Here is a 115343-nt window from a genome sequence, read left to right as displayed (position 1 = left end):
GCCCACCCAGTACCTGGCCCTGTGGCGCAGCTTCCCCGGTGAGCGCAGCGGCCCCCACGACTTCGGCCCGATGCCCGCCGATTGATTTCTTACATGCCCGGGCCCGCCGCGCCGCGCCACGATGGCGGTGAACCAGCACGGAGGCGGACGAGGAGGACCCGTGGGCACGGTGATCTTGCACAGCGTGGTGTCGGTGGACGGCTTCATCGCCGACGACGAGGGCGACGTCGGCCCCCTGCACGAGTGGTATTTCAGCGGGGACGTCCCGATCCTCCCCGGCTCCGGCTCCGGCTCCGGCGGCGCGGAGGGCGACGAGCCGTTCGACCACTCCGGGAGCGGGGGCGGCATCCGGGTCTCGCGGGCGTCGGCCGACTACGTGCGGTCGACCTGGGACTCGATCGGCGCGATCGTCATGGGCCGGAACCTGTTCGACCAGGTGAACGGCTGGGAGGGCAAGCCGCCCGCGGGCGACCACGTGGTCGTGGTGTCCCACCGGCCCAAGCCGGACGGCTGGCACCCCGAGGCGTCCTACCACTTCGTGGACGACGTCACCGAGGCGATCGCCACGGCCCGCGCACTCGCCGGGGACGGGACCGTCGCCGTCAACGCCGGTGACGTGGGCGGCCAGATCCTCGCGGCCGGTCTCGTGGACGAGGTGGCCATGGACGTCGTCCCGGTGGTGTTCGGCTCCGGCCGGCGCTACTTCGGCGGCATCGACGGGCAGCACCTGCTGGAGGACCCGCACGTGGTGATCCAGGGCGAGCGGGTCCTGCACCTGCGGTTCAGGGTGCGCCGCTGACCGTCGCCGGCCCGGCACGGCCAGGTGGTCGCCGTGCTCCAGGTCCTCGAGCAGCGTGGGGTGGGTGACCAGCCGAGCTGCTGTTGGGTGCGCGCCCTGGAGGCGGGCCCCGTCGTGGCCGTAGGCCAGGGCCATGAACGGGCTCCCGACGCGGGTGGCGGCCTCGTCGGGGGTGAGCGAGGCCGTGGGCAGGCCGAGACCCCGGGCGATGGTCTCCGCGATGCTCCTGAGGGTGATGCCCTTTCTCGGCCACTCCGGGCAGGACGCTGCCCGCGGGTGCCTTCTCCACAGCGAGGCGGAACAGGACCGCCGCGTCAAGCCGATGGACGGCGGGCCACCGGTGGGTGCCGTCGCCGATGTACGCCGATACGCCCGTCCTGCGTGCGGTGGCGATGAGCAGGGGAACGAAGCCGTGGTCCTCGGGGCCGTGGACCGTGGGGGCGAGGCGGACCACACTCGCGCGTACTCCTCGGTCGGTGCAGTCCAGGCACGCGCGCTCACCGGTGATGCGGAACGCCGCGAGCCCGGCTGTGTCGGGTTCGTCCTCCTCGGTGCCCTCCCGGCCGGCGCACAGCCCCAGGGTGGCCGAGGTGACGACGAGCGGCTTGCCCGAGTGCTCCAACGGCCGCCCGAGCGTCTCGAACGCGGGCCGGTTGCGCCCCATCATGTCGTCGAGGTCGGAGAAATCGCCGCCGTAGGCCATGTGCAGGACGCCGTCGGCGGCCCGGGCGCCGCTCTCCAAGCAACGCGGTGACACCGACCCTCCGCGAACCGGAGTTGGCCAAGGCCGCGTCGCTCACGGAGGCCGTTGCGCAGGCGCTACGGCAGCGTGTTGTCGGGGATCGGCTGGCGGACCTGGTGGCCGCGCAGACCGGCTGGGCGGTCTCCCACCACGCGGCCGGTGTCTGGATCGACGATCCCTCGCGGAGCCTGGACACGCACCTCCTGCGGGCCTTCGACGATCGGCGGGCCCTGTCCGCGCCCGCCGATTACGGCGTGGAGAGACGGTGAGGGGTAGTGGTCGGCGCAGTACGCGAAACGCACGCTTGATGAACGGGCACGCAGGCGCCTTTCAGCCGCTGCGGTCGCCAGCCCTGACCACTGCACCGGGTGGGGTGCCTGGTGGCACCGTCGTTGCGCCCTTGGGCTTCGACCGCCCGTGTGGGCAACTGGCGAGCCAGCCAGCCTTTGGTGAGGGCTGTCCAAGGCATTGCCGCGACACGTCGTGTGATGTGGATCACCATTGACCAGCTTGTTCGATCCACACATGATCATCACAGCTTCTATAAAGAAATGTTAAGGGAATGGGTGGGGGCGTGTTTATCCAGGCACGGCGGCATAGACGCCGTTACGCGGTGTGGAGCGGGGCGGTGGCGGCCGCTATTCTGGGGGGCGTTGTTCCTGGTCTGGGAGTCGGCGTGGCTTCGGCCGCCGGGGACGGCGGCGCGTCGGTCGCGGCGGATGTGACACCGGAGTCGAAGGCAAGCGCGCTGGCGGCGAAGACCGGTGAACGGGTGGGTGTGGAGACAGCGACCACCGAGTCGTCTCAGGTCTTCGCCAATCCGGACGGCAGCTTTACCCAGGAGATGAACGCGGCCCCGGTCCGCGCCCGGAAGGACGATGGCACCTGGGCCGCCATCGACACCACGTTGCTGCGCGGCGCCGACGGCTCGGTGCACTCACGCAATACGACCGCGGACCTCACCTTCTCCGGCGGCGGGACCGGCAAGGGCCTGGTCACACTGGAGGACGACGGGCACGAGCTGACGCTCAGCTGGCCCACAGCGCTGCCCGCGCCGAGCCTGGACGGCGCGACGGCCACCTATGCCGACGTCCTGCCCGACGTCGACCTGCGCCTGACCGCGCTGAGTACCGGCTACACGTCCGTCCTGGTGGTGCGAACCGCCGAGGCAGCGGAGAACCCGGCACTGGCGACCATAAAGATGACCGTTGCCGGCAGCGACCTGGACATCGCCCCGACGGCCAACGGTGGCTTCGTCGCGCGCGATGGGGACGGCACCCCTGTCTTCGACAGTCCGGCCGGCCGGATGTGGGACTCGGCAGGTGACGCCGCGGACGTCGACAGTGCCGGGGCCACCACGCAACTCGCCCGAACTGCCCCCGTATCACCGCAGTCCGCTGGCACGTCCGAGCCCACCGCCAGTGCGGATCCTGAGCCGACCGCCAGTGCGCCCGAGCCCGCGACGGCAGCCGCTCCGCTGCCCGCCGCGCACGGCGAGCCGGCCCCCACCGAGGGCCCTGGCACTGGTGACGCGGCGGCCGATCTGCCGCTGAAGGTCACCAGTAACACACTCGAGATCACGCCTGATCCGGCGCTGCTGCACGGTGAGGACACCGTCTTCCCGCTGTACATCGACCCGCCGACCAAGGGCATTGCGCTGGGCGACTGGACGGCGCTGGCCTCCAACGGCACCAAGTACTGGGAGTTCTCCGGTGACAAGGGCGTCGGGCGCTGCTCCAACTACGCCGGCTACCTGTGCGCCAGCACCCCGTACACCCAACGCATGTACTTCGAGTACCCGCTGTCGTCGATCCACGGCAAGAAGATCCTCGACGCGACGCTCGAGGTGTATCAGGTGTGGACGTTTTCCTGTACGCCGCACTGGTACGACCTGAGCCGCGTGGACAAGGGCATCTCCTCCAGCACCACTTGGTCGACGCGGCCTGCCGCCGTGGACCTGATGGGTGACCGCAACGTCGCCTACGGCCGGGGCACGTTGTGCGATCCCTCGCAGCCGGCGAACTGGGTGCGCTTCAGCGACAACGTGGACGAGACGAACGAGAACCTGACGACGACCCTCTCCTCCTACGCCGCGAACAAGACGGCCGAGGTCACCTTCTCGCTGACCGCGCACGACGAGTCCGACGCGGGCGCGTGGGCGCGTTTCCGCAATGACGCCAAGCTGTCGGTGACGTATGTGTCCTACCCGTCGGTGCCCACGGAAGCGTCAGTGCAGGTCGGCACCAGCGGGAAGGCGTGCGGGACGGCCGCGGTGCCGCAGGTCACCAGCGACACCACCCCGACGGTGTACGGCACGGTGCAGTCGGTCGACGGCTCGCAGGCACAGTTGCGGGCGGTCTTCGAGGTGTGGAAGGCCGACGGATCCAGCCGCGCCTGGGCCGCAACGTCGCCGCCTAGCGCCTGGGTGGCTGACAACGCGATACGTGACGCCACCTCATCCGCGCTCGCCGCGCAGACCGACTACAAGATGCGCGCCAAGACGCAGGCCTATTACATGACCGACCGCGGAGTCAGCGGTGTCCTGGACTCGTCCTGGTCCGGCTGGTGCTACTTCCGCGTCGACACCGACTCCCCGCCGCCTCCGGTCATCTCCAGCTCGGACGGCCGCTACCAGCCCGCCGCCACCACCCAACCCGCGGACGGCGTGGGCGTCACCGGCCAGTTCCTGTTCACCCCCGCCGACACCGACGCCGCCACGGCCGGCATCCAGTCGGACGTCGTCAGCTACCGCTGGCGCCTGAACAGTGGAGCCGTCTCCGCACCGATCACCGTCGCCAAGGGCACCTCCACCAAGGTTGGCATCACACCCAACCAGGTCGGCGAGAACACCATCCAGGTCTGGGGTTACGACGCGGCCGGCCACAGCTCGCAAACCGGCTACTACAGCTTCCTGGTCAACCCCGGAGCCCCGCCCACAGGCGTCTGGCACGCCGACGGCAACGGCACCGACGCCACCACCAGCACCACACCGCACAACCTGACCACCGCCGCGACCGCCTCCTACAACGCTCTCGCACGCGGCGGCACAGCTGCGCTGAAGCTGGACGGCACCACCGGCTACGCCCAGACAGCCCAGCCGGTGCTGGACACGACCAAGTCGTTCAGCCTCTCCGCGTGGATCCGTCTCAACGACGTCACCCGCAGCCAGACGATCGTCTCCCAGCAGGCCACCACCCTGTCCGGCTTCGCACTGCACTACTCGGCCACCAGCAAACGCTTCGCCTTCTCCCGCTACAACAGCGACGTGGCCGCCCCCACAGCGAGCCGCTCCACCTCCCTTGCTGCTCCGGTCGCGGGGGTGTGGACCCATCTGACGGGCGTCTACGATGCCGTCGCCCAGACCGTCCAGCTCTACGTGAACGGGCGCGCCCAGGGCGCTCCGGTCTCCTTCACCAGCCCGTGGGCGGCCACCGGGCCGCTCCAGATCGGCAGGTTCCACAACAGCACCGGCTACGTCGAGTACTTCGGTGGACTCATCGACGAGGTGCACGCCTGGTCCCGGGTGCTCGCAGACGAGGAAGTCGTCAAGGACGCCCGTCTCACCGACACCGACGCTGGTGACGGCACGACCGGTGACCCGGTCTCCGCACTCGTCGCCGAGTGGAACGCCACCGACACCGCCAACGCCACCGGCACCACGATCAAGGACAACAGCGGCTACGCCCGCCCGCTGACCCTCAGTGGAGCAACGCTGGCCCAGATCACCACCGGCGCAGACCCCGACACCGGTGAGGTCGGCACCACCAAGCAGACCATGCAGCTCAACGGCACCAGCGACTACGCCACCGCCGCCGGCTCGCTCGTCGACGACACCGGCTCCTTCACCGCGACCGCCTGGATCACCCTGGACCCGGCCAAGTTCGCCGACACCACCAAGTCGTACGCGGTGCAGGTGTTCGGCCAGTCCGGCACCAGCCAGTCCTCCTGGGGCGTCTGGTACGAGCAGCCGGCTGGCAGCACGCAGGGCCGCTGGAAGTTCGGCCGCCCCGCTACGGACTCGGCTGGCGCGACGTGGACCAGGAACGAATCAGACAGTGTCAGCGCCGTCGCCCTCAACGGTGAACCCGTCATGGTGACGGTCGTGTACGACGCACAGACGACAGTCGACACGCCTAGCGGCCCACAACTCGGCTCACTCATTCTCTACGTTGACAGCGCACGGATGGGCAACGAGGACGACGTGTCGTTCCCAACTCCCTGGCAGGGGAACGGATCCTTCGAAGTCGGTAGGGCGAAGATCGATGGTGCTGCCGCACGGTACTTCCCCGGCACGATCGACAGCGTGCGTGTCTGGACCGGCGCCACACCCACCAGCGTGATCGCCGACCGCTGGAACCGGGAACAGTAAGCGGCCGATACGGTCCGGGGCGGCCTCACTGCTCGCCCCGGACCTTGAGGCCCCCCACATTCTTTCGTTCCGGCGCCGGTGAGGCATCCGGGGCGACATCTGCCCATTTCAACTCAGGGGATCACTGTGTCTTCCTCACCCCCCAAACGACATGCTTCAGGGGCGGTCGTCCGTCGCTGGTTCGGCCGCGGCGCGCTGATCGCCGCGCTCTCCCTGCTGCCGCAGGTCGTGGCCCCGTCGGGCTACGACTTCACCGCCCAAGCGCAGTCGACGGCCGGCCGCAAGAAGCTGGAGGACCGGCCCGAGGCCAGAATCGACAAAGTGGGCGTGCTCAAGCCGGGCACGTCCAAGGCGCCCAAGGACAAGGCCGCACCGGCTGTCACACAGACGCGTGAGCGGCTCGGCAAGGCCGTCTGGCCGACGGCGGGCAGCGCCACCGCCCAGGTGTCGACGGCTGGCAAGGCGTCCGTCACCGTGGGCGGGCTGGCCGTGAAGCTGGCCCGGGTACCCGGCAAGCAGCCGCTCAAGGCGGCGAAGGCCACCGGCTCGGCCGAGAAGATCGCGCTCGCCGTCCAGCCCCGCGCCGCCGCCCAGAAGGCCGGCGTCAACGGGGTCCTGCTGCACCTCGCCCCGGCCGGTGCCGCCGCCGACAAGCTGCGCATCTCCCTGGGCTACGCCTCGTTCAAGGACGTCTACGGCGGCAACTTCGGCCCCCGGCTGCGTCTGGTCACCCTCCCGGCGTGTGCGCTGACCACCCCGCAGAAGGCGGCGTGCCGCACGCAGACGCCGGTGGCGGGCGCCGACAACGACGCCGCGTCCCAGACGGTGAGCGGTACCGTCTCCTCCCGTACGCCGATGCTGCTGGCCGCCTCGACGGACGGCTCGGGCAGCGGGGGCGGCAGCGACTACAGTGCGACCTCGCTGTCCCCCACCTCGACGTGGGAGGCGGGCGGCAGCACGGGTGACTTCACCTGGAACTACCCGCTGCGCGTGCCGCCGGCGACCGCCGGCCCGTCGCCGAACCTGTCGATCTCCTACAACTCCGCCTCGGTGGACGGCCGTACGGCCGGGGAGAACAACCAGACGTCGGTGATCGGTGAGGGCTTCTCGATCACCGAGTCCTACATCGAGCGCAAGTACGGCTCGTGCAAGGACGACGGGCAGACCGGCAAGGGCGACCAGTGCTGGAAGTACGCCAACGCCACGATGGTCCTCAACGGCAAGGCCGTCGAACTGGTCAACGCCTGCACGGACAAGGCGGCCTGCGACAGCGCTGCTCTGTCCCAGGCGTCGGGCGGCACCTGGAAGCTCAAGAACGAGGACGGCACCCGCGTCGAGCACCTGACGGGCGCCACCGGAAACGGTGACGACAACACCGAGTACTGGAAGGTCACCGACGCCTCCGGCACCCAGTACTTCTTCGGCAAGCACCGCCTGCCCGGCTGGAGCGACAAGGGCACCACGGACACCGCCGACGACGACCCCGTCACCAACTCGGTGTGGACTGCACCCGTATTCGGCGACGACTCCGGCGAACCCTGCTACAAGTCGACCGGCTTCGCCGACTCCTCCTGCAACCAGGCCTGGCGCTGGAACCTGGACTACGTCGTGGACACCCACGGCAACGCCTCCACGTACTGGTACGCCAAGGAGACCAACTACTACTCCAAGAACGCCGACACCACGGTCAACGGCACCGCCTACACCCGCGGCGGCTACCTCAACCGCATTGACTACGGCCTGCGCAGCGACCTGATCTACAGCAAGCCCGCCGCCCAGCAGGTGCGCTTCACCTACGCCGAGCGCTGCGTCGTCTCCGGCGGCTGCTCCAGCCTCACCTCGACGACCAAGGCCAACTGGCCCGACGTGCCGTTCGACATGATCTGCGCCTCGGGCACCAAGTGCACCACGCAGATCGGCCCGTCCTTCTTCACCCGCAAGCGCCTGACCGACGTCACCACGTCGGTCTGGACGGGCAGCGGCACCACCCAGCGCGACGTGGACACCTGGCACCTGGACCAGAGCTTCCCCGACACCGGTGACGCCTCCTCTCCCAGCCTGTGGCTGAAGTCCATCCAGAACACCGGCAAGGCCAACACCACCGCGGCCCAGATGCCCCCCATCGTCTTCGGCGGCATCCAGCTGCCCAACCACGTCGAGGGCAGCGGACCGGACACCCTGCGCTACATCAAGTGGCGCGTGCGCACCATCAAGGCCGAGACCGGCTCGACCACCACGGTCAACTACTCGGACCCGGACTGCATCTGGGGCTCCGGCATGCCGGCGGACATCGACAAGAACACCCGCCGCTGCTTCCCCGTCAAGTGGTCCCAGTCCGGGGCCACCCCGGTCACCGACTGGTTCCACAAGTACGTCGTCACCTCCGTCTTCCAGGACGACCCCTACGGCCACGGCGACACGGGCGAGAAGTACTACGACTACCAGGGCGGCGCCGGCTGGGGTTACGCCGACGACGAAGGCCTCACCAAGCTGGCCAACCGCACCTGGTCGCAGTGGCGCGGCTACGGCAAGGTCGTGGAGACCTCCGGCGACGCCGAGGGTCCGCGCTCGAAGAAGTCCACGCTCTACCTGCGCGGCCTGAACGGCGAGAAGGAACTCGACGGCACCCCCCGCGTGGAGAAGGTCACCGACTCCACCGGCACCGCCCTCGACGACTCCCGCCAGTACGCCGGCTTCGTCCGCGAGACCATCGTCTACAACGGCTCCGACGAGGACAGCGGCACCATCAACACCCCCTGGTCCTACCGGACCGGCAGCCACACCTACGGCTGGGGCACCACCGACTCCTGGATCGTCCAGGCCGGCCAGACCAGCACCCGCACCAAGACCTCCACCGGCACCCGCACGGTCACCCAGAAGACCACGTACGACACCACGTACGGCATGCCGCTCACGGTCGAGGACAGCGGCGACGCCGGCAAGCCCGGCGACGAGTCCTGCGTGCGCACCGGCTACGCGCGCAACACCACGGCCTGGCTGGTGAACCAGGTCTCGCGCACCGAGACGTACTTGGTGCCGTGCGCGACCGTCCCCACCGTCCCCGACGACGTCGTCTCCGACGTCACCACGGCCTACGACGGCCAGACGGTCGGCGTGGCGCCCACCAAGGGCGAGATCACCGCCTCCTACCGGGTCGCGAGCTACGACCCGGTGACCAAGGCGCCCGTCTATCAGCAGGTCTCCGGCTCCACCTACGACAAGCTGGGCCGCCCGGTCACCGCGACCAACGCCCTGAACCGCACGGTGAAGACCACCTACGTCCCCGACGACACCGGCTACGGCCCGATGACGTCGAAGACCAGCACCGACCCCAAGCTGTTCACCTCCACCACCGAGGTCGATCCCGCCTGGGGCAGCGCCACCAAGAGCACCGACGCCAACGGCAACGTCACCGAGTGGGCCTTCGACGCCCTCGGCCGCCTGCGGCAGGTGTGGAAGCCCAACCGGTCCCGCGCGCTCGGCGACGCCGCCAGCCTCGCCTACACCTACGACATCAACAACGACAAGGAGACCTGGGTCCGCACCGACGCCCTCAAGGCGGACGGACAGACATACAACAGCGCTTACGAGATCTTCGACGGCCTCCTGCGCTCCCGGCAGAAGCAGGTCCCCGCGCCAGGCGGCGGCCGGGTCATCTCCGAGACTCTGTACGACGACCGCGGCCTGGCCTACGTCACCAACGACCAGGTCCACGACAACCTCGCCCCCTCGGGCACCCTGGCCAACACCTTCCCCGGCTCTGTGCCCGCCTCCACCGAGACGGTCTTCGACGCCGCAGGCAAGCCCACCGAGTCGGTCTTCCGGGTCTACGACCAGGAGAAGTGGCGCACCAAGACCGACAAGCTGGCCGACCGCACGGCGGTCACCGCCGCCGCGGGCGGCACCGGCACGGTCACCTTCACCGACGCCCGCGGCCGGGTCACCGAGCGCCGCGAGTACGCCGGTCCCGTCCCGACGGGCACCGACTACACCCGCACCCTGTTCGAGTACACGCCCGGGGGACAGGTCAGCAGGATGACCGGTCCGGACGGCTCAGTTTGGTCCTACGGCTATGACCTGCGCGGCCGCACGATCACCTCCACCGACCCGGACAAGGGCACCGTCACCACGACGTACAACGACGCCGACCAACCGGTCACCACCACGATGACCCTGGAGAAGACGACCCGCACCCTGGTCACCGACTACGACGAACTCGGCCGCAAGACCGGCACCTGGGACGGGGTCAAGGACAACGCCCACCAGCTGACCAAGTTCACCTACGACAGCCTCGCCAAGGGGCAGCCCACTGCGGCCATCCGCTACGTCGGCGGCACCACCGGCAAGATCTACTCCCAGGTCGTCACCGGCTACGACAGCCTCGGCCGCCCCAAGGGGACCAAGACGGTCATCGCCGCGAGCGACCCGCTGGTCGTGGCCGGGGCGCCGCAGACCTTCACCACATCGACCGTCTACAACAGAGACGGCACGGTCCAGTCCACCTCGATGCCGGCGCTGGGCGGCCTGCCCGCCGAGACCGTGGCCAACAGCTACAACGACCTGGGCATGCTCACCGGGTCCGAGGGCCTGACGGACTACGTCCAGAACATCGGCTACTCCCCGTACGGCGAGATCGAGGAGACCCGCCTGGCGACCTACGACGGCGCCAAGCAGCTCCAGATCCTCAACCGCTACGAGGACGGCACCCGCAGGCTGGTCAACTCGCACACCGTCGACCAGACCAACGCCGGCTACACCAGCGACGTCGACTACACCTACGACGTCACCGGCAACGTCACGTCGGTCACCGACAACGCGGGCGGCAAGGACACCCAGTGCTTCGCCTACGACGGCCACCGCCGGCTGGCCGAAGCCTGGACGCCGGCGTCCGGGGACTGCGCCACCGCCCGTTCGGCGAGCGCGCTCGGCGGACCGGCCCCCTACTGGACGAGCTGGGCCTACAAGACCGGCGGCCTGCGCGACACCCAGGTCGAGCACAAGACCACCGGTGACACCACGACCGCCTACGGCTACCCGGCCCTCACCCCCAACGGCGGCGGCCAGCCGCACACCCTGACCTCCGTCACGGTCGACGGGGGCGCGGCCAGGAACCTGCAGTACGACGAGCAGGGCAACACCACCCAGCGGTACGGGCCCACCGGCGTCGCACAGAGCCTCACCTGGGACATCGAGGGTGAACTCGTCCGCCTCACGGAGGGCACCAAGAGCACCGACTACCTCTACGACGCCAACGGCGACCTGCTGATCCGCCGCGGCACCGACCAGACCGTCCTCTACCTCGCCGGCCAGGAACTCCACTACGACACCGCCGGCAACAAGTTCACCGCCCAGCGCTCCTACCCGGCCGGCGACGCCACCGCCGTCCGCACCGAGACGGGCCTGTCCTGGATGGTCGACGATCACCACGGCACCGCCTCGATGACGGTGGACGCCACCACCCAGGCGGTGACCCGCCGCTACACCAAGCCGTTCGGCGAGACCCGCGGCCCGACACCGGCCGCCTGGCCCGACGACAAGGGCTTCCTCGGCAAACCCGCTGACACCGACACCGGTCTCACCCACGTAGAGGCTCGAGAGTACGACCCCACCACCGCGCGCTTCCTATCCGTCGATCCAGTCCTCGCACCTGAGGACCACGAATCTCTGAATGGCTACGCCTACGCCAACAACACGCCCGTCACGCTAAGTGATCCGACGGGCCTGCGCCCGTACACAGAATGCGAGAACGGGTGCAGCGACGGCAAGGGCGGCACCTATCGCGACGGTCTATCGCCGAACGGGAAGGGCGGGTGGACCTACCACTCCACGCGGACCTACTCCCAGACATTCCAGTATCAGACGGCAAGTGGCGGTGTCGGAAGCGGCATCATGACCTTCACGGTCCGCTCGAATGGCGGCGTCACCACGGCTCAGGTGACGTTCAAAAAGGGCCCGGAACCTCGCCCCAAAAAGGACGACGGTGTTTGCAATGCATGCTGGGCTATGGGGACCAATCCGCACTACGACCCAAACGCAAATGACATCCCGGATGCCGGGAAACTAGCCACCTGGCAGAAAATTGTTCTGGGAGTAGTCACGGGTTTGGCGGTCGTTACAGTAGCTGCGCCAGTGGCCGTCGCGGTAGGTGATGGCTGCCTGGCAACGCTTCCGGTCTGCGCTGCGGAAATTTCGGAGATGGTGACCGGTGGTGCATCTGGCGGAAGTGCAATTGTGGGAAGCACGGCCATCGGAGCCGGGATCGCAAAGACCGAAATGGGTGCTGCAGGCACTGAGAGTCAAGCTTTGGTTCGTTACAGCAAGAACTGGGCTTTCAGGCAAGAGAACAACTTGCAGATTCCGACTCTGGTCACCCCGGCTGGTAGGACTCTGAGCAAGCACGCTGCTGAAAGAGTGGCAGGCAGTGGTCCCGGGCGCCCCCCGACGACTTTGAACGCCGTCGACTACATTCTAGAAAATGGCGATAAGGTAAAATATGATTCATGGAGGGATACGATCCAAGTGAGAGCGACTCAACTCCCAGGCAAGCCCTATGTCGCTCTATCTGCGAGCAACCCGAACTATGTGGTGACCGTCATGATCCCGAAGGCCTTTAAAATACCGTGAAGCCTCAAGAAGAACTACTCTCCATGGCCCGCAAATTCATATCGGGCGACGATCGTTCGATGGAGTTCGTGGCATCCATCGAGAGTTTCGCTCTGGAGCATCTTCTTGATTCCGAGATGTTCGAGTTCCTGACGGAAGGGCTTTCTCTCTATCGCCCTTGGGCTGGATCTCCATACTGGACGGAAGAGGACATGCTCCAACTGATGAAGGACTTCGTGGCTGAGTTTGGGCACGGAGGAGTCGTAAGGTAGTGCTTGTCGAGGCTCGGTAAAAATGGAATTTGCATTTTTACCGAGCCTCGACAATGCCAATGTGGCGCATTGTTCTGCACTTCGCCGCAGATCTGCATGTCACGCCTGACTGTAGAGGTAAGTTGCCAGGACCGGCCCTGGAAGGGTGCCTGATAGCCGCCGTGGCACCAGCTCCTCGTGCACGACGTCCACAGCCCGTCACCCACCAGCGTCTTCGCCCCCTCGGGCGTCGCCCCCGACACCGTGCACCACACGCCTGTCAACGTGTTCCGCTCGGTGGGCTGGCCCCGCTACGACACCCTCATGGCCGACTAATGGCCCGGTGCTAGCGGCGCGGAGGGCGAAGACGGGCAGCGAGGCCAGCCCGTGCGAGAGCACTTGGACCACCTCCTCGCAAACATGTCCTGGCAGAAAGGACCGTCTCACCAGCTCGACTCGCCGGTGGTGCAGGTGAGGCGAACGAGGTACTGTGCAGGCCGCTGGACTCCGGGGACGGCAATGGCAGGCAGGGTGAGCACCGGAGCCGCGCGGTCGCCGTCGACGACCGCGGGTCCTCTAGATGGCGTCGGCGTACCGGGCGGCCAGGGCGGTGAACGCCTCGGCGAGTTCCGGGGGGCCGATCACCTCCATGGCCGCTTCGAAGCGGCCGAACGACGCCGCGAGCGCTCCCCACGACCAGGAGCCGGCGGTGAGGGTGCACGTGTGGTCGTCGACGGCCTCGGCGGTGCCGTCCCCGACGAACGGCAGGACCTCCCGTACCGGCAGGTGGAGGAGCACCGTTCCCCGGCAGGGCCAGGCGCCGGTGTCCGAGCCCTTGAACCGTGCGGAGACGAACCCGGCGACGTCGCCCCCGGGGATCGGGCGAGGGGTGAACCGGGGGCCGTTGGGAATGCGCGGACGGATGCGCCGCGCGCTGAAGAGCCGCCAGTCGTCGCCGTCGAGGTCCCACCCGACGAGGTACCACCTGCCGTACGAGGTGACGAGGTGGTGCGGCTCCACGCGGCGGGCCGGCCCGGCGGGGGCGGCGGCTCCTTGGTCCCGTGGCACGTAGTCGAAGCGGAGGACCTCCCTGTCCCGGATCGCGTCGGCGAGGGTGACCAGCACGTCCGGGGACACGTCCACGGGAACGGTGTCTCCGCCGCGACCGACGGCCGTGACGTCGAGCGCGTCGAGGCGGTGGCGCAGTCGTGCGGGCACCACCTGGCGGATGGTGGCGAGGGCGCGGACGGCGGCTTCCGCGATGTCGGCGCCGAGGGCCGGTGCCGCCTGGAGCGCAAAGGCCACGGCGACGGTCTGGTCGTCGTCGAACAGGAGGGGCGGCAGCTCGCTGCCTGCCTCGAGCCGGTACCCGCCGTCGGGCCCCATCGTGGCCCGGATGCGGTACCCCATCTCCCGCAACCGCTCGATGTCCCGGCGCACGGTGCGGTCGCTGACGTCCAGCCGGGAGGCCAGCGCCGATCCCGGCCACTCCTGCCGCATCTGCAACAGCGAGAGCAGGTTCAGCAGCCGGGCGGTCGTCGTCATGTTTCGCACGCTAGCGAAGGTCCAGGACAGGAACTGACCTACACGGGCGGGAGGGTGGAGGCACCGGCCAGCAGGGCCGCCCGCCTTGAAGGAGCGACGATGACCATCCAGACCACCACCCACCTCAACTTCCGCGGTGATGCCCGCCAGGCACTGGAGTTCTACCGGTCCGTGTTCGGCGGACACCTCGTGATCACCACCTACGCCGACTTCGGCATGCCCGCCGACGTGCCCGGTGCGGACAAGGTCGTCTTCGGACTCGTCGCCTCGGACGGCGGCTTCCGCGTCATGGGGTACGACGTCCCCGGACAGACCGGGGGAGGCCTCGCCGGCGGCGGTTCGACCCGCCGCGAGAACAACACCACCCTCACCGACCAGGCGCTGTTCGTGTCGGTCGGGTCGAACAGCCTGGAGGAGCTCCGGAGCCACTGGGAGGCACTGTCGCCCGGCGCGACCGTGGTCGAGCCGCTGGCCGCCTCGGCGTGGAGCGCGGGCTTCGGGATGCTCACCGACCGCTTCGGTGTCACCTGGAGCTTCAGCGTCGCGCCGTGAGGCCCAGGTGGGTCCTGAGGAAGCGGGCGGCGCGGTCGAGTGCGGCGTCCGCCTCGTCGAGGCGGCCGTAGTGGTGCTGGAAGACGTGGGGGAGGCCGGGCCCGACCTCCAACGTGACCTCGACGTCGTCCGCGCCCGCCCGGCCGGCCAGCCGGACCGCGTCGTCCAGCAGCACCTCGTTCGCCCCGACCTGCACGAGGAGCGGGGGCAGGCCGGCGAGGTCGGCGAACAGCGGGCTGGCCAGGGGGTGTGCCGGATCGGTCGTGCCGAGGTAGAGGTCGGCGTAGTCGCGCAGGTCGGCTTCGACGAACAGCGGGTCGGCGTCCTTCTTGGCGCGGATGCTCCCGCCGGTGAGGGTGAGGTCCACCCAGGGGGAGAAGAGGACCACGGCGGCCGGCTGCGGCAGTCCCGTGTCCCGGGCCGCGAGCAGGGTGGCGATGCTCAGGCCGCCCCCGGCGGAGTCACCGGCCAGCACGAGGTCGCGCGGGTCGGTGTCCGCCAGCAGCTCGCGATAGGCCGCGAGCCCGTCGTCGACGGCCGCGGGGAAGGGGTGCTCGGGCGCCGTCCGGTAGTCCACCGACACCGCCCGCAGTCCGGCGCGGCGGGCCAGTTCACCCACCAGCCCCGCATGGGTGTCCGGCGAGCCGACGACGTATCCGCCGCCGTGCAGGTAGAGCATCCGGCCGCGACCGGAGGCGTCGGCCGGGTCCAGCTCCAGGGCCGGCCGGCCGCCCAGGACGGTCCGGCGGGTGACCACGCCCTCCGTCGCGGGCCGGCCGACGGCCGCGGCGAAGCCGCTGCGCTGCTCTTCGGGAGTGGGCCGCGTCTCGCTGCGCGGGGCGGAACGGAGCAGGGCGTCGAGTGCGTCACGCTGCTGTCGGGACATGTCGGCCTCCGTGGGTCGGGGTGCGAGGATGGATTCCGAGGAATCCATCTGTCCGAGCCCAACCGGATTCCGAGGAAAATGATTCCTGGGAATCCATTGGAGTTTGCCGTGACCCACGTCACCCCCGTCACCCCCGTCTTCACCGACCTCGTCCGTGTCGAGACCAGGCTGTACAACGCGGTGAGCGCCCGCCTGCGCGCGGAACAGGGGCTCGGGCTCGGTCAGTTCGAGTTCCTGGAGATCGTCGACCGCGTGCCGGGGTGCCGCGTGCTCGACATCGCCGGGGAGCTGGCGATCACCGTGGGGGCGGTCAGCAAGGCGGTCGACCGGCTGGTGGCGGCCGGGTGGTGCGAACGGGTCGCGCACCCGCAGGACCGCCGCTCGTCCGTCCTGCGCCTCACGCCCGAGGGCGAGGAGCGGCTGGCCGCCTCCCGTCCCGTCGTCGAGAGTGCACTCCTCTCGCTGACCTCGGCGGTCTCCCCCGACGACCTGGCGCGCGTCGCCTCAGTCCTGGTCACCCTGCGCGCGGCCCTCGAAGCCGGCTCCCACGGCCGACCGGGCTGAGGGGGCGGGACCCGCGGACGGCGTCGTCCCGGACGACGGACGCGGTCGTGGCCGGGTCCCCGCACGACGTGTCGTGCCCCGCAGGCGGCGTTCGGCGGGGCGTTCCACGCCGACGTACGCGAGGGCCGCCGCGGTGAGGCTGACCGCCAGCAGGGCCGACCAGGCGAGCAGCGTGTCCCGGCCCGGGGCCGGCTTGCCCCACTGGTGGAGGGCGGCCCGGATCACGATCTCGTGGACCAGGTACCAGGCGAACGACCAGTGACCGAGACGGATCATCCAGGTGCCGGTCAGTCCGGTGCGCCGGCCGTCCAGGTCGGCACGGGCCGCCGCGCAGATCAGCGCCGCGTACAGGGGCGCCGACAGCCACTGCGAGGCGGTGTAGGGGCCGTACCAGACGGCGTCCGGTACCGCGTGGTGCCAGGGGACCAGGACCAGGTGCCAGGCGACGACCAGGGCGACGGCCGGCCACAGGCCGATGCGGGGCCGCCACCCCCGCTTCAGGGCGAGGCCCGCCAGGACGCCCAGCACGAACTGCAGCGAACGGCTCAGCGGCAGGTAGTCCAGTGCCCAGGCCCGGGTCGTCGGGTCCAGCCCGGACAGCGCGGGCCACAGCACCAGGGCGGCCACCGTGAGGGCCGCCGCGGTCCACGCCCACACCCGTGCGCGCCGCCCGGCGAACAGCGCGAGCAGCGCCGGGAACGTCAGGTAGAACCACGCCTCGTCGCTCAGCGACCAGGCCGCCGGGTTGCCGCCCGTGAACACGACCGGGTCGGGCGACCAGGCGTGCACCAGCAGCAGCGTCGCGGCCACCGCAGCCGCCGACACCGGGCGGCCCACCCACGCCCAGACGGCCACCGACGCCGCCACGCTCACCGCGAGCAGCGGCCAGATCCGGGCGAACCGGCGCCGCAGGAACACCCGCGCCGGGACGCCCGCTCCGTCGTAGGTCCAGGCGAGGACGACGCCCGACAGCACGAAGAAGAACGTCACACCGCTCCGCCCGTACCAGACCGCCTCGCTCACCCACGGGACCGTGCCGACCTGACGGGACAGGTGGTAGAGCACGACCAGCAGGGCGGCCCAGAAGCGCAGTCCGGTCAGCGAGGGCAGCCGGTCGCGTCCGGGGGCCGGGGGCGGGGTCAAGGCGGGTCCTTCGGGTGCCGGGAGGGGGAGACGTGCGCCGGGCGAGCCCGGAGGACGGCGAGAGGCTAGCACCGGCCCCCGGACGGCCCTTCCGCCGGTTCCCCCGGGGTCAGTTCGGGTGGCCCCACTCGCACCACACCGTCTTGCCGCCGCCGGGCTGCGGCGCCACCCCCCACTTGTCCACCAGCGACTCCAGCAGGAGCAGCCCCCGGCCCGACTCCACCTCCGGGTCCGCGGTCAGCACCACCGGCGGCAACGGCGGTGCGTCGTCCGTCGCCTCCACCCGCAGCCCCGCCGGCTGCCGGAGTAACAGCACCGTGCAGCGGCGGTCCGGCACGTGGCGGTGCACGTTCGTCACCAGCTCCGTCAGCGCCAGCTCCACCGTGTCGGTCAGGTGCGCCAACTCCCATTCCGCCAGCAGGGACCGCGCGATCCTGCGCAGGTGCCGCGGCGAGTGGTCGCCGACCGTCAGCGTCAGGCGGTAGTGCGGCAGGCGCGGCGCCGCCGGCGTCGGGGGAATGTATCCGTTCACGGTACGAGAGTGCCCCGCGGTGACTACGCTCGGCTACCACTTGAATACAACGCGTTCCTCCGTGGTCGGAAGGGGCCCCGCGTGACCCACGTCAACGTCCTTGATCCCGGCGCCTCCCCGCTCGACTACTACGGGTTCGAGCTGCGGCGCCTGCGCGAAGCCGCCGGGCTGACCCAACGTCAGCTGGGCGACATCCTCAACTACACCGGGTCGCTGGTCGGCCAGATCGAGACGGCCCGCAAGGTGCCCACCCCGGAATTCAGCGAACGGCTGGACGCGGCGCTGGGGACCGGGGGGTTGTTCTCGCGGCTGGTCGACCTGGTGCTGCGCAGCCAACTCCCGGCCTGGTTCCGGCAGACCGCCGAACTGGAGGCGCGGGCCACGGAGATCTGCACCTTCCAGACGCACATGGTCCACGGACTCCTCCAGACCAGGGCCTACGTGCGCGCCGTGCTCAGCGTCCTCGACCACACCGACCTCGACGACCGCACCGCCGTCCGGCTCGGCCGACAGCGGATCTTCGAAAAGGAGGAACCGCCGGTCTTCTGGATGGTGATCAGCGAGGCCGCCCTTCATCAGGAGATCGGTGGGCGCGAGGTCATGCGCGAGCAACTGACCCACCTGTTGGCCTTCGAGTACAACTCCCGGATCAATGTCCAGGTGTTGCCTTACGAGGCAGGTGTACACGCGGGCTTACAAGGCTCGTTCAACCTCTACCGCTTCACTGGGGATCCCACCATCGTCTACACCGAGGGGTACGGCAGCGGGCACCCGACAGCCAATCCGGACACGGTCGGCGACTGTTCGCTCCGTTACGATCATCTCCGGGCCGCCGCTCTTTCCCTCAAGGGCTCGGCGGAGTTGATCCGGCGTGTGATGGAGGAACGCTATGGAGAGCAACGCGTTGACGACGGTGATCCAGTGGCGTAAGTCCACCTACAGCGGTGACCAGGGCGGTGATTGCGTCGAGATCGCCTCCACCCCCTGCCCCGCCGTCGCCGTCCGGGATTCCAAGAACCCCGCAGGGCCCGTGCTGTCCTTCCGGCCCGGTGCCTTCCGGGAGTTCGTCGCCTGGAGCGGGGACACGGCCGCCGTCTGAGTCACTCCCTGCCGGACGACGTCAGGGCCAGGACCCCCGTCAGCAGTGCGGCGATCAACAGCGGGACGCCCAGGTCGTGGTGGACCACCAGCCAGGCGCCGATCAGCGCCCCCGCGAACATGGCGACCACGGACGCCGTACGGCGCGGGGAGCGGTGGCCGGAGCCGCCGCCCAGCCGGGAGTCGGAGGCGAGGCCGGTCAGCGTCATCGTCAGGACGGTGGTGGTGAGGTCGGCCACGCCCAGCTTCCGGACGGTCGCGTTGCGCGCGCCCATCGCGAGTGCGGTGAGTGCGATGACCGTGTACGTCATCCACGTGGCGTGCGGCGCCGCGAACGCGACCGCCGCCGAGGCGCCCACCAGCAGGGCCTCGGCGGCGAGGACCAGCCGGGTCCAGGTGCGGCGGGCCCGGCCGCCGATCCGGCGGGCGACCCGGCCGCCGACCGCGGCGCCCAGCAGGAAGCAGGCCAGCGAGGCGGCGGTGTGCGACACCGAGAAGCCGGGCGCGCCCGCGGCGGCGAAGCCGAGGACGACCACGTTGCCGGTCATGTTGGCGGTGAAGACGTGGTGCAGGCCGAGGTAGCTGACGGCGTCGATGAATCCGCTCACGGTGGTCAGCGCCAGCAGCACCACCACCAGCGGCAGTCCGCGTGCCTCGGGGTCACGGGAGCCGGTGTCGGGGCCGGGGGTGTCAGGGGTGTCGCCGCTCACTGCCCCAGTGGACCACGTGGGCGGGCCGGGAACGCCGAAGGCGGCGACCCCGGGTGGGGTCACCGCCGTTCGGCTGTGAGGTGAGGGAGGTGCGGCTCAGTACCAGCCGTTGGCCTGCCAGAAGTTCCAGGCGCCCACGGGGCTGCCGTAGCGGGAGTTCATGTAGTCGAGGCCCCACTTGATCTGGGTGGCGGCGTTGGTCTTCCAGTCGGAGCCGGCGGACGCCATCTTGGAGCCGGGGAGGGCCTGGACGAGGCCATAGGCGCCGGAGGAGGCGTTGGTGGCGTCGACGTCCCAGCCGCTCTCGTGCTGGACGATGTGCGAGAAGGCGTTGAACTGCGCGGCGTCCGGGATCATCTTGTGCGCGATCGCCTGGGCCTGCGTGGCGGAGGCCGGGGTGGCCGTCGCCGCGTGGGCGGGGGCCGCGGTCAGCGCCATGCCGACGGTGGCGGCGGCGACGGCGGCGGTGCCGAGGACCTTCTTGGGGGACGACACGACGCGGCGGATGACGGAGACGGACACGGAGAACCTGTTTCTTCGGGGACGGGGAGGCCGCCGGACCCGGTGCGGGGTCCGTGGCGACGTGGTCCAGAGAAACAGGCCCGAATTGCCCTGGCAAGAACCCCTTGTACTAGTTGTGGCCGCATCATGGGTCGGCGCGATTGCTGTGAGCTGGATCTCAAAGCGCAGGTCAGAGGCGGTTTTGGTGTGCCCATGGCATCCCATTTGTCCCACTACCGTGCTTAGTGGGTGAGCTGCGTCATGTGGGGTGCTTCACCGCTCAACGGGCCTGCGGCGGGTCCTCCACGGCCTCGAACGTGACCGGCGTCTCGAACGCGGCCCGCCGCGTGGCCCGGCGCAGCGCCTTGAGCACCGCCGGGCCGAGGGTGAGCGTCAGGACCACCGTGACCACCGCCCGCCCCAGGTCCCAGCCCAGCGAGGTGGCCACGCAGTAGGCGACGAAGCGGGCCAGGTTCGCGGGCACCGGCGCCTGCGGGTCGAAGGCGATGCCCGAGGCCAGCGCACCCATGAAGGGCCAGCCCGCCAGGTTCATGATCGTGCCGTAGGCGAAGGCCGCCAGGAAGCCGTACCCGGCCAGCAGCGCCAGCTCCGCCCGGCCGCGCAGCCGGTCCGGGCCCGGCAGCAGGCCCGCGCCCATCGTGAACCAGCCCATCGCCAGCATCTGGAACGGCATCCAGGGGCCCACCCCGCCCGTGAGCAGCGCCGACGCGAACATCGTCACCGAGCCCAGCACGAACCCGAAGCCCGGCCCCAGACAGCGGCCGCTCAGCACCATCAGGAAGAACATCGGCTCGATGCCCGCCGTGCCCGCCCCGATCGGCCGCAGCGCCGCACCCGTCGCCGCCAGCACGCCGAGCATGGCCACCGCCTTCGGGCCGAGCCCCGACTCCGAGATGGTCGCCGCGACCACCGCGACCAGCAGCACCAGCAGCCCCGCGAACAGCCACGGCGCGTCCTGGGCGTGCGCGGCCACGGCGGAGGCCGGCGGCGCGACGAACGGCCAGCCGAACGCGGCCACCCCGACCCCGCTGACCAGCGCCAGCGCCGCCACGGACCGCGGGCCGAGACGGACGGCCCGGGTCATCGCAGCGCCTTTCGCACCTGGGCGACCGTGAGCCAGGGCTGCGGCGCCAGTACCTTCGTCACCTGCGGCGCGTACGACGGGGACGACACCACCACCTCCGGCGTCGGCCCGTCCGCGATCACCTCGCCCTCCGCGAGCAGCACCACCCGGTGGGCCAGCTCGGCGGCCAGCTCCACGTCGTGGGTGGCCAGCACGATCGCGTGCCCCGCCGACGCCAGCTCCCGCAGCACGGTGACCAGGCGGGCCTTCGCCGCGTAGTCCAGGCCCCGGGTCGGCTCGTCCAGGAGCAGCAGCGGCGGGCGCGCGGTCAGCACCACCGCGAGCGCCAGCGTCAGCCGCTGGCCCTCCGACAGGTCGCGCGGGTGGACGTCGTCCGCGATGCCGGGCAGCAGTTCGGACACCAGGGCCCGGCAGGTGCCCGGCTCCGCGCCCGCGTCCCGGTCGGCGGCGGCGCACTCGGCGGCCACCGTGTCGGCGTACAGCAGGTCCCGGGGCTCCTGCGGGACCAGGCCGACGCGGCGGACCAGCTCCTGGGGCGCGGTGCGGTGCGGGACCGCGCCGCCGGCCCGGACCGTCCCGGCGGACGGCTCCACCAGCCCGACGAGCGTGCCGAGCAGCGTCGACTTCCCGGCGCCGTTGCGCCCCATCAGCGCGACCGTCTCGCCGGGGACGACGGTGAGGTCGACGTGCCGCAGCGCCTGCACGCGGCCGCGCCGCACGGCGAGCGACCGGACCTCTGCGACGGCTGCGGGGGCGCCGGTGGCCGTGTCGGCTGTGCGGCGGCGCCACCGGCGGGCGGCGGGCGGACGCGGCAGCGGGACCGGCACCACGGCGGCGTCCCGCCCGGCGGGAGGCGTGCGGTCCGCCAGGCGCTCCCGCAGGGCGCCCGCGCGGCGGCGGGCGTCGCGGACCGTCAGCGGCAGCGGGGACCAGCCGGCCAGCCGGCCCAGGTCGACCACCGGCGGGTACACCGGCGACACGGCCATGAGGTCGGCCGGGGCGCCGAGGACCGGGGCCGCGCCCGGCGCGGGCAGCAGGGCGACCTGGTCGGCGTACTGCAGGACGCGTTCCAGGCGGTGCTCGGCCAGCAGGACCGTCGTACCGAGGTCGTGGACCAGGCGCAGCAGGACGGCCAGGACCTCCTCGGCCGCGGCCGGGTCCAGGGCGGACGTCGGCTCGTCGAGGACCAGGACCCGCGGGTGCGGGGTGAGCACCGAGCCGATCGCCACGCGCTGCTGCTGCCCGCCGGACAGCGTGGCGATCGGACGGTCACGCAGGTCGGCGAGGCCGAGCAGGTCCAGGGTCTCCTCGACCCGGCGCCGCATCACCGCCGGGGCCAGGCCCAACGACTCCATGCCGTAGGCCAGTTCCTCCTCGACCGTGTCCGTCACGAAGTGCGACAGCGGGTCCTGGCCCACCGTGCCCACCACGTCGGCGAGTTCGCGCGGCTTGTGGGTGCGGGTGTCGCGGCCGTCCACCGTGACCCGGCCGCGCAGGGTGCCGCCGGTGAAGTGCGGGACCAGCCCGCTCACCGTGCCGAGCAGGGTGGACTTGCCGACGCCGGACGGCCCGGCGAGCAGGACGAGTTCGCCCTCGGGGATCGTGAAGTCAACTCCGCGGACGGTGGGATCGGCGGCGCCGTCGTAGGTCACCGAGACGTTCTCGAAGCGGATCACGACGGCTGCTCCTCGTCAGGTGCGCGTGGTGCGGGGGCCAGGAAGGCCGGCAGGAGGCCCAGCAGGACGGCCGCCGCCGGCCACAGGGGCAGGACGGGCGCCACCAGCGGGACCACGCCCGGGTGCAGGGCCGCCGGATCGGTGGCCGCGGCGGCGGTCAGCAGCGCGGCGACCGCGATGCCCGAGGCGGCGACCAGGCAGGACCGGGCGTTCCAGGTGTCGGGACGGTAGCGGGTGCGCGGGGACCTGCGGCCGCCCAGCCACAGGCCCGCGAGGGCCGCCGCGACCCCCGCGAGCAGCACCGGCACGCCGTACGTGCCGCCCTCGGCGGTGAGCAGCCCGTACGTTCCCGCGCACACCCCGAGCAGACCGCCGAGGGTGAGCGCGGTCGTCGTACGGCGCAGCGCGGCGGGCAGGTCGGCGGTGCGGCCGTAGCCGCGCGCGTCCATGGCCGCCGCGAGGGCGACCGAGCGTTCCAGCGCGCCCTCCAGGACCGGCAGTCCGACCTGGAGCAGCCCGCGCAGGCCCCGGTCCGGGCGGCCCCGCAACCGGCGGGCGGCGCGCAGGCGGTGGACGTCGGCGATCAGGTGCGGGGCGAAGGTCAGCGCCACGACCACGGCCACGCCCGTCTCGTACAGCGCGCCGGGCAGGGTCTTCAGCAGGCGGGTGGGGCTCGCGAGGGCGTTCGCGGCGCCCACGCAGACGAGCAGCGTGGCGAGCTTCAGGCCGTCGTAGAGGGCGAAGACCAGGGCCTCCGCGGTGAGGTCGCCGCCGATGCGGATGCCCTGCGCCCAGTGGGGGAGCGGGACTTCGGGCAGGGTGACCAGGGTGTGCGTGCCGGGGATCGGGGAGCCGAGGGCGACGGCGAACACCAGCCGCACGAGGAGCACGGTGACGGCGAGCTTGACGAACGCGGAGTACGAGCGGGACCAGGGGGTGTGGGGGCGGGACGCCTGCACCACGTAGGCGGACGTGGCGATGAGCAGGGCGAGGAGGAGCGGGTTGGTGGTGCGGGTGGCCGCGGTCCCGAGGGACAGCGACCACAGCCACCAGGCCGCGGGGTGGACCGGCCCGCCGGGGTGCGCGGAACGGCGGTGCCGGTCGGACGGACGGTCAGCCATGCCGGTTTCTGCGGGACTGCCACACGGCCGCCGCCGCCAGGGCCGCCACCGCGGCCGCGCCCGCGTACCAGCCCAGCCGGGGCCCGTCGTCCTCGTCCTTCCCGGGGGCTGCCGCCGGCTTCTTCGACGTGCCCGACACCTGCTCGCCGCACCCGCGCTCCGGGTAGTCGGCGATCGCGCACAGCAGGGCGTTGGTGTCGTAGCGCAGGGGCTTGGCCACCGCGGCCAGGGCCTCGGCGGTGCTGGCGTCGGCGGCGACCCGCGCGCAGGCCGTCCGGGCGGCGGGCGGGGTCTCGCCCCCGGGGGCGTCGGCGGCGGTGCCGAAGTCGATGACCAGCGCGACGCGCTTGCTGCCCGCCCGGGCCGGCGTCCCGGCGCAGACCTCCGCGAAGGAGGCCGTGCCGCGCGGCCGGCTCGCGTCGGCCGAGTCCTCGCTCACCGCGAAGCGGAAGCCCTGCACCGAGCCGTCGGCGGGGCGGGACGTGGCCGGGCCCTGGGTGGCGTAGGCCCAGCCGCCGCCGGTGCGCTCCCAGAACGACCAGTAGCGGTAGCCGGTGGCCCCGGCCGGGGCCACCGCGAGGGCGCTCAGCAGGGCGGTGAGCACCCCGGTGAGCAGGAGCGTCGTCGCGCGGCGGGTCACGGCTGCTGCCGCCGGCGGGCGCGGGCCAGGAAGAGGGCCGCGGCGACGAGGACCACGAGGACGACCGCGCCGACGGTGACCCACAGGGCGGTGGAACTGCCGTCGTCGTCGGAGGTGTCGGACGCCTCCGGCTTCGGCGTCGCCGCCTTCTGCGGTGCCGGGCCGGTCGCGTTCAGGAGCCGGACCAGGTCGGTGGAGCCGAAGGCGCGCGGGTCGGTGCCCGTGGCGTGGGCGGCGAGGACCAGCTGGGCGTAGGCCGCGGGTCCGCTCTGCGCGGCCCACCGCGGCGCGTTGGCCTCCAGCCAGCGCACGGCGGCCGTGGCCTCGTCGGCGTGACCGGCCGCGGCGAGGGCGACGACCGCGTCGGCGGTGTTGCCGTAGTCGGGCTGGTTCTCGGCGCCGGGGAGGGCGGAGACGAGGTGGTGGTCCTTGGCCAGGGCGGCGCCGAGGTACCGGGCGCCGTTGCGCGCGGCCTGCTCGGGAGTGGCGGGCGCCGCACAGCCGGAGGCCTTCGCGGTCGCCTTCCCGGCGGAGGCGTTCAGCGGCTGCCCCAGCGCGCCGAGGACGGCGGCGGCCGTGGCGTCGGCGTTGGCCGTCAGCTTGCCCTGCTTGTCCGGCTGGTAGGCGAAGGCGCCCGCGCCGTCGCCGGTGCAGGGGAGGGCGAAGGTCAGCAGGGCGTCGTACGGGGACTTGCCGCCCTTGACGACCTGCTCGGGGCGCTCGCCCGCCGCGACGAGGGCGCCGGTCACGACGGCGGTGGAGTTGGCGTCGCTGGCGCCACCGGGGTTGTAGCCCCAGCCGCCGTCCGCGTTCTGCACGGACTTCAGCCAGGTGACGGCCTTGCCCGTCGCGGCGGCGTGGCCGCCCAGCGCGGTGAGGGCCTGGACGGCGGCGGCCGTGCTGTTGGTGTCCACCATCAACTTGGCGTCGCACGGCTTGGCGGGGTCGGCGCGGAAGGCCGCGAAGGCGCCGTCGGCGCACTGCTGGCCGGTCAGCCAGGCGACCGCCCGGTCGGCCGGGACGACCCCGGCCGTGTCCTGCGCGAGCAGGGCGAGCGACTGGCGCCACACCCCGTCGTACGTCGGGTCGGCCGTGCCGTACAGGCCGGCGGGTATCGCCACCGACGGCGTGGGCGAGGGGGTCGCGGCCAGGGCGGGCGTGGCGGCGCCGATCACGGCGGCGGCGGCCAGGGCCGCGGCGCAGCGGCGGACGTTCATGATCGGCGGGTGCCTCTCCCTAGGGGGAGCCGGGCAGCACGGGACACCCCGGGCGGCTCGGCTCCGTAGACCTCGACGGTGCGTGGCGTGCCCCGGCGGGGCCGACGCGCGTGAGCCGGTCACGTCCCGGACGAGGCAGTCCGGCTCACCGCCCGGCGGACGGCTCACGGTTGCGGGTCAGCGCCGGTTTTGCACCGGCTTCCCCTCGTACGGGTGTGATGACGACCCGGTCACTGTACCGGCCCGTAACCGGGGGGCCGAGGGCGGGCCGCGGGGGACGGGGGCGGGCCGAGGGCGGGCCGCGGGGGACGGGGCGCCGGTATGTTCTGCGCATGGCGACGATGGGGGAGGCTGCCCGGGGCGGGACGCCGGGCCCGCTGCTCGGCTCCGGACGCACGGCCGACGTGTACGCCCTCGACGACGGCTGGGTGCTGCGCCGGGACCGGCAGGGGTACGGCGACGCGGCGGCCGAGGGCGCGGTGATGGCGCACCTGCGGCGGCACGGCTACCCGGTGCCGGCCGTGCGGCCGTCCGGCTCGCGCACCGACCTGGTGATGGAGCGGCTGGACGGGCCGACCATGCTGCACGCGTGCGTGGCCGGGACCCTGGGCCCCGAGGAGGCCGGGCGCACGCTGGCCGACCTGCTGCGCGCCCTGCACGCCGTACCCGGCCGGGAGGGCCCCGGCACCCGCGTCCTCCACCTCGACCTGCACCCCGACAACGTCGTCCTCACCGCCGACGGCCCCCGGGTCATCGACTGGACCAACGCCGAGGAGGGCGACCCGGCCCTGGACTGGTCCACGTCCGCGGTGATCCTCGCCCAGGTCGCGGTCTCCCCCCACCCCCTGGCGGCCCCGGCCCGCCCGATGCTCGCCGCGCTCCTGACCGACCCGTCGCTCCTGACGGAGCCGGCACTGACGGAGGCACTCCGACGCAGGGCGGCGAACCCGACGATGAGCGCGGAGGAAGTGGAACTGCTGGGGGCGGCGGGGGAGTTGGTGCGGAGCTTCCTGCGGACGGGCTAGCGGGGCGTCCCCCACCCGCCGCCCGCGTCAGTCACCGATGAACCACAGGTAACTGCCGGGCGTGGCCGCGCACGCGCGGAGCATCACGGCGAGCTCGTCCAGCGCGTCCCGCCCGCGGTCGTCGTCACAGCGCCGCTTCAGGTCGTCGATCTCCCGCAGGGCGGCCCCGGCCTCCTGCTCGTTCATCAAGGTGTCCCCGTACGGGTCGACGGCGGTGAGCCGCCCCGGGACGCCGCTGTTCCGGAGCGAGGTGAGCGCCTCGGCCAGCACCTCGCCGTACTCGTGGGAAGCGGCCATGAGGGTCGCCCGGGACCGGCGCCAGTCCTTGCGGACCGGCCGCGCCGAGTGCAGCTCCAGGTCGATGCCCATGCCTCAGTGAGCACCACCGGGTTCGGGGTCCGTGCGGTCGATCAGGCGGCAGGCCGTTTCTATGTCGGTGCGGACCTGGGCGATGGAGGCGCGGCCGGAGAGCCAGGTGATGAGGGCCGAGTGCCAGGTGTGCTCGATGACGCGGACCGCGGCGAGCTGGCCGGGGGTCGGGTCGGGGGTGCCCATGGCGTCCAGGATGATCGCCGTGGTCTGGCGGGAGACCTGGTCCACCTCGGGGCTGACGCTGCGGTCCGCGAAGGTCAGGGCGCGCACCATGGCGTCGGCCAGGTGCGGTTCGCGCTGGAGGGCGCGGAAGGCGCGCATCAGGGTCTCGGCGACGCGGGCGGACGCGGTGTCGCCCGCCGGGGGCCTGCGGCGCAGCGTGGCGTGCAGGTGCTCCAGCTGGTCCTGCATCGTCGCCACCAGCAGGTGGACCTTGGAGGGGAAGTACCGGTAGAGCGTGCCCAGGGCGACCTGGGAGCACTCCGCGACCTCCCGCATCTGCACGGCGTCGAACCCGCCCCGGCCGGCCAGCCGCGCGCTCGCCTGCAGGATGCGTCGGCGGCGGGCCTCCTGACGCTCGGTGAGCGAGGGGGAGGCGGGGCGTGCGGCGCTGGGGTCCGCTGTGGCTTCCGCGGGCATCGGTCCCGTCCGTGACAGTCGGTGAGGAGTGGCGGTCACACAGCATGGCAGGGCCCGCGGCGCTCCGCGGCCGTGGCGTGAATCACCTGATCCACTGCTCACAACGCCCTTACCGGCCGGTAGATTCAGAGCCTCCCGAACGATCAAGTCTGAAACTTGTTCTAGATTAACGTCCCGTCGTAGTCTCGCGGGACAGTGCAGGCAGAAGGGGGCCCAGAGTGACCGCAGAGGCCAGTCGGGCCCGGTCCCGGCGGGACCTTGTCGTGAACGGCGAACTGCCGCTCACCATCGCGCTCCTCACCTACAAAGGGAACCCGTTCTGCGGGGGACAGGGCGTCTACGTACGGCACCTCTCCCGCGAGCTGGCCCGCCTCGGCCACCGCGTCGAGGTCATCGGCTCCCAGCCGTACCCGGTCCTGGACGAGGGTTACGACGGACTGTCCCTGACCGAGCTGCCCAGCCTCGACCTGTACCGCCAGCCGGACCCCTTCCGCACCCCCGGCCGCGACGAGTACCGCGACTGGGTCGACGCGCTGGAAGTCGCCACCATGTGGACCGGAGGCTTCCCCGAGCCGCTCACCTTCTCCCTGCGTGCCCGGCGCCACCTGCGGGCCCGGCGCGGCGAGTTCGACGTCGTGCACGACAACCAGACGCTCGGCTACGGCCTGCTCGGCGACGTCGGCGCCCCGCTCGTCACCACGATCCACCACCCCATCACCGTCGACCGTCAGCTCGAACTGGACGCCGCCGAGGGCTGGAAGCGGCGGTGCTCGGTGCGCCGCTGGTACGCCTTCACCCGCATGCAGAAGCGCGTCGCGCGCCGCCTGCCGTCCGTGCTGACCGTCTCCGGGACCTCCCGCCAGGAGATCGTCGACCACCTCGGGGTACGGCGCGACCGCGTCCACGTCGTGCACATCGGCGCCGACACCGACCTGTTCTCGCCCGACCCGTCGGTGCCCGTGGTGCCGGGGCGCATCGTGACGACGTCCAGCGCCGACGTGCCGCTCAAGGGCCTGGTGTACCTCGTCGAGGCGCTGGCGAAGGTCCGCACCGAACACCCCGGCGCCCACCTCGTGGTCGTCGGCAAGCGGCCCACCGGGGGCCCGGTCGCGCAGGCCGTCGAGCGCTACGGCGTCGAGGGCGCCGTCGAGTTCGTCAAGGGCATCTCGGACGCCGAACTGGTCGACCTGGTGCGCTCGGCCGAGGTCGCGTGCGTGCCCTCGCTCTACGAGGGGTTCTCGCTGCCGGCCGCGGAGGCCATGGCCACCGGGACCCCGCTGGTCGCCACGACCGGCGGAGCCATCCCCGAGGTGGCAGGACCCGACGGGGAGACCTGCCTCGCGGTGCCGCCCGGCGACGCGGGCGCGCTGGCCGCCGGACTGAGCCGGCTGCTCGGCGACCCGGGGCTGCGCGCGCGGCTCGGCGCGGCCGGGCGGGAGCGGGTCCTGAAGCACTTCACCTGGGCGCGCGCGGCCGAGGGCACGGTGGCCCACTACCGCGAGGCGATGGCCCGCCCGTCGTCGGACCCCGCCGCCCGGACCGCCACCGAAGCTGTTGCCGTATCCGATCCCGAAAGCAGGGCCACGTGCTGACCGTCGACTTCTCCCGGTTCCCGCTCGCCCCGGGCGACCGCGTCCTGGACCTCGGCTGCGGTGCCGGCCGGCACGCGTTCGAGTGCTACCGGCGCGGGGCGCGGGTCGTGGCGCTGGACCAGAACGGCGAGGAGATCCGCGAGGTCGCCAAGTGGTTCGCGGCGATGAAGGAGGCCGGCGAGGCGCCCGAGGGGGCCACCGCCACCGCCATGGAGGGCGACGCGCTCGCGCTGCCGTTCCCCGACGAGTCGTTCGACGTCGTCATCATCTCCGAGGTGATGGAGCACATCCCCGACGACAAGGGCGTCCTCGCCGAGATGGTCCGGGTGCTCAAGCCCGGCGGCCGCATCGCCGTCACCGTCCCGCGCTACGGCCCCGAGAAGGTCTGCTGGGCGCTGTCCGACGCCTACCACGAGGTCGAGGGCGGCCACATCCGCATCTACCGGGCCGAGGAGCTGCTCGCCAAGATGCGCGGCGCCGGCCTGAAGCCGTACGGCACGCACCACGCCCACGCGCTGCACTCGCCGTACTGGTGGCTGAAGTGCGCGTTCGGCGTCGACAACGACAAGGCGCTCCCGGTGCGCGCCTACCACAAGCTGCTGGTCTGGGACATCATGAAGAAACCGCTGGCCACCCGGGTCGCCGAGCAGGCCCTGAACCCGCTGATCGGCAAGAGCTTCGTGGCCTACGCCACCAAGCCGCACCTGCCGCGCCTCGACACGGCTGGCACTGCCGGCACGGCTGACACGGACCACAAGGCCGACGCGGCCCACACGGCCGACGCCGCCGAGGCGGCCGCGCGGTGACCACTCCCCGCACGGAACACCTGGTCCTGCCCGGGGTCCTCACCGAGGAGCAGGCGGCCGAGACCGTGCGCGGCATCCTCGCCGTGCAGCGCGAGGACGGCGCGATCCCCTGGTTCCGGGGCCACCACCTCGACCCGTGGGACCACACCGAGGCCGCGATGGCGCTGGACGCGGCGGGTGAACACGCCGCCGCCGAGCGGGCGTACGACTGGCTGGCCCGCCACCAGAACGAGGACGGCTCCTGGTACGCGGCCTACGCGGACGGCGCGCACGACGACGTCACCGACCGGGGCCGGGAGACCAACTTCGTCGCCTACCCGGCGGTCGGCGTGTGGCACCACTACCTGTCCACCGGCGACGACACGTTCCTGGACCGGATGTGGCCGACCGTGTACGCGGCGACCGAGTTCGTACTGCGCCTGCAGCAGCCGGGCGGGCAGATCGGCTGGCGCCGCGACGACGACGGCACGCCCACCGCGGACGCCCTGCTGACCGGCAGCTCCTCCGTGCACCACGCGCTGCGGTGCGCGCTCGCCGTCGCCGAGCAGCGCGAGGAGCCCCAACCGGACTGGGAGTTGGCCGCCGGGGCCTTGCGCCACGCGATCCGCCGGCACCCCGAGCGGTTCCTGGACAAGGACCGCTACTCGATGGACTGGTACTACCCGGTCCTCGGCGGCGCGCTGACCGGCGCGGAGGCCAAGTCCCGCGTGGAGGACGGCTGGGACCGCTTCGTGGTGCCCGGCCTCGGTGTGCGCTGCGTGGTGCCCAACCCGTGGGTGACCGGCGGCGAGTCGGCCGAACTCGCGCTCACCCTGTGGGCGATGGGCGAGTCCGACCGCGCGCTGGAGATCCTGCAGTCGATCCAGCACCTGCGCGATGCGGAATCGGGCCTGTACTGGACCGGGTACGTCTTCGAGGACGGGGCCGTCTGGCCGCGCGAGCTGACGACCTGGACGGCCGGCTCGCTGCTCCTCGCCGTCGCCGCGCTCGGCGGTCACGAGGCGACCTGCGCGGTGTTCGGCGGGGAGCAGCTGCCGAGGGGCCTGGACCCGGACTGCTGCGGCTGACGGGTCGGCGGCGCCCGGTGGGCCGGTGGCGCCCGGTGGGTCAGTGGCGGCTGACGCGGCCGGCGATCGCGTGGCCCACGAACAGGTAGACCACCGCCGCCAGTCCGTAGCCCGCCACCACGCGGGCCCATGCCTCGTCGAAGGTGAACAGGTCGTACGACCAGCCCGCCAGCCAGCGGGCCGCGTCGTGGATGAACTGCACGAAGTCGTTCGCGCGGTTCGCGTCCAGCAGGTACATCAGGATCCACAGCCCGATGATCAGGGCCATGATGTCGGCGACGACCGCGATGACCCTGCCGGCCTGGTTACCGTTGCGGTATCTAGGGGACATGCCCATCGGATTGCCGTCCGGGGGGAGTTGAAACGCGGACGGCCGCACACGAGGACGGCCCCCCGCCCGGGAAGGGCGGGGGGCCGTCGACGAAGAACGGCGGGTGGTCAGCCGCGCTGGATGCCGGAGGTGTCCCGCAGCACGCCGCGACGCCCGTCCTGGGTCTGGGCGACCAGGCCCTGACCGCCCTGCTCGACCGCCAAGTACCAGGTGCCCGGCGCCAGTTCCGCGATCGGGGACGGCGAGCCGTCCTCCGCGTACAGCGGACGCGGCACCGGCACGGCGAACCAGAACGGCGAGAAGTCCGCCGCCGGCTGCGGCGCCGGGGCACCCTGCGGGGCGCCCTGCGGACCGCCGAACGGCTGGCCCTGCTGCGGCGGCTGCGCGCCGTACGGCTGCTGCTGGGCGCCCGGGTAGCCGTAACCACCGGGCGGCTGGGCGCCGTAGGGCTGCGGGGCGGCCGGGCGCGGAGCCGGGACCAGGGCGGCCTGGAGGGCGGGCACGAGCGGCGTCGCGACGGCGGCCGCGGCCAGCACCAGCGCCGCGATCAGGCCGAGGATCAGACCGGCGCCCGTGTCGATGTTCGCGCTGCCGAAGGAGTCGCTGAACGCGCCCAGCGGGTCCACGATCGTCCAGAACGCGGTCCACAGCGAGAACACGGTGAGCGCGACACCCAGCTGACCGAGGTCCAGACCGACGACCTTGCGCGGCTGCGGCAGCGCGCGGGCGACGACGATCAGGACCGCGCCGATGATGCCGCCGACGTACATGCTCATCACCAAGCCGAGGTTGTCCCAGGCGTTGGGGACGTCACCGGGGCCGTCGAACGTGTCGAGGAACGACGCGATGAACAGCAACACCGCTGCTCCGATCACCACGCCGTCGCCCCGAGTGAGGGAGCGGATATTCACTTCAGGTCCTTCGTCAGTCGTCTCGTCGTCGGTAGAGGCGTCGCTGTCACCATGTCGCCGTCAGGCCCCGGTGTGAAGCGCGGGGGTAACCCCTCGTACGGACGACACTATCGCCCGAACGATCGAGATGTCCGCCGGGATGGACCCGCCGGACCTCACCCGCGCAGGAAACTCACGATTCCCTCAGACATCCCCAGCGCCGCCCTCTGCCGCCACGCACCGCTGGTCAGCAGTGCCGCGTCCTTGCTATCGCGCATGTTGCCGCACTCGATGAACACCTTGGGAACCGTTGACAGATTGAGACCGCCGAGATCGGTGCGCGTGACGAGACCGGTGCCGCCGCCCAGGTAGTTGGAGCGCGCGCTGCCCGTCACGCGGGCGAAGTCGTCGGCGAGGGCCGTGCCGAGGGCCCTGGAGGGCGCGACGATCGGCCGGGTGTCGGCGGCGCCCGCGCGCACCGTGCCGGGCAGGATCACGTGGAAGCCGCGGTTGCCGGCGCCCGAGCCGTCCGCGTGGATCGACACCACGGCGTCCGCGTGCGCGGCGTTGCCGATCCGGGCGCGCTCGTCGACGCACGGGCCGTACGGCCGGTCGCCGTCCTGGGTCAGCTTCACCGTGGCGCCCTGCGCCTGGAGCAGCGTGCGCAGCCGGTGGGCCACGTCCAGCGTGAACGCGGCCTCCGCGTAACCGGAGTTGGTCGAGGTGCCGGTGGTGTCGCACTCCTTGCGGTGGGTGCCGATGTCCACGGGACGGTTGATCTCCGCCGTGTGCCGGGCGTTGGCCGGGTTGTGACCGGGGTCGATGACGACGACCTTGCCCTTGAGGGGAGCGGCCGCCTTGTCGTCCGCGCCCGCGCCGGGGGTGGGGTGCGCCGAGGGCGTGCCCGGCACCGGAGCCTTCACCCGGCCCCCGCCGCCGTCCCCGGAGCCGCCGCCCACGGCCCCGTACACCAGCCACCCCGCCAGTGCCCCGGGCACCAGCGCGGCCAGCGCCACGACGAGGGGACGGCGCAGCACCGAACGGCGCGGCACCCGCGGGGGCTCGAACTCCGGACCTACGTACGACACGCCAGCCACCCTAACGGCCACGGCCCGGACCGACCGGCGGACACGGGCTGGACGGATGACCCGGGCCGGACGGATGATCCGGGCCGGGCCGACGGCGGGCCGGACCCGACCCGGGCGGGCGACCCGGAGGGACCGGGGGTCGAGCGGGGCGCGGGGGCCGCCGCTTGCCGTGCCGGTGACTGGCCGGGGGCCGCGGTCCGGGCGCCGACCGCGGGGCCAGGGCCCCGGAGACTTCCCCGGGCGCGGGACGCGGGCCCGGAGATCGTTCGCGGGGCGCGGGGCGCGGGGCGCGGGGCGCGGGGCTGGGGCCGCCGTTCGCCGGGCCGGCGACTGGCCGGGGGACCGAGGCCGCGTCGCCCCGCGCAGCGCGGTCGTGTCGGGGCGGACCGGCGGGAGTGGGTGGGCGCCGTCATCGGGCGGGCTCGTCCGGAGGCTTGGTCCGAGGCGCCGGGGGCAGGACGACGCGATCGCTCACCCCGCCGTCGGCCGGTCGGCCCGTCGGGGCCGCGGCGTCCGCGGGCGGTCAGGCCGCCGGGGTTCCGGGCCTGGCCGCCGCCGGCCTGCGCGGGTGGTCAGTGAGCCGTGCTTCCCGGCCTGGCCGCCGGAGGCCTGCGTGGTAGCCACGCCAGCATCAGGAGTGTGCCCGCCGCCAAGACCCAGGCGCCCGTGCGGAAGGCGAGGGCGTAGCCCTCCGTGAGGGCCTCCGGGGTGCCGCGGTCGCCGGTGCGGGCCGCCGCCAGGGTGGACAGGACCGCGAGGCCCAGCGAACCGCCCATCGTGCGCGAGGTGTTGACCAGCCCGGAGACCAGACCCGCCTCGCCGGGCGCCGCCCCCGAGGTGGCCAGCGAGGCGAGCGGGGTCGCCGACAGGCCCGCGCCCAGCATCATCAGTATCCCGGGCAGCATGATCCCGGTGACGTACGTGCCGTCCGCGCCCATCGTCGACTGCCAGGCGAACCCGCCCGCCGCCACCGCCGTACCGAGCGCGGCCGCGCTGCGCGCCCCCACCGCCCGCATCACGCGCGGCGCCAGCTTGGAGCTCAGCACGATCGCCAGCGAGCTCGGCATCAGCGCCAGGCCCGCCTGGAGCGGCGTGTAGCCGAGCACGTTCTGCGCGTACAGCGTCATGAAGAACCACATGCAGAACATCGCCGAGCCGCACAGGAACATCGCCGCGTTCGCCGAGGACACCGCCCGCAGCCGGAACAGCCCGAGCGGCATCAGCGGCGACGCCGTCCGCGCCTCCACGGCGACGAACAGGCCGATCAGCGCCACGCCGACGGCCAGCGGCACCAGCGCGGCCGACGCCGTCCAGCCCTCCGCCTCCGTCTGCGAGATGCCGTACGCCAGGGTGGCCAGGCCCGCCGTCACCAGGGCCGCGCCGGGCAGGTCCAGGCGCCGCCCGTCCCCGGCGCGGCTCTCCGGCAGCAGGCGCGCGGCGCCCGCGAGGACGACCGCGCCGACCGGCACGTTGATCAGCAGCACCCAGCGCCACGACAGCGTGTCCACCAGCACCCCGCCGACCAGCCCGCCCGCGGCGCCCCCGCCCGCGCCGACCGCCGTCCAGGTCGCGATGGCCCGCGCCCGCGCGGCGCCGTCGGGCACGGCGGCCGTGACGATCGTCAGCGTCGACGGCGCCAGGACCGCCGCGCCGAGCCCCTGCACGGCCCGCGCGAGCAGCAGCTGCCAGTCCTGCCCGGCCAGCCCGCCGCCGAGCGAGGCCAGGGTGAACAGGGCGAGCCCGACGAGGAACATCCGCTTGCGGCCGTAGAGGTCGCCGGCCCGCCCGCCGAGCAGCATGAACCCGGCGAAGGCGATGGCGTAGGCGTTGACCACCCACTGCAGGCCCGACGGGCTCAGGCCCAGGTCGGCGCGCATGGAGGGCAGGGCGACGTTCACCACGGACACGTCGAGCACGACCAGGAACTGCCCGGCGCAGGCGAGTGCGACCAGCAGCCAGGCGGGGGCGGCGGTGCGGCGGACCGGACGGACGACTTCGGGGGCTTGCAGCATGGGTGTCATGGTCGCAGGTGCCCGACGGTCCTGACGATCGGGAATCCGGCCCAGACGCGACTGGTCCGGAGGCCCTACTCCGCTTCGTCAAGAGACGGTCAAGAAATCATTAGTACGCCGAAGCATCGGAATAGTTGCCCATGCATACGTCGTTCGTCCTGCATGTATCGATCATCTCTCCCGGCCCGGAGGCCCCCACCCATGACGCAGACGACGACCGACCGGCCGACCCGCGCGGCGCACGGCGCCGTGGTCCCGGTGCTCGCCTTCGCGGGCATCGTGGTCGCGGTGATGCAGACCCTGCTGGTCCCCGTCATCAAGGACCTGCCGCAGCTGCTGCACAGCGCGCCCAGCGACGCCACCTGGGTACTGACCTCCACGCTGCTGTCGGGCGCCGTCGCCACGCCGATCATGGGACGCCTCGGCGACCTGTACGGCAAGCGGCGCATGCTCATCGCCAGCCTCGCGGTGATGGTGGCCGGCGCCCTGGTCAGCGCCCTCACCAGCGACCTGCTCACCATGATCGTCGGCCGTACCCTCCAGGGCTTCGCCATGGGCGCCATCCCGCTCGGCATCGGCCTGATGCGCGACATGCTGCCGCGCGAGCGGCTCGGCTCCGCGATGGCCCTGATGAGCTCCTCCATCGGCGTCGGCGGCGGCCTCGCCCTGCCGCTCGCCGCGCTCGTCGCCCAGCACGCCGACTGGCACGCCCTCTTCTACGGCGCCGCGGGACTCGGCGTGGTGGCCATCGCGCTGACCCTGTTCGTCGTCCCCGAGTCCACCACCCGCGCCCCCGGCTCCTTCGACCTGCCGGGCGCGCTCGGCCTGTCCGCCGGGCTGGTGCTGTTCCTGCTGCCGATCACCAAGGGCAGCGCCTGGGGCTGGACCTCCGCCACCACGCTCGGCCTGTTCGGCGCCGCGGCCCTCGTCCTGCTGCTGTGGGGCGTGATGGAGCTGAAGGTGAAGGCACCCCTGGTCGACCTGCGCACCACCGCCCGCCCGGCCGTGCTGTTCACCAACCTCGCCTCGATCATGGTCGGCGTCTCCTTCTACGTCGTCTCCCTGGTCCTGCCGCAGCTCCTCCAGCTGCCGAGGGCCACCGGGTACGGCCTCGGACAGTCGATGGTCACCGCCGGCCTGCTCGTCGCCCCGCTCGGCCTGACGATGATGCTCACCGCACCCGTCTACGCCCGCCTGTCGGCCCGCTACGGCCCCAAGGTCACCCTCATCATCGGCCTCATGGTCATCGCCGTCGGCTACGGCGCCGGCCTCGGCCTGATGAGCGCCGCCTGGCAGAGCCTCGTCATCTCCGTCATCCTCGGCGCGGGCATCGGCCTGGCCTACTCCTCGCTGCCCGCCCTGATCGTCGGCGCCGTCCCGGCCTCCGAGACCGGCGCGGCCAACGGCCTCAACACGCTGATGCGGTCCATCGGCACCTCGGTGTCCAGCGCCGTCATCGGCATGGTGCTCGCCAACACCGCGCACACCGTCGGGGGCGTGGCGATACCCACCATGCACGGCTTCCGGGTGTCCTTCCTCATCGCCACGGCCGCGGTCGCCGTCGGCCTGGTCCTCGCCCTGTTCCTGCCCAAGCCGGACCGGGCGCCGCGGCTGCGGGCCAGCAGCGAGGAGGAGGCGAACCTCGCGAACGCCACCCGCGCCGCCGGGGCCGAGGAGGCGCCGCGCGGCTTCCGCGGCCGGGTGCTCGCCGCCGACGGCAGCCCGGTCGCCCGCGCCAAGGTCACCCTGATCGACCGGCGGGGCCGCCAGGCCGGCGCGACCCTCTCCGGCGACGACGGCGCGTACGTGCTCGCCGTGCCCGCCGGGGGCGCCTACGTCCTCGCCGCCAAGGCCCCCGGCCACGGACCACTGGCCTCCTCGGTGACCCACCCCGGGCAGGAGCACGCGGTCGACCTGGACCTCTCCCTGCCGCTGTCCCGCCCGGGCGAGACGGTCGACGCGTAGCACCCGGTCCCACCCCGCACCCCCGGTCGAGCCCTCGGCCGGGGGTGCGGCAGCATGGGGACGGCCCCGCGCCGCACGACCGAAAGGCCCCCATGTCCGCCGCGCCCCCGCTCACTCCCTCCCCCTCTCCCTCCCCGGAGGTCCTCGCCGCGTTCGAGGCGGCCAAGGGGTTCATGCCCGTGGACGAGGGGCTGGCCCTGTACGCGGCCGCCGTCGAGGCGGGCGGGCTCGGGCTGCCGCTGCTGGAGGTCGGCACCTACTGCGGGCGCTCCACGGTGCTGCTCGCCGACGCCGCCCGCCGGACCGGAGTGAGCGCCCTCACCGTCGACCACCACCGCGGCAGCGAGGAGCAGCAGCCCGGCTGGGACTACCACGACCCGGACACCGTCGACCCGGAACTCGGCGTGATGGACACCCTCCCGCTGTTCCGGCGCACCCTGCACCGCGCGGGCCTGGAGGACCACGTGGTCGCCCTGGTCGGCCGCTCCCCGCAGATCGCCGCGCTGTGGAACACCCCCCTCGCCCTGGTCTTCGTCGACGGCGGCCACACCGACGAACACGCCACCGCCGACTACGAGGGCTGGGCCCCGCACGTCACCGAGGGCGGCCTCCTCGTCATCCACGACGTCTTCCCCGACCCGAAGGACGAGTTCACCGGCCAGGCCCCGTACCGCATCCACCTCCGCGCCCTGGCCTCGAACGCCTTCACGGAGATCGCGTGCACGGGGTCCCTGCGGGTCCTGCGACGGACCGGCGCGGGGATCTGACGCGGGGCGCTCTCATGACGACCGGGCTCTGAAGGGGGACCGATGGACCGGCACATCCGGACCGTGGACGACGTACTGCGGCTGCTCGACGGCCTGTTCGCGCCCGCCGCCGACCGCTGGAGCGACCGGGGCGGCGGCTGGTGGGACGACTTCTACGCCGACCGCTCCCGCCCGGTGCCGTTCTTCGCCGACAAGCCCGACGAGAACCTGGTCTCCGCGCTGGACCGCGGACTGGTCCCCGCCCGCGGCCGCGCCCTCGACCTCGGCTGCGGGCCGGGCCGCAACGCCCTGTACCTCGCCTCGCGGGGGTTCGCCGTGGACGCCGTCGACCTCTCCGCCGCAGCGGTGTCCTGGGCCCGGGAACGCGCCGCCGGGACGGGGGCCGACGTGCGCTTCCTCTGCGGCGACGCCTTCGCCCTGGAGAGCGAACTCCCGGGCCCCTACGACCTGGTCCACGACTCCGGCTGCTTCCACCACCTCCCGCCGCACCGCCGCATCAGCTACCTCGCCCTGCTGGAGCGGACCCTGGCACCCGGCGGCCACTTCACCCTGACCTGCTTCGCGGCCGGGGACGGCGGGATGGGCTCCGAGGCACCCGACGCCGACTTCTACGGCCGGTCCGCGCTGGACGGCGGTCTCGCCTACAGCCCCGAGTCCCTGCGGGCGATCTTCTCGGGCCTCACGGAGGTCGAACTGCGCCGCATGTGCGAGGAACCCGAGGACGCACCGGTGTTCGGCAAGGGCTTCCTGTGGACGGCGGTGTTCCGCAGGGAGCCCTGAGGGGGCACACCTAGGGGGTGTCTCGTCGATCAGGCCGGGCTCGCGGCGTCTGGCACCGCACCTCGCCGCGTTGTCGTCGGTCCCCGATGCTCCGCATCGACTCCCTCCTCCGCCTTGCGATGCACGGCACCAGACGCCGCTCCCTGATCCGGCCTGATCGACGAGACACCCCCTAGAGCCAGCCCTGGTGGCGGGCCTCGCGGAGGGCTTCCATGCGGTTGCGGGTGCCGGTCTTGCCGATGGCCGCGGAGAGGTGGTTGCGGACCGTGGACTCCGACAGGTGCAGCCGGGCCGCCACGTCGGCGACCGTCGCCCCGTCCGCGGCCGCCTCCAGCACGTCCCGCTCGCGCGCGGTGAGCGGATTGGGGCCCGCGCTCAGCGCCGCCGCCGCGAGCGCCGGGTCGACCACCGTCTCCCCGGTCAGCACCCGGCGGATCGCCCCGGCCAGCTCCTCCACCGGGCCGTCCTTCACCAGGAAGCCGGCGGCGCCCGCGTCCATGGCCCGGCGCAGGTAGCCGGGCCGGCCGAACGTGGTCAGGATCAGCACCCGGCAGCCCGGCGCCTGTGCGCGCAGGTCGGCCGCCGCCTCCAGACCGCTGCGGCCGGGCAGCTCGATGTCCAGCAGCGCGACGTCCGGGCGGTGCACCAGCGCCGCGTCGACGATCGCGTCGCCGGCGCCCACCTGCGCCACCACCTCGATGTCCGGCTCCATCCCCAGCAGCAGGGCCAGCGCCCCGCGCATCATCCCCTGGTCCTCGGCCAGCAGGACCCTGATGGACCGGGCGGGACGGTGGTCCCGGGGCATGTCGTTCACGGGGAGAGCGTAGGCCCCGACGGGCCGGCGGGAGCCGCCGCAGCGGGGAGTCCGGCGGAGCCCGTGCGGGACGGGTCGTGGGGGGAGGCGAGCGACGGGTCGTGGGGCACCACGGCCGGTCCGTCCGCCGGGAGTTCAGCCGTCACCGTGAACCCGCCGTGCGCACCCGGCCCCGCCGTCAGGGAACCCCCGGCCGCCGCGAGCCGCTCCCGCAGCCCCGTCAGCCCGGTCCCGCACGGGCCGCCGTCCTCGGCGCACCCCCCGCCGCCCCGGCCGTCGTCCGTCACCGTCAGCCGCACCCGGTCCCCGTCGCCCGCCACCGCGATCTCGCAGCGCCGGGCCCCGCTGTGCCGCACGACGTTGGTGACCGCCTCGCGCACCACCCAGCCCAGCAGGGCCGCCGTCTGCGGGGCGAGCGGCGGACCGGACCGGGTGAGCACCGGCTCCACGTCCGCCGCCCGCAGCGCCGAGCGGGCCCGGTCCAGCTCGGCCGGCAGGCTGCCCTCGCGGTAGCCGGTGACGGCCTCGCGGATCTCGGTCAGCGCCTGCCGCCCGACCGCCTCGATGTCGGTGACCTGCGCCAGCGCCGCGTCGAGGTCCCGCGGCGCGAGCCGCCGCGCCGCCTCCGCCTTCACGACCACCACGGACAGCGTGTGCCCCAGCAGGTCGTGCAGGTCGCGGGAGAAGCGCAGCCGCTCCTTCTCCACCGCGCGGCGGGCCAGTTCACCACGGGCGGCGCGCAACTCCCGTACCGCCTGGGACAGGGACAGGATCGCCGCGGTCACCAGCGTCGACAGCAGCGTGCCGTAGGCGACGCTGACCGCGTCCTTCCAGTCCTCCCTGACCACCGCGGTGGCACCGCCGAGCAGGGCCAGCGCGACGCCGGCCCGGCCCAGCCACCGTCCGCGCGCCACGGTGCCGACGGCGAGCCCCAGCAGCGGGAAGAAGTTCAGCCAGTTGCCGCCGTAGCCGAGCGCCAGGCCGAAGGTCACCGCGCCCATCAGCGCCAGCGCCCCCCGGGTGGAGGCCGCCGTGCGCGTGCGCGGGTCGAACGCCCGGAACACCACGAAGATGTAGAGCGAGTTGAAGGTCAGCAGCCCCAGCCCCCCGACCCACGGGTTCGGCGTCTCGCCCTGGAAGAGGTTGGAGAAGGACCCCATCCCCATCAGCAGCCACGGCAGCAGCGCGTACCCGGACGGCGCCGGCCCGACGTCGTCGGGCTCCCCGCCCGCCCGCCGCCCGGCGCGGACCTGCTTGCGGTACCGGGCCCGCTCGCCCCGGCCCTCGTACCAGCACCGCACCCTGCCCGTCACGGACATCTGCCGCCTCCCCCGTCGTACGGTCACTCCCGGACGGTCACGACGCTACGCACCCGGCGCCCCGCCCGGCAGAGGCGTCCGTACGGACCTCGGCAGGACGAATGTCCCGGGTGGCGCGGCCGGTTGGCCCCGCCTGGCATAGCGTCGGGGAACGTCCCGCGACCACCAGGAGCCGGCCCCATGCCCATCGACGCCGCCACGGCACTCGCCGCCGAGCCCCGCACGGCGCACCTCTCCTGGACGCGCCGGGACGTCCTGCTCTACCACCTCGGCATCGGCGCGGGCGTCCCAGCCACCGACCCCGCCGAACTGCGCTACACCCTGGAGTCCCGCCTCCACGTCCTGCCCAGTTTCGCCACCGTCGCGGGCGGCGGGAAACCCGCGGTGACCGGCGCCCTGTCCCGGCCCGGCATCGACGTCGACCTCGCCCGCGTCCTGCACGGCGGGCAGACCCTCACCCTGCACCGCCCCCTCCCGGCCGAGGGCGCCGCCACCACCACCGGCCGCATCGTCGCCGTGTACGACAAGGGCACCGCCGCCGTCCTCGTCATGCGCACCGACGCCGCCGACGCCGAGGGCCCCCTGTGGACCGGCGACGCGCACGTCTTCGTCCGCGGCGAGGGCGGCTGGGGCGGCGACCGGGGACCCTCCACCCGGCCGCAGCCGCCCACCGGGGAACCCGACCTGGTCGTCGAACGCCGCCTGCGCGAGGACCAGGCCCTGCTCTACCGCCTGTCCGGCGACCTCAACCCCCTGCACGCCGACCCGGAGTTCGCCGGGCGCGCCGGTTTCGCCCGGCCCGTCCTGCACGGCCTGTGCACCTACGGCGTCACCCTCAAGGCGGTCGTGGACACCCTGCTCGGCGGGGACGTGCGCCGGGTGCGGTCGTACGACACGCGGTTCGCCGGGGTCGTGTACCCGGGGGAGACCCTGCGGATCCGGATGTGGCGGCGGGACACCGGCGACGTCCGGGTGACGGTGACCGCCGCGGACCGCGACGACGCGACGGTGCTGGACGGCGGGGTCGGTACGGGGTGACCGACGGGGCGGGCGTCGGGGGCGGTACGGGGTGACCGGCGGGGAGGGTGTCGGGGGCGCACACCGCGGGGTGACACGCCGGAGGGGGCGGCCCGTCGGCGACGGACCACCCCCTCCCTCTCCTGCTGTCTAGACCCCCTGCGGGATCGGCTGGCCGGACTGCGCCGAGTTCGCCTGCTGGCCCTGCTGGGCCGGCTTGCGGTGTCGGCCGCGCGGTGCCACGTCCCCGTCGTGGTGGGACACCGGACCCCGGTGCCTGCCGTGCCCCATGACCTCCTGGACCCCGGCGGACAGCCCCTGCGTGGTGCTTGCGTCGCTCATCGGATGAGTTCACCCCGTCAACATGATCTTCTTTACAGCCGGGCGAGTGTATCCGGCCGACCACGGGCCGGATCCAGGCGGCCACGCCGACCGGGACTAGTTCGTTACAAGCCGTGCCAGGGGCGCCTGTTGGAGGGGGACCGGGCGGGGCGCGCAGGGCTCGGCGGGGGTGCCGGACGTCGCCTCAGGGCTGTCGGCGGACCCGGGGGTCCCGGGGGAGGCGAGCCCCGGGCCGGACTCCGCGCCCGGCCCTCGTCCGGGCTCCGGCGCGGGCACGCGCGCGACACCGCACGGCACGGCCGGGGTGGCGTACGGCAGCCGCAGCTCGCCGTCCGCCGTCCACAGCCCCGCGCCCGGCAGCCAGCCCTCCGGCGCCGCGCACTGCCGCAGCCGCCGGTCCGCCGGGCGCCACATCCCGACCCAGGAGCCGAACGGGCCGTCGACGCGCAAAGCCACCGCGCAGCTCTCCGGGAGCAGCACCTGCCCCGGCTGGATCGCGAACGGCGTGAGCACGCGGCCCGGCAGCCGCAGCGACTCGGGGAAGCGGACCGGCAGCGTACTGCCGAGGACCCCCCAGCCGAGGCGCGGCTCACCCGGCGACGGCGCGTCCGAGCCGATCAGCAGCAGACCGCTGTCGGGGTCGGCGAGCAGCAGCCGGTCGTCGCTGTCGGCGGCGATCTGCAGCAGCGGGGAGACCTCGCCGCCGCGCCCCAGGTCCACCACGACCGCCTTGGTACGGCCGCCGGTCTCCCGGTCCAGGGCCAGCATCCGGCCCGCCCGGTCCAGCCAGACCCCGCCGGAGCAGCGGCCGGGGACCTCCGCGACGCACTCCGGACCGAACGCGCCGCCCGCCACCAGCCACAGGGAGGTGGAGCGCCGGCCGACGAGGAGGGCGTACGCACGCGTGCCGCACGGGGCCGGGGGGAGCAGCCGCAGCCCGGCGTCGCCGCCCGGGTCCGTGCCCGCGCCCGCTCCGCCGTCCTGGTGGCCGATCGCGCCCAGCGGGTGCTCGCCGGTGCCCGGGCCGGTCGGGTACAGCAGTGTGAAGGTGTGCCGCCCGGCGGCCCTGCGGTGGATGAGCACCTGTCCGTCGGCCATCGGCTGCACCTGGGTGCCGGGCTCCTCGGGCTGGTGGCCCGGCAGCGGCACGGCGTACGGCTCGGGGCCGTCCAGGGTCCAGCGCTCCGGGAACCAGCAGTCGCCGCTGCGGGCGAGCCGGGCCGCGTAGGCGCCGTCCGCCGTGATCACCAGGGGCGCGGCGGTCGTACGGTCCCCGTCCTCCCCGGTGTCCGGCTCGCCGTCCCCGGTGTGCCGCCCGCCCTCCTCCGGGTCCCGCTCGCCGTCCTCCGTCGTCGGTTCGATCGCACAGGCCGTCATGGTTCGGTCACCTCCGGCGACGAAGCTAGTTTTCGCACGCGCGCCCGTGGGAGCGGCGGACGGCGGCTTCGCCCGTACGAGTGGTGCAGAAGCGATTCCGCTGAGGTGGGGGCGTGATTGTGCTGCCGTGGGCCGATGGCGGGTGTGCCGTCGCGGGCCGGTGGCGCGCGCCGGGAGGCCGCCCCGCCCACGGCCGTGCACCGGCCCAGAACGGGCAGGTAGCCTTTCCCCCGTGCCCCGTCTGTCTGAAGTCATCGCCGCGCTGGAGAACCTGTGGCCCGCCGAGCGGGCCGAGTCCTGGGACGCGGTCGGCACCGTCGTGGGCGATCCCGGGCAGCCGGTCACCCGCGTGCTGTTTGCCGTGGACCCGGTCCGGGCGATCGTCGACGAGGCGGTGGAGCTGGGCGCGGACCTGCTGGTCACCCACCACCCGCTCTACCTGCGCGGCACCACGACCGTCGCCGCGTCCACCTTCAAGGGCCACGTCGTGCACACCCTGATCAAGAACGACATCGCCCTGCACGTCGCCCACACCAACGCCGACACCGCCGACCCGGGAGTCTCCGACGCCCTCGCCGGCGCCCTGGACCTGCGCGTCGTACGGCCCCTCGTGCCCGACCCCACCGACCCGGCCGGCCGGCGCGGACTCGGGCGGATCTGCGAGCTCGACCACCCGCTGCCGCTGCGGGAGTTCGCCGCCCGCGCCGCCGAGCGGCTGCCCGCCACCGCGCAGGGCATCCGCGTCGCCGGCGACCCCGACGCCGTCGTGCGCACGGTCGCCGTCAGCGGCGGCTCCGGCGACAGCCTCTTCGACCACGTGCGCGCCGCCGGCGTCGACGCCTTCCTCACCGCGGACCTCCGCCACCACCCGGCGTCCGAGGCCGTGCACCACAGCCCCCTCGCGCTGCTCGACGCGGCGCACTGGGCCACCGAGTGGCCCTGGTGCGAGCTGGCCGCCGCCCAGCTCGACGAGATCTCCGACCGGGAGGGCTGGGACCTGCGGGTCCACGTCTCCGCCACGGTCACCGACCCCTGGACCGCCCACGCGGCGTCCAGTTCGACCGCTAGCCCCATGGGAGCCCCCAACTGAACGCCGCGCCCGCCGACCAGATCCGTCTCCTCGACGTCCAGGACCTCGATGTCCGCCTCCAGCAGCTCGCGCACCGGCGGAGGTCACTGCCCGAGCACGCCGAGATCGAGTCGCTGACCCGCGACCTCACCCAGCTGCGCGACCTGCTCGTGGCCGCGCAGACCGAGGAGAGCGACTGCGCCCGCGAGCAGACCAAGGCCGAGCAGGACGTGGACCAGGTGCGCCAGCGCGCCGTCCGCGACCAGCAGCGCCTGGACTCCGGCGCCGTCACCTCCCCCAAGGACCTGGAGAACCTCCAGCGCGAGATCGTCTCCCTCGCCAAGCGGCAGGGCGACCTCGAGGACGTCGTCCTGGAGGTCATGGAGCGCCGCGAGGCCGCGCAGGAGCGGGTCGCGGAACTGACCGAGCGGGTCGGCTCCGTGCAGGGCCGGATCGACGACGCCACCGCGCGCCGCGACGCCGCGTTCGAGGAGATCGACGGCGAGGTCGCCACGGTGTCCAAGCAGCGCGAGGTCATCGCCGCCTCGGTGCCCGCGGACCTGCTCAAGCTGTACGACAAGCTGCGCGAGCAGCAGGGCGGCGTCGGCGCGGCCAAGCTGTACCAGCGCACCTGCCAGGGCTGCCGCCAGGAGTTGTCGATCACCGACATCAACGACATCCGCAAGGCCGCCGCCGACGAGGTGGTCCGCTGCGAGAACTGCCGCCGCATCCTGGTCCGTACGGCCGAGTCCGGCCTCTAGGGGTCCGCGCGATGGGGGAGTTCATCGTCGAGGCCGACGGCGGGTCGCGGGGCAACCCGGGGCCCGCGGGCTTCGGCGCCGTGGTGATCGACGCGGCGACGGGGGAGACGCTCGTGGAGCGCGCCGAGTACCTCGGCGTCGTCACGAACAACGTCGCCGAGTACCGGGGCCTGCTCGCCGGGCTGCGCGCGGCGCACGACCTGGACCCGGCCGCCACGGTGCACGTCCGCATGGACTCCAAGCTCGTCGTCGAGCAGATGTCGGGCCGCTGGAAGATCAAGCACCCCGACATGAAGCCCCTCGCGGCGGAGGCGGCCCGGGTGTTCCCGCCCGGCCGCGTCACGTACGAGTGGATCCCGCGCGAACAGAACAAGGCGGCGGACCGGCTGGCCAACGAGGCGATGGACGCGGGGGTGTCGGGGGAGACGGGGTATTCGGCGCGGCGGGAGTCGGTGGGCGGCGGAGTGGCGGAGGCCGGGGGGTCGGTCGCCGATGGGGCTGCCGGTACCGGGGCCGGCGTGACGGCCGGGACGGCCGACGCCCACGCAGGCACCGACACCGACGCGGACGCCGCGGGCGGGACGGCCCGGGCCCACGCAGACACCGACGCCGACGCCGCGGGCGGGACGGCCGGGGCCGGGACGGCAAGGGCGAGCACGAACACCGCGGCCGGGACGGGCGGGGCCGCTGTCGACGTCACGGCCGCGCGGGGCAGGGCCGTGGCCGACGTCACGGCCGTGCCGGGCAAGGCCGCCGTCGACGTCACGGCCGGGACGGCCAAGGCGGCCGGGGCCGACGTGAAGGCCGCCAGGAGCGTGGCCGCTCCCAGCGCCGGCTGGGGTGCGCCCGACCTCGGCGCTCCGGCCACCTTCGTCCTGCTGCGCCACGGGGAGACCCCGCTGACCCCGCAGAAGCGCTTCTCGGGCAGCGGCGGCACCGACCCGGCCCTCTCCGCCGCGGGGCGCGAACAGGCCGAGCGGGCCGGCGCGGCGCTGGCCCGGCGCGGGACGATCCAGCACATCGTGTCGTCGCCCCTCGCCCGCACCCGCGAGACCGCCGCCATCGTCGCCGCCCACCTCGGTCTGGACGTCACGGTCGAGGACGGCCTGCGCGAGACCGACTTCGGCGCCTGGGAGGGCCTGACCTTCGCCGAGGTGCGCGAGCGCCACCCCGACGACCTGAACGCCTGGCTGGCCGACACCGGGGCCCGGCCCACCGGCGGGGGCGAGAGCTTCGCCGAGACCGCCGTGCGCATCGCCGCCGTGCGCGACGAGCTGACCGCGGCCCACGCCGGACGCACGGTGCTGCTCGTCACCCACGTCACGCCGATCAAGACGTTCGTGCGGCTCGCCCTCGGTGCCCCGCCGGAGTCCCTGTTCCGCATGGAACTCTCGGCGGCGTCCGTCTCGGCGATCGCCTACTACGCCGACGGCAACGCGAGCGTCCGCCTGCTCAACGACACGTCCCACCTGAGGGCGTGACGCCGGAGGCCGAGCCGGTCGGGACGGCGGGGGCGGCATGGGACGTGGTGCCGGCCGTGACGGCGTTCCGGAGCGCCGCCGCCTCCCGCGCCAGCCGCTCGACCCGCCCCCAGTCCCGCGCCGCCACCGCGTCCCCGGGCACCATCCAACTCCCGCCCACGCAGCCGACGTTGGGCAACGCCAGGTACTCCGGCGCGTTCGCGGGCCCGATCCCCCCGGTCGGGCAGAACCGGACCTGCGGCAACGGGCCGTACAACGACCGCAGATAGGCCGTACCGCCCGCCGCCTGCGCCGGGAAGAACTTCATCTCCCGCACCCCGCGCTCGAGCAGCGCCACCACCTCCGACGCGGTGGACACCCCGGGCAGGCACGGCAGCCCGGACGCCCGCATCGCGGACAGCAGCCCGTCCGTCCACCCGGGACTCACGAGGAAACGGGCCCCTGCGTCCACGGCGACGTCCACGTGCTCCGGCCCGAGCACCGTCCCGGCGCCCACCACGGCCCCCGGCACGCCCGCGCCGATCGCGCGGATCGCCTCCGGCGCGGCGGCCGTCCGCAACGTCACCTCGATCGCCGGCAGCCCCCCGGCCACCAGCGCCCGCGCCAGCGGTACAGCGTCGTCGGCGTCGTCCACCACGACGACGGGCAGCACGGGCGCGAGGTCCAGCACGGACACGGCACCGCCGGACGGCTGGGAGGGGGAGCGCGTGGAGGCAGGGGAGGGCAGGGAGGAGTCGGCCATGGCCTCATCCTGCCCACCACGTGCACTCTGCGCAAAGCCCATTGCGCATGCTGCAACGAGCGGGATGATCAGTGGCTAATCGGACCTCAATGGACCTCGTCCACCAGCACGTCGAGGGACCAGGCCACCCCCGCCTTGCCGGGCGCCTGCGCCTCCACCACGTAGCCGAGGTCCCGCAGCGCCTCCACCAGCTCGGCGGGGTGCGCCGGCGCGGCCCCGGCGGTCAGCAGGCTCCGTACGATCCGCCCCTTGGTCGCCTTGTTGAAGTGACTGACCACCTTCCGCGTCGGCGCGTGCAGCACCCGCACGGACGCCGTGCGCCCGGCCACCTCGCCCTTCGGCTTCCACGCCGCGGCGTACGCCGCCGACCGCAGGTCCAGCACCAGCCCGTCCCCGGCCGCCTCGGGCAGCACGGCCGCCATCGGCGCCCGCCAGTGCGCGCCCAGCGCCCCCAGCCCCGGCAGGCGTACACCCATCGAGCAGCGGTACGACGGGATGCGGTCCGTCACCCGGACCGCGCCCCACAGCCCGGAGAACACCAGCAGCCAGGAAGCGGCCCGGCGCTTGGCGGCGGCGTCCAGCGAGGCCAGGTCGAGGGCGTCGTACAGCACGCCGGTGTAGATCTGCCCGGCCGGCCGGGCGCCCGCGGTGCGCAGTCCGGCGTTCTTGGCCACCTCCCCGCGCAGCCCCTCGCTGAGCCCCAGCACCTCGCGCGCCTTCTCCTCGTCGGCGGAGCACAGCTCGACCAGCTCCTCCAGCACGGCGAGCCGCGCCCCGGTCAGCCCCGGCAGCGACAGCGACTCCGGCTTCAGCGGGGCGCCACGGCCGGAGGAGGCCTTGCCTTCGGAGGGCGGGAGCAGGACGAGCACGGGGGTATCTCCTAGCGGCTGTTGCTTTTGCTGAACCTGTTGCTGTTGCTGTTGCCGGCGTCGGCGCTGTTGTGGCGGTGTGACGGCCGGGACATCAGCGTACGGCGTGCCCCGTGACCGCCTCCCCCCGTACGCTCGGCACCATGCCCCGCCGCCCCCTCCGCGTGACCGGCGCCCCCGAGGCGCCCCTCAGGACCGCCCTCGCTGCGCTGCGCGCCAAGCTCTCCGTCCCCGAGGCCTTCCCGCCGGAGGTCCTGGCGGAGGCGGACCGCGCGGCCCGCGCCCCCGCCCTCCGGCACGCCGACGCCACCGACATCCCCTTCGTCACGGTCGACCCGCCCTCGTCCACGGACCTGGACCAGGCGCTGCACCTGTCCCGCCGCGGCACCGGCTACCGCGTCCACTACGCCATCGCCGACGTGGCCGCCTTCGTCACCCCGGGATCGGCGCTGGACGCGGAGGCCCACCGCAGGGTCACCACCCTGTACTTCCCGGACGGCAAGGTCCCGCTCCACCCGCCCGTGCTCGGCGAGGGCGCCGCGAGCCTGCTCCCGGACCAGGTGCGCCCGGCCGCGCTGTGGACGCTGGACCTGGACGCGGAGGGCCGTACGGTCGCCGCCGACGTACGCCGGGCGCTGATCCGCAGCCGGGCCAAGCTGGACTACGAGGGCGTCCAGAAGGCGATCGACACGGGCACGGCCGAGGAACCGCTGGCGCTCCTGCGCACGATCGGAAGGCTGCGCGAAGCCCTGGAAGCGGAACGGGGCGGCATCTCCCTGAACGTCCCCGAACAGGAAATAGTCCAGCACGACCACACCTACGAACTGACCTACCGCGCCCCGCTCCCCGCCGAGGGCTGGAACGCCCAGCTCTCCCTCCTGACCGGCATGGCGGCCGCCGACCTGATGCTGGCCCACGGCACGGGCGTCCTGCGCACCCTGCCCACCGCACCCGACGGCGCGGTGTCCCGCCTGCGGCGCGTGGCGCAGGCGCTGGAGATCGACTGGCCGCACCACGTGTCGTACGCGGACCTGATCCGCACCCTGGACCCGGACACCCCGCGCCACGCGGCGTTCCTCCAGGAGTGCACGACCCTGCTGCGCGGCGCCGGCTACACGGTGTTCCGCGACGGCGCCCTGCCCGCCCTGACGACCCACGCGGCGGTCGCGGCCCCGTACGCCCACTGCACGGCCCCCCTGCGCCGCCTGGCCGACCGCTACACGACGGAACTCTGCCTGGCGGCGACGGCGGCCGCCCCCGCACCGGAGTGGGTCCTGTCGGCCCTGGACCGCCTCCCCGCGGAGATGACGGAGGGAACCCGCAGGTCGAACACCCTGGAACGAGCGTGCCTTGACCTCCTGGAGGCGACGGTCCTGCAAGCCCACGTGGGCGAGACCTTCTCGGCAACGGTGATCGACATCTCGGACGACCACCCCACGAGGGGCACGGTCCACCTGGCGGCCCCGGCGGTGGTGGGCCGCGTGGACTCCCCGACCCCCTTGCCCCTGGGCACGACCCTGACGGTCCGCCTGACGGAGGCGGACCCCACGGGGCCGACGATCCGCTTCGTCCCGGCGTGATTCTTCACTGCTGACGACGGCGCTGACGGAACGCCTGTGCCACGATCGAGGGACAGGTTCTCGATCTCACGGACAGGTGATCAGCCGATGTCCCAGTCTGGCGGGCGACAGAAGGAGGGGCGTGACATGACTGCCGTGGCCCACGAGCCGCTCACGCAGGAAGACGTCCTGCTGGACGGCTTCCTCGCCCTGGACACCCCGGAGGGTTTCCGGGCGGAGCTGATCGAGGGGGAGATCGTAGTGACACCGCCGCCGGACGGGGATCACGAGGACTACATCGAGGTGATCGTCAGCCAGGTGTACCGGCTGTCGCGAACCGACATTCAGTTCTCCGGGAACAAGGGGCTGAAGCTGGCGAGCGGGGGCGCCTGTCCCAAGAACCACGTCATCCCGGACGGCACGTTCGCCCCCCGGCACCTGCGGCTCTACCGGGGCGCCGACCCCTGGATGCCCTGCGAGGGCGTCGCGATGGTTCTGGAGGTGACCTCCACCAAGCCGCAGGCCGACCGCGAGGCCAAACGCCGCTGCTACGCCCGCGGCGGCATCCCGCTCTATCTGCTGGTCGACCGAGAGGCGTCCTCGATCACGCTCTTCAGCGATCCGGGGAAGGACGACTACAGGGAACACTGCACCCGCCCCCTGGGCAAGCAGATCGCCCTGCCGCAGCCCTTCGCTTTCGACCTGGACACCTCCGACCTCCTCTGAGTCCGAAGGCGGGTCCGCGGCCCGGTACCATGGTCGGCACGGCAGACGAGCCGGGCGGGCGGCCGCGTGGAGTTCCCGCAAGGGGCTCCCCGAGGAACGTCCGGGCTCCACAGGGCAGGGTGGTGGCTAACGGCCACCCGGGGTGACCCGCGGGACAGTGCCACAGAAAGCAGACCGCCGGGGACCTCGGTCCTCGGTAAGGGTGAAACGGTGGTGTAAGAGACCACCAGTGCCCAGGGTGACCTGGGCAGCTAGGTAAACCCCACCCGGAGCAAGGTCAAGAGGGAGCGCCCCGGCGCTCCTGCGGGGACGTTCGAGGGCTGCCCGCCCGAGCCCCCGGGTAGACCGCACGAGGCCGGCGGCAACGCCGGCCCTAGATGGATGGCCGTCGCCGACGGGCCCGCGAGGACCCGCCGGAACAGAACCCGGCGTACAGCCCGACTCGTCTGCCTCTTCGTGCCGGACACCTCGAGGTGTCGTGGTCACGTGGGGGACAGCTTGGTGTCCTGCCACTCCCCAGGACTGTCGTGGATGTCTCGCAGCAGCTGCGCGAAGGGCACGAAGGAGCGGTACTTCATGGACCTCACCGCCGCATCGGACTCAAGGCCGCGCAGGCCCTTCACGCGACCGGCCAGTTCGAGCAGGTAGGCGTCGGTGTAGCCGTCCACGCTCTCGTCGGGCTCGTTGTCGTACAGCAGCTCGTGGTACTCCACGAACTTGCCCTCCTCCAGCGCGGCGCGCAGCGCGTTGACCGCCTTCTTCGACCCGGTGCCGCCGACCCGGCCGTCCAGGAAGGAGGCGAGGGTGTACTCGGTTCTGACGGAGCGCTGGAGCATCGCCTCCTGCAGCTGCGGACCACCGCCGGTGGTCTCCAACTCCTCGCAGTACGGGCAGCGGGGATCCTCGTACAGGTGCACCGTCACGGGCGTGTGGGGATCACCGACCGTGATGGTGGTGCCGTCCGCGCTGAGCCCTTCGGGCAGGTCCCGAGCGGTCGCGAAGTCGGGGCTGTACTGCGACTGCCGCTGCCCGCACCCGACCAGTACCAGCACCGCGGCCGCGCACACCACGGCCCACCTCCCCCTACGCGCCATGCGTCATCCCCTCCCCTGAGAACAGCGCGACCTTAGATCATCCGCAGGACGCCCGCGCCCCTTTACTCCGTGCCTCTGGGCGCACCGTGACCGAGCGACCGCCCCGCCACCCTCCCCACATGCCCCTCCAACACCCCCCGCGGCTCCGGTGTCAGCGTGCGCAGCGCCACCAGTGCCGTGATCACCACGTCGCACAGTTCCGCCTGTACGTCGTCCCACGTGTGGCTCGTGCCCTTGCGCGGGTTCTGGCCCGTCGCTCCGATCACCGCCTCCGCGACCTCGCCGACCTCCTCCGTCAGCTTCAGCATGCGCAGCAGCAGGCCCTCGCGGCCGCCCACCGGCTGGTCCTCCTCCAGCCACCTCCACAGGGCTTCCACGGTCGTCCACAAGTCGGGTGTAGGGGCCGGGGATTGTTGTTGTTCGGTCATGCGGGCAGCCTGCCATGGGCAGGGCGCCTCACTCCCCGAACAACACCTCCTGCTCCCCCTCCCGCTCCCGCCGCACCCGCCGCCCCCGCATCCCCACCACCGCCGTCGTCACCGCCGCCGTCACGCCCAGGGCCGCCGGGACCATCCAGCCGCGGTCGGCCACGTGGTGCAGGGCGTGGTCCAGGGACAGGCGGCCCGGGCCCGTCACCGCCAGGCCGGCCGCCGCCAGGCCCAGGCTCGCCGCGTACTCGTAGCCGCCCTCCTGGGCGAAGAAGCCGTTGGGCACGTGCACCGCCGCCGCCCCCGCCATCGCCCCGGCCGCCGCCGCGCCCGCCGCCGGGGTCGCCAGGCCCAGCGCCAGCAGCGCGCCGCCGCCCGTTTCCGCCAGGCCCGCCGCCGTCGCGCTCGCCCTGCCCGGGCGGTAGCCTACCGACTCCATGAACTGGCCCGTGCCCTCCAGGCCGTGCCCCCCGAACCAGCCGAACAGCTTCTGCGCCCCGTGCGCCACCAGCACCCCGCCCGTGCCCACCCGGAGCAGCAGCAGGCCCAGATCACGGCGGTTGTACAAGGTCATGGTGACTCCCTCTGCGTGCGCCCGCGTCAGCCCCCGGTCCCTCCACCGTCGCACCCCCACCACCCCCGCGCTCCGCCCGCACCGCCGTTCGGGTGACGCACCGCCCTTGCCCTCGCGCGCACTCCAACTCCTAGCGTGCCGCGCATGGAGAGCATCAACAGCACACGCCTGCTCGGCCGTTCCGGCATCACCGTCAGTGCCCTCGGCTTCGGCTGCTGGGCCATCGGCGGGGGGGGGGGGGGGGGCCGCCGACGGGCAGCCGCTGGGGTGGGGCGCGGTCGATGACGACGAGTCCGTACGGGCCGTCCGCCGCGCCCTCGACCTCGGCGTGACCTTCTTCGACACCGCCGACTGCTACGGCGCCGGCCACAGCGAACGCATCCTCGGCCGTGCCCTCGGCAAGCGACGCCACGACGTCGTGGTCGCCACCAAGTGGGGCAACCTCTTCGACGAGGACAGCCGTACGGCCACCGGGCAGGACGCCTCCGTCGAGCACGCCCGTGCCGCCCTCACCGCGTCCCTGACCCGCCTCGGCACGGATCACGTCGACCTCTACCAGTTCCACCTCTCCGACGCCGACCCCGTCCGCGCCGCCGAACTGCGCGACGCCTGCGAGGAGTTCGTTCGCGAGGGCCTCATCCGCGCCTACGCCTGGAGCACCGACGACCCCGCCCGCGCCGCCGTCTTCGCCGAGGGCGCCCACTGCGCCGCCGTCCAGCACGCCCTGAACGTCCTCCAGGACGCCCCCGCGATGCTGGCCCTGTGCGAGGCCGAGGGTCTCGCGAGCATCAACCGCAGCCCGCTCGCCATGGGTCTGCTCACCGGCAAGCGGCACGAACGGCTGGAGGACGGTGACATCCGCAGCCGGCCACCGGCCTGGCTGAAGGGCTTCCGTGACGGCTCCGGCGCCGACCCCGCCTGGCTCGTCCGCGTCGACGCGCTGCGCGACATCCTCACCAGCGACGGCCGGACGCCCGCCCAGGGCGCCCTCGCCTGGATCTGGGCCCGCAGCCCGCACGCCGTGCCCATCCCCGGCTTCCGCTCCGTCGCCCAGGCCGAGCAGAACGCCGGCGCCCTGGAGAAGGGGCCACTCACCGCCGCCCAACTGGCCGACGTCGACCGCGTCCTCGGACGCTGACGACGGAAAGACTCGAAATACGCCCCACCGTCGCCCCACCGTCGCCCCGCAACCGTCCCCGGCCGACGCCATGGCAGCCGCCCCGTGACCGGTGCTTCCCCCGCGTACTCTCCGCGAGGTCCACCCCCACCCGGCCCGGAGCGGCTGCCTCCCCCCTGGATATGGCGTGTGGAACCAAAGGGCTGCACAAGGTCTGCGGAAGCTTCGTGTTCCAACTGTGAAGTTCCCGTGCAGGAGAGTTGAGCATAAGTCCGTCATCGGCCGCAATGGGGCGGACGGATAAATTCCACTTGTGCAGGTTGAGGAGTTGACGAGCCGTGGGGCAACGAGACGCGCCGGGTTGCCCCCGCCGCGCCCGTCAACCCCGGCCCACGTACGGCATCGTCGTCGCCAGCACCGTCGCGAACTGCACGTTCGCCTCCAGCGGCAGCTCCGCCATGTGCCGTACCGTGCGCGCCACATCGGCCACGTCCATCACCGGCTCCGCCACGACCTCCCCGTTGGCCTGGAGCACGCCGGCGCTCATCCGGGCCGTCATGTCGGTGGCCGCGTTGCCGATGTCGATCTGCCCGACCGCGATGCGGTACGGCCGTCCGTCCAGCGAGAGGGACTTGGTCAGGCCGGTCAGCGCGTGCTTGGTCGCCGTGTAGGCCACCGAGTGCGGCCGCGGGGCGTGCGCGGAGACCGAGCCGTTGTTGATGATCCGCCCGCCCTGCGGCCGCTGCTCCTTCATCTGCCGGTAGGCCGCCTGCGCGCACAGGAACGCCCCGTTGAGGTTGGTGTCCACCACGTGCCGCCACGCGTCGTACGCCAGCTCCTCCACCGGCACCCCGCCCGGCCCGAACGTGCCCGCGTTGTTGAACAGCAGGTCCAGCCGCCCCCACCGCTCCCGCACGGCCGCGAACAGCGCGGCCACGTCCTCGGGTCGCGAGACGTCCGTCCGTACGACGAGCCGGTCCGCGTCCGGCACCAGCGCCGCCGTCTCCTCCAGCGGCTCGGTGCGGCGGCCGGCCAGCGCCACCGACCAGCCCGCCCGCAGCAGCTCCGCGGCCACCGCGCGGCCGATGCCCGAACCGGCGCCGGTGACCACCGCGATCGTGCCCTTGTCCTCAGTACCCGTGGCGTCCATGGGGCGGCAGCGTAGGCGACGTCCGCCATTCGGGACAGATCTGTCCGCCATCCGGGTTGCCGCGACGGGAACGGCGCGTGTCGTCCCCGGCCGTCGCCGGGGCTCCTCCCTCAACTGTCCGGGGAGGAAAGAATGACAATCGCAGCAATGCCGCCGCGGCGCGAGCCCGCCCGGCACCCGGCCACGTTCCGTGCCGCGGCCCGCCGGATCGGCCGGCGCCGCTTCCTGACCACCGGCGCCGCCGCCATGGCCCTCGCCTTCGCCGTGGACCTGCCCCGCACCGGTGTGGCCGCCGCCGCGGAGATGAACGCGGCGCGCATCGACTCCGACCCCTTCACCCTCGGCATCGCCTCCGGCGACCCCCAGCCCGGCTCGGTCGTGCTGTGGACCCGCCTCGCCCCGGCGCCGTACCAGCCCGACGGGGGACTGCCCGCCGAGCGGATCGACGTGGACTGGGAGGTGGCCCGCGACCCGGCGTTCGCCACCGTCGTCAGCCGGGGCACCGCCACCGCCCACCCCGAGTTCCACCACAGCGTGCACGTCGAGGTCGCCGGCCTCGACCCCGACCGCGTGCACTACTACCGCTTCCGCGCCGGCACCTGGCTCAGCGAGACCGGCCGCACCCGCACCGCACCCGAGCAGGGCGCCGTCGTCCCGTCGGTGCGCTTCGCCCTCACCGCCTGCCAGGCCTACCAGGACGGCTACTTCACCGCCTACCGCCACCTCGCCGAGGACGACGTCGCCTTCGTCCTCCACCTCGGCGACTACATCTACGAGTACGCGGTCGACGCCGTCGGCGGCGCCCGGAACTACACCGACCGCACCGTGCCGTCCCTGTACGACCGCGAGGCCGCCTCGCTGGAGGACTACCGGCTGCGCTACGCCCTCTACAAGTCCGACCCGGACCTGCGCGCCGCGCACGCCGCGCACCCCTTCGTCGTGGCCTTCGACGACCACGAGACCGAGAACAACTACGCCGGGTCGATCCCCGAGAACTCCGTCCCGCCGGAGGAGTTCCTGCTGCGCCGCGCCGCCGCCTACCGCGCCTACTGGGAGAACCAGCCGCTGCGCACCGCCCAGCAGTCCGTCGGCCCCGACCTCCAGCTGTACCGCAGGCTGCACTGGGGCCAGCTCGCCCAGTTCGACGTGCTGGACACCCGGCAGTACCGCTCGGACCAGGCGTACGGCGACGTGGCCCACATCCCCGGCCCCGAGTCCACCGACCCGGCCCGCACCATGACCGGCGCCACCCAGGAACGCTGGCTGCTCGACGGCTGGCGCTCCTCGCGCGCCGTGTGGAACGTCGTCCCGCAGCAGGTCACCTTCGCCCAGCGCAAGCTCGACCTGAACCCCGTCGCCAAGGTCTCCATGGACGCCTGGGACGGCTACCCGGCCGCCCGCCGCCGCATCCTCGACGGCGCCAAAGCGGCCGGCCTGGGCAACCTGATGGTGCTCAGCGGCGACGTGCACGTCGGCTACGCCTTCGACCTCAAGGACGACTTCGACGCCCCGTCCTCGCGCACCCTCGGCACCGAGATCGTCGCCACCTCGATCACCAGCGGCAAGGACGGCTCCCAGCGGCCGGGGAACTGGGACACGTACATGAGCGCCAACCCGCACCTGAAGTTCTACGACGGCCGCCGCGGCTACGCGACCGTCCAGCTGGGCCTGTCGCGGGCACGCGCCGACTTCAAGACCGTGCCGTACGTGACCCGGCCGGGCGCGGCGATCAGCACGGCCGCGTCGTTCGTCACCGAGGTCGGCAGGCAGGGGCTCACCCCGGCGTGACGCACCCCGGCAGCCTGGCACCGCGGCCCACCCGGGGCCGGTGCCGGTACCCGGTCAGGCGTCCGGGGCGCCGTCCCCGGCGGGCGGCCAGCCGTCGCCCCAGTCGGCGTCCCGGGCCGCCTTGTACAGGTCCCCGTGGCGCTTGGTCACCGTCGCCCGCCGCAGCCGCTCCTCGGTCTCGCACAGGTCGAGGAGCACCTGCCCCTTGCGGATCTGCGGCCGCCGGACCACCCGTGCGGGGACCGGCGTGACGGGGAAGCGGGCGGCCGCGACGTAGGCGAACTTCTCGTCCTCGTACGGCAGGGAGCCGCCCTTGACCCGGCGGTGCAGCGAGGAGCGGCTGACCCGCGCGGAGAAGTGGCACCAGTCCGTGCCCGGGGCGATGGGGCAGGCCGCGTCGTGCGGGCAGGGCGCGGCGACCCGGAAGCCGGCGGCGAGCAGCCGGTCGCGGGCCTCCAGCACGCGCGCGTAGCCGTCCGGGGTGCCCGGCTCTACGATCACCGCGGCCCCGGCGGCGGAGGCCACGGCACCCAGCAGTGCGGTGCGGTCGGCGGGGGACAGCTCGTTGAGGACGTAGGAGACGGTCACCAGGTCCGTGGGCGGCAGGGTGAGCGCGGCGCCGATGCGGGCGCGTTCCCAGCGGGCCCCCTCCAGCGCCGGGTTGGCGGCGGCGATCTCCCGGCCCAGCTCCAGCGCCGGCTCGGACCAGTCCAGGACCGTCACCGGGCGGGGGCCGGCCCAGGTCGCGGTCGCCGCCCAGGTGGCGGCGCCGGTCCCGCCGCCGACGTCGAGGTGATCCGCGGGGGTCCAGCCGGGGGCGGCCGCGGCGAGGGCGCCGAGGGCCGTGCGCACCGCCTCGAACGTGGCCGGCATGCGGTACGCGGCGTACGCGGCCACGTCGGCGCGGTCGCGCAGGATGGGGGCGTGGGTCGGGGTGGCCCCTCGGTACGTGGCGATGAGCCGGTCGACCGCCCGCGCCGCCTGGGACGGCGGGAGCCCGTCGAGCAGGCGGTCGAGTGCGGTACGGAGGTCGTCGTCCGAGGGCAGGTCGTTCACCCGCCGATTCTAGGCGTCGCCCGTCGACACCTCGGACACGGTCACTTCACCGCCCGGGCCAGGAGCGTGGCCGCCGCCGCCCGCGGGGCGCTGTCGGGGGCGCGGCGGCGCGGGTGGACCGTGGTGGCCAGCAGGACGAGGAACGTGTCCGTGACCGGGTCCAGCACCAGCGAGGTGCCGGTGAACCCGGTGTGGCCCGCCGCGCCCCGGCCCGCCAGCTCGCCCATGAACCACGGCTGGTCCACGGCGAAGCCCAGCCCCGGGGGCGCGAGCAGCAGGTCCACGAAGTCCGGGCCCAGGATGCGCGCGGGACCGTAGGCGCCGCCGCACAGCAGGGCCCGGCAGAACACCGCCAGGTCCCGCCCGGTGGAGAACAGCCCCGCGTGCCCGGCGACCCCGCCCAGCGCCCAGGCGTTCTCGTCGTGCACGACGCCCCGCAGCATGCCTCGGTCCGCCTTCGCCCACGGCCGCCGCTGGTCCTCGGTGGCGGCCGCGCCGGGGCAGGGGCCGAAGCGGGTCGCCGTCATGCCCAGCGGCCGGGTGATCCCCTCGTGGACCAGGACGTCCAGCGGCCGGCCGGTGAGCCGTTCCAGCAGCTGCTGGAGCAGCAGCATGTTCAGGTCCGAGTAGACGGGGACGCCCGGCTCGGACACCGGCGCCTCGGCGCGCAGCAGCGCCTGCCGCTCGGCGTCGTCGGCGCAGTCGTACAGCGGCAGCTCCGGCCGCAGCCCGGAGGTGTGCGTGAGCAGTTGACGGACCGTCAGGCCGTGCTTGGCCGCCGCGTGGAAGTCCGGCAGGTACGCGCCGATGCGCGCGTCGATGCCGAGCGTGCCCCGCTCGATCTGCTGCACCGCCGCCACCGAGGTGAACAGCTTGGTCAGCGACGCCAGGTCGAAGGGCGTGTCGACGGTCACCGGGACCCGGTCCCTGGGCGGCAGTTCGACACCGCGGTCCGCCTCCGGGTCGTGGCGCGCGTAGCGCACCGCCCAGCCCGCCGCCTCCTGCACGGCGATCACCGGGCCGCGCCCGGCGACCAGGACGGCGCCCGCCGCCCAGGGGCGCTCGCCCTCCGTGAGGTCGTGCACCGCGAGGGCGAGCGGACGCAGGCGTTCCGCGTCGAGGCCGGCCCTCTCCGGGGTGTCGACGCGCAGTCTCGGTGCGCTCAGCTGTCTGCTCCCTCCGCGCCCGTACGGGTGTTCCAGGGACGGCACATTCCCACGAAGCAGGCCACCGCCACCAGTGAAGCGGCCAGCTGGACGAGGGCCATCGGCACCGCCGTGTGCTCCCCGGCCACCCCGACCAGTGGCGAGGCCACCGCCCCGACCAGGAAGGACGCCGTGCCCAGCAGCGCGGACGCGGCCCCCGCGGAGTGCCGGGTGCGCACCAGGGCGAGCGTCTGCGCGTTGGGCAGCGTCAGGCCCATCGCCGACATCAGCACGAACAGCGCCGCCGCCACCGGGGCGAGCCCCACCGCGCCGAACACCCCGGCCGACATCAGCAGCAGCGCCGTCGACGCCAGCACCAGCAGCGCCAGACCGGTGGCCAGCACCCGCTCCAGCGGCACCCGGCCCACCAGCACCTTGCCGTTGAGCTGGCCGGCCGCCACCAGCCCCACCGAGTTCAGCCCGAACAGCAGGCTGAACGTCTGCGGCGAGGCGCCGTAGATCTCCTGCACCACGAACGGCGAGGCGGAGATGTACGCGAACAGCGCGGCGAAGGCGAAGCCGCCGCTCAGCATGTACCCGGCGAACGGCAGGTCGGCCAGCAGCCCGCGCATCGAGCGCAGCGCCTGCCCGATCCCGCCCGCGTGCCGGGCGGCCGGCTCCAGGGTCTCCGGCAGCCGCGCCCACACCAGCACGCCCAGCAGCGCCCCGACCACCGTCAGCACGACGAACACGCCCCGCCAGTCCGTCACCCGCAGCACCTGCCCGCCGATCAGCGGCGCCACGACGGGCGCCACCCCGGCGATCAGCATCAGCGTGGAGAAGAAGCGGGCCATCGCCACACCGTCGTACACGTCCCGCGCCATGGCCCGCGCGATGACGATGCCGGCCGAGCCCGCCAGGCCCTGCGCCAGCCGCAGCACCACCAGCAGCTCCACGTCCGGGGCCGCCGCGCACAGGGCCGTGGCGACGACGTAGACCGCCAGCCCCGCCAGCAGCGGGCGGCGCCGGCCCCACCGGTCGCTCATCGGGCCCACCACCAGCTGCCCCAGCGCCATCCCGGCCAGGCACGCGGTCAGCGTGAGCTGCACCGTCGCGGCCGGCGCGTGCAGGGTGCGGGAGACCTCGGGCAGCGCCGGGAGGTACATGTCCATCGACAGCGCCGGGATCGCGGTCAGTCCGCCCAGCACCAGGGTCACCAGCAGTCCGGTGCCCCGCCCCGGACGCACGGCCGGCGCGGTTCCCCGCGCCGCGTCCGGTGCGCCGCCGGTGACCGCCGGCTCCGGTATCGCCCCGCCCTCGGGCATGTGGCCCCTCCCTCTCCGACACGTGCGGCACCTATGCTCTCAGCTCGTACGGACAGCTGGGACGGTTGCGAGGGCGGGCGGGCATGACGACGGACAGCGTGCGGTGGGGAATCCTGGCGACGGGCGGGATAGCCGCCGCCTTCACGGCGGACCTGATCGACCTGCCGGACGCCGAGGTGGTGGCGGTCGCCTCGCGCAGCGAGGCCTCGGCGCGGGCGTTCGGCGAGCGCTTCGGCATCCCGCGCGCGTACGGCGACTGGGCCTCCCTCGCCAAGGACGCGGACATCGATGTCGTCTACGTCGCCACCCCGCACGCCGCCCACCGGGCCGCCGCGGGGCTGTGCCTGGAGGCCGGGCGCAACGTGCTGTGCGAGAAGCCGTTCACGCTGAACGTCCGCGAGGCCGGGGAACTCGTCGACCTCGCGCGGCGCGAGGGCCGCTTCCTGATGGAGGCGATGTGGATGTACTGCAACCCCATGGTCCGCCGCCTGAAGCAGCTCGTCGACGACGGCGCGATCGGCGAGGTGCGCACCGTGCAGGCCGACTTCGGCCTCGAGGGCCCCTTCCCGGCCGCGCACCGGCTGCGCGACCCCGCCCAGGGCGGCGGCGCGCTGCTCGACCTCGGCGTGTACCCGGTGTCGTTCGCCCAGCTGCTGCTCGGCGAGCCGGCCGGGATCGCCGCGCAGGCCGTGCTCTCCGACGAGGGCGTCGACCTCCAGACCGGCGCCGTCCTGTCCTGGGACTCCGGGGCGCTCGCCGCGCTGCACTGCTCCATCGACGGCGGCACCGGCACGAGCGCGTCGGTCACCGGGACGCGCGGGCGGATCGACCTGCCCGCCGGCTTCTTCCACCCCGAGCGGTTCGTGCTGCACCGCACCGGGCGCGAGCCGGAGGAGTTCGTGGCGGACCCGGCCGACGGCCCCCGCACGACGATGCGGCACGAGGCGCGCGAGGTGATGCGGGCGGTCCGGGCGGGGGAGACCGAGTCACCGCTGGTCCCGCTGGACGGCACCCTCGCGGTGATGCGCACCCTGGACACCGTCCGCGAGCGGATCGGGGTGCGCTACCCGGCCGAGGAGGCGTGACGCGGGGGCCGGCCGGGGGCGCGGTAGCGTCGGGTCATGGTCAAGCGTCCCGACGCCCGTCGCCGCAGTGAGAAGTCCCGCCGCGCCATCTACGACGCCGCGCTCTCCCTGGTCGGCGACGTCGGGTACCCGAGGACGACGGTCGAGGGGATCGCCGCCCGGGCCGGGGTCGGCAAGCAGACCATCTACCGCTGGTGGCCGTCCAAGGCGGACGTGCTGCTGGAGGCATTCCTCGACCTGGGGGAGCGGGTCGCCGAGGAGGCGGGACAGCAGCCGTACCGGATCCCCGACACCGGTGACCTCGCCGCCGACCTCAAGGCGGTGCTGCGGGCCACGGTCGACGAACTCCTCGACCCCCGCTTCGAGGCGCCCTCGCGCGCCCTGGCCGCCGAGGGGCTGGTGAACGAGCAGCTGGGGCGCGAGTTCGTGGCCAAGCTCCTGGAGCCGCAGCTCCAGCTGTACGTCGAGCGGCTGCGCTCCGCCCAGGAGGCGGGCCAGGTCCGCGCCGAGGTCGATCCGCGCATCGCCCTGGAGCTGTTCGTCTCCCCGCTCGCCCAGCGCTGGCTCCAGCACACCGGTGAGATCTCCCACACCTACACCGACACCCTGGTCGACTACGCGCTGCACGGACTCGCCCCCCGCTGACGCGCCCGCCCCCGCCCCCCCATGAGCCGGGCGGAGTACCCGGTGACCGGTGTGCGCCCCCGCGTGCTCTCGTCCCACCTGCCCGGACGCGGCCCCCCGGTCCCCCGGAGCGCGCGAAGGTGGGACCATGGGGCATGTTGTCCACGACAGCGAGGCGAGGGGACGGATGAGCGCGGAGTTCGGTGGCCGGACCGGCCTGCGGGGCAGGATCTCCCAGTGGCTGCGCGGGAGCGGCCCGGAGGAAGCCGCCGGCGACGGCGGCCGTGAGGCCCTGCTGCTCGCCGCCGCCGGAGCGGGACTGCCGCTCGCGCCCGCCGCGCACCCCGCCGCCGGCTACCGGTGCTCCTGCGACCGCGTGGGCTGTCCCACCCCCGCCCGGCACCCGGTGTCCTTCGCCTGGCAGACGCAGTCCACCACCGACCGCGCCCAGGTCGAGCGCTGGGCCCGCACCGAGCCGCAGGCCAACTTCATCACCGCGACCGGCATGACCCACGACGTCCTGGACGTCCCCGTGGAGGCCGGCCGCGAGGCCCTGGAGCGGCTGCTGGACTCCGGCGTGGAGGCCGGCCCGGTCGCCGAGAGCGACGACGGCCGCATGTACTTCTTCACCCTCACCCGCGGCACGCCCGAGGACGAGGACGAGTGGTGGCCCTGCGAGCTGGACTGCCACCCCGAGACCATGGACGAGCACCCCGGCCTGCGCTGGCACTGCCGGGGCTCCTACGTCCTGGTGCCGCCCTCCCGCCTCCCCGGCGACGACGGGCAGTCGGTGCACTGGGTGCGGGGCCCGGAACACCCCCTGCCCGAGCCGCTGACCCTGCTGGAGTCCCTCACGGACGCCTGCGCCAAGTACGCGGGACAGGACCGGTCGTCCTCCCCGTGGCCCCTGCGCCACTGAGGCACCGGGCCCACGGGAGGCGGTCCGGCATCACTCGCCCTTCGCGGAGGTCAGCCCCTCGACCCGGGCCAGCACCGAGACGCGGCCGCCCGCGCCCGCCGGGTCCACGGCCACCTGGTTGGCCACGAACTCCATCGTCAGCGTCTGCTTGATCTCGCCCGTGGTCAGCGCCCGCACGTTCGCGTTCGGCGCCGGCACGCTCGCGCCCTGCGCCGCCGTCTGCTTCACGAAGTGGTGCGAGCTGAAGAACACCAGCGCGCCCCCGTCCGCCGTGCGCAGCGCCACCGGCGCGTAGTCGCCGTCGGTCAGCGGCTCGTCGACGTACTGCGTGGCGAGCCCGGGCCGGCTCGCGTTCTTCTGCCGCTGCTCGCGCAGCGCGCTGGTGTTGCCGCCGTCCGCGAAGGAACTCCCGCCGCCCCGCAGGTAGTCGGTGTAGCCCTTGCTGAGGGTCCCGGGCGCGGCGGCGAGCCCGCTCGCGTCGGCCGGGACTGCCTCGGCCCAGCCGTCCCCGTCCTTCTCGAACTCCGGCAGCGCGCCGGGCGCGACGAGCGTGAGGTAGGTGGCCTGCCACCGCTCGGCGACGTCGTGGCGCTGGAACACCATCAGCCAGCGGGCCGAACCGCCCTTGTTGGCCCGGGCGTCGGCGACGAACCAGCGCGGCCAGCCGGCCTTCTTCGGGATCGTGTACCGCACGTCCGACAGCGCCAGCGGGGTGTGCTGCGGATTGCCCCCGGGGTGGTTGACGTGCCCCGCCTTCAGCCGGGCCGCGTCGATCACCTTGAGCGGCCCGGCGGTGTACGCGGCGTCGAGGGACGCGTCGTAGGCGGCGTCGGCCTTGTTGTACGCGGCGGTGAACTCCTCGACCGCGCGGGCCGCTTCACCGCGCGTGCTGGTCGGGATCACCTCGCGCTCCCCGTGGACGACCACGCAGCCGCTCGCGGTCAGCGAGACGGCGGTCAGCGAGGCCGCCAGGAGGGCGCCGCGGTCACGCCTGCTGGGCCCTGGACGGCCGGTCCTCGGGCCGCGCTCCCTGGTCATCCGGTGCGTCATCCGGTGTCTTCACCTTCCCCTTCCCGGAGGCGAACCCTACCGGGGCGAGGAACAGGGCGAGCGTCGGGACCAGGTACAGCAGCCACACCGTGACCTGGAGGACCGTCGGGTCGGCCTGGAAGTTGAACACGCCCTTGAGCAGCGTGCCGTACCAGCTGTCCGGCGGGATCGCCCCGGTGATGTCGAAGGCCTGGTCCGTCAGCCCGGGCAGCCAGTCGGCCTCCTGAAGGTCGTGGAAGCCGTAGGCGAGGACGCCCGCCGCGACGACGACCAGCATGCCGCCGGTCCAGGTGAAGAACTTCGCCAGGTTGATGCGCAGCGCGCCGCGGTAGAACAGCCAGCCGAGGAGCACCGCGGTGGCCAGGCCCAGCGCCGCGCCGAGCAGCGGGCGGGGGGTGCCGTCGCCGGCCGCGTGCACGGACGTCCAGATGAACAGGGCGGTCTCCAGGCCCTCCCGGCCCACCGCGAGGAACGCCGTCGCCACCAGCGCGCCCGTGCCCATGGCGAGGGCCGCGTCCAGCTTGCCGTGCAGCTCGGCCTTCAGGTGCCGGGCGGTGCGCCGCATCCAGAACACCATCCACGTCACCAGGCCGACGGAGATGATCGACAGGGAGCCGCCGAGCGCCTCCTGCGCCTCGAACGTCAGCTCCTGGGAGCCGAACTCCAGGGCGCAGCCGAAGGCCAGCGCGATCACCACCGCCGTGCCGACGCCGAGCCAGATCGGCTTCAGGGCGTCCCGGCGGCCGGTCTTGACCAGGTAGGCGATGAGGATGCAGACGACGAGGCTGGCCTCCAGGCCCTCGCGCAGTCCGATCAGGTAGTTGGAGAACACGGGTCAGGCCTCCTTGGCGAACAGCGTGCGGCCCCACCAGTCGTCCCCGTCGCGGACGCCGGGCGGCACGGCGAAGACCGCCGAACCCACGTGCTGGATGTACTCGTTGAGGGCGTCGGTGGCGAGGTTGCGCTGGATGCGCACGAACCCCTCGCGCACGTCGCGCTGGTAGGCGAGGAAGAACAGGCCCGCGTCCAGCCGGCCCAGGCCGTCGGTGCCGTCGGTGAAGGAGTAGCCGCGGCGCAGGATCGTCGCGCCGCCGTTGGCGTGGGGGTGCGCGAGCCGCACGTGCGCGTCCGGCTTCATCGCCTTCAGGAACGGCTCGTCGTGCTCCTTGGCCTTGCCGACGGGGGCGCCCTCGCCCTTGTCGCGGCCGAACACGTCCTCCTGCTCCTGCAGCGAGGTGCGGTCCCAGGTCTCGATGTGCATGCGGATCCGGCGGGCCACCAGGTAGCTGCCGCCGGTCATCCAGCCGGGGCCGTCCTTCTCGCCGACCCAGACGAACTTGTCCAGCCGGTCCGTCTCGGTGCCCGCGATGTTGCGGGTGCCGTCCTTGAAGCCCATCAGGTTGCGCGGAGTCTGCGCGCCGGGGGTGGTGGAGGAGGTCTTGCCGAAGCCGAGCTGCGACCAGCGGATGACGACCTTGCCCATGCCGATGCGGGCGAGGTTGCGGATGGCGTGCACGGCCACCTGCGGGTCGTCGGCGCACGCCTGCACACACAGGTCGCCGTTGCTGCGGTTGGGGTCGAGGGCGTCGCCGGCGAACTTCGGCAGGTCGACCAGCGCGTCCGGCCGCTGCCCCGCCAGGCCGAACTTGGTGAACAGCGACGGGCCGAAGCCGATCGTCAGCGTCAGCCGGGACGGCTTGAGGCCCAGCGCCTCGCCGGTGTCGTCCGGCGGGGCCTCGGCGAGGCCGCCGTACGCGCCCTCGCCGACCGCCTGGCCGGCCGTCATCCGGCGGGCGGCCGCGGTCCAGTCCTTCAGCAGCTGGACGAACGCGGCGCGGTCCTGGGTGGTCACGTCGAACGCCGCGAAGTGCAGCCGGTCCTGCACGGGCGTGGAGATGCCCGCCTGGTGGACGCCGTGGAAGGGCACCGCGCCGCCGGCGTCGGCGCCGGCCGGGTCCACGTCGTGGCCGACGCGGCTCATGGCGACGCCACCGCCGGCCGCGGCGGCACCGAGTGCGAGTCCCGCGCCGCCCCAGCCGATCAGCGCGCGCCGGGTGGGCGACGTGGCCGTGCGGCCGGTGCTGTCCGTGCCGGCGTCGCTGTCGTTGCGGGCGTTGCTTCCGGTGTCGCTCATGTCAGTCGAGTTCCCCGTTACTTGGCGACGGCAGCGGCGAGCTTGGACAGCGGCTCGGCGAGGGCGTTGACCGCGTCCGACAGCTGCTTGCGGTCGGCGTCGCCGACCTTGTCATAGGAGACGAAGTCGTACGACGTCTTGTCCGCGCGGTACTTGTCCAGCAGCGCGTCCAGCGCGGCGAACTGCTGGTCCAGTTCGGTGGTCAGGGCCGGGTCGTTCTTGCGGGCGACCGGCTTGAGCAGGCCGTACGCCTTCTGCGCGCCCTCGACGTTGGCCTTGAAGTCGACCAGGTCGGTGTGCGAGAAGGTCTCCTCCTCACCGGTGACCTTGCCGGTGGCGACCTCGTCCAGCAGCTCCTTGGCGCCGTTGGCCATGGAGGTGGGCGTGATGTCGGCGGTGCCGACCCGCTTCCGCCAGTCCGTCAGGTCGGTGACCAGCTGGTCGGCGAGGACCTTGTCTGCGGCGCTGACCGTGCCGTTCTTCCAGAGCGCCTTCTCCAGCGTGTGCCAGCCGGTCCACTTCTGCCCGGCCTCCAGGTCGGCCTCGCGCAGGTCGACCTTGGGGTCGATGTCGCCGAAGGACTCGGCGACCGGCTCGGTGCGCTCCCAGCCGATGCGCGAGGGCGCGTACGCCTTCTTGGCGGCGGCGACGTCCCCGGCCTTCACGGCCGTCACGAACGCCTGCACCTTCGGCAGCGTCTCGTCGGCCTGCTGCTGCGCGTACTGGCGGTAGGCGGCCACGGCCTGGTCGAGCAGCGGGTCGCGCTGGGCGGTGCTGCCGCCGGTGACCTTGAGGGTCTGCCGGATGCCCTTGCCCTTCATGCCGGGCTTGCAGGCGATCTGGTACTCGCCGGCCTTCACCTCGGCGGTGACCCGCTGCTTGGTGCCCGGGCCGATGTTCTCCCGCTCGGTGACGACGCGGTCGTCGGGGAAGAGGACGTAGACCTCGGTGACCTTGGAGCCCTTGTTCTGGATGGAGAGTTCGACGTGGCCGGCGGAGATCTCCTTGACGGAGGTGTCGCACTTGTCGTCGGTCGCCGTGACGGAGATGACGCGGTCGCCGTCGGCGGCGTCGCTCTTCTCGGTGCAGCCGGTGACGGCGGTCAGGGCCGCCGCGACGGAGACGGCGGTGACGACGGACACTCTGGCGGCTCGCATGCGGGCTCCCGGCCTGGCAGTTCGGATTGGTGAGGCTCGCCTAAGTTATCTGAGGCTTACCTGTGCCATACCCCCCGGGGCCGTGATTCCCCTCTCATGGACGGTGTAAGAGCACGAGCGGATCACGGCGGCCCCAACCGCACCCCATGCGATGGTCAAGGGGGACCCAAAGATCGCGGTGGGTGCTTCAATGCGCGGGTGACTGACTACGACGTGCCCGCCTACGACGTGCTCCGCGTCTTCTGCGCGCCGAACGGCGGCTACGGCAACGAACTGGGCGTGGTCCGCGAGGGCTCGGCGCTGCCGGGGCGCGCGGAACGCCAGGCGCTCGCCGGGAAGCTCGGGTTCAGCGAGACGGTGTTCGTGGACGACCCCGAGCGCGGGATCGTCGACATCTACACGCCCACCCTGCGCCTGCCCTTCGCCGGCCACCCCTGCGTCGGCGCGGCCTGGCTGCTCGACGTGCCCGAACTCCTCACCCCGGCCGGGGTGGTGGGCGCCCGTCAGGACGGCGAGTTCTGCTGGATCGAGGCCCGCGCCGAGTGGGCCCCGCCGCGTACCCTGCGCCGGTACGCCACCGCCGCCGAGGTCGACGACCTCGCCGTGCCGCCGCCCGGCGAGTGGATCTACGCCTGGGCCTGGGAGGACGAGCCGGCGGGCCGCGTCCGGGCCCGCGCGTTCCCCGGCCGCGACGACGGCATCGAGGAGGACGAGGCCACCGGTGCGGCGGCACTGCTGCTCACCGACCGGCTGGGCCGCGCGCTGAACATCACCCAGGGCGCCGGCTCGCAGATCCTGACGGCTCCCCAGCCGGGCGGCTGGGTGGAGATCGGCGGACGGGTGTACCTCGAGCGCTGAGCGTCCCACGTTCGGGTGGAACAGCGTGTGGGGACGGCCGCCGCCGGGGAACCGATGGCCCTGACCAGTCACCCCTCCCGAACCGAGGAGACCCATGCGCATCCGTTCGGCTCTCGCCGCCGTCGTCCTGACCGCCGCCCTGACCGCCGTGAGCGCGGCGACGGCCTCCGCCGCCGACCACGAGCAGCGCGGCGGCTCGGACGACGGCAGGACCTGCAGCACGTACCTCTACTACATCGACACCGTCACGGCCGACCTCGGCGGTGCCGGCACGAACTGCGGCGACCTCTTCTTCGCCTGATCCGCACCGGTGCCCCGGACCGCGCCCCGCTGCCGCGGACGCGCCCCCGGGGCACCCGCACGTCCGCTCCCCGCCGGGGCGCGCTCCCGGCCCGCTCCCCGCGGCTACGGCAGCGTCAGGACGTCCGCGCCCGTCTCCGTGACCACCAGGGTGTGCTCGAACTGGGCCGTGCGCCTGCGGTCCTTGGTGACGACCGTCCAGCCGTCGTCCCACATCTCGTACTCGTGGGTGCCGAGCGTCAGCATCGGCTCGATCGTGAACGTCATCCCCGGCTGCATGACCGTCGTCGCGTGCGGGCTGTCGTAGTGCGGGATGATCAGCCCCGAGTGGAACGACGAGTTGATGCCGTGCCCGGTGAAGTCCCGCACCACGCCGTACCCGAAGCGCTTGGCGTACGACTCGATGACGCGGCCGATGACGTTGACCTGCCGGCCCGGCCGGACCGCCTTGATCGCGCGGTTCAGCGACTCCCGGGTCCGCTCCACCAGCAGCCGTGACTCCTCGTCGACGTCCCCGACCAGGTAGGTGGCGTTGTTGTCGCCGTGCACCCCGCCGATGTACGCGGTGACGTCCAGGTTGACGATGTCGCCGTCGCGCAGCACCGTCGAGTCCGGGATGCCGTGGCAGATGACCTCGTTGACGCTGGTGCACAGCGACTTGGGGAAGCCGCGGTAGCCGAGTGTGGACGGGTAGGCGCCGTGGTCGCACAGGTACTCGTGCGCCACCCGGTCCAGGGCGTCGGTGGTGACGCCGGGCGCGATGATCTTCGCGGCCTCGGCCATCGCCCGCGCGGCGATCCGGCCGGCGGTGCGCATCGCCTCGACGGTCTCGGGGGTCTGCACCTCAGGGCCCGTGTACGGGGTCGGCGCGGGCTTGCCGACGTACTCGGGGCGGCGGATGTTTCCGGGCACGGTACGGGTGGGGGACAGCTCCCCCGGAACGAGCAGCGACTGGCCAGACATGCAGCGAGTCTAACGAGCGGACATCGGGGAACATGTCGGAGGCGAGAGGAGCTGGTCATGGCCCTGTTCAAGAAGCGCACGGTCGGCAAGCCGGGCGAGTGGTACTACTGCCTGGAGCACGGCAAGGTCGAGGAGGGGCCCGACTGCCCCGCCAAGGACCGCTTCGGTCCGTACACCTCCCGGCAGGAGGCGGAGCACGCGATGCAGACGGCCCGCGAGCGCAACCTCGAGTGGGAGAACGACCCGCGCTGGCACGACGCCAACGCGGGCGGCTCGAAGGACGACGACTAGGACACGACCTCGGGCGATCCCGGGGTGTCCCCGGCGGCGTCCGCCGCCGGGGCGCGCCCCTCGCGCATGCGGCGGGCGTGCTCGTTGGTGCGCTCGTCGTAGGACATCAGCGCGGGCAGGCACAGCGCGAGCAGGCCCACCGCCCCCGCGCACAGCGCCCCGCCGGACCACACGGACGCGCGCACGCCCCACCACGCGGCGAACCCGCCGCTGCGGACCTGGCCGAGGGTCGGTCCCACCGAGTACGACAGCAGCTCGATGCCGGCCAGGCGGCCGCGCAGCTCGTCCGGGATGGTCTGGTTCCACATGGCGCCCCGGAAGACGCCGCTGACCATGTCGCAGCCGCCGGCGACGGTCAGGCACAGCAGCACCAGCCAGACGTCGTGCACGAGTCCCGCGGCGGCGACGGCCAGCCCCCACAGCGCGGCCGACAGCACGACCATCCGGCCGTGCCGGTGGACGCGCGAGACCCAGCCGCTGGTCAGGCTGACGAGCAGCGCACCGGCGGGCACCGCCGCGTACATCAGGCCCAGTGACCACTCGGCGTCCAGCTCGTCCGCCAGGAACGGCAGCACCGCCAGCGGCATGGCCAGGAACATCGCGGCGAGGTCCACGGCGTAGGTGCCGAGCAGCTCCTTGCGGCTCCAGGCGTACCGGGCGCCCTCGGCGATGGCCCGCAGGGACGGCCGGCCCGCCGCGTGCGAGGCGGGGGAGGGCGCGATGCGCACGACCAGCACCACGGACACCACGAACGTCAGCAGGTCCGCGCCGTAGGCCCAGCCGAGACCGGCGTAGGCCACCACGACCCCGGCCACGGCCGGGCCCGCGACCCCGCCGACGGTCCAGCGCAGGGAGTTCAGGGCGGCCGCGGCCGGCAGCTGGTCGTGGGCGATGATCCGCGGCCACAGGGAGTCCAGCGCGGGCCGCTGCACCGAGACCAGCGCGGAGGACAGGGCGGCGACCACGTACAGCGGCCACACGGCGGGCTCCGGCAGCAGCGCGTTGAGCAGCAGCCCGGCCGACAGCAGTCCCTGGCCCACCTCGGTCCGCACGATCAGCTTGCGCTTGTCCAGCGCGTCGGCGAGGGCACCTCCGTACAGCCCGAACACCAGCAGCGGCACCAGCTCGACGGCGCCGATCGCCCCGACGGCCGCCGCGGACCCGGTGAGCTCCTTGATCTGCACGGGCAGCGCCACGAAGGTCAGGAAGCTGCCGAACCCTGACACCAGCCCCGACACCCACAGCCGCCGGAAGTCCCGCGAGGCCCGCCAGGGGGTCAGGTCCGGCAGCACGGACCGCAGGCCCTTGGCGCGGGCGGCCGGGGCGGCCGCGGCCGGCGGGGGGGGGGGCGGCCCGCCTCGGCCGCGGGGGACGGCCCGGGAGCGGAAGGGGGCGGGGATACGGGTGCTGCGTCGGTCACGAGATGCCATGGTCCGGCCCGGCGCGGCCTCCGGCAAACGCTTTTCCCGCCCGGCGTGGCCTGCGCGCCCGGCCGGGGGCGCTCGCCTCACCAGGGCGACGGCGGGGGCTCCGTCAGGGACTCCGCCAGGCGGGACAGGGCGTCACGGAAACGGCGGCGGCCCCGTGGGCGCGGCACGGCGTTCTCCCCGGCGGCCGCGCTGACCAGGTGCTGCACCGTGTCCAGGTCCAGCTCCGCGCCGTCGGGCACCGGCAGCACCTCGTGGGCCAGCGCGGGCAGCTCACCGTCCCCGGCGCCGAGGGCCAGCACCGTCACCCCGCCCCGCCGGGCCCCGGCCACCCGCTCCAGCAGCGCCGCGTCCTCCCGCTCCGCCACCACCAGCAGCGTCTCGCCCCGCCGCGCGGCCTCGATCCGCCCCAGCCCGACCGCCAGGTGCGCCGGGTCCGAGGGGCGCGCGTCGTGCCGTACGAGCGTCGGCGCCAGCTCCGGCGTGCCGGACCAGGCCGCCTCGTCCACCAGGTGCGCCGCCAGGTGCCACGGCTCGTACGCGGCCGTCCCCACCAGCAGCAGCCCGCCCCCGTGCGCCACCACCGAGCCGCGCAGCGCCCCGGCGAACCTCCGGGTGGCCCCCAGCCACTCGGTCCCGGCGAGCACTTCGCGCAGCAGCGCGACCCGTACGGCGTCCATGACCCCGCATCCTGGCCCGGCGGGAGCGTCCGGGCGGGGCGTTCGCGGCGGATTCCCCCGACCGGGCGACGGGTCACCGGCCCCACGTACAGTCGGCCCATGACCTCTTCCGACAGTGCACAGGCTGCCCCCCAGAAGGCCCCCGCCAAGGACCCGTGGGACCTCCCCGACGTCTCGGGCCTCGTCGTCGGCGTGCTCGGCGGCACCGGGCCGCAGGGCAAGGGCCTCGCGTACCGCCTCGCCAAGGCGGGCCAGAAGGTGATCATCGGCTCGCGCGCCGCCGACCGCGCGCGGACCGCCGCCGAGGAGCTCGGGCACGGCGTCGAGGGCGCCGACAACGCCGAGTGCGCCCGGCGCAGCGACGTCGTGATCGTCGCCGTGCCGTGGGAGGGCCACGGCGACACCCTCGCGGCCCTGCGCGAGGACCTGGCCGGCAAGCTCGTCGTGGACTGCGTCAACCCGCTCGGCTTCGACAAGAAGGGCGCCTACGCCCTCAAGCCCGAGGAGGGCAGCGCCGCCGAGCAGGCCGCCGCGCTGCTGCCCGGCTCCCGGGTCACGGCCGCCTTCCACCACCTGTCCGCGGTGCTGCTCCAGGACGAGGCGATCGAGGAGATCGACACCGACGTGATGGTGCTCGGCGAGGAGCGCGCCGACGTGGAGACCGTGCAGGCGCTGGCCGGGCGCATCCCCGGCATGCGCGGCGTGTTCGCCGGCCGGCTGCGCAACGCCCACCAGGTGGAGTCCCTGGTCGCCAACCTGATCTCCGTCAACCGCCGCTACAAGGCGCACGCCGGGCTGCGCGTCACCGACGTGTGAGCCGGGCGGGGCGATGGGGGACACTGGTCGGCGAAGCAGTGTCCCCCACAAGGTGTCCCCCACAAGGAGCCAGCCCCATGCCCCGCCTCGCCCTCTACGCCCTCGTGGTCTGCGTCCTCGCCGTCGCCGCCGCGGTCGTCTCCTTCGTCCAGGGCAACTGGCTGGGCATCGTGTGGGTGCTGCTGGCGGGCCTGTCGTCCAACATGACCTGGTACTACCTCAAGCGCGACAAGGCCAGGAAGTCCGTCGCGGGCTGAGGCGCCGGGCCGGCGGACCGGCCCGGGCCACAGGTCAGGAGACCGCGGCGCAGAAGTCGCTGGAGCCCTGCCAGAACCGGTACAGGTCCTCGCCGCAGTAGCGCTCGACGTCCCCGACGCCCAGGGCGTCCAGCACCGCGTAGATCGCGTCGAAGAACACACCGTTGACCGACGGCACCATCAGCAGCGCGAACACGAACAGCAGCCCGAACGGCGCGAACGGCTCCACCTGCCGCCGGACGCCGTACGACAGCCACGGCTCGATCACGCCGTAGCCGTCCAGGCCCGGCACCGGCAGGAAGTTCAGGATCGCGGCCGTCACCTGGAGCAGCGCGAGGAAGGCGAGGGCGAAACGGAAGTCGGCCGGCACACCGTCCAGCGCGTCCAGCCAGAACGGGGCCGTGCACCACAGCGCGAACACCACGTTCGTCAGCGGGCCGGCCGCCGAGACCAGGCTGTGCTTCCAGCGCCCCTGGATCCGCCCGCGCTCGATGAAGACCGCGCCGCCGGGCAGACCGATCCCGCCCATGATCACGAAGATCACCGGCAGCACGATGCTCAGCACCGCGTGCGTGTACTTCAGCGGATTCAGCGTCAGGTAGCCCTTGGCGCCCACGGTGATGTCCCCGCCGTGCAGCGCGGTGCGCGCGTGCGCGTACTCGTGCAGGCACAGCGAGACGATCCAGGCCGCCGTCACGAACAGGAACACGGCGACGCCGGGCTGCGCGGCGAACCCGGTCCAGGTCGCCCAGCCCGTGACGGCGGTGACGGCCACGATCCCGAGGAAGACGGGACTGACCCGCCGGTCGCTGCGACGGGTGGTGACGGTGGTCATGGAAGCGGGCTCCTGGTGAGACGGGTCCGTACGGGTCTTCGGCCTGCCCGACCGTACCGGGCGCAGGCGGAAAACGTCTCGCGGTGGGCCGTCGGTTCCCGCAGGGTGATCCACGGGCCGGGCAGCCCCCCCCGGGTCGCCGTGACCCGTCGCCGTGACCCGTCCCCGTACCACCGCAGAGACCGGAGAGAATGGACCCCGTGCGCTACCGCATCCTCGGCACAGCCCAGGCAACCCGCCCCGACGGCACCCCCGTCGCGGTCGGCGGGACACGGTTGCGTGCCCTGCTGACCGTGCTCGCGCTGCGGCCCGGCCGGGCCGTGCCCGCGGGCCTGCTGGTGGAGGAGGTCTGGGCCGGTGACCCGCCCGCGGACGCCCCGGGCGCGCTCCAGGCGCTGGTCGGGCGGCTGCGGCGGGCCCTCGGCGCCGGGGCGATCGTCTCCGTCGAGGGCGGCTACCGGCTCACCGCCGCCCCCGACGACGTCGACCTGCACCGTTTCGAGCGGCTGACCGCCGACGGCCTGGGCGCCCTGGCGGGCGGCGACCCCGCCAAGTCCGCCGCCCTCCTCGACGACGCCCTCGCCCTGTGGCAGGGCCCGGTCCTCGCCGACCTGCCCGACCGCACCGCCGAGGCCGCCCGGCTCGCCGCCCGCCGGCTGGACGCCCTGCGCGCCCGCCACACCGCCGCGCTGGCCCTCGGACAGGCCGAGCAGGCCCTGCCCGAGCTGACCGCGCTGTGCGACGCCCACCCGCTGGACGAGCCCCTCCAGAGCCTGCGCCTGCGCGCCCTGCGCGACGCGGGCCGCACCGCCGAGGCGCTGGCCGCCTACGAGGACGTGCGCCGGCTGCTCGCCGACCGCCTGGGCTCCGACCCGGGGCCGGAACTGCGCGCCCTGCACGCCGAGTTGCTCGCCCCGCAGGACCGTTCCGCCGCCGCGCCGCCGCCGGGCGGGCGGAGGGCCGCCGCGCCGTCCGATCCGGCCCGTCCGCGCGCGCAGGCCCCTCGGCCCGCCGGGCTGTCCGTGCCGACCGCGCCGACCCCGCCGTCCGATGGCACCGCACCAACCCCCGCCGTCGGCAATCTGCGGGCCCGCCTGACCTCGTTCGTCGGGCGGGAGAGCGACATCGATGCCATCCGGGACGACCTCACCGGCGCCCGGCTCGTCACGCTCCTCGGGCCCGGCGGGGCGGGCAAGACACGGCTGTCGCAGGAGGCCGCCGAGCGGGCCGGGGACGTGGCGCCGGACGGGGTGTGGCTGGCCGAACTGGCCCCGGTGGACCTGCCCGAGGCCGTGCCGCAGGCCGTGCTGACCGCCGTGGGCGCCCGCGAGACCGTGCTGTACGGCGCCGGCGCCGAGGAGATGCGGGCCGTCGCCGACCGCCACGACGACCCCCTCGACCGGCTCGTCGAGCACTGCGGCCGACGCCGGATGCTGATCATCCTCGACAACTGCGAGCACGTCGTGGGGGCCGCCGCCCGGCTCGCCGAGGAACTCCTCGCCCGTTGCCCCCGGTTGACGCTGCTCGCCACCAGCCGCGAACCCCTCGGCGTGCCCGGCGAGGTGCTGCGGCCCGTGGACCCGCTGCCCGAGCCGGTCGCGCTGCGGCTGCTCGCCGAACGCGGTGCCGCCGCCCGCCCCGGCTTCCGCACCGCCGACGACCCCGAGGCCTGCGCGGAGATCTGCCGACGCCTCGACGGCCTGCCCCTGGCCATCGAACTGGCCGCCGCCCGGCTGCGGATGATGACGCCCCGCCAGCTCGCCGACCGCCTCGACGACCGCTTCCGCCTGCTCACCTCCGGCAGCCGCACCGTCCTGCCCCGCCAGCAGACCCTGCGCGCGGTCGTCGACTGGTCCTGGGACCTGCTCGACGCGGGCGAGCGTGAGGTGCTGGGCCGGCTGTCGGTCTTCGCGGGCGGCTGCGACCTGGCCGCGGCCGAGGCGGTGTGCGGCCCGCACGCGCTGGAGACCCTGGGCTCGCTGGTCGACAAGTCCCTCGTCGTGGCGGGCCCCTCGGCCGACGGCGAGATGCGCTACCGGCTCCTGGAGACCGTCGCCGAGTACGCCGGCGAACGCCTGGACGAGACCGGTGGCCGCGCCGCCGCCGAGCGCGCCCACCTCACCTACTACCGCGAACTCGCCCGCACCACCGAGCCGTTGCTGCGCGGCGCCCACCAGCGCACCGCCATCGCCCGGTTCGAGCTGGAGTACGACAACCTGCGCACCGCGCTGCGCCGCGCCGTCGCCGACCGCGACGAACAGGAGGCGCTGTACCTCACCCTGTCGCTGACCGGGTACTGGGGGATGCGCGACCTGCGCCTGGAGACGCGTACCTGGTGCCGCGAGACGATGGCGCTGGGCCCCGACCCGTTCGCCGGGCCGGCCCGCCCGGCCGCCCCGGTGTGGCGCCGGACCACCGACAGCCCGCCCCCGCTGTCCGGCGAGGACCTGCTGGAGGCGCGGCGCGGAGTCCACCTCGCCCACCTGGCCTGCATGGACACCGAGCTGGACGCCTGGCAGAACCCGCGGGCGCAGGCCAAACTGCGCGCGATCGCCGGCGCCTACGGGCCCGGCCTGCCGCAGACCTGCCGGCTGCCCGGCGCGCTGTGGTACTACGCGGTGATGCTGACCGGGGACATGGAGCGGCTGCGCGAGCTGATCGACGCGAACGTCCGCACCTGCCGGGAGACTCCCGGCTTCGAGTGGGAGCTGGCCTTCTGTCTCCAGTGGCGGGGCAACATCCTCGCCAACCGCACCGACTGGGCCGGCGACGCCGCCCAGGACGCCGAGGAGGCACTGGGGATCTTCCGCCGCCTCGGCGACACCTGGGGCACCGCCGAGGCGCTGTCCGTGCGCGCCGAGGCGTACGAGCGCAGCGGCGCCTACCGGGAGGCAGCCGCGGCCTTCGAGGAGGCCAGGGAGCAGGCCGAGGCGCTCGGTGCCCGCGCCCAGGTCGCGGTGCTCTCCGCCCGGCTGGGCAGCGTCCTGCTGGAGGCCGGGGAGGACGAGCGCGGCGAGCGCCTGCTGCGCGAGGTGATCGACCAGGGGGACGGCGCGGCCAACGAGGCGATGCCCGCGGCCCGGCTCTTCCTCGCCGGCCGGCTCGGGGTGACCGGGCGCATCGCCGAGGCCCGCGAGCAACTGCGCCTGCTGCGCGAGGAGTTCGCCATCGCCCACTTCGCGGTGTTCGACGCGTTCATCCTGGGCGCGCAGGCGTGGCTGGACGCGCTGGACGGCTGCCACGAGCAGGCCCTGACGACGGTCCGGCGGGCCCTGGAACAGGCCGGCGACCCGCTCGCGCAGGTGATCGCCCCGCACATGCGCTGCGTGTACCTGACCGTCGCGGCCGTCGCCCTGGCCGGCCTGGACGGGGGCGCCCGCGCGCACGACGGCGTCCGGCTGCTCGCCGTCGCGGACGCGCTGCTGCCGTCCGGGCACATCCGCTCCAGCATGGAGCGCGCCAGCCACGAACTGGCCGTGCAGCGGCTGCGGGACGCGCTGGGGGAGACGGCGTACGCCCGCGCCTACGCCGAGGGCGGCGGCCTCTCCTTCGAGGAGGCCGCCGCCCTGCTGTGACGTCCGCGGGCGGGCACCCGGGGGCCGGTCACCGGGTCAGTTCTTCGTGCGGAACTTGTGGATCGCCACCGGCGCCATCACCGCGGTGAGCCCCACCGACCAGGCCAGCGTCACCCACAGGTCGTGCGCGACCGGGCCGCCGAGCATCAGGCCGCGCGCGGTGTCGGCGAGCGCGGACAGCGGGTTGTAGTCGGTGAAGTTCTGCAGCCAGTCCGGCATCGAGGCGGTCGGCGCGAAGATCGACGAGCCGAACTGGAGCGGCATCAGCACCAGGAAGCCCATCGCCTGCACCGACTGGGCGCTCTTCATCACCACGCCGAGGGTGAGGAACACCCACATCAGCGCCGAGCCGAACACCGCGGACAGCCCGATGGACGCCAGCAGCCCGACCCAGTGGGTGATGTCGAAGCCGACCAGCACCGCCACGATCATCAGCACCACGGTGGCGAACAGCATCCGCAGCAGCTCGACGGTGATCTTGGCGACGAGCACCGAGCCGCGTCCGATGGGCAGCGAGCGGAACCGGTCCATGACACCGGAGTTGAAGTCGGTGTTGAAGCCGGTGCCCACGCCCTGGGCCATGTTCATCCCCATCATGGCCATCAGGCCGGGCACCACGTACTGCACGTACTGGTCCTGCCCGCCGCCCATCGACGCCCCGATGGAGCCGCCGAAGACGTACACGAACAGCAGGGTGAAGATCACCGGGAAGAGGATCGCGTCGAACATCGACTCCGGGTCCTGGCGGATCCACAGCAGGTTGCGGCGGATCAGCGCCCCGGTGTGGCGCAGGTGGGCCCGCAGCGGGATGGGGGCGTCCCCGGCGGCCGTGGGGGTCAGGGTGGCGGCGCTCATACGGCGACCTCCTCGCGGTCGTCGGCGGGACGGGCGTCCTGCGGGGCACTGGCGCGGTGGCCGGTGAGGGACAGGAACACCTCGTCGAGGCTGGGCAGTTCGGTGACGACGGAGGACAGCGTGATGCCGCGCGCGGTGACCGCGCCGATGACGGCGGTGAGCTGCTCGTCGCTGAGGACGGGCACGAGCACGGAGCCGCGCTCGGCGTCCACGGTGGTGGTGGCCAGGCCGGTGATGCCGAGCTCGTCGAGCGCGCGGGCCAGCGGCCGCAGGTGCGCGGGGTCGGCGGGCCGCACCCGCAGGGTCCGGCCGCCCACGCGGGCCTTCAGCTCCTCGATCCCGCCGCCCGCGATGACCTTGCCGCGGTCGACGACGGTCAGCTCGGAGGCGAGCTGCTCGGCCTCCTCCATGTACTGGGTGGTCAGCAGCACGGTGACGCCGTCGCCGACCATCGCCTTGACCTCGTCCCACACCTCGTTGCGGGTGCGCGGGTCCAGGCCGGTGGTGGGCTCGTCCAGGTAGAGCACGGCGGGCCGGCCGATCATGGAGGCGGCGAGGTCCAGGCGCCGCCGCATGCCGCCGGAGTACGTCCCGACCGGCCGGCGCGCGGCCTCGGTGAGGGAGAACCGCTCCAGCAGCTCGTCGGCCCGGGCCCGGGTGTCCTTGCGGGACAGGTCGAGCAGCCGGCCGATGAGGTACAGGTTCTCCCAGCCGGACAGCTTCTCGTCGACGGAGGCGTACTGCCCGGTGAGGCCGATGACCCGGCGCAGCTGCCGGGGCTGCCGTACGACGTCGTAGCCGGCGACGGTGGCACGGCCGGCGTCGGGGGCCAGCAGGGTGGACAGGATGCGCACGAGGGTGGTCTTGCCGGCGCCGTTGGGGCCGAGCACCCCCATCACGGTGCCCTCGCGCACGTCCAGGTCGACGCCGTCGAGGGCCTTGGTGTCGCCGTAGTGCTTCACCAGCCCCCGCACGGTCACGGCGCTTCCTGCGCCGGCGGGTTCGTTGTCGATTCGCGTCATGACCGCAACGGTGCCAGCGGCGACCGACATCCCACCGACAGGACGCCGACAGCCGGGCCCGCCCGCCGACAGGACACCGACAAGCAGCTCGGCCGGGGCCTGTGGGAAGGTCCCTGGACCAGCCCGCCCTACTCGGCCGGCGCCAGCTCCTCGTGCGGCACGTGGGCCGCGACCAGCCGGCCCCGGCCCGGGGTGCGGCCGCGGTCCACCCCGTAGGCCGCGGCGGCGACGCCGAGGCCGAGGACCGCGAGGGCGGCGCCCGCGAGGGCAGGGGACGTCACCCCGAAGCCGGCCGCGAGGGCGAGGCCGCCGATCCAGGCACCGCCGGCGTTGGCGAGGTTGAAGGCGGCCTGGTTGGCGGAGGAGGCCAGCGAGGGCGCCGCGGACGCCTTCTCCATGACCATCAGCTGCAGCGGCGAGCCGGTGACGAACGCGGCCACGCCCAGCAGCACCACGGCGAGGGCCGCGCTCCAGCCCGCGGACATCAGCAGCGGGAACAGCGCCAGCACCGCCGCCAAGGCCGTCAGGCCGCCGAACAGCGTGCCGCGCAGGGACACGTCCGCGAGCCGCCCGCCGAGCAGGTTGCCGATGGTCGCGCCGACCCCGAACAGCGCCAGCAGCAGGGTCACGCTGCCGTCGGCGAACCCGGCGGCGTCGGTCAGCATCGGCGTGACGTAGCTGTACGCCGAGAACAGCGCGCCGAACCCGGCGACGGTCGTGCCCAGCGCCAGCCACACCGGCAGTGAGCGCAGGGCGGCCAGCTCACCGCGCAGGCCCGTCACCGGGGCGGGCGCGTGGTCGTGCGGGATCAGCGCGGCGAGCGCGGCGATCGCGGCCAGGCCGATCGCGCTCACGCCGAGGAACGTGGCCCGCCAGCCGAGGTGCTGGCCCATGAGCGTGGCCACCGGCACGCCCACGATGTTGGCGACGGTGAGCCCGAGGAACATCAGCGACACGGACCGCGCCTTGCGCTCCGGCGCGACCATCGTGGTCGCCACGACCGCGCCGACGCCGAAGAAGGCGCCGTGCGGCAGCCCGCTGAGGAAGCGGGCGGCGAGCAGGGAGTCGTAGCCGGGCGCGAAGGCGGACAGCGCGTTGCCGGCCACGAACAGGACCATCAGGGAGATCAGCACGGTCCGGCGGGAGGTGCGCGCGGTCACCGCCGCGAGCAGCGGGGCGCCGACGACGACGCCGAGCGCGTACGCGGACACCAGGTGCCCGGCGGTGGGCAGGGAGACGTGCAGGTCGGCCGCGACGTCGGGCAGCAGGCCCATCATCACGAACTCGGTGGTGCCGATGCCGAAGGCACCCACGGCGAGGGCGAGCAGGGCCAGGGGCATGACGGGGTGGGCCTTTCGGGAGAGCGAGCGGACGGCCATCGTATGTTCAATGGCGGAACAAACTCTCCCCGGCTGAGTATTCCGGCCGGTGAAGTCCCGGTTACGCGGCGGTTCTCACGACCCGGATGTGGTCACCTTCACACGCGCCGCCACCGGCAGGTGGTCGCTGCCCGTCCGCGGCAGCGTCCACGACGCCTCCGGCTCCACCCCGCTCACCATGATCTGGTCGATGCGCGCCATCGGGAACGACGCCGGCCAGCTGAACCCGAACCCGCTGCCCGCCGCGCCCTGCGTGGAACGCATCTGCGAGGTCACCGCGTTGAGGGCGCGGTCGTTCATGGTGCCGTTCAGGTCGCCCAGCAGGATCTTGCGGGGCAGCGGCTCGTCGGCGATCGCCTCGCCCAGCGCGTCCGCGCTCTTGTCGCGCTGCCGGGCCGTGAACCCGGCCTCCATCTTCACGCGCACGGACGGCATGTGGGCCACGAACACCGCCACCGGCCCCTCGGGTGTCGCCACGGTCGCCCGCATCGCGCGCGTCCAGCCGAGCTTGATGTCGACCGCCTTGACGCCGCTGAGCGGGTACTTGCTCCACAGCCCGACCGTGCCGACCACCTCGTGGTGCGGGTACGTCGACGCGAGCGCCTTCTCGTACGTGGGCACCGCGGACGCCTTCAGCTCCTCCAGGGCCAGCACGTCCGCGCCGGACGCGGCCACGTCCCGGGCGGTGCGGGCGGGGTCGGGGTTGTCCGCGTTGACGTTGTGCGTGGCCACCATGAGCTCGCCGCCGGAGCCGGTCTTGTCGGTCAGCAGCCCGCCGAACAGGTTCAGCCACACCACCGCGGGCAGCACCACCGCGATCAGCGCGGTGGCCGACCTGCGCACCAGCGCCCCCACCAGCAGCACCGGCACGGCCAGGCCGAGCCAGGGCAGGAACGTCTCGGTGAGGCTGCCGAGGTTGCCGTAGCGGTTCGGGATGCGCGCGTGCGCCGCCATCACCAGGGACAGCGCGAGCGCCAGGGCCGCGAGCACCAGGCCGCGCCGCCAGATCCGCCGGTCGCCGCGCCAGCCGTCCAGGAAGCGGCGGGCCCGGCGTCCGAGCAGGCGCCGGAACCGGGTTCCCCGGCGGTCGGGACCCGAGCCGCCGTTGTCCGTCTCCGTCAAGTACGCCTGCTGCGCCATACCGTCGCCTCACTGCCTGCCGTGCACACCGTACGTCCCCCCGGGGTACGACCCTAGGGGATGATCGGTCTGTTCCTGCCGTCCGGGACGGCCGTACGGGCACGAGGACGAACAGGCCGGTGTCAGGGGTTCCGGATACGGCCGCGGACAAACCGTCTGTGACGGAATCCGCACATTACGGCTGCGGTGCGGGCGAACTGACGGGCCGTAGGCCGTCGAGCAGCAGGTCGACCACCCGGGCCGCGAGGTCCTCGGAGAGGTCGGCCTCCGGGCGCAGGACCACGCGCACCAGCATCGGGCCCACGAAGACGTCGTTCAGCAGGTCCAGGTCCAGGTCGGCGCGGAGTTCGCCGTTCTCCTGGGCCCGGCGCAGGACCTCGACGGCCTTCTGGCGCCGGGGCGCGATGACGAGCTTGTCGTACGCCGCCCAGATCTTGGGGCTGGACTTCATCTGGGCGTGGACGGTGCGCAGCAGGGCGGAGGACTGGTTGGCGACCCCGCGGCGGCGGAACGAGTCGAGCAGCACGACGAGGTCGTCGCGCAGGGAGGTGCCGGGCAGTTCGGGCTCCGCGGGCTCGTAGGCCCGCAGGACGTCGACGAACAGCTCCTCCTTGCCGCTCCAGCGCCGGTAGATCGCGGCCTTGCCGACGCCGGCGGTGCGGGCGATGCGCTCGATGGACACCTCGGCGAGCGGGACGCCCTCCTCCAGGAGCCGCATGGTCCCCTCGATGATGGCGCGCTCCACGGCCTCACTGCGGGGACGGCCCCTGGCCCCAACCGTCACGTTCACTCCCGTCCCTTCGTCGCGCAACCATTGTCACCCGGCGGGCGCGTGCGGGGCGGGGCGGGCCCCCGTCGCCCGCCCCGCCCCGCACCGCCGCCGTCCTACGACTCGGACCGCACCAGCTCCGGCTCCGCGCCCTCCTTCTGCGCCGGGGGCCTGCCCGGCAGGAACGCCGCCACGACCACCGCCCCGATCAGCGCCACGCCCGCGCCCCAGAACGCCGTGACGTGCATGGCGTGCAGGAAGGCGTCGTTGGCCGGGCCGACCAGTCCCTCGCCGCGGGCGCCGAGCTTCGCGGCGACGCCCAGCGTGGCCTCGATGGACTCACCGGCCGCGTCCCGCGCCCCGGCCGGCAGCAGGCCCAGGTGGCCCTCGATGCCGTTGCGGTAGGACGTCGACAGCACCGAGCCGAGCACGGCGATGCCGAGCGCGCCGCCGACCTGCCGGAAGGTGTTGCTGAGCGCGGAGGCCGAGCCGGCCTTCTCGCGCGGCAGCGCCTGCATGATGACGACGCTGGTCGGCGTCATGATGTGCGCCATCCCGGCGCCCATGAAGAAGAACACGACCTCCAGCCACCAGATCGGCGTGTCCGCGTCCAGCGTGCCGAACAGCGCCAGCGTGGCCGTGATGACCAGCATGCCCGCGGTGGTCGTGGCCCGGTTGCCGAACCGGTCGACCACCAGCCGGGCCCGCGGCGCGAAGATCATCTGCGCGGCGGCCAGCGGCAGCATCAGCAGGCCCGTCTGCAGCGGCGAGTACCCGCGCACGCTCTGGGTGTAGAACACCGAGAAGAAGGTCACGCCCATCAGCGCGAAGAACACCAGCGCGATGGCGGCGATCGCGGCCGAGAACACCCGGTTCTTGAAGTACGTGACGTCGATGGACGGGTGATCGCTGCGCTTCTCGAACACCACGAACGCCGCCAGCACCACCAGGCCCGCGCCGATCGTCGCCAGCACGACCGGGTCGGTGAAGTCGGCCAGCTCGCCGCCCTTGATGATGCCGTAGACCAGCAGCACCAGGCCGACCACCGAGAGCACCACGCCCACCGGGTCGATCCGGCCGGGGCGCGGGTCGCGGGAGTCCGGCACCAGCCACACCATCAGCGCGATGGCCAGCACCACGATCGGCACGTTGATGAGGAAGACCGAGCCCCACCAGAAGTGGTCGAGCAGCACACCGCCGGTGATCGGCCCGATGGCGATGGCCAGGCCCACGCCGCCCGCCCAGATGCCGATGGCCTTGGGCTGCTCCTCGCGCTCGAAGACGTTCATCAGGACGGCCAGCGTGGCCGGCATGACGAACGCGGCGCCGAGCGCCATCAGCGCCCGGAAGGCGATCAGCTGCGCCGGCGAGCCGGACTCCGCGGCCAGCGCCGAGCCGATGCCGAACACCGCGAGACCGCCGAGCAGCACCTTCTTGCGGCCGATCCGGTCACCGAGCAGACCGGCGGAGAACAACAGGCCGGCGAAGACCAGGGTGTAGGAGTTGATCGCCCATTCGAGCTCGCTCTGCGACGCGCCGAGGCCCGTGGGGGCCGGAGTCGAGATCGTCTTGATGGCGACGTTGAGGATCGAGTTGTCGAGCACCACGATCAGCAGGCTCAGCATCAGCACGCCGAGGATCGCCCAACGGCGCCGGTGCACGGCCTCCGGGATCCGCTCGGCCGCGGGAGCGGCGGGAGAAGTCATGCGACGATCCTACCGGTATTTCGATACGGAACCGTCTCGTATCGAATGGATTTACCGAGCTCTTACCCGCTCGGGTCTTCCCGGAGCTTCTCCGGACCCCCTCTGGCCCCCCATGGCACGAGGTGCCACCATGGGAGTGGTCCGGGGACGCCGTCAGGGCGCCTCGAGATGACGTAAGGAGCCGTTGCCATGACGCAGCTTCCGGCTGCCCAGAGCGCATCCCAGCAGTCCTCCGACGGCAGCAGGGCGCTGTACGGGGGCAAGAGCACGCGCCGCATCACCGTCCGCGACATCGGCCTCGCCAAGGACCGCGGCGAGAAGTGGCCGATGCTCACCGCCTACGACGCGATGACCGCGTCCGTCTTCGACGAGGCCGGCATCCCGGTGATCCTCGTCGGTGACTCGGCGGGCAACTGCCACCTGGGCTACGAGACCACCGTGCCGGTCACCCTCGACGAGATGACCATGCTGTCCGCGGCCGTCGTCCGCGGCACCAGGCGTTCCCTGATCGTCGGCGACCTGCCCTTCGGGTCCTACCAGGAGGGCCCGGTGCAGGCGCTGCGCTCGGCGACCCGGCTGGTCAAGGAGGCCGGGGTGGGCGCCGTGAAGCTGGAGGGCGGCGAGCGCTCGCACGAGCAGATCCGCCTGCTGGTGGAGTCCGGCATCCCGGTCATGGCCCACATCGGCCTGACCCCGCAGTCCGTGCACGCCATGGGCTACCGCGTCCAGGGCCGGGGCGAGGAGGCGGCCCAGCAGCTCCTGCGCGACGCCAAGGCCGTCCAGGACGCCGGCGCCTTCGCGGTCGTCCTCGAACTGGTCCCGGCCGAGCTGGCCGCCGAGGTCACGCGGGTCCTGCACATCCCGACCGTGGGCATCGGCGCCGGCCCCGAGACCGACGCCCAGGTCCTCGTCTGGACCGACATGCTCGGCCTGACCCCGGGCCGGGTGCCGAAGTTCGTCAAGCAGTACGCCGACCTGCGCGAGGTCATGACCGGAGCGGTCCGCGCCTTCGCCGACGACGTGGTCGGCGGAACGTTCCCCCAGGACGAGCACTCCGTCCACTGAGCCACTGCGGCACGACGAAGCAGCCCGCCGATCTTCCCCCGTCGGCGGGCTGCTTCGTGCGTGCAGGTGAGGACGCTCACTGCTCAAGGCGCGTGACCGTGCCCATCCAGGGGCTACCTCACCGGCGCCAGGACTCCACGTACCCCTTCGCCGGCGAGCCGACGCCCGTCACGTCGTCGTAGCCCTTCACGGCCGACAGCGAGCTGTCCTTGCCGAGGCTGCGCACCGACGTGGCCAGACCGTCCGCCGCGTCGACGCCGTTGACGAAGTCGACGCGGGCCACGGCGAGACCGGAACCCGTCGGGTTGTCCGTCACGTCGTGGTAGACCCGGCTGCCGGCCTTGGCGTAGATCGCCGGGTTGGCGAAGCCGATGGCCTTGCCGCCGCGGGCCTCCGTGGCCAGCGCCTGCACCGCCGCGATCACCGGCGCCGCCAGCGACGTACCGCCGATCCGGTACTCGCTGTACTGCTGCGAGCCGTCGGCGAACGTCTGGGTCTGGCCGACCTTGAAGCCGGTGTTCGGGTCGGCGATCGCCGCGATGTCCGGGACGACGCGGTTGCCGGCGGCGCCGTTGGCCTGGGCGAGCGCGTCCGGGACGACGCCCTTCTGGTAGTAGGGCTCCGCGACGGTCTTGCTGGTGCCGCCGCCCGCGCCGGAGGTGAAGGCGCCGGGGAAGCCCGTCCAGCTCTTGCCGTCGGCCGACAGCGAGGCCTTCTCGGTGCCCCAGCCGGTCTCCCACAGGTACGCGTCGTTCTTGCCGACCGCCAGCGAGGTGCCGCCGACCGCCGTCACCCACGCCGAGTTGGCCGGGGTGTCGACCTGCTTGGTGCCGGTGTTGGCGACCTCGTCGCCGTTGTCGCCGGAGGAGAAGTAGAAGCCGATCCCCTCCACCGCGCCGAACTGGAAGACCTGGTCGTAGGCGGCCGCCAGGTCCGGCGTCTGGTTGGCCTCGATGTCGCCCCAGGAGTTGGAGACGAGGTCGGCCAGGTGGTTGTCGACGACCTTGCTGAGCGAGTCGAGCAGGTCGTCGTCGTAGCAGGACGCGGCGCCGACGTAGGTGACGTTCGCGGCCGGCGCGACCGCGTGCACGGCCTCGACGTCGAGGGTCTCCTCGCCGTACCAGCCGGCCGCCCCGCACTCCTCGGTCTTGGTGTAGTTCTTCGGCAGGACCTGGGTCAGCTGGCCGGTCCTCCAGGCCGCGTCACCGTGCTTCTTCGCGTACGTGGCCGCGTCGAAGGCGATGGTCGGGGAGGCGTACGCGTCCGTGATGGCGATGCGCACGCCCTTGCCGGTGTACGAGCCGGCGCCGTAGGCGGCCCGCAGCTGCTTGCCGGTGTAGCCCTGCACGGCGTACGGGATCTTGGTGCCGTAGGCGTCGGGCAGCGTGGTCGCGATGTTCGAGCCGTAGTACGAGGAGAACGGCCCGGAGTTCTTGAACACGGCGTCCGGCGGCGGCAGCTGGTCCTTGGAGCTCGCCTTGTGCGGGGCGTTGTCCAGGCCCGTCACGGTGAGCACGGCGCCGTCCAGGGCGGCCGGCGCGGAGGCGGCCTTCGCCGGGGCGCGGTAGGTGTGGCCGCCCTTGGCGTAGTTGTGCAGCTGGGTGCCGAACGCCTTCTCGGCGGCGGCGACGTCACCGGTGACGGAGACGTAGTGCTGCGTCACGCCCGTGACCTTCAGACCGGCCGACGCCAGCCACTTCTTGACCGCGGCGACCTGGGCCTTCGTCGCGCCGAAGCGGGCCTGCGCCTGCTTCGCGCCGAGGTACTTGCCGTACGCGGCCGAGTGCGGGTCGGAGACGGCGCGGGCGTAGGCGGCCAGGCCGCGGGCGTCACGGCCGGCGAGGTAGACCCGGGCCGAGACCTGGGCGCTGTCCGCGGTCGCGCCCTTGTCCGCCTTGGTCGTCGCCCACGTCGGCTTGGTCCCGGCCAGCGTGTCGCGGGCCGGGGTGTCCGCGGCCTGCGCCGCGGGTATGCCGAGCGCGAGCGCACCGGCGAGCATCGGCAGCGTCGCTGCCATGCTCACCCCGGCGCGCAGCGCGGCGCGGTTGGATCTCATGGGACCCCCTGAGTGCGGTTGGGTCGAGTGGATCACTCGGTCCGGCCACTCTCGCGATGAACCGTTCATGCCAGGGGAATGGGCGTCCCAAGAAGAGCCCAAGCGACCACCGCTTGTGCGCATTTGTCGGACACGTCCGTGAAGTCGAGGGAAAACCCTACGACTTGGCGCGCGCGGGGTTCCGGGAACTCACGGACGCGGTGCCGCGCCCCGCTCCTCGAGCATCCCCGTCATCAGGTCGATCTCGGACTGCTGCGCGTCGACCATGCCCTGCGCGAGCCGCTTCTCCGCCCCCACCGTGCACCGGGCCGCACAGCCCTCGGCCATGTGGATGCCGCCCTTGTGGTGGGCCGTCATCAACTGGAGGTAGAACACCTCGGCCTGACGGCCGTTCAGCGAACCGAGCTTCCTCATCTCGGTGTCGGTCGCCATGCCCGGCATCAGCGCGCCGTCCTCGCCGGCCGGCATCCGGCCCATGCCCATCCAGGTCATCGGCGGCTTCGACGACACCTTCGGCAACCCCCACAGGTCCAGCCAGCCCAGCAGCATGCCGCGCTGGTTGGCCTGCGTCTGCGCGATGTCGTAGGCGAGCCGGCGCACGTCCGCGTCGGTGGTGCGGTCGCGCACCACGTACGACATCTCCACGGCCTGCTGGTGGTGCACCGCCATGTCCCGGGCGAACCCGGCATCGGCCGAGTCGGCGGCGGGCGGCCGCACGCCCGAGCCGTCGTCCCCGGCGACGGCGGAATAGGTGACGGCCCCCGCGGCGAGGAGCACCCCCGCCACCGCGACGGCCACCGACGCGTACCTCACTGCGACAGACCGCCGGTGCACGCCGCGCCCGGCTCGGGCGTCTGCGCGCCCTGCACGAACTTCTCGAAGAACGCCCCCACGGCCGGGTCGCCCGCGCCGCTCACCGCGCGCTGGTGGCCCCAGGCGGTCAGCATGATCGGCTGGGCCTGGTCGTCGTCCGGGCTCATCAGCGTGTACGGCGTGCTGCGCACCTTCGCGGCGAGCGCGTCCACGTCCGCCTTGGCCGCCTTGCCGGTGTACGTCACCCACACCGCCCCGTGCTCCAGGGAGTGCACGGCGTTCATGGGGTTGAGGGACTTGGTGTAGACGTTGCCGTTGCAGTTCATCCAGACCTGCGCGTGGTCGCCGCCGACCGGGGGCTCCATCGGGTACGACACCTTCTTGGTGACGTGGGTGCGGCCGAGCTTGCCCTGCCACGTGCGGACCCCGTCGGAGCCGGTGACGAAGCGGTCGCCGCCCTTGCCGTCGGCGGACGCCGAGGCAGCGGAGTCCTTGTCGTCGTCGGAGCGCGCCTGCACGACGACGACGGCGCCCACCACGAGCGCGGCCACCGCGACGACGCTGCCCGCGATCACCAGGATCCGGTTGCGCCGCTCACGCGCCTTCTCCGCGCGCCGCATCTCCTCTATGCGCGCGGTGCGCGCCGCGCTGCTGCTGCTCTTGGCGGAACCCATGGATGACGTCCTTCTGGGGGCGAGGGGGACGGGACGGGTGGGGCCCGCTGATCGTAGGCGACGGACGGGATTCGTCGTAGGGGGCCCGGGGCCCGCCGGCCGGGCCCGGCGGCTGTGCCGTGCAACGATCCCGCCGTCACCCGCCCCCGGCCGGGGTCCGCCGTTACGGATGTCGGTGCGAGCAGGCAAGATGGGCGCAGTGCGGTACACCCGCCGTACGCGGGGCGTTCACACCGGGTTCGGTCGGCCGATCATGGTGCGCAACGCGCGTGAAATGGTGTTGTGGTGGGATGCTCAGGTGCGCGACCGCCTCCCGTGGCGCGGGAGCCAGGCGGCCTGACCAGCAAGGATGGGGAAGCGGAAGATGGACAAGCAGCAGGAGTTCGTACTCCGGACCTTGGAGGAGCGCGACATCCGGTTCGTACGCCTGTGGTTCACGGACGTGCTGGGCTTCCTCAAGTCCGTCGCCGTGGCCCCGGCCGAGCTGGAGCAGGCCTTCGACGAGGGCATCGGCTTCGACGGCTCCGCGATCGAGGGCTTCGCCCGCGTGCACGAGTCCGACATGATCGCCAAGCCCGACCCGTCCACCTTCCAGATCCTGCCCTGGCGCGCCGAGGCCCCCGGCACGGCCCGGATGTTCTGCGACATCCTCATGCCCGACGGCTCGCCCTCCTTCGCCGACCCGCGCTACGTCCTCAAGCGCGCCCTGGCCCGCGCGAGCGACCTCGGCTTCACCTTCTACACCCACCCCGAGATCGAGTTCTTCCTGCTGAAGGACCGGCCGCTGGACGGCTCCCGGCCGACCCCCGCCGACAACTCCGGCTACTTCGACCACACCCCGCAGAACATCGGCATGGACTTCCGCCGCCAGGCCATCACCATGCTGGAGTCGATGGGCATCTCGGTGGAGTTCTCCCACCACGAGGGCGCCCCCGGCCAGCAGGAGATCGACCTGCGCTACGCCGACGCGCTGTCCACCGCGGACAACGTCATGACGTTCCGCCTGGTCATGAAGCAGGTGGCGCTGGAGCAGGGCGTCCACGCGACGTTCATGCCGAAGCCGTTCTCCGAGCACCCCGGCTCGGGCATGCACACCCACCTCTCCCTCTTCGAGGGCGACCGCAACGCGTTCTACGAGTCCGGCGCCGAGTACCAGCTCTCCAAGGTCGGCCGCTCCTTCATCGCCGGCCTGCTCAAGCACGCGGCGGAGATCTCGGCCGTCACCAACCAGTGGGTCAACTCCTACAAGCGCATCTGGGGCGGCACGGAGCGCACCGCGGGGGCGGGCGGCGAGGCCCCGTCGTACATCTGCTGGGGCCACAACAACCGCAGCGCCCTGGTCCGCGTCCCGATGTACAAGCCCGGCAAGACCGGCTCCGCGCGCGTGGAGGTCCGCTCCCTGGACTCCGGCGCCAACCCCTACCTGGCGTACGCCCTCCTGCTGGCCGCCGGCCTCAAGGGCATCGAGGAGGGCTACGAGCTCCCGCCGGGCGCCGAGGACGACGTCTGGGCCCTCTCCGACGCGGAACGCCGCGCCATGGGCATCGAACCCCTCCCGCAGAACCTCGGCGAGGCCCTGGCCCTGATGCAGCGCAGCGACCTGGCCGCGGAGACCCTGGGCGAACACGTCTTCGACTTCTTCCTGCGCAACAAGAAGCAGGAGTGGGAGGAGTACCGGTCCGAGGTGACCGCCTTCGAGCTGCGGAAGAGCTTGCCGGTGCTGTGAAGCGCGGCCCGGAGGGGTCGTTACCCTCCGGGCATGGATCTTCGCGAAGAACGTGCGGGTGACCGGCAGGCCGTGCGGGACCTCCACCTGGAGGCGTTCGGCGACCACGGCCTCGTCGTCGCCGACCTGGTCGACACCCTGCGGGGCACCCTCACTCCCGAGGACGGTCTCTCGCTGGTCGCCGAGCGTGACGGGCAGGTCGTCGGGCACGTCATGTTCACCCGCAGCCTGCTCGACGCGCCCCGCCGGCTGGTCGACGTGCAGGTCCTCAGCCCCTTGGCCGTGACGCCCGAACTGCACCAGCGGGGCATCGGCTCGGCCCTGGTGCGGTACGGACTGGGGGTCCTCGCCGAGCGGGGTGTCCCGCTCGTCTTCCTGGAGGGCGATCCGGGCTACTACGCCCGCTTCGGCTTCGTGCCCGGTGGTGACCTGGGATTTCGCAAGCCGTCCCTGCGCATCCCGGACGGCGCCTTCCAGGTGCTCAGGTTCCCGGGGCACGAGCCCTGGATGACGGGCACGCTGGTCTACGCCGAGCCGTTCTGGCGCCACGACGCGGTCGGCTTGCGCGACCCCGACGCCTGAGGACGCCGGCGCCTGCGGTCACTGGCGCACGGCTTCCCTCGTCTCCTGGCGTGGGCCCGGGGTGTGGGTCTCTTCCGGGCGGAGGCACTCGATCGCGTAGTCGCCCGTGTCCGGGGCGATCGTCACGCCGTGGGTCTCGCTGCCGAAGCCCGGGAAGTGGCGGTCGAAGGACTCCAGGGCCGTGAGGTAGCGCAGGAGGGGGCCGTCGGGGGTGCCCGTGCTCTCGCCGGGCATCAGGACCGGGATGCCGGGCGGGGTGACCGTGACCATCGCGGCCGCCACCCGGTGCGCCGCGTCCGCCACCCGGACCCGTTCCGTGCCGCCGCGCACCAGGCGCTGGTAGCACAGCTGCGGTGGGACGACCGGCTCCGGCAGCCGCTGGAACGCCGCGTCCAGCAGTTCCACCAGGCGGATCTCGCGCAGGTGGTCGTGCATCTGGTGGCAGAGGTCGCGCAGGGTCAGGCCCGCGTAGCGGCCGGGGTGCGCCGCGGCCTGTGCCGGCAGGACGCGCTCCAGGGGCGCGGCGCCGTCGTACAGCGCCTTGAAGTCCATCAGCGCGTCCAGGAGCGTCCCCCACTTGCCCTTCGTGATGCCCATCGAGAACAGCACCAGCGCCGTGTAGCTGTCCGTCTTCTCCACCACGATGTTCCGGGTGGCCAGGTACGCCGTGAGGATCCGCGCCGGGATGCCCGTGCCGGCCGTCCCACCGGTCGCGGTCATCCCCGGGCAGGTCAGCGTGACCTTGATCGGGTCCAGCATGCAGTAGCCCTCGGCCAGCCCCGGGAAGCCGTGCCAGTCGGCGCCCGGCTCCAGGGTCCAGCACGACGGATCCGTGGACAGCAGCTCCGGCGGGGCCTCGTCGAACGGCAGCCGCTCGCCGCTCGCCGGGTCCATGACCGTCTCCGGCTGCCACACCCCGAAGAACCACGGCGGCCGATCCCCGGCGGCCGCGATCCGCCGCCCGATCCGTACCATCTCCTGGCGGAACCGCACCGCCTCGGTCACCGCCTCGTCGAGCAGCCACCGGCCCTGCGGCCCGTCCATCATCGCCGTGGCCACGTCCAGCGAGGCGATCATCGGGTACAGCGGCGACGTGGTGCCGTGCATCATCAGCGCCTCGTTGAACCGGTCGTGCTCCACCGGCGCCCGCGGCGCGGGCCGCACGTGCACCATCGCGCTCTGCGACAGCGCCGCCAGCAGCTTGTGCGTGGACTGGGTGGCGAACACCGTCGGCCGGTCCGGGCCCGGGAAGCTCTCCTCGTCCACCGACATGCCGTACCGGCCCGCGTACAGCGGGTGGAAGCGGGCGTACGCGAACCACGCCTCGTCGAAGTGCAGCCGCGGCGTGCTCGCGGCGAAGGCGCGCGCCGTGGCGGCCGCGTCGTAACACAGGCCGTCGTACGTCGAGTTGGTGAACACCGCGTACTGCGGGCGTGGCGACACCGCCCCCTCCGTCAGCGGGTGCGCGGCGATCCGCGCCGCGACCGCGTCCGCCGCCAGTTCCGCCGGGGGCAACGGGCCCGCCAGGCCGTAGCCGTTGCGGGTGGGCACCAGGTACACCGGGCGCGCCCCGGACACCACCAGGCCGTGCAGCACCGACTTGTGGCAGTTGCGGTCCACCAGCGCGATCTCGTCGCGCGTGACGCTGAAGTGGCCCACCAGTCGGTTGCAGGTGGAGTCGCCGTGCAGCACGAAGTACGTGTGGTCGGAGCCGAAGACCCGCGCCGCGTTGCGCTCCGCCTCGCCGATCGGGCCGGTGTGTTCGAACAGCGAGCCCAGTTCCTCCACCGAGATCGACAGGTCGCTGCGCAGCAGCCGTTCGCCGAAGTAGTCGTGGAAGGCGCGCCCCGCGGGCGACTTGAGGAACGCGACGCCACCGGAGTGGGCCGGCGTGTGCCAGGAGTACTCGTGCGCGTCGTCGAAACGGCGCAACGCCCGGAAGAACGGCGGCAGTACGGCCTCCCGGTAGGCGCGGGCCGCCGTCGTGATCCGGCCCGCGATGAACCCGGGGGTGTCCTCCAGCGGCCAGACGTAGCCCACCACCGTCTCCGACACCCACAGCGGCAGGTCCCGCACGTCGTCGCCGGCCATCACCAGGAACACCGGCAGGTCCTGGAAGCGGCGGCCCACCTGCCGCAGCACGGCCGCCCCGCCGGGTCCGTCCGCGCGGTCCCGGTCGTGGGCGTCCGGACGGTTCCCGCCGTGGGCGTCCGGGCCGTCGCCCCGGCGCCGGTCGTCGGGCAGGTCCCAGGCCACCAGCGCCGCGGCCAGCCCCGCCTCGGTGCGCAGCACCGCCTCGGCGTCGCCGGCCGTCACCGCCCAGCGCACCTCGTACCCCGCCGCCTCGATCGCGTCCCGCAGGGCCCGCAGTTGCTGGGCCGCCGCGCCCTCGTCCCGGGGGTGTTCCCGTACCGCGATCAGGACCCTGCTGTCGGTCATGCCGCCCCCTCGCCCTGGCGACCGGGTGCCGCCCCGGCCAGTGTCCGACGCGGTGCCGGCACGAGGGCCGGACGGCGCGGCAAACCACCCCCAGGAGGGAGCGACGCGTCCCCGGGTTGACCGACCGGCCCGCGGCTTCCCCCCTGCTCCGGCGCTGCGGGCTCCCGGTGACCCGCCGCCCGTCACTCCCGCCGGGACGCCAGGTCCGCCAGCACCCGGTGCAGCGGCTCGGTGGCCCGGCGCCGGTACTCCTGGACCGACCAGCCGTTGCCGTCCGGGTCCCTGAAGTACATGAACGTGGCGCCGTCGTCCGGGGCGTACCGCACCGGCTCCGACACCTCCAGGCCGCGCCCGGTCAACTCCGCGCGCGCCGCCTCGATGTCGGCCACGCACAACTGCAGGCCCTGGTAGGAGCCGGGCGCCGGGCGCGGGCCGCCCGCCATCTCCCAGATGCTGTCGCCGAGCGCGATCGAACAGCCCGAGCCCGGCGGCGTCAGCTGCACGATCCTCATGCCCGGCACGACCTCCTGGTCGACGTCCACGTGGAAGCCGACCCGGTCCCGGTAGAAGTCACGGGCACGGTCGATGTCGCTCACGGGCAGCGGGATCACTTCGAGCGAGAAATCCATGACGGTCCTCCAAGGCGAGCGGTGCCGACGGGTCGTCGCGTCGGGGCACGACCCTCCCCGACTCACCGAAGCCCAGAAACCCGCGCCGCGCCAGCGCACGGCACGGACGTCCCGCGCCGCCGTCCGCCGCCCGCCCGCCCAACGCATGCCGCATCAGCGCCCGTCGGGGTACCCGCGCCCCATGGGTGACATCCTGGTGGGCACGTGTTCCTGGACCGACAAGGCGCTGGTGGCCAGCGGCTGGTACCCGCGCGGCCGGCGCGACGCCGAGGGGCGGCTGCGGCACTACGCCGAGTGGTTCCCCGTGGTCGAGGCGGACTCGCCGTACTACGCGCTGCCCAGCCCGCTCACCACCCGCCGCTGGGCCGAGCGCACCCCCGACGGCTTCCGCTTCGACGTCAAGGCGTTCTCGCTGCTCACCGGCCACCCCACCCGGCCCGCCGCGCTGCCCGCCGACCTGCGGTCCGCCCACGCCCGGTCGGCGGCGCGCGACCCGGGGCTGCTGGACGAGGTCTGGGCCCGGTACGCCGAGGCCGTCGAGCCCCTGCGCGCCGCCGGGCGGCTGGGCACCCTGCTCTTTCAGTACCCGCCGTCCCTCCTCCCCGGCCCCGAGGCCGAACGCTCCCTGCGCGCGGCCCGCGAACGGGCCCGGGACTGGCCCTTCGCCGTGGAGTTCCGCCACCCGGCCTGGTGGGCGGGGGAGCAGGCCGCCGCCACGGCCGCCCTCCTCGCCGACCTCGACGCCACCGCCGTGGCCGTCGACACGGCCCAGGGCCTGCCCACCTCCATGCCGCCCGTGACCCCCGTGACGGCGCCCGGCCCGGCCGTCGTCCGCTTCCACGGCCGCAGCGAGCACTGGGGGACCGGCAGCAAGGAGGACCGCTTCCGCCACGAGTACACCGAGGACGAGCTGACCGCGTGGCTGCCCCGGATCCACGCCCTGGCGTCCCGCGCGCGGGAGACCCACGTGCTGTTCAACAACTGCTGCGCGGACGCGGCGGTCCGCGCGGCCGGCCTCATGCAGCGCCTCCTGGGGGCCCGCGTCCCGCACCCGGCGGAGCAGCCCACCCTGCCCTTCCCCGACGACTTCCCCGAGGACCCCACCCCGCCCGCCACCCCGCGCCCCACGTCCCCCGTCACCCCGGTCGCCCCCCACCGGTCCCGCCCCCGCGACGGAGCGCCCCGCTCCGCGGCCGGTTAGGCTCTGGCCAGAACGACCCACAGCCGAGGGGAGCCCGCACATGACGGCGCCGGGGCGCAGGAGCAGTACGTTCACACGGCTGCTGCGGCACGGTTTCACCGACCCCTCCGCCGCCGAGCGCCTGCTGGCCGGCGAGGAGCTGACCGAGGTCCGCAGCGACCCGGTGCTGCTGGAGGCCCTGGGCGCCACCGCCGACCCCGACCTGGCCCTGGGCGGCCTCGTACGGCTGCTGGAGGCCCAGCCGGACCCCGGCGCGCGCCGCGGGCTGCTCGACACGCTGATCGCGGCCAAGCCGCTGCGCGACCGGCTGCTCGGCGTGCTGGGCGCCTCCGCGGCGCTCGGCGACCACCTGGCCCGGCACCCGCACGACTGGCAGGCCCTGGTCACCTACGAGCCGCAGGACCTGCACCCCGGCGTCACCGAGTTCGAGCGCGGGCTGGCCGGGGCCGACGACCCGGTGTCGCTGCGGGTCGCCTACCGGCGCTGCCTGCTGTCCATCGCGGCGCGGGACGTGTGCGGCACCACCGACGTGGCGGAGACCGCCGCCGAGCTCGCCGACCTCGCCACCGCCACGCTGCGCGCCGCCCTCGCGCTGGCCCGGGCCGCCGCGCCCGACGACGCGGCGCTGTGCCGGCTCGCGGTCGTCGCGATGGGCAAGTGCGGCGGCCACGAGCTGAACTACGTCTCCGACGTCGACGTCATCTTCGTCGGCGAGGCCGTCGAGGGCGCCGACGAGGACAAGGCGCTGCGCGCGGCCACCCGGCTCGCCTCGCACCTGATGCGGATCTGCTCGGAGACCACCGTCGAGGGGTCGATCTGGCCGGTCGACGCCAACCTGCGCCCCGAGGGACGCAACGGCCCCCTGGTGCGCACCCTCAGCAGCCACGTCGCCTACTACCAGCGCTGGGCCAAGACCTGGGAGTTCCAGGCGCTGCTCAAGGCCCGCCCGGTGGCCGGCGACCCGGAGCTCGGCGCGGCGTACCTGGCCGCGCTGCAGCCGCTGGTGTGGCAGGCGGCCGAGCGGGAGAACTTCGTCGCCGACGTGCAGAAGATGCGCCGCCGGGTGGTGGAGAACATCCCCGTCTCCGAGGTCGACCGCGAGCTGAAGCTCGGCCCGGGCGGGCTGCGGGACGTCGAGTTCGCCGTGCAGCTCCTGCAGTTGGTGCACGGCCGCACCGACGCGTCGCTGCGCAGCGCCACCACGCTGAAGGCGCTCCAGGCCCTCGCCGACGGCGGGTACGTGGGCCGGGCCGACGCCGTGCAGCTCGACGAGGCGTACCGCTTCCTGCGCACCATGGAGCACCGCATCCAGCTGTACCGGCTGCGCCGCACCCACCTCGTCCCCGAGGACGAGGCCGACCAGCGGCGCCTGGGCCGCAGCCTCGGGCTGCGCACCGACCCGGTGGCCGGGCTCAACCGGGAGTGGAAGCGGCACGCCTCCGTCGTACGCCGGCTGCACGAGAAGCTGTTCTACCGGCCGTTGCTCGACGCCGTTGCCCAACTGGCGTCCGGAGAAGCGCGATTGAGCGCCGTGGCGGCGCGCGAGCGGCTGGTCGCGCTCGGGTACGCCGACCCGGCGTCCGCGCTGCGGCACCTGGAGGCCCTGGCGTCGGGCGTCACCCGCAAGGCGGCCATCCAGCGCACGCTGCTGCCGGTGCTGCTCGGCTGGTTCGCGGACTCCGCCGACCCGGACGCGGGACTGCTCAACTTCCGCAAGGTGTCGGACGCGTTGGGCAAGACGCCCTGGTACCTGCGGCTGCTGCGGGACGAGGGGGCGGCCGCCGAGAACCTGGCGCGGGTGCTGTCGGCGGGCCGGCTCGCCCCCGACCTGCTGATGCGCGCCCCGGAGGCGGTGGCGCTGCTCGGCGACGGCGACGGCCGCTCGGGCAGCGGCCTCGAACCGCGCGAGCGGCCCCCGCTGGAGCAGGAGATACTGGCCACCGTGCGCCGCGCGGCGGGCGCCGAGCAGGCGGTCACCGGGGTCCGTGGCGTGCGCCGCCGCGAGCTGTTCCGCACGGCGGCCGGCGACATCGTCAGCTCCTACGGCACCGAGACCCAGCCCGCCGAGGCCGACCAGGGCGCCCTGGTGGACCGGGTCGGCGCCGCCGTCTCCGACCTCACCGCGGCCACGCTCGCGGGCACCCTGCGCGCCGTGGTGCGGGAGGGCTGGGGCGACGACCTGCCGACCCGGTTCGCGATCATCGGCATGGGCCGGTTCGGCGGGCACGAGCTGGGCTACGGCTCCGACGCCGACGTGATCTTCGTGCACGAGCCGCGGGAGGGCGTCGAGGAGCGGGAGGCGTCCGAGGCCGCGAACCGCGTCGTCGCCGAGATGCGCCGGCTGCTGCAGCTGCCGAGCGCCGACCCGCCGCTGCTGATCGACGCCGACCTGCGGCCCGAGGGCAAGTCCGGGCCGCTGGTGCGCACCCTGAAGTCGTACGCCGCGTACTACCGGCGCTGGTCCCTGGTGTGGGAGGCGCAGGCGCTGCTGCGGGCCGAGCCGGTGGCCGGCGACGAGGAGCTGGGCCGGCGCTTCGTCGAGCTGATCGACCCGCTGCGCTACCCCGCCGACGGTCTCGGTGACGACGCGGTCCGCGAGATCCGGCGTCTGAAGGCCCGCATGGAGTCCGAGCGGATGCCGCGCGGCGCCGACCCGAAGCTGCACACCAAGCTGGGACCGGGCGGTCTGTCCGACGTGGAGTGGACCGTGCAGCTGCTGCAGATGCGGCACGGGAGCACCCGGCCGGGCCTGCGCACCACCCGCACCCGGGCGGCGCTCGCGGCGGCGCGGGAGGCCGGTCTGATCGAGGCGGAGCACGCCGGGACGCTCGACGAGGCGTGGGTCCTGGCGACCCGGGTCCGCAACGCCGTGATGCTGGTGCGGGGCCGGGCGGGCGACACGTTCCCCTCGGAGCCGCGCGAGCTGGCCGCGGTGGGCCGCTACCTGGGCTACGGCCCCGGCCACGTCGGCGAGCTCCTGGACGCCTACCGCCGTACGACCCGCCGGGCGCGGACCGTCGTGGACGAGCTGTTCTACGGGGCCTGACCCCGGCGCCGCGCACGCGACGGTCCGGGGCCGGGCGGCTCCGTACGGGACGGCACCGTGCGGGGCAGCCGCTGGGGGAGGGCGCCGTACCACAGCGCGGAGACCGCGCAGCCGAAGGCGAGGCAGAGGACGCCGCCGACCGCGTCCAGCCAGAAGTGGTTGGCGGTGGCGACGATGACCACCAGGGTCAGCACCGGGTAGAGCAGGCTGAGCACCCGCACCCAGGGCACGCGGACCAGGGCGAAGAGCGTCAGGCCGCACCACAGGGACCAGCCGATGTGCATCGACGGCATCGCGGCGTACTGGTTGGACATGTTCTTCAGGTCGCCGGAGGCCATCGAGCCCCACGTGCGGTGGGCCAGGACCGTGTCGACGAAGCCGGAGCCGTTCATCAGCCGGGGCGGGGCGAGCGGATACAGGTAGTAACCGACCAGGGCCACGGCCGTGGTGGCGAACAGCACCGTCCGGGCCGCCGCGTACCGGCCCGGGTGACTGCGGTACAGCCACACCAGGACACCCAGCGTCACCACGAAGTGCAGTGTGGCGTAGTAGTAGTTCATGCCCACGATCAGCCAGGTCACCGAGTTCACGGCGTGGTTGACCGACTGCTCGACGGCCAGGCCGAGATGGTGCTCCAGGGCCCAGACCCGGTCGGCGTTGCGCAGCGCCTCGTGCTTCTGCTCGGGCACGGCGTTGCGGATCAGTGAGTACGTCCAGTAACTGACCGCGATCAGCAGGACCTCGAACCAGAGCCGGGGCCGGCGCGGTGTGCGCAGCCGGTACAGCGGCCCACGCCGGTCCGGGACCGTGACGGGGTGCCGAACGACCTCCTCACGGCCTTCCGGAGACGTCACGGTCGGTTCACCCATGGACACAGAGTCTGCCAGAAAAGCCTTCCGCCCCTGATCATCCCCCGGCCGGGTCCCGGCCGCACGTTCTCCACAGTGCGCGGGACGGCGCCGAGGCGCCGCGGGCCGGACCGGACCGGTCCGGACGACAGGTCCTACGGACGGTGCCGGTCCCCGGGGGCCGAGGCCGTCGAGCCGCGCACCACCAGCTCCGGCATGAACACGAACTCGCTGTGCGGGGCCGGGGTCCCGCCGATCTCCTCCAGCAGGGTCCGCACGGCCGCCTGGCCCATGGCCGGCACCGGCTTGCGGACGGTGGTCAGCGGCGGGTCGGTGAAGGCGATCAGCGGCGAGTCGTCGAAGCCGACGACGGAGATGTCGTGCGGCACCTCCAGGCCCCGCTGCCGGGCGGCCCGGATCGCGCCGAGCGCCATCATGTCGCTCGCGCACACCACGGCGGTGCAGTCCCGGTCCATGAGCGCGCTGGCGGCCGCCTGGCCGCCCTCCAGGGTGTACAGGGAGTGCTGGACCAGCTCCGTCTCGATCGTCTCGGGGCTGAGCCCCAGCTGGTCCTGCACGGTGCGCACGAAGCCCTCGATCTTGCGCTGGACCGGCACGAACCGCTTCGGCCCGAGGGCGAGCCCGATCCGCGTGTGGCCCAGCGACACCAGGTGGGTCACCGCCAGGTTCATCGCCGCCCGGTCGTCGGGGGAGATGAAGGGCGCCTGCACCTTGGGCGAGAAGCCGTCGACGAGCACGAACGGCACGTCCTGCGCGCGCAGCTGCTCGTAGCGCTGCATGTCGGCGGTGGTGTCCGCGTGCAGCCCGGACACGTAGATGATGCCGGCGACCCCGCGGTCCACCAGCATCTCGGTGAGCTCGTCCTCGGTGGAGCCGCCCGGGGTCTGGGTGGCGAGCACCGGGGTGTAGCCCTGCCGGGTCAGCGCCTGCCCGATGACCTGGGCCAGGGCGGGGAAGATCGGGTTCTCCAGCTCGGGCGTGATGAGCCCGACGAGGCCGGCGCTGCGCTGGCGCAGGCGCACGGGGCGTTCGTAGCCCAGTACGTCGAGCGCGGCGAGCACGGACTGGCGGGTGGTGGCGGCGACGCCCGGCTTCCCGTTGAGGACCCGGCTGACGGTCGCTTCGCTCACCCCCGCCTGCGCAGCGATATCGGCAAGCCGTGTGGTCACGCCACTGGACTGTACCTGTCGTATCTCCCTTTGCACACCAATCGGACGCCGGAGGCGAGCGGTTGAACGCCGCGCTGCGGGCTGCTGCGTCATCGAGATCCCTCGTGATTCTGGTCGGCGTCCTGTCCCCTGCAACGTGATGATTCCCGTACCGGAAACGGATGGCAAGAGCTTGCAGAGTCTTGCACAGGGCGGGCGTTCCCGCTCAGGGCCCGTAAAACTGCGGTCTCACAACGGTCGACACCCGGTCACGCCGAGGTAACTTCCGCGATCTCTTGCACTTTTTTTCTGCAAGGTCTTTCGCAACGATTGCACGGCTGTTACGTTCCTGGTCGCCCGGCGGCGGCGATGGCGCTTGTCGGCAAGTCGACAGGAACGGCGGACGGGGCCGCTCCTGTAGCTACACGGGCTCACACCCTCAAGGAGAACTCATGCGGCGTGGCATAGCGGCCACCGCGCTGGTGGCGTCCCTCGCCCTCGCGGCGACGGCCTGCGGCGGAGACGACGACAGCGGCAGCGACTCGAGCGGGCCGGTCACCATCACCTGGTGGGACACCTCCAACGCGACGAACGAGGCGCCGACGTACCAGGCGTTGATCAAGGAGTTCGAGGCCGCGAACAAGGACGTCAAGGTCAAGTACGTCAACGTCCAGTTCGACCAGGCCCAGAACAAGTTCGACACGGCCGCCGGCTCCAAGGGCGCCCCGGACGTGCTGCGCTCGGAGGTCGGCTGGACCCCCGCCTTCGCCAAGAAGGGCTACTTCCTGCCGCTGGACGGCACCGAGGCCCTCGCGGACAAGGACAAGTTCAAGTCCAACCTGGTCGAGCAGGCCCAGTACGAGGGCAAGACGTACGGCGTGCCGCTCGTCACCGACACCCTCGCCCTGGTCTACAACAAGCAGCTCTTCGCCAAGGCCGGCGTCCAGCCCCCCAAGACCTGGGACGAGCTGAAGACCGCCGCCGCCACGGTCAAGGCCAAGACCGGCGTCGACGGCTACTGGGGCTCCACCCAGGCCTACTACGCCCAGTCCTTCCTCTACGGCGAGGGCACCGACACGGTCGACGCCGGCGCCAAGAAGATCACGGTGAACTCCGCGGCCGCGAAGAAGGGCTACGGCACCTGGCTGAGCCTGTTCTCCGGCAAGGGCCTGCACAAGGCCGACACCACCGCCGACGCCTACGCCCACATCCAGGACGCGTTCGTCAACGGCAAGGTCGCCGCGATCATCCAGGGCCCGTGGGAGATCACCAACTTCTACAAGGGCTCGGCGTTCGCCGACAAGAACAACCTCGGCATCGCCACCGTCCCGGCCGGCTCGGCCGGCAAGGCGGGCGCCCCGACCGGCGGCCACAACCTCTCGGTCTACGCCGGCTCGGACTCCGCCCACCAGAAGGCGGCCCTGAAGTTCGTGAACTTCATGACCTCCGCGAAGTCCCAGTCGGCCATCGCGCTGAAGAACTCCACGCTGCCGACGCGCGACGACGCCTACACCGACCAGGTCAAGGCCGACCCGGGCATCGCCGGCTACCAGACGGTGCTGTCCGCCGCCCAGCCGCGTCCCGCGCTGCCGGAGTACAGCTCGCTGTGGGGCCCGCTCGACACCGAACTGCCCAAGATCGCGGGCGGCAAGGAGTCCCTGGACAAGGGCCTGAGCAACGCCGAGGTCGCCATCGCCAAGCTGGTGCCCGACTTCAGCAAGTGAGCCCGCACGGCCGCCGGGTCCCGCCCCCCCCTGACGGGACCGGGACCCGGCGGCCGGCGGCCTGCGCGCCGCACCCCCCCGGGCGCCGTACCGACCGCTCTCCTGGACCTCGCTCCGCAGGACTTCACGAAGGTTGTCGCACCATGACAGTCGCCATCGACCGCGCGACCGGCAAGCGCCGCGGTGACGCGCCGCGGCCCGGCCTGGGCCGGCGCCTGAAGCACAGCTACCAGAAGAACTGGTACGCCTACGCCATGATCGCCCCGGTCGTCGTCGTGCTCGGCGTCCTGGTGATCTACCCCCTGGTGTACGGCCTCTACCTGACCCTCACCGACGCCAACAGCCTCAACACCGCGCGCACCATCGGCGTCAACCACATCGACGCCACCTACAAGTTCATCGGCCTCGACAACTACGCCGACATCCTGTGGGGCCCGACCGCGTACGACCGCTTCTGGTCGCACTTCCTGTGGACGGTCGTGTGGACCGCGCTGTGCGTCGCGCTGCACTACACCATCGGCCTGGGCCTCGCCCTGCTGCTCAACCAGAAGCTGCGCGGCCGCACCCTCTACCGCCTGCTGCTCATTCTGCCCTGGGCCGTGCCGACGTTCGTCACCGTCTTCGGCTGGCGCTTCATGCTCGCCGACTCCGGCATCATCAACGCCGCCCTGGACGCGCTGCACCTGCCGACCCCGCAGTGGCTGGAGGACACCTTCTGGCAGCGGTTCGCCGCGATCATGGTGAACACCTGGTGCGGTGTGCCGTTCATGATGGTCTCGCTGCTCGGCGGCCTGCAGTCCATCGACGGCACGCTCTACGAGGCCGCCGAGATGGACGGCGCGAGCGCCTGGCAGCGCTTCCGCTACGTCACCCTCCCGGGCCTGCGCACGGTCAGCTCCACGGTCGTCCTGCTCGGCATCATCTGGACGTTCAACCAGTTCGCGGTGATCTTCCTGCTGTTCGGCAACACCGCCCCGGACGCGCAGATCCTGGTCACCTGGGCGTACTACCTCGGCTTCGGACAGCAGCCGCGTGACTTCGCCCAGTCGGCCGCGTACGGCATCCTGCTGCTGGCCATCCTGATCGTCTTCACGTCGTTCTACCGCCGCTGGCTGAACCGCAACGAGCAGCAGCTCGCGATCTGAGGCAGGAGTTCCCATGAGCACGACCACCGTCGAGACCTCCGCCGCGGTGACCAAGGACGGCCCCGCACCGGCCCCCGGGCGGGTGCGGCGACGCGGTGAGAGCGGCCCGCTGGCCGCCCTCACCTCCCACGGCATCCTGATCGCCGCGAGCCTGGTCGCCCTGTTCCCGGTCGCCTGGCTGGTGTTCCTGTCCCTCGGACCGGACAAGGACGACTACCTGCACCCCGGGCGCATCTGGTCGAAGATGACGTTCGACAACTACGCGTACGTCCTGCAGCACACCAACTTCTTCGACTGGCTGACCAGTTCGCTGATCGTGTCGCTGGGCACCACCCTGCTCGGCGTCCTGGTCGCCGCGACCACCGGCTACGCGGTGTCCCGGATGCGCTTCCCGGGCTACCGCAAGTTCATGTGGGTGCTGCTGGTCACCCAGATGTTCCCGGTGGCCGTCCTGATGGTGCCGATGTACCAGATCATGGCCGACCTCCAGCTCATCGACACCTACTTCGGCCTGGTCCTCGTCTACTGCTCGACCGCGGTGCCGTACTGCGCGTGGCTGCTCAAGGGCTACTTCGACACCATTCCGTTCGAGATCGACGAGGCCGGCCGGGTGGACGGGCTGAGCCCGTTCGGCACCTTCTTCCGGCTCATCCTGCCGCTCGCGAAGCCGGGCCTGGCGGTCGCCGCCTTCTACAGCTTCATCACCGCGTTCGGCGAGGTCGCCTTCGCGACGACCTTCATGCTGGACGACCAGAAGTACACGCTCGCCGTCGGCCTGCAGAGCTTCGTCAGCGAGCACGACGCCCAGCGCAACCTGATGGCCGCCACCGCGGTGCTCATCGCGATACCCGTGTCCGCGTTCTTCTACCTCGTGCAGAAGAACCTGGTGACCGGACTCACCGCCGGCGGCACCAAGGGCTGAGCGCCCCCGGGCGTGCCCTCAGGGCACCGGACTCCCGCGCCGCACCCGGCCTGCCCGAGCCACGACGGCCCGGGACCAGGTTCCCCCGGGTGCCGCGAGGGGTGGTGGCCGCGGGGTCCATCCGACCCCGCTGACCCCGCGGCCACCTCGTCACCCCCCGCCGCCGAAGACGACCCATGACCTCCCTTCCCTTACGCATCAAGGACGCCATGAGCCAGCAGCACTCCGCCGCACCGGCCCCGCACACCGCCGTCGCCACCGTCGCCCCGCGCGGCGACTGGTGGCGGGACGCGGTGATCTACCAGGTCTACCCGCGCAGCTTCGCCGACAGCAACGGCGACGGCATGGGCGACCTGGAAGGCGTACGCTCCCGCCTGCCGTACCTGCGCGACCTCGGCGTGGACGCGGTGTGGCTCAGCCCCTTCTACGCCTCCCCGCAGGCCGACGCCGGCTACGACGTGGCCGACTACCGCGCCGTCGACCCGATGTTCGGCAACCTCCTCGACGCCGACGCCCTGATCCGCGACGCCCACGGGCTGGGCCTGCGGATCATCGTCGACCTGGTGCCCAACCACTCCTCCGACCAGCACGAGTGGTTCCGGCGCGCCGTCGCCGAGGGTCCCGGCTCCCCGCTGCGCGAGCGCTACCACTTCCGCCCCGGCAAGGGCGTGGACGGCGAACTGCCGCCCAACGACTGGGAGTCCATCTTCGGCGGCCCGGCCTGGACCCGGGTGACCGAGCCCGACGGCACCCCCGGCGAGTGGTACCTGCACCTGTTCGCCCCCGAGCAGCCCGACTTCAACTGGGACCACCCGGCGGTCGGCGACGAGTTCCGCTCGATCCTGCGCTTCTGGCTGGACATGGGCGTCGACGGCTTCCGCATCGACGTGGCCCACGGCCTGGTCAAGGCGCCGGGCCTGCCCGACCTGGGCGCCCACGACCAACTCAAGCTGCTGGGCAACGATGTCATGCCGTTCTTCGACCAGGAGGGCGTGCACGAGATCTACCGGCAGTGGCGCACGGTGCTCGACGAGTACGCCGGGGAGCGCATCTTCGTGGCCGAGGCGTGGACCCCGACCATCGAGCGCACCGCGCACTACGTCCGCCCCGACGAGCTGCACCAGGCGTTCAACTTCCAGTACCTGTCGACCGCGTGGGACGCGGCGGAGCTGCGCGAGGTCATCGACCGCACGCTGGAGGCGATGCGCCCGGTCGGCGCCCCCGCCACCTGGGTGCTGTCCAACCACGACGTCACCCGGCACGCCACCCGCTTCGCCAACCCGCCGGGCCTGGGCACCCAGATCCGGCTGGCCGGCGACCGCGAGCTCGGCCTGCGCCGGGCGCGGGCGGCCAGCCTGCTGATGCTGGCGCTGCCCGGCTCGGCCTACGTCTACCAGGGCGAGGAACTGGGCCTGCCGGACGTCGTCGACCTGCCCGACGAGGTGCGCCAGGACCCGGCGTACTTCCGCGGCGCGGGCCAGGACGGCTTCCGCGACGGCTGCCGGGTGCCGATCCCCTGGACCCGCGAGGGCTCCTCCTACGGCTTCGGCAGCGGCGGCAGCTGGCTGCCCCAGCCGGCCGGGTGGGCCGAGCTGAGCGTGGAGGCGCAGAGCGGCCGGGCCGGGTCGACGCTGGAGCTGTACCGCGCCGCGCTGCGGGTGCGCCGCGAGCAGCCCGACCTCGGCGCCGGCGACGGCGTGGAGTGGCTGAAGGCGCCCGCGGGCGTCCTGGCCTTCCGGCGCGGGGAGTTCGTGTGCGTGGCCAACACCACCGGGGAGTCCGTGACGACGCCGGTGTACGGGCGGCTGCTGCTGGCCAGCGGTGAGGTCGCCGAGACCGGTGCCGAGGCCAAGGTGCCGGCGGACACCACGGTGTGGTGGAGCACCGCCCGGTAATTTCTTGCATCAACTTGCTCCGGCCCGCTGCCCATTTGGGCGGCGGGCCTTTACCATCTCCGTCACTGCAAGGTTTCAGCAAGATTGCAGCAAGAACCTTCAACGGTGAAGGAACCCCACATGGCACGCAGAACGACCCTCTCGGCGGCCCTCCTCCTCGCGGCCGTCGCCACGGTTGGCATGAACCCGACGAGTGCGCAGGCCTCCCCACCTGGCACCAAGGACGTCACCGCGGTCCTCTTCGAGTGGAAGTACGCCTCGGTGGCCAAGGAGTGCACCAGCACCCTCGGCCCCGCCGGCTACGGCTACGTGCAGGTCTCCCCGCCCGCCGAGCACATACAGGGCGCGCAGTGGTGGACGTCGTACCAGCCGGTCTCGTACAAGATCGCCGGGCGGCTCGGCGACCGGACCGCCTTCCAGAACATGGTCTCCACCTGCCACGCGGCCGGTGTGAAGGTCGTCGTCGACACCGTCATCAACCACATGTCGGCCGGCACCGGCACCGGCACCGGCGGCTCGTCGTACACGAAGTACAACTACCCCGGTCTGTACTCCTCGTACGACTTCGACGACTGCACCAGCCAGATCAGCAACTACGCCGACCGCTGGAACGTCCAGCACTGCGAACTCGTCGGCCTCGCCGACCTCGACACCGGCGAGTCCTACGTCCGCGGCGCGATCGCCGGGTACATGAACGACCTGCTCACCCTCGGCGTGGACGGCTTCCGCATCGACGCCGCCAAGCACATCGACACCGCCGACCTGGCCAACATCAAGTCCCGGCTCACCAACCCGTCCGCCTACTGGAAGCAGGAGGTCATCTACGGCGCCGGGGAGGCCGTCCAGCCCACCGAGTACACCGGCAACGGCGACGTCCAGGAGTTCCGCTACGCCTACGACCTCAAGCGGGTCTTCAACAACGAGAACCTCGCCTACTTGAAGAACTACGGCGAGGCCTGGGGCTACCTGAACAGCTCCGTCGCGGGCGTCTTCGTCGACAACCACGACACCGAGCGCAACGGCTCCACCCTCACCTACAAGGACGGCGCCACCTACACGCTGGCCAACGTCTTCATGCTCGCCTGGCCCTACGGCGCGCCCGACGTCAACTCCGGCTACGAGTGGTCGGACGCGGACGCCGGACCTCCCAACGGCGGCACGGTGAACGCCTGCTGGCAGGACGGGTGGAAGTGCCAGCACAAGTGGCCGGAGATCATGCGCATGGTCGCCTTCCGCAACGCCACCCGCGGCCAGGCGGTCACCAACTGGTGGGACAACGGCGGCGACGCGATCGCCTTCGGACGCGGCAGCAAGGGCTACGTGGCCATCAACCACGAGTCCGGCAGCCTCAGCCGCACCTACCAGACCTCGCTGCCCGCGGGGACGTACTGCAACGTGCAGAACAACACGACGGTGACGGTGAACTCCTCGGGCCAGTTCACGGCCACCCTGGGCGCGCACACGGCGCTGGCGATCTACGCGGGCAAGTCGAGCTGCTGAGCCGCTCCCGCGGCCCAAAGACGCCCTCCGGGTGACCGGACGAACCGCCCGTCGTGCACGGGCGGTTCGTGCCGACCGACCCGTGCGCGGGCGCCCGTGATGAAAAGTCTTGCTACTGGTTGCAGGACTCTTGCTGTAAAGCTTTCGGCGGGGGTACGGTCACGCGGGCGCCCGGCAACGCTGCCGAACGGAACACGGCGACGACGCAGCCGCGGCGCAGGGGTCGGACCCACTTGAGCCGTTTTCGCTAGGAGTTCACGCCTGTGATACCGAGATGGCCGGCGCCCCCGACGCGCCGTACCCCGCGGACCGGACGGGTCGCGGTACTCGTCGCGGCCGCCCTGGCCGCCGCCCTCGTGCAGCCGCTGGCCGCCCACGCCGCCGCACCGCCCGCGCCGCCGTCCGACGCCGCCCTGGCCGCACAGCCCGCCCGGCACGACGCCACCCGCGAGCAGTTCTACTTCGTCCTGCCGGACCGCTTCGCCGACGGCGACACGTCCAACGACCGCGGCGGCCTGACCGGCAGCCGCCTGAGCACCGGCTACGACCCCACCGACAAGGGCTTCTACCAGGGCGGTGACCTCAAGGGCCTCACCCGCAAGCTCGACTACATCAAGGGGCTGGGCACCACCGCCCTGTGGATGGCGCCCATCTTCAAGAACCGTCCCGTGCAGGGCACCGGCGCCAACGCCTCGGCCGGCTACCACGGGTACTGGATCACCGACTTCACCCAGGTCGACCCGCACTTCGGCACCAACAAGGACCTCGAGACCCTCATCTCCACGGCACACGCCAAGGGCATGAAGGTCTACTTCGACGTCATCACCAACCACACCGCCGACGTCGTCGACTACGAGGAGAAGTCCTACGACTACCTGTCCAAGGGCGCCTTCCCGTACCTGACCGAGGACGGCAGGCCCTTCGACGACGCCGACCACGCCGACGGCACGCGGCCGTTCCCCGCGGTCGACGCCGACTCCTTCCCGCGCACCCCGAGGGTCGCGAGCCGCAGCAAGGTCCCTGCCTGGCTCAACGACCCCACGATGTACCACAACCGCGGCGACTCGACGTACGCCGGCGAGTCCACCACGTACGGCGACTTCTCCGGGCTCGACGACCTGTGGACCGAGCGTCCCGAGGTCGTCAAGGGCATGGAGAAGATCTACGAGCGCTGGGTGCGGGACTTCGGCGTCGACGGCTTCCGGATCGACACCGTGAAGCACGTGAACATGGAGTTCTGGACGCAATGGGCCACGGCCCTCGACGCGTACGCCAAGAAGCGGGGCCGCGACGACTTCTTCATGTTCGGCGAGGTCTACTCGGCGGACACCTCCATCACCTCGCCGTACGTCACCCAGGGCCGCCTCGACGCCACCCTCGACTTCCCCTTCCAGGAAGCGGCCCGCCAGTACGCCTCCCAGGGCGGCAGCGCGCGGAAGCTGGCCTCGGTCTTCGGCGACGACTACAAGTACACGACTGACAAGGCCAACGCCTACGAGCAGGTCACCTTCCTCGGCAACCACGACATGGGCCGCGTCGGGTACTTCCTGAAGCAGGACAACCCCAAGGCCACGGACGCCGAGATCCTCGCCAAGGACCGGCTCGCCAACGAGCTGATGTTCCTCAGCCGCGGCAACCCGGTCGTCTACTACGGCGACGAGCAGGGCTTCACCGGCGCCGGCGGCGACAAGGACGCCCGCCAGCCGATGTTCGCCTCGAAGACCGCCGACTACCTCGACGACGACGAGATCGGCACCGACCGCACCCACGCGAGCGACGCCTACGACACCAAGGCCCCGCTGTACCGGCAGATCGCCGAGCTGTCCCGGCTGCGCACGGCCAACCCGGCCCTCGCGGACGGCGTGCAGACCGAGCGGTACGCGGCCGACGGCGCCGGCGTGTACGCCTTCTCCCGCACCGACGCCCGGACCGGCACCGAGTACGTCGTCGCCGTGAACAACGCCACCGCGGCGCAGACCGCCACCTTCGCGACCGGCTCCGCCGCCACCCGCTTCGACGGCCTCTACGGCACCCGCGCCCGGGTCACCTCCGACGCTGACCGCAAGATCACCGTGACCGTCCCGGCGGGCCGGGCGATCGTCCTCAAGGCCGCGGGCAGGCCCGCCCGTCCGGCCACCGAGCCGTCCGTGACCCTGCGGGCCCCGGCCGCCGGCGCCACCGGCACCGTCGAGATCGGCGCGGACGTCGACGGCGGGCAGCTCAACCGGGTCGTCTTCGCCGCGCAGGTCGGCGACGGCGCCTGGAAGGTCCTCGGCTCCGCCGACCACGCCCCCTACAAGGTCACCCAGGTGCTCGGCACGGACGTACCGGCCGGGACCGCGCTGCGCTACAAGGCCGTCGTCGTCGACTCGGCCGGGCGCACCGCGAGCGCCACCGCCGCCTCCACCTCCGGCACCCCGCCCGCCGAGGAGACCCCCACCGCCTCCTCCCGTGACTACGCGGTCGTGCACTACCAGCGGCCCGACGGCGACTACGCGAACTGGGGCCTGTACGCCTGGGGCGACCTCGCCGACGGCGAGGCCACCGACTGGCCGAAGAGCCACCCCTTCGTCGGCCGTGACGCCTACGGCGCCTTCGCCTGGGTCAAGCTCAAGCCGGGCGCCTCGAACGTCGGCTTCCTGGTGATCGACAAGGACGGCACCAAGGACGTCGCCACCGACCGGACCATCGACGTCACGAAGACCGGCGAGGTCTGGATCCAGCAGGGCAAGGCCGACGTCCTCACCGAGCGGCCCGCCTACCCCGCTCAGGACACCAGCAAGGCGGTCCTGCACTACCACCGCGCCGACGGCGACTACGACGGCTGGGGCCTGCACGTCTGGACGGGCGCCGCCAGCCCCACCGAGTGGTCGAACCCGCTGCGGCCGGTGAAGACTGATGCCTATGGCGCGGTCTACGAGGTGCCGCTCAGCGCGGGTGCCACCAGTCTCAGCTACATCCTCCACAACGGCGACCAGAAGGACCTCCCGACCGACCAGTCGCTGGACCTCACGGCCGCGGGCCACGAGGTGTGGCTCGTGAACGGCCAGGAGGAGCACCTGCTCCCGCAGCCCGCCGGCAGCGCGGCCGCGCTCGACCTCACCACCTCCAAGGCGGTCTGGATCGACCGGAACACCGTCGCCTGGAACGGCTCCGAAGCGGCCGCCTCCACCCAGCTGCTGTACTCCCAGGGCGGCTCGATCGCCGCCAAGGACGGCGCCCTGACCAGCGACGACGAGCGCTGGCTGCGGCTGACCAAGTCCGCGCTCACCGACGCCCAGAAGGCGAAGTTCCCGCACCTGAAGGGCTACACGGCCTGGTCCGTCGACCCCCGCGACCGCGACCGGGTCCGCGAGGCCCTGCGCGGCCAGGTCGTCGCCACCCAGCGCGCCGCCAACGGCGCCGTCCTCACCGCGACCGGCGTCCAGCTCGCGGGCGTCCTCGACGACCTGTACGACGCCACCTCGGCGAAGCTCGGCCCGGTGTTCAGCAAGGGCCGGCCCACGCTGTCGGTCTGGGCCCCCACGGCCCGGTCGGTGAAGCTGGAGGTCGGTGGCGACACCGTCGCCATGCGGCGGAACGACACCACCGGCGTCTGGTCCGTCACCGGTCCCGCCTCCTGGAAGGGCAAGCAGTACCGGTACGTGGTGAAGGTCTGGGCGCCCAGCGTCCGCAAGGTCGTCACCAACGAGGTCACCGACCCCTACTCGGTCGCGCTGACCGCGGACTCCGAGCGCAGCCTGGTCGTCGACCTCGACGACAAGGCCCTCGCCCCGCACGGCTGGACGAGCTACGCCAAGCCCGCCGCCGTCCCCCTGAAGGACGCCCAGATCCAGGAACTGCACGTCCGTGACTTCTCGGTCGCCGACCGCACCTCCCGGCACCCGGGCACCTACCTCGCCTTCACGGACCAGGACAGCGACGGCTCGAAGCACCTGCGGCAGCTGGCCGCGTCCGGCACCTCCTACGTGCACCTGCTGCCCGCGTTCGACATCGCGACGATCCCCGAGAAGAAGGCCGACCAGGCGAGCACCGACTGCGACCTGGCCGCGCTGCCGGCCGACTCCGACCAGCAGCAGAAGTGCGTGACGGCGATCGCCGCGAAGGACGCCTACAACTGGGGCTACGACCCGTACCACTACACGGTCCCCGAGGGCTCCTACGCCGGCGACCCGGACGGCACCGCCCGGACCGTCGAGTTCCGCAAGATGGTCAAGGCGCTCAACCAGGACGGCCTGCGGGTCGTGATGGACGTCGTCTACAACCACACGGCGGCCGCGGGCCAGGCCGACACCTCTGTCCTCGACCGGATCGTGCCCGGCTACTACCAGCGCCTCCTCGCCGACGGCTCGGTGGCCAACAGCACCTGCTGCGCCAACACCGCGACCGAGAACGCCATGATGGGCAAGCTGGTCGTCGACTCGATCGTCACCTGGGCCAAGGAGTACAAGGTCGACGGCTTCCGCTTCGATCTCATGGGCCACCACCCCAAGGCCAACATCCTGGCCGTCCGCAAGGCCCTCGACGCGCTGACCCTCAAGAAGGACGGCGTCGACGGCAAGAAGATCATCCTGTACGGCGAGGGCTGGAACTTCGGCGAGGTCGCCGACGACGCCCGCTTCGTGCAGGCCACCCAGAAGAACATGGCCGGCACCGGCATCGCGACCTTCTCCGACCGGGCGCGGGACGCGGTCCGCGGCGGCGGCCCCTTCGACTCCGACCCGGGCGTCCAGGGCTTCGCCTCCGGCCTGTACACCGACCCCAACGGCTCCACCGCGAACGGCACCCCGGCCGAGCAGAAGGCCCGCCTGCTGCACTACCAGGACCTGATCAAGGTCGGCCTCTCCGGCAACCTCGCGGCCTACCGCTTCCAGGACACCGACGGCAAGGAGGTCACCGGCGCCCAGATCGACTACAACGGCGCCCCGGCCGGCTACGCGGCCGCCCCCGGCGACGCCCTCGCCTACGCCGACGCCCACGACAACGAGTCACTGTTCGACGCGCTGACCTACAAGCTGCCCGCGTCGACCAGCGCCGCCGACCGCGCCCGGATGCAGGTCCTGGCGATGGCCACGGCGACCCTCTCGCAGGGCCCGGCGCTGTCCCAGGCCGGCACGGACCTGCTGCGCTCGAAGTCGCTGGACCGCAACTCCTTCGACAGCGGCGACTGGTTCAACGCCATCCACTGGAACTGCGCCGACGGCAACGGCTTCGGCCGCGGACTGCCGCCGGCGGCCGACAACGAGTCCAAGTGGTCCTACGCCAAGCCGCTGCTGAGCACGGTGAAGGTGGGCTGCCCGCAGATCACCGGGGCGTCGGCCGCCTACCAGGACCTGCTGAAGGTCCGTTCGACGGAGAAGGCGTTCTCCCTCGGCACGGCCGCGGCGGTGCAGGCCGGGCTGTCCTTCCCGCTGTCGGGCGCGGACGAGACACCGGGCGTGATCACCATGAAGCTGGGCGACCTGGTCGTGGTGTTCAACGCGACGCCCGAGTCCCAGCGGCAGCGGGTGGGCTCGCTCGCCGGCACCGGCTACGCCCTGCACCCCGTGCAGGCGTCGGGCGCTGACCCCGTGGTCAGGACGTCGGCGTACGACAGGGCCACCGGCACCTTCACGGTCCCGTCCCGCACCGTGGCCGTCTTCCGTACGGCCGGCTGACCGCGGCTAGGGTGACGCCGTCGCCGTAGAAGAGGAGTGCTCATGCCGCAGATCACCGTCGACTACTCGGACCGGCTCGTGAACGCCTTCGACCGGCCCGGGTTCGCCAAGGCGCTGCACGACGCCACCGTGGAGATCGCGGCGGCCAGGCCGCAGGCGTGCAAGACGCGGTTCCGCCGCACCGAGGACGTGACCGTCGGACCCGACACCGGGGGACACGCCCACGTGCACGTCGGCTTCGCCCTGCTCCCGGGGCGCAGCGACGACACCAAGGCGCGGCTGGCCGAGCGGACGCTGGAGCTGCTGCGCGAGCACATCGGACCGGTCGGGGGCCTCACCCTGCACGCCTCGGCCGAGGTGCGCGAACTCGACGCGTCCTACCGCAAGTACGAGACCGCCTGAGCGAACCGCCCGTTCGATCAGGCGGCGAGCAAGACGAGCCGGGTGACCAGGTCCGCGAAGGGCCCGTCACCCGGCTCGTCCCTCAGCAGCGGCTTCAGCAGGGCCGCCGTGGGCCCGTCGTTCGCCGCGGCCACCGCGATCAGCGCGGCGAAGTCCTGCACGAGCTGCACCTCCAGCTCCTCGCGCGGCACGCGCCGGCCGTCCAGCCACAGCAGCGCCGTGGACTCCGCGAGCGAGATCCACGAGCGGACCACCAGCTCCAGGCGCGCGGGCGGCTCCTCGATCCGCAGGTGCGAAAGGATCTGGACATACGCGGCCTGCCGCACGGAGTCGATCAGCGCGTTCGCCGTGGACGAGCCGACCGCCGGGCCGCCGCGCATCAGCGCCGAGAAACCGGGTCCGTGGTCGTCGACGAAGTCGAAGTAGCGGCGCATCACCCGCAGCAGCCGCGCCCCCAGCGGACCCTCGTGCGGCTCCCGGAAACGGTCCGCGAGATCCTCCGCCGCACGCTTCAACGCGGCCTCGTACAGGCTGAGTTTGCCGGGGAAGTAGTGGTACACGAGCGGGCGGGAGATGCCCGCCGCGGACGCTATCTCGTCGATGGAGACCTCGTCCGGGGAACGGCGGGCGAACAGGTCGAGGGCGACGCCGATCAACTGCTGCCGCCGCTCCTCCACTGTCAATCTGCGGCGAACCCCGGTAGTCATACGAACACCTTACCGATCGGATCCGGCCGCGAACGGGCCGGAGCGACCAGGAGGGTTCCGCCGCGCTCACCGCAGCCCGTGGACTGTCCTGCCGTCGGCCAGCCGGCCCGCCAGCTCCGCCTGGCTGCCCTGCGACGCCCGGACCGCCAGCAGGTTGCCC

At 73.0% G+C, this 115343-nt stretch carries 99 protein-coding genes, 1 other RNA gene and 1 pseudogene (2 of these 101 cut by a window edge); 48 read left to right on the top strand and 53 right to left on the bottom strand.

The window, feature by feature from the left end:
• The 7 genes from E4U91_RS10675 to E4U91_RS38050 form a co-directional block, all read left to right on the top strand.
• Nucleotides 1-85, top strand: the 3' portion of a protein-coding gene (locus E4U91_RS10675) for an AraC family transcriptional regulator (protein WP_137306635.1). Its footprint begins 758 nt before the window's first position; only the last 85 of its 843 coding nucleotides appear in the window; its start codon lies beyond the left edge, outside the window; the stop codon is at nt 83-85.
• Between the two features lie 75 nt (nt 86-160).
• A complete protein-coding gene (locus tag E4U91_RS10670; protein ID WP_137306634.1) occupies nt 161-799 on the top strand; it encodes a dihydrofolate reductase family protein in 639 nt (212 codons plus the stop codon).
• Nucleotides 800-1549: 750 nt separating this feature from the next.
• Nucleotides 1550-1810 (top strand): hypothetical protein, encoded by a 261-nt coding sequence (locus E4U91_RS10660; RefSeq protein WP_174867784.1) that lies wholly within the window; start codon nt 1550-1552, stop codon nt 1808-1810.
• A gap of 503 nt (nt 1811-2313) precedes the next feature.
• Nucleotides 2314-5910 (top strand): LamG-like jellyroll fold domain-containing protein, encoded by a 3597-nt coding sequence (locus tag E4U91_RS10655; RefSeq protein WP_422070935.1) that lies wholly within the window; start codon nt 2314-2316, stop codon nt 5908-5910.
• 1023 nt (nt 5911-6933) lie between these two features.
• Complete coding sequence (locus tag E4U91_RS10650) at nt 6934-12534, top strand: RHS repeat domain-containing protein (protein WP_422070934.1); 5601 nt, start codon at nt 6934-6936, stop codon at nt 12532-12534.
• A 23-nt stretch (nt 12535-12557) separates the two neighbouring features.
• A complete protein-coding gene (locus tag E4U91_RS10645; RefSeq protein ID WP_137306631.1) occupies nt 12558-12785 on the top strand; it encodes a hypothetical protein in 228 nt (75 codons plus the stop codon).
• Between the two features lie 177 nt (nt 12786-12962).
• Nucleotides 12963-13100, top strand: coding sequence for a hypothetical protein (locus tag E4U91_RS38050; protein WP_168218097.1), 138 nt, complete (start codon nt 12963-12965; stop codon nt 13098-13100).
• A 240-nt stretch (nt 13101-13340) separates the two neighbouring features.
• Here E4U91_RS38050 and E4U91_RS10640 read toward each other — a convergent pair whose 3' ends face one another.
• Nucleotides 13341-14309, bottom strand: a complete 969-nt coding sequence (locus E4U91_RS10640) for a helix-turn-helix transcriptional regulator (protein WP_137306630.1) — start codon at nt 14307-14309, stop codon at nt 13341-13343.
• A gap of 99 nt (nt 14310-14408) precedes the next feature.
• Between E4U91_RS10640 and E4U91_RS10635 the strand changes: the two genes are divergently transcribed.
• Nucleotides 14409-14861 (top strand): VOC family protein, encoded by a 453-nt coding sequence (locus E4U91_RS10635; protein WP_137306629.1) that lies wholly within the window; start codon nt 14409-14411, stop codon nt 14859-14861.
• Here E4U91_RS10635 and E4U91_RS10630 read toward each other — a convergent pair.
• The gene (locus E4U91_RS10630) at nt 14845-15747 is read right to left on the bottom strand and encodes an alpha/beta hydrolase (protein WP_137306628.1); all 903 of its coding nucleotides are present in this window, start codon (nt 15745-15747) and stop codon (nt 14845-14847) included. The genes E4U91_RS10635 and E4U91_RS10630 overlap by 17 nt on opposite strands.
• Before the next feature lie 108 nt (nt 15748-15855).
• Between E4U91_RS10630 and E4U91_RS10625 the strand changes: the two genes are divergently transcribed.
• Complete coding sequence (locus E4U91_RS10625) at nt 15856-16311, top strand: MarR family winged helix-turn-helix transcriptional regulator (protein ID WP_241678548.1); 456 nt, start codon at nt 15856-15858, stop codon at nt 16309-16311.
• Here E4U91_RS10625 and E4U91_RS10620 read toward each other — a convergent pair.
• Nucleotides 16252-17454, bottom strand: a complete 1203-nt coding sequence (locus E4U91_RS10620) for an acyltransferase family protein (protein ID WP_137306626.1) — start codon at nt 17452-17454, stop codon at nt 16252-16254. The genes E4U91_RS10625 and E4U91_RS10620 overlap by 60 nt on opposite strands.
• A 109-nt stretch (nt 17455-17563) precedes the next feature.
• Nucleotides 17564-17986, bottom strand: coding sequence for an ATP-binding protein (locus tag E4U91_RS10615; RefSeq protein ID WP_137306625.1), 423 nt, complete (start codon nt 17984-17986; stop codon nt 17564-17566).
• Nucleotides 17987-18067: 81 nt separating this feature from the next.
• On the opposite strand from E4U91_RS10615, the gene E4U91_RS10610 reads away from it, so the two are divergent.
• A complete protein-coding gene (locus E4U91_RS10610) occupies nt 18068-18916 on the top strand; it encodes a helix-turn-helix domain-containing protein (RefSeq protein ID WP_137306624.1) in 849 nt (282 codons plus the stop codon).
• Nucleotides 18876-19085 carry a DUF397 domain-containing protein gene (locus tag E4U91_RS10605; protein ID WP_137306623.1) on the top strand — a complete coding sequence of 70 codons (210 nt, stop codon included), beginning with the start codon at nt 18876-18878 and terminating at the stop codon, nt 19083-19085. Before E4U91_RS10610 ends, E4U91_RS10605 begins: the two co-directional genes overlap by 41 nt.
• A 1-nt stretch (nt 19086) precedes the next feature.
• On the opposite strand, the gene E4U91_RS10600 is transcribed toward E4U91_RS10605, so the two are convergent.
• From E4U91_RS10600 to E4U91_RS10570, 7 genes are all read right to left on the bottom strand, one after another.
• A complete protein-coding gene (locus tag E4U91_RS10600; protein ID WP_137306622.1) occupies nt 19087-19794 on the bottom strand; it encodes a YoaK family protein in 708 nt (235 codons plus the stop codon).
• A 96-nt stretch (nt 19795-19890) separates the two neighbouring features.
• On the bottom strand, nt 19891-20316 hold the full coding sequence (locus E4U91_RS10595) for an aggregation-promoting factor C-terminal-like domain-containing protein (RefSeq protein ID WP_137306621.1): 426 nt from the start codon (nt 20314-20316) through the stop codon (nt 19891-19893).
• A 259-nt stretch (nt 20317-20575) separates the two neighbouring features.
• The gene (locus E4U91_RS10590; RefSeq protein WP_137306620.1) at nt 20576-21400 is read right to left on the bottom strand and encodes an ECF transporter S component; all 825 of its coding nucleotides are present in this window, start codon (nt 21398-21400) and stop codon (nt 20576-20578) included.
• Nucleotides 21397-23076: an ABC transporter ATP-binding protein gene (locus E4U91_RS10585; protein ID WP_137306619.1), complete on the bottom strand. Its 1680-nt coding sequence runs from the start codon at nt 23074-23076 to the stop codon at nt 21397-21399. The genes E4U91_RS10590 and E4U91_RS10585 overlap by 4 nt, the downstream gene beginning before the upstream one ends.
• Nucleotides 23073-24197, bottom strand: coding sequence for an energy-coupling factor transporter transmembrane component T (locus E4U91_RS10580; protein ID WP_137306618.1), 1125 nt, complete (start codon nt 24195-24197; stop codon nt 23073-23075). Before E4U91_RS10580 ends, E4U91_RS10585 begins: the two co-directional genes overlap by 4 nt.
• Nucleotides 24190-24837: an SCO2322 family protein gene (locus E4U91_RS10575; protein WP_137306617.1), complete on the bottom strand. Its 648-nt coding sequence runs from the start codon at nt 24835-24837 to the stop codon at nt 24190-24192. The genes E4U91_RS10580 and E4U91_RS10575 overlap by 8 nt, the downstream gene beginning before the upstream one ends.
• Entirely contained in the window at nt 24834-26054 is a 1221-nt protein-coding gene (locus tag E4U91_RS10570; protein WP_137306616.1) for a prenyltransferase/squalene oxidase repeat-containing protein, read from the bottom strand. Before E4U91_RS10570 ends, E4U91_RS10575 begins: the two co-directional genes overlap by 4 nt.
• A 332-nt stretch (nt 26055-26386) precedes the next feature.
• Between E4U91_RS10570 and E4U91_RS10565 the strand changes: the two genes are divergently transcribed.
• Complete coding sequence (locus E4U91_RS10565; protein WP_137306615.1) at nt 26387-27079, top strand: phosphotransferase; 693 nt, start codon at nt 26387-26389, stop codon at nt 27077-27079.
• Between the two features lie 27 nt (nt 27080-27106).
• Here the strand turns inward: E4U91_RS10565 and E4U91_RS10560 are convergent, their stop codons facing one another.
• A complete protein-coding gene (locus E4U91_RS10560; protein WP_137306614.1) occupies nt 27107-27448 on the bottom strand; it encodes a hypothetical protein in 342 nt (113 codons plus the stop codon).
• Between the two features lie 3 nt (nt 27449-27451).
• On the bottom strand, nt 27452-28090 hold the full coding sequence (locus E4U91_RS10555) for a TetR family transcriptional regulator (RefSeq protein WP_137306613.1): 639 nt from the start codon (nt 28088-28090) through the stop codon (nt 27452-27454).
• Nucleotides 28091-28308: 218 nt separating this feature from the next.
• Between E4U91_RS10555 and E4U91_RS10550 the strand changes: the two genes are divergently transcribed.
• Genes E4U91_RS10550 through E4U91_RS10540 form a run of 3 tightly spaced genes read left to right on the top strand, consistent with a single transcriptional unit; the run spans nt 28309 to nt 31555 of the window.
• Nucleotides 28309-29682: a glycosyltransferase family 4 protein gene (locus E4U91_RS10550; protein ID WP_137306612.1), complete on the top strand. Its 1374-nt coding sequence runs from the start codon at nt 28309-28311 to the stop codon at nt 29680-29682.
• Nucleotides 29676-30488 (top strand): class I SAM-dependent methyltransferase, encoded by an 813-nt coding sequence (locus E4U91_RS10545; RefSeq protein ID WP_137306611.1) that lies wholly within the window; start codon nt 29676-29678, stop codon nt 30486-30488. The genes E4U91_RS10550 and E4U91_RS10545 overlap by 7 nt, the downstream gene beginning before the upstream one ends.
• On the top strand, nt 30485-31555 hold the full coding sequence (locus tag E4U91_RS10540; protein WP_137306610.1) for a prenyltransferase/squalene oxidase repeat-containing protein: 1071 nt from the start codon (nt 30485-30487) through the stop codon (nt 31553-31555). Before E4U91_RS10545 ends, E4U91_RS10540 begins: the two co-directional genes overlap by 4 nt.
• A gap of 40 nt (nt 31556-31595) precedes the next feature.
• Here the strand turns inward: E4U91_RS10540 and E4U91_RS10535 are convergent, their stop codons facing one another.
• The 4 genes from E4U91_RS10535 to E4U91_RS10520 form a co-directional block, all read right to left on the bottom strand.
• A complete protein-coding gene (locus E4U91_RS10535; RefSeq protein WP_067232602.1) occupies nt 31596-31886 on the bottom strand; it encodes a hypothetical protein in 291 nt (96 codons plus the stop codon).
• A 107-nt stretch (nt 31887-31993) separates the two neighbouring features.
• Entirely contained in the window at nt 31994-32797 is an 804-nt protein-coding gene (locus E4U91_RS10530) for a single stranded DNA-binding domain-containing protein (RefSeq protein ID WP_137306609.1), read from the bottom strand.
• A 155-nt stretch (nt 32798-32952) separates the two neighbouring features.
• Complete coding sequence (locus tag E4U91_RS10525) at nt 32953-33864, bottom strand: N-acetylmuramoyl-L-alanine amidase (protein WP_137306608.1); 912 nt, start codon at nt 33862-33864, stop codon at nt 32953-32955.
• 572 nt (nt 33865-34436) lie between these two features.
• On the bottom strand, nt 34437-35885 hold the full coding sequence (locus E4U91_RS10520) for a DHA2 family efflux MFS transporter permease subunit (protein WP_137306607.1): 1449 nt from the start codon (nt 35883-35885) through the stop codon (nt 34437-34439).
• A gap of 192 nt (nt 35886-36077) precedes the next feature.
• Between E4U91_RS10520 and E4U91_RS10515 the strand changes: the two genes are divergently transcribed.
• From E4U91_RS10515 to E4U91_RS10505, 3 genes are all read left to right on the top strand, one after another.
• Complete coding sequence (locus E4U91_RS10515; RefSeq protein WP_137306606.1) at nt 36078-37841, top strand: MFS transporter; 1764 nt, start codon at nt 36078-36080, stop codon at nt 37839-37841.
• A gap of 92 nt (nt 37842-37933) precedes the next feature.
• Nucleotides 37934-38608 (top strand): class I SAM-dependent methyltransferase, encoded by a 675-nt coding sequence (locus E4U91_RS10510; RefSeq protein WP_137306605.1) that lies wholly within the window; start codon nt 37934-37936, stop codon nt 38606-38608.
• Nucleotides 38609-38650: 42 nt separating this feature from the next.
• The gene (locus E4U91_RS10505) at nt 38651-39388 is read left to right on the top strand and encodes a class I SAM-dependent methyltransferase (protein WP_137306604.1); all 738 of its coding nucleotides are present in this window, start codon (nt 38651-38653) and stop codon (nt 39386-39388) included.
• 172 nt (nt 39389-39560) lie between these two features.
• Here E4U91_RS10505 and E4U91_RS10495 read toward each other — a convergent pair whose 3' ends face one another.
• The gene (locus E4U91_RS10495; RefSeq protein ID WP_137310758.1) at nt 39561-40193 is read right to left on the bottom strand and encodes a response regulator transcription factor; all 633 of its coding nucleotides are present in this window, start codon (nt 40191-40193) and stop codon (nt 39561-39563) included.
• A gap of 5 nt (nt 40194-40198) precedes the next feature.
• Nucleotides 40199-41521 carry a sensor histidine kinase gene (locus E4U91_RS10490; RefSeq protein ID WP_137306603.1) on the bottom strand — a complete coding sequence of 441 codons (1323 nt, stop codon included), beginning with the start codon at nt 41519-41521 and terminating at the stop codon, nt 40199-40201.
• 180 nt (nt 41522-41701) lie between these two features.
• Here E4U91_RS10490 and E4U91_RS10485 point away from each other — a divergent pair, with 180 nt between their 5' ends.
• Nucleotides 41702-42559, top strand: coding sequence for a MaoC/PaaZ C-terminal domain-containing protein (locus E4U91_RS10485; RefSeq protein ID WP_137306602.1), 858 nt, complete (start codon nt 41702-41704; stop codon nt 42557-42559).
• Nucleotides 42560-42688: 129 nt separating this feature from the next.
• Here E4U91_RS10485 and E4U91_RS10480 read toward each other — a convergent pair whose 3' ends face one another.
• Both E4U91_RS10480 and E4U91_RS10475 read right to left on the bottom strand, forming a co-directional pair.
• Nucleotides 42689-42880, bottom strand: coding sequence for a hypothetical protein (locus E4U91_RS10480; protein WP_137306601.1), 192 nt, complete (start codon nt 42878-42880; stop codon nt 42689-42691).
• Between the two features lie 96 nt (nt 42881-42976).
• Nucleotides 42977-44257, bottom strand: coding sequence for a hypothetical protein (locus E4U91_RS10475; protein WP_137306600.1), 1281 nt, complete (start codon nt 44255-44257; stop codon nt 42977-42979).
• Nucleotides 44258-44489: 232 nt separating this feature from the next.
• Between E4U91_RS10475 and E4U91_RS10470 the strand changes: the two genes are divergently transcribed.
• From E4U91_RS10470 to E4U91_RS10460, 3 genes are read left to right on the top strand one after another with little or no spacing between them, the layout of a single operon-like run.
• Nucleotides 44490-45347, top strand: coding sequence for a Nif3-like dinuclear metal center hexameric protein (locus E4U91_RS10470; protein ID WP_137306599.1), 858 nt, complete (start codon nt 44490-44492; stop codon nt 45345-45347).
• Complete coding sequence (locus tag E4U91_RS10465) at nt 45344-46087, top strand: zinc ribbon domain-containing protein (protein WP_137306598.1); 744 nt, start codon at nt 45344-45346, stop codon at nt 46085-46087. The genes E4U91_RS10470 and E4U91_RS10465 overlap by 4 nt, the downstream gene beginning before the upstream one ends.
• An 11-nt stretch (nt 46088-46098) precedes the next feature.
• On the top strand, nt 46099-47568 hold the full coding sequence (locus tag E4U91_RS10460; protein ID WP_137306597.1) for a bifunctional RNase H/acid phosphatase: 1470 nt from the start codon (nt 46099-46101) through the stop codon (nt 47566-47568).
• Here E4U91_RS10460 and eda read toward each other — a convergent pair.
• Nucleotides 47540-48310: a bifunctional 4-hydroxy-2-oxoglutarate aldolase/2-dehydro-3-deoxy-phosphogluconate aldolase gene (eda, locus tag E4U91_RS10455; protein ID WP_137306596.1), complete on the bottom strand. Its 771-nt coding sequence runs from the start codon at nt 48308-48310 to the stop codon at nt 47540-47542. The two genes, E4U91_RS10460 and eda, sit on opposite strands and share 29 nt — an antisense overlap.
• Before the next feature lie 86 nt (nt 48311-48396).
• Entirely contained in the window at nt 48397-49179 is a 783-nt protein-coding gene (gene yaaA / locus E4U91_RS10450; RefSeq protein ID WP_137306595.1) for a peroxide stress protein YaaA, read from the bottom strand.
• 143 nt (nt 49180-49322) lie between these two features.
• Between yaaA and E4U91_RS10445 the strand changes: the two genes are divergently transcribed.
• From E4U91_RS10445 to rnpB, 3 genes are all read left to right on the top strand, one after another.
• Nucleotides 49323-50759 (top strand): RNB domain-containing ribonuclease, encoded by a 1437-nt coding sequence (locus E4U91_RS10445; RefSeq protein ID WP_137306594.1) that lies wholly within the window; start codon nt 49323-49325, stop codon nt 50757-50759.
• Nucleotides 50760-50885: 126 nt separating this feature from the next.
• Complete coding sequence (locus tag E4U91_RS10440; RefSeq protein ID WP_137306593.1) at nt 50886-51464, top strand: Uma2 family endonuclease; 579 nt, start codon at nt 50886-50888, stop codon at nt 51462-51464.
• A 46-nt stretch (nt 51465-51510) separates the two neighbouring features.
• An RNA gene (rnpB, locus tag E4U91_RS10435) (RNase P RNA component class A) lies at nt 51511-51913 on the top strand.
• A 33-nt stretch (nt 51914-51946) separates the two neighbouring features.
• Here the strand turns inward: rnpB and E4U91_RS10430 are convergent.
• The 3 genes from E4U91_RS10430 to E4U91_RS10420 all read right to left on the bottom strand — a co-directional run bounded on the left by E4U91_RS10430 (nt 51947) and on the right by E4U91_RS10420 (nt 53560).
• Nucleotides 51947-52558, bottom strand: a complete 612-nt coding sequence (locus E4U91_RS10430; RefSeq protein WP_137306592.1) for a DsbA family protein — start codon at nt 52556-52558, stop codon at nt 51947-51949.
• A gap of 62 nt (nt 52559-52620) precedes the next feature.
• The gene (locus E4U91_RS10425; RefSeq protein ID WP_137306591.1) at nt 52621-52986 is read right to left on the bottom strand and encodes a MazG-like family protein; all 366 of its coding nucleotides are present in this window, start codon (nt 52984-52986) and stop codon (nt 52621-52623) included.
• Between the two features lie 28 nt (nt 52987-53014).
• Nucleotides 53015-53560, bottom strand: a complete 546-nt coding sequence (locus E4U91_RS10420) for a DoxX family protein (RefSeq protein ID WP_067231429.1) — start codon at nt 53558-53560, stop codon at nt 53015-53017.
• Nucleotides 53561-53704: 144 nt separating this feature from the next.
• Here E4U91_RS10420 and E4U91_RS10415 point away from each other — a divergent pair.
• Nucleotides 53705-54698, top strand: a pseudogene (locus E4U91_RS10415) (aldo/keto reductase).
• A 358-nt stretch (nt 54699-55056) separates the two neighbouring features.
• On the opposite strand, the gene E4U91_RS10410 reads toward E4U91_RS10415, so the two are convergent.
• Complete coding sequence (locus E4U91_RS10410; RefSeq protein WP_137306590.1) at nt 55057-55827, bottom strand: SDR family oxidoreductase; 771 nt, start codon at nt 55825-55827, stop codon at nt 55057-55059.
• A gap of 132 nt (nt 55828-55959) precedes the next feature.
• Here E4U91_RS10410 and E4U91_RS10405 point away from each other — a divergent pair, with 132 nt between their 5' ends.
• On the top strand, nt 55960-57615 hold the full coding sequence (locus E4U91_RS10405; protein ID WP_241678546.1) for an alkaline phosphatase D family protein: 1656 nt from the start codon (nt 55960-55962) through the stop codon (nt 57613-57615).
• 54 nt (nt 57616-57669) lie between these two features.
• Here E4U91_RS10405 and E4U91_RS10400 read toward each other — a convergent pair whose 3' ends face one another.
• From E4U91_RS10400 to E4U91_RS10390, 3 genes are read right to left on the bottom strand one after another with little or no spacing between them, the layout of a single operon-like run.
• Entirely contained in the window at nt 57670-58671 is a 1002-nt protein-coding gene (locus E4U91_RS10400) for a small ribosomal subunit Rsm22 family protein (RefSeq protein ID WP_137306589.1), read from the bottom strand.
• Between the two features lie 41 nt (nt 58672-58712).
• A complete protein-coding gene (locus tag E4U91_RS10395; RefSeq protein ID WP_137306588.1) occupies nt 58713-59882 on the bottom strand; it encodes a serine hydrolase domain-containing protein in 1170 nt (389 codons plus the stop codon).
• On the bottom strand, nt 59834-61141 hold the full coding sequence (locus E4U91_RS10390) for a multidrug effflux MFS transporter (RefSeq protein ID WP_137306587.1): 1308 nt from the start codon (nt 61139-61141) through the stop codon (nt 59834-59836). The genes E4U91_RS10395 and E4U91_RS10390 overlap by 49 nt, the downstream gene beginning before the upstream one ends.
• An 83-nt stretch (nt 61142-61224) precedes the next feature.
• On the opposite strand from E4U91_RS10390, the gene E4U91_RS10385 reads away from it, so the two are divergent.
• The 3 genes from E4U91_RS10385 (at nt 61225) to E4U91_RS10375 (ending at nt 63769) form a co-directional block, all read left to right on the top strand.
• Nucleotides 61225-62226: a Gfo/Idh/MocA family protein gene (locus E4U91_RS10385; RefSeq protein WP_137306586.1), complete on the top strand. Its 1002-nt coding sequence runs from the start codon at nt 61225-61227 to the stop codon at nt 62224-62226.
• A gap of 36 nt (nt 62227-62262) precedes the next feature.
• Complete coding sequence (locus E4U91_RS10380) at nt 62263-62871, top strand: TetR/AcrR family transcriptional regulator (RefSeq protein ID WP_137306585.1); 609 nt, start codon at nt 62263-62265, stop codon at nt 62869-62871.
• 166 nt (nt 62872-63037) lie between these two features.
• Complete coding sequence (locus E4U91_RS10375; protein ID WP_137310756.1) at nt 63038-63769, top strand: bifunctional DNA primase/polymerase; 732 nt, start codon at nt 63038-63040, stop codon at nt 63767-63769.
• Nucleotides 63770-63799: 30 nt separating this feature from the next.
• On the opposite strand, the gene E4U91_RS10370 is transcribed toward E4U91_RS10375, so the two are convergent.
• Genes E4U91_RS10370 through efeO form a run of 4 tightly spaced genes read right to left on the bottom strand, consistent with a single transcriptional unit; the run spans nt 63800 to nt 68110 of the window.
• On the bottom strand, nt 63800-64807 hold the full coding sequence (locus tag E4U91_RS10370; RefSeq protein ID WP_137310755.1) for an SCO2278 family lipoprotein: 1008 nt from the start codon (nt 64805-64807) through the stop codon (nt 63800-63802).
• Nucleotides 64755-65651 (bottom strand): iron uptake transporter permease EfeU, encoded by an 897-nt coding sequence (efeU, locus tag E4U91_RS10365; protein WP_137306584.1) that lies wholly within the window; start codon nt 65649-65651, stop codon nt 64755-64757. Before efeU ends, E4U91_RS10370 begins: the two co-directional genes overlap by 53 nt.
• Before the next feature lie 3 nt (nt 65652-65654).
• Nucleotides 65655-66953, bottom strand: coding sequence for an iron uptake transporter deferrochelatase/peroxidase subunit (gene efeB / locus E4U91_RS10360; protein ID WP_137306583.1), 1299 nt, complete (start codon nt 66951-66953; stop codon nt 65655-65657).
• 17 nt (nt 66954-66970) lie between these two features.
• Nucleotides 66971-68110, bottom strand: coding sequence for an iron uptake system protein EfeO (gene efeO, locus E4U91_RS10355; protein ID WP_137306582.1), 1140 nt, complete (start codon nt 68108-68110; stop codon nt 66971-66973).
• A gap of 213 nt (nt 68111-68323) precedes the next feature.
• Between efeO and E4U91_RS10350 the strand changes: the two genes are divergently transcribed.
• Both E4U91_RS10350 and E4U91_RS10345 read left to right on the top strand, forming a co-directional pair.
• Entirely contained in the window at nt 68324-68968 is a 645-nt protein-coding gene (locus E4U91_RS10350; protein WP_137310754.1) for a PhzF family phenazine biosynthesis protein, read from the top strand.
• A 94-nt stretch (nt 68969-69062) separates the two neighbouring features.
• Nucleotides 69063-69269 (top strand): hypothetical protein, encoded by a 207-nt coding sequence (locus E4U91_RS10345; protein ID WP_137306581.1) that lies wholly within the window; start codon nt 69063-69065, stop codon nt 69267-69269.
• 104 nt (nt 69270-69373) lie between these two features.
• Here E4U91_RS10345 and map read toward each other — a convergent pair whose 3' ends face one another.
• Entirely contained in the window at nt 69374-70231 is an 858-nt protein-coding gene (gene map, locus E4U91_RS10340) for a type I methionyl aminopeptidase (RefSeq protein WP_067231466.1), read from the bottom strand.
• Between the two features lie 57 nt (nt 70232-70288).
• Here map and E4U91_RS10335 point away from each other — a divergent pair, with 57 nt between their 5' ends.
• Nucleotides 70289-70522, top strand: a complete 234-nt coding sequence (locus E4U91_RS10335; protein WP_137306580.1) for a hypothetical protein — start codon at nt 70289-70291, stop codon at nt 70520-70522.
• Here E4U91_RS10335 and E4U91_RS10330 read toward each other — a convergent pair.
• Together E4U91_RS10330 and E4U91_RS10325 are read right to left on the bottom strand one after the other, a co-directional pair.
• A complete protein-coding gene (locus E4U91_RS10330) occupies nt 70519-71823 on the bottom strand; it encodes an MFS transporter (protein ID WP_241678835.1) in 1305 nt (434 codons plus the stop codon). The genes E4U91_RS10335 and E4U91_RS10330 overlap by 4 nt on opposite strands.
• A 206-nt stretch (nt 71824-72029) precedes the next feature.
• Nucleotides 72030-72629, bottom strand: a complete 600-nt coding sequence (locus E4U91_RS10325) for a hypothetical protein (protein WP_137306578.1) — start codon at nt 72627-72629, stop codon at nt 72030-72032.
• Nucleotides 72630-72728: 99 nt separating this feature from the next.
• On the opposite strand from E4U91_RS10325, the gene npdG reads away from it, so the two are divergent.
• Complete coding sequence (npdG, locus tag E4U91_RS10320; RefSeq protein ID WP_137306577.1) at nt 72729-73445, top strand: NADPH-dependent F420 reductase; 717 nt, start codon at nt 72729-72731, stop codon at nt 73443-73445.
• A gap of 77 nt (nt 73446-73522) precedes the next feature.
• Nucleotides 73523-73702, top strand: a complete 180-nt coding sequence (locus E4U91_RS10315) for a hypothetical protein (protein WP_168218096.1) — start codon at nt 73523-73525, stop codon at nt 73700-73702.
• A gap of 34 nt (nt 73703-73736) precedes the next feature.
• On the opposite strand, the gene E4U91_RS10310 is transcribed toward E4U91_RS10315, so the two are convergent.
• Nucleotides 73737-74537, bottom strand: a complete 801-nt coding sequence (locus E4U91_RS10310; protein ID WP_137306575.1) for a site-2 protease family protein — start codon at nt 74535-74537, stop codon at nt 73737-73739.
• Nucleotides 74538-74728: 191 nt separating this feature from the next.
• Between E4U91_RS10310 and E4U91_RS10305 the strand changes: the two genes are divergently transcribed.
• The gene (locus E4U91_RS10305; protein WP_137306574.1) at nt 74729-78112 is read left to right on the top strand and encodes an AfsR/SARP family transcriptional regulator; all 3384 of its coding nucleotides are present in this window, start codon (nt 74729-74731) and stop codon (nt 78110-78112) included.
• Between the two features lie 36 nt (nt 78113-78148).
• On the opposite strand, the gene E4U91_RS10300 is transcribed toward E4U91_RS10305, so the two are convergent.
• The 6 genes from E4U91_RS10300 to E4U91_RS10275 all read right to left on the bottom strand — a co-directional run bounded on the left by E4U91_RS10300 (nt 78149) and on the right by E4U91_RS10275 (nt 84983).
• Nucleotides 78149-78967 carry an ABC transporter permease gene (locus E4U91_RS10300; RefSeq protein ID WP_137306573.1) on the bottom strand — a complete coding sequence of 273 codons (819 nt, stop codon included), beginning with the start codon at nt 78965-78967 and terminating at the stop codon, nt 78149-78151.
• Nucleotides 78964-79989, bottom strand: coding sequence for an ATP-binding cassette domain-containing protein (locus E4U91_RS10295; RefSeq protein WP_168218095.1), 1026 nt, complete (start codon nt 79987-79989; stop codon nt 78964-78966). Before E4U91_RS10295 ends, E4U91_RS10300 begins: the two co-directional genes overlap by 4 nt.
• 128 nt (nt 79990-80117) lie before the next feature.
• Nucleotides 80118-81329, bottom strand: a complete 1212-nt coding sequence (locus tag E4U91_RS10290; RefSeq protein WP_137310753.1) for an MFS transporter — start codon at nt 81327-81329, stop codon at nt 80118-80120.
• A gap of 114 nt (nt 81330-81443) precedes the next feature.
• A complete protein-coding gene (locus E4U91_RS10285) occupies nt 81444-82508 on the bottom strand; it encodes an endonuclease/exonuclease/phosphatase family protein (RefSeq protein WP_137306572.1) in 1065 nt (354 codons plus the stop codon).
• Between the two features lie 175 nt (nt 82509-82683).
• Entirely contained in the window at nt 82684-83253 is a 570-nt protein-coding gene (locus tag E4U91_RS10280; protein WP_277755283.1) for a TetR/AcrR family transcriptional regulator, read from the bottom strand.
• A 140-nt stretch (nt 83254-83393) separates the two neighbouring features.
• Nucleotides 83394-84983, bottom strand: a complete 1590-nt coding sequence (locus E4U91_RS10275; protein WP_137306571.1) for an MFS transporter — start codon at nt 84981-84983, stop codon at nt 83394-83396.
• Between the two features lie 189 nt (nt 84984-85172).
• On the opposite strand from E4U91_RS10275, the gene panB reads away from it, so the two are divergent.
• Nucleotides 85173-86048, top strand: a complete 876-nt coding sequence (gene panB / locus E4U91_RS10270) for a 3-methyl-2-oxobutanoate hydroxymethyltransferase (RefSeq protein WP_137306570.1) — start codon at nt 85173-85175, stop codon at nt 86046-86048.
• A 118-nt stretch (nt 86049-86166) separates the two neighbouring features.
• Here panB and E4U91_RS10265 read toward each other — a convergent pair whose 3' ends face one another.
• The 3 genes from E4U91_RS10265 to E4U91_RS10255 form a co-directional block, all read right to left on the bottom strand.
• Nucleotides 86167-88104, bottom strand: a complete 1938-nt coding sequence (locus E4U91_RS10265; protein ID WP_137306569.1) for a S53 family peptidase — start codon at nt 88102-88104, stop codon at nt 86167-86169.
• Between the two features lie 189 nt (nt 88105-88293).
• On the bottom strand, nt 88294-88902 hold the full coding sequence (locus E4U91_RS10260; protein WP_137306568.1) for a DUF305 domain-containing protein: 609 nt from the start codon (nt 88900-88902) through the stop codon (nt 88294-88296).
• Nucleotides 88903-88913: 11 nt separating this feature from the next.
• Nucleotides 88914-89591 (bottom strand): DUF3105 domain-containing protein, encoded by a 678-nt coding sequence (locus E4U91_RS10255; protein WP_137306567.1) that lies wholly within the window; start codon nt 89589-89591, stop codon nt 88914-88916.
• Between the two features lie 364 nt (nt 89592-89955).
• Between E4U91_RS10255 and glnA the strand changes: the two genes are divergently transcribed.
• Together glnA and E4U91_RS10245 are read left to right on the top strand one after the other, a co-directional pair.
• Nucleotides 89956-91317: a type I glutamate--ammonia ligase gene (glnA, locus tag E4U91_RS10250; protein WP_067231507.1), complete on the top strand. Its 1362-nt coding sequence runs from the start codon at nt 89956-89958 to the stop codon at nt 91315-91317.
• 33 nt (nt 91318-91350) lie between these two features.
• Entirely contained in the window at nt 91351-91899 is a 549-nt protein-coding gene (locus tag E4U91_RS10245) for a GNAT family N-acetyltransferase (protein ID WP_137306566.1), read from the top strand.
• Nucleotides 91900-91917: 18 nt separating this feature from the next.
• Here E4U91_RS10245 and E4U91_RS10240 read toward each other — a convergent pair whose 3' ends face one another.
• Nucleotides 91918-94338 carry an Orn/Lys/Arg family decarboxylase gene (locus E4U91_RS10240; RefSeq protein WP_137306565.1) on the bottom strand — a complete coding sequence of 807 codons (2421 nt, stop codon included), beginning with the start codon at nt 94336-94338 and terminating at the stop codon, nt 91918-91920.
• 182 nt (nt 94339-94520) lie between these two features.
• Nucleotides 94521-94967 carry a VOC family protein gene (locus tag E4U91_RS10235; protein WP_137306564.1) on the bottom strand — a complete coding sequence of 149 codons (447 nt, stop codon included), beginning with the start codon at nt 94965-94967 and terminating at the stop codon, nt 94521-94523.
• Nucleotides 94968-95148: 181 nt separating this feature from the next.
• On the opposite strand from E4U91_RS10235, the gene E4U91_RS10230 reads away from it, so the two are divergent.
• Both E4U91_RS10230 and E4U91_RS10225 read left to right on the top strand, forming a co-directional pair.
• The gene (locus E4U91_RS10230) at nt 95149-96168 is read left to right on the top strand and encodes a DUF72 domain-containing protein (protein WP_137306563.1); all 1020 of its coding nucleotides are present in this window, start codon (nt 95149-95151) and stop codon (nt 96166-96168) included.
• Between the two features lie 40 nt (nt 96169-96208).
• On the top strand, nt 96209-99214 hold the full coding sequence (locus tag E4U91_RS10225) for a bifunctional [glutamine synthetase] adenylyltransferase/[glutamine synthetase]-adenylyl-L-tyrosine phosphorylase (RefSeq protein ID WP_137306562.1): 3006 nt from the start codon (nt 96209-96211) through the stop codon (nt 99212-99214).
• Here E4U91_RS10225 and E4U91_RS10220 read toward each other — a convergent pair.
• Nucleotides 99202-100083, bottom strand: coding sequence for a phosphatase PAP2 family protein (locus tag E4U91_RS10220; protein WP_137306561.1), 882 nt, complete (start codon nt 100081-100083; stop codon nt 99202-99204). The two genes, E4U91_RS10225 and E4U91_RS10220, sit on opposite strands and share 13 nt — an antisense overlap.
• A 134-nt stretch (nt 100084-100217) precedes the next feature.
• A complete protein-coding gene (locus E4U91_RS10215; RefSeq protein ID WP_137306560.1) occupies nt 100218-101252 on the bottom strand; it encodes a LacI family DNA-binding transcriptional regulator in 1035 nt (344 codons plus the stop codon).
• Between the two features lie 431 nt (nt 101253-101683).
• Between E4U91_RS10215 and E4U91_RS10210 the strand changes: the two genes are divergently transcribed.
• From E4U91_RS10210 to E4U91_RS10180, 7 genes are all read left to right on the top strand, one after another.
• The gene (locus E4U91_RS10210) at nt 101684-102955 is read left to right on the top strand and encodes an extracellular solute-binding protein (protein ID WP_137306559.1); all 1272 of its coding nucleotides are present in this window, start codon (nt 101684-101686) and stop codon (nt 102953-102955) included.
• Nucleotides 102956-103098: 143 nt separating this feature from the next.
• Complete coding sequence (locus E4U91_RS10205; RefSeq protein ID WP_137306558.1) at nt 103099-104100, top strand: carbohydrate ABC transporter permease; 1002 nt, start codon at nt 103099-103101, stop codon at nt 104098-104100.
• 13 nt (nt 104101-104113) lie between these two features.
• On the top strand, nt 104114-105022 hold the full coding sequence (locus E4U91_RS10200) for a sugar ABC transporter permease (RefSeq protein ID WP_137306557.1): 909 nt from the start codon (nt 104114-104116) through the stop codon (nt 105020-105022).
• Between the two features lie 209 nt (nt 105023-105231).
• Nucleotides 105232-106917, top strand: coding sequence for a glycoside hydrolase family 13 protein (locus E4U91_RS10195; protein ID WP_137310751.1), 1686 nt, complete (start codon nt 105232-105234; stop codon nt 106915-106917).
• 120 nt (nt 106918-107037) lie between these two features.
• A complete protein-coding gene (locus E4U91_RS10190; RefSeq protein WP_137306556.1) occupies nt 107038-108417 on the top strand; it encodes an alpha-amylase in 1380 nt (459 codons plus the stop codon).
• Between the two features lie 263 nt (nt 108418-108680).
• A complete protein-coding gene (pulA, locus tag E4U91_RS10185; RefSeq protein ID WP_137306555.1) occupies nt 108681-114074 on the top strand; it encodes a pullulanase-type alpha-1,6-glucosidase in 5394 nt (1797 codons plus the stop codon).
• A gap of 42 nt (nt 114075-114116) precedes the next feature.
• On the top strand, nt 114117-114476 hold the full coding sequence (locus E4U91_RS10180; protein ID WP_137306554.1) for a 5-carboxymethyl-2-hydroxymuconate Delta-isomerase: 360 nt from the start codon (nt 114117-114119) through the stop codon (nt 114474-114476).
• 17 nt (nt 114477-114493) lie between these two features.
• Here the strand turns inward: E4U91_RS10180 and E4U91_RS10175 are convergent, their stop codons facing one another.
• Nucleotides 114494-115183, bottom strand: coding sequence for a TetR/AcrR family transcriptional regulator (locus E4U91_RS10175; RefSeq protein WP_137306553.1), 690 nt, complete (start codon nt 115181-115183; stop codon nt 114494-114496).
• Between the two features lie 66 nt (nt 115184-115249).
• A protein-coding gene (locus E4U91_RS10170) for a hypothetical protein (protein WP_137306552.1) crosses the window boundary here: on the bottom strand, nt 115250-115343 show its 3' end. The gene runs 1829 nt beyond the window's last position; only the last 94 of its 1923 coding nucleotides appear in the window; its start codon lies off the right edge, out of view; it ends in the stop codon at nt 115250-115252.

It is taken from the genome of Streptomyces lasalocidi, assembly GCF_005280215.1.
GTDB classification, from domain to species: Bacteria; Actinomycetota; Actinomycetes; order Streptomycetales; family Streptomycetaceae; genus Streptomyces; species Streptomyces longwoodensis.
The sequence above is the reverse complement of the archived record's forward strand: the minus strand, read 5'-3'. Positions and strand labels throughout refer to the sequence as shown.

What these genes read in the sequence shown, in the direction of transcription:
- E4U91_RS10210 (WP_137306559.1), top strand. Translation starts at nt 101,684, where the DNA reads ATGCGGCGTGGCATAGCGGCCACCGCGCTGGTGGCGTCCCTCGCCCTC.
- glnA (WP_067231507.1), top strand. Translation starts at nt 89,956, where the DNA reads ATGGACAAGCAGCAGGAGTTCGTACTCCGGACCTTGGAGGAGCGCGAC.
- E4U91_RS10520 (WP_137306607.1), bottom strand. Translation starts at nt 35,885, where the DNA reads ATGACACCCATGCTGCAAGCCCCCGAAGTCGTCCGTCCGGTCCGCCGC.
- E4U91_RS10410 (WP_137306590.1), bottom strand. Translation starts at nt 55,827, where the DNA reads ATGGACGCCACGGGTACTGAGGACAAGGGCACGATCGCGGTGGTCACC.
- E4U91_RS10375 (WP_137310756.1), top strand. Translation starts at nt 63,038, where the DNA reads ATGAGCGCGGAGTTCGGTGGCCGGACCGGCCTGCGGGGCAGGATCTCC.
- E4U91_RS10175 (WP_137306553.1), bottom strand. Translation starts at nt 115,183, where the DNA reads ATGACTACCGGGGTTCGCCGCAGATTGACAGTGGAGGAGCGGCGGCAG.
- E4U91_RS10425 (WP_137306591.1), bottom strand. Translation starts at nt 52,986, where the DNA reads ATGACCGAACAACAACAATCCCCGGCCCCTACACCCGACTTGTGGACG.
- E4U91_RS10205 (WP_137306558.1), top strand. Translation starts at nt 103,099, where the DNA reads ATGACAGTCGCCATCGACCGCGCGACCGGCAAGCGCCGCGGTGACGCG.
- E4U91_RS10630 (WP_137306628.1), bottom strand. Translation starts at nt 15,747, where the DNA reads ATGTCCCGACAGCAGCGTGACGCACTCGACGCCCTGCTCCGTTCCGCC.
- E4U91_RS10590 (WP_137306620.1), bottom strand. Translation starts at nt 21,400, where the DNA reads ATGACCCGGGCCGTCCGTCTCGGCCCGCGGTCCGTGGCGGCGCTGGCG.
- E4U91_RS10580 (WP_137306618.1), bottom strand. Translation starts at nt 24,197, where the DNA reads ATGGCTGACCGTCCGTCCGACCGGCACCGCCGTTCCGCGCACCCCGGC.
- E4U91_RS10515 (WP_137306606.1), top strand. Translation starts at nt 36,078, where the DNA reads ATGACGCAGACGACGACCGACCGGCCGACCCGCGCGGCGCACGGCGCC.
- E4U91_RS10290 (WP_137310753.1), bottom strand. Translation starts at nt 81,329, where the DNA reads ATGCCCCTGGCCCTGCTCGCCCTCGCCGTGGGTGCCTTCGGCATCGGC.
- E4U91_RS10235 (WP_137306564.1), bottom strand. Translation starts at nt 94,967, where the DNA reads ATGGATTTCTCGCTCGAAGTGATCCCGCTGCCCGTGAGCGACATCGAC.
- E4U91_RS10390 (WP_137306587.1), bottom strand. Translation starts at nt 61,141, where the DNA reads ATGCCCGAGGGCGGGGCGATACCGGAGCCGGCGGTCACCGGCGGCGCA.
- E4U91_RS10200 (WP_137306557.1), top strand. Translation starts at nt 104,114, where the DNA reads ATGAGCACGACCACCGTCGAGACCTCCGCCGCGGTGACCAAGGACGGC.
- E4U91_RS10305 (WP_137306574.1), top strand. Translation starts at nt 74,729, where the DNA reads ATGGACCCCGTGCGCTACCGCATCCTCGGCACAGCCCAGGCAACCCGC.
- E4U91_RS10315 (WP_168218096.1), top strand. Translation starts at nt 73,523, where the DNA reads ATGCCCCGCCTCGCCCTCTACGCCCTCGTGGTCTGCGTCCTCGCCGTC.
- efeB (WP_137306583.1), bottom strand. Translation starts at nt 66,953, where the DNA reads ATGAGCGACACCGGAAGCAACGCCCGCAACGACAGCGACGCCGGCACG.
- E4U91_RS10505 (WP_137306604.1), top strand. Translation starts at nt 38,651, where the DNA reads ATGGACCGGCACATCCGGACCGTGGACGACGTACTGCGGCTGCTCGAC.
- E4U91_RS10510 (WP_137306605.1), top strand. Translation starts at nt 37,934, where the DNA reads ATGTCCGCCGCGCCCCCGCTCACTCCCTCCCCCTCTCCCTCCCCGGAG.
- E4U91_RS10230 (WP_137306563.1), top strand. Translation starts at nt 95,149, where the DNA reads ATGGGTGACATCCTGGTGGGCACGTGTTCCTGGACCGACAAGGCGCTG.
- E4U91_RS10325 (WP_137306578.1), bottom strand. Translation starts at nt 72,629, where the DNA reads ATGGACGCCGTACGGGTCGCGCTGCTGCGCGAAGTGCTCGCCGGGACC.
- E4U91_RS10335 (WP_137306580.1), top strand. Translation starts at nt 70,289, where the DNA reads ATGGCCCTGTTCAAGAAGCGCACGGTCGGCAAGCCGGGCGAGTGGTAC.
- E4U91_RS10560 (WP_137306614.1), bottom strand. Translation starts at nt 27,448, where the DNA reads ATGGGCATCGACCTGGAGCTGCACTCGGCGCGGCCGGTCCGCAAGGAC.
- E4U91_RS10245 (WP_137306566.1), top strand. Translation starts at nt 91,351, where the DNA reads ATGGATCTTCGCGAAGAACGTGCGGGTGACCGGCAGGCCGTGCGGGAC.
- E4U91_RS10440 (WP_137306593.1), top strand. Translation starts at nt 50,886, where the DNA reads ATGACTGCCGTGGCCCACGAGCCGCTCACGCAGGAAGACGTCCTGCTG.
- npdG (WP_137306577.1), top strand. Translation starts at nt 72,729, where the DNA reads ATGACCTCTTCCGACAGTGCACAGGCTGCCCCCCAGAAGGCCCCCGCC.
- E4U91_RS10370 (WP_137310755.1), bottom strand. Translation starts at nt 64,807, where the DNA reads ATGACCAGGGAGCGCGGCCCGAGGACCGGCCGTCCAGGGCCCAGCAGG.
- E4U91_RS10180 (WP_137306554.1), top strand. Translation starts at nt 114,117, where the DNA reads ATGCCGCAGATCACCGTCGACTACTCGGACCGGCTCGTGAACGCCTTC.
- E4U91_RS10225 (WP_137306562.1), top strand. Translation starts at nt 96,209, where the DNA reads ATGACGGCGCCGGGGCGCAGGAGCAGTACGTTCACACGGCTGCTGCGG.
- E4U91_RS10310 (WP_137306575.1), bottom strand. Translation starts at nt 74,537, where the DNA reads ATGACCACCGTCACCACCCGTCGCAGCGACCGGCGGGTCAGTCCCGTC.
- E4U91_RS10240 (WP_137306565.1), bottom strand. Translation starts at nt 94,338, where the DNA reads ATGACCGACAGCAGGGTCCTGATCGCGGTACGGGAACACCCCCGGGAC.
- E4U91_RS10490 (WP_137306603.1), bottom strand. Translation starts at nt 41,521, where the DNA reads ATGTCCGTGACGGGCAGGGTGCGGTGCTGGTACGAGGGCCGGGGCGAG.
- E4U91_RS10565 (WP_137306615.1), top strand. Translation starts at nt 26,387, where the DNA reads ATGGCGACGATGGGGGAGGCTGCCCGGGGCGGGACGCCGGGCCCGCTG.
- E4U91_RS10495 (WP_137310758.1), bottom strand. Translation starts at nt 40,193, where the DNA reads ATGCCCCGGGACCACCGTCCCGCCCGGTCCATCAGGGTCCTGCTGGCC.
- E4U91_RS10300 (WP_137306573.1), bottom strand. Translation starts at nt 78,967, where the DNA reads ATGAGCGCCGCCACCCTGACCCCCACGGCCGCCGGGGACGCCCCCATC.
- E4U91_RS10605 (WP_137306623.1), top strand. Translation starts at nt 18,876, where the DNA reads ATGGAGAGCAACGCGTTGACGACGGTGATCCAGTGGCGTAAGTCCACC.
- E4U91_RS10445 (WP_137306594.1), top strand. Translation starts at nt 49,323, where the DNA reads ATGCCCCGCCGCCCCCTCCGCGTGACCGGCGCCCCCGAGGCGCCCCTC.
- E4U91_RS10640 (WP_137306630.1), bottom strand. Translation starts at nt 14,309, where the DNA reads ATGACGACGACCGCCCGGCTGCTGAACCTGCTCTCGCTGTTGCAGATG.
- E4U91_RS10295 (WP_168218095.1), bottom strand. Translation starts at nt 79,989, where the DNA reads ATGACGCGAATCGACAACGAACCCGCCGGCGCAGGAAGCGCCGTGACC.
- efeO (WP_137306582.1), bottom strand. Translation starts at nt 68,110, where the DNA reads ATGCGAGCCGCCAGAGTGTCCGTCGTCACCGCCGTCTCCGTCGCGGCG.
- map (WP_067231466.1), bottom strand. Translation starts at nt 70,231, where the DNA reads ATGTCTGGCCAGTCGCTGCTCGTTCCGGGGGAGCTGTCCCCCACCCGT.
- E4U91_RS10265 (WP_137306569.1), bottom strand. Translation starts at nt 88,104, where the DNA reads ATGAGATCCAACCGCGCCGCGCTGCGCGCCGGGGTGAGCATGGCAGCG.
- panB (WP_137306570.1), top strand. Translation starts at nt 85,173, where the DNA reads ATGACGCAGCTTCCGGCTGCCCAGAGCGCATCCCAGCAGTCCTCCGAC.
- E4U91_RS10430 (WP_137306592.1), bottom strand. Translation starts at nt 52,558, where the DNA reads ATGGCGCGTAGGGGGAGGTGGGCCGTGGTGTGCGCGGCCGCGGTGCTG.
- E4U91_RS10255 (WP_137306567.1), bottom strand. Translation starts at nt 89,591, where the DNA reads ATGGGTTCCGCCAAGAGCAGCAGCAGCGCGGCGCGCACCGCGCGCATA.
- E4U91_RS10635 (WP_137306629.1), top strand. Translation starts at nt 14,409, where the DNA reads ATGACCATCCAGACCACCACCCACCTCAACTTCCGCGGTGATGCCCGC.
- E4U91_RS10190 (WP_137306556.1), top strand. Translation starts at nt 107,038, where the DNA reads ATGGCACGCAGAACGACCCTCTCGGCGGCCCTCCTCCTCGCGGCCGTC.
- E4U91_RS10405 (WP_241678546.1), top strand. Translation starts at nt 55,960, where the DNA reads ATGACAATCGCAGCAATGCCGCCGCGGCGCGAGCCCGCCCGGCACCCG.
- E4U91_RS10275 (WP_137306571.1), bottom strand. Translation starts at nt 84,983, where the DNA reads ATGACTTCTCCCGCCGCTCCCGCGGCCGAGCGGATCCCGGAGGCCGTG.
- eda (WP_137306596.1), bottom strand. Translation starts at nt 48,310, where the DNA reads ATGGCCGACTCCTCCCTGCCCTCCCCTGCCTCCACGCGCTCCCCCTCC.
- E4U91_RS10570 (WP_137306616.1), bottom strand. Translation starts at nt 26,054, where the DNA reads ATGAACGTCCGCCGCTGCGCCGCGGCCCTGGCCGCCGCCGCCGTGATC.
- E4U91_RS10480 (WP_137306601.1), bottom strand. Translation starts at nt 42,880, where the DNA reads ATGAGCGACGCAAGCACCACGCAGGGGCTGTCCGCCGGGGTCCAGGAG.
- E4U91_RS10460 (WP_137306597.1), top strand. Translation starts at nt 46,099, where the DNA reads ATGGGGGAGTTCATCGTCGAGGCCGACGGCGGGTCGCGGGGCAACCCG.
- E4U91_RS10485 (WP_137306602.1), top strand. Translation starts at nt 41,702, where the DNA reads ATGCCCATCGACGCCGCCACGGCACTCGCCGCCGAGCCCCGCACGGCG.
- E4U91_RS10420 (WP_067231429.1), bottom strand. Translation starts at nt 53,560, where the DNA reads ATGACCTTGTACAACCGCCGTGATCTGGGCCTGCTGCTGCTCCGGGTG.
- E4U91_RS10220 (WP_137306561.1), bottom strand. Translation starts at nt 100,083, where the DNA reads ATGGGTGAACCGACCGTGACGTCTCCGGAAGGCCGTGAGGAGGTCGTT.
- E4U91_RS10555 (WP_137306613.1), bottom strand. Translation starts at nt 28,090, where the DNA reads ATGCCCGCGGAAGCCACAGCGGACCCCAGCGCCGCACGCCCCGCCTCC.
- E4U91_RS10475 (WP_137306600.1), bottom strand. Translation starts at nt 44,257, where the DNA reads ATGACGGCCTGTGCGATCGAACCGACGACGGAGGACGGCGAGCGGGAC.
- E4U91_RS10385 (WP_137306586.1), top strand. Translation starts at nt 61,225, where the DNA reads ATGACGACGGACAGCGTGCGGTGGGGAATCCTGGCGACGGGCGGGATA.
- E4U91_RS10645 (WP_137306631.1), top strand. Translation starts at nt 12,558, where the DNA reads ATGGCCCGCAAATTCATATCGGGCGACGATCGTTCGATGGAGTTCGTG.
- E4U91_RS10195 (WP_137310751.1), top strand. Translation starts at nt 105,232, where the DNA reads ATGAGCCAGCAGCACTCCGCCGCACCGGCCCCGCACACCGCCGTCGCC.
- E4U91_RS10380 (WP_137306585.1), top strand. Translation starts at nt 62,263, where the DNA reads ATGGTCAAGCGTCCCGACGCCCGTCGCCGCAGTGAGAAGTCCCGCCGC.
- E4U91_RS10535 (WP_067232602.1), bottom strand. Translation starts at nt 31,886, where the DNA reads ATGTCCCCTAGATACCGCAACGGTAACCAGGCCGGCAGGGTCATCGCG.
- E4U91_RS10345 (WP_137306581.1), top strand. Translation starts at nt 69,063, where the DNA reads ATGCGCATCCGTTCGGCTCTCGCCGCCGTCGTCCTGACCGCCGCCCTG.
- E4U91_RS10285 (WP_137306572.1), bottom strand. Translation starts at nt 82,508, where the DNA reads ATGGCGCAGCAGGCGTACTTGACGGAGACGGACAACGGCGGCTCGGGT.